66 protein-coding genes, 1 tRNA gene and 20 pseudogenes (2 of these 87 only partly in view) are annotated in these 115,343 nt (G+C 71.0%); 39 read left to right on the top strand and 48 right to left on the bottom strand.

What is annotated here, in order from left to right; translation table 11 throughout:
* Positions 1 to 177, top strand: partial view of a hypothetical protein gene (locus tag ACEXOX_RS18805; RefSeq protein ID WP_406522004.1) — the 3' end only. 243 nt of this gene lie to the left of the window's left edge; the window shows 177 of its 420 coding nt (coding positions 244-420); its start codon lies beyond the left edge, outside the window; the stop codon is at positions 175 to 177.
* Positions 178 to 251: 74 nt separating this feature from the next.
* A pseudogene (locus tag ACEXOX_RS18800) lies at positions 252 to 1,117 on the top strand (spermidine synthase).
* Between the two features lie 57 nt (positions 1,118 to 1,174).
* On the opposite strand, the gene ACEXOX_RS18795 reads toward ACEXOX_RS18800, so the two are convergent.
* The gene (locus ACEXOX_RS18795; protein WP_406522002.1) at positions 1,175 to 1,396 is read right to left on the bottom strand and encodes a hypothetical protein; all 222 of its coding nucleotides are present in this window, start codon (positions 1,394 to 1,396) and stop codon (positions 1,175 to 1,177) included.
* A gap of 585 nt (positions 1,397 to 1,981) precedes the next feature.
* Here ACEXOX_RS18795 and ACEXOX_RS18790 point away from each other — a divergent pair.
* The 3 genes and pseudogenes from ACEXOX_RS18790 to ACEXOX_RS18780 all read left to right on the top strand — a co-directional run.
* Positions 1,982 to 2,674 carry a response regulator transcription factor gene (locus ACEXOX_RS18790; RefSeq protein WP_030025232.1) on the top strand — a complete coding sequence of 231 codons (693 nt, stop codon included), beginning with the start codon at positions 1,982 to 1,984 and terminating at the stop codon, positions 2,672 to 2,674.
* Between the two features lie 91 nt (positions 2,675 to 2,765).
* The gene (locus ACEXOX_RS18785; protein ID WP_406522000.1) at positions 2,766 to 4,211 is read left to right on the top strand and encodes an ATP-binding protein; all 1,446 of its coding nucleotides are present in this window, start codon (positions 2,766 to 2,768) and stop codon (positions 4,209 to 4,211) included.
* Positions 4,212 to 4,549: 338 nt separating this feature from the next.
* Positions 4,550 to 5,472, top strand: a pseudogene (locus ACEXOX_RS18780) (chitinase); the annotation flags it as partial.
* Positions 5,473 to 5,587: 115 nt separating this feature from the next.
* Here ACEXOX_RS18780 and ACEXOX_RS18775 read toward each other — a convergent pair.
* From ACEXOX_RS18775 to ACEXOX_RS18760, 4 genes and pseudogenes are all read right to left on the bottom strand, one after another.
* Complete coding sequence (locus ACEXOX_RS18775) at positions 5,588 to 7,042, bottom strand: GH1 family beta-glucosidase (protein WP_406521998.1); 1,455 nt, start codon at positions 7,040 to 7,042, stop codon at positions 5,588 to 5,590.
* 163 nt (positions 7,043 to 7,205) lie between these two features.
* The gene (locus ACEXOX_RS18770; RefSeq protein ID WP_406521996.1) at positions 7,206 to 8,048 is read right to left on the bottom strand and encodes a carbohydrate ABC transporter permease; all 843 of its coding nucleotides are present in this window, start codon (positions 8,046 to 8,048) and stop codon (positions 7,206 to 7,208) included.
* 9 nt (positions 8,049 to 8,057) lie between these two features.
* Positions 8,058 to 9,004 (bottom strand): annotated as a pseudogene (locus ACEXOX_RS18765) (carbohydrate ABC transporter permease).
* A gap of 78 nt (positions 9,005 to 9,082) precedes the next feature.
* The gene (locus ACEXOX_RS18760; RefSeq protein ID WP_406521994.1) at positions 9,083 to 10,414 is read right to left on the bottom strand and encodes an extracellular solute-binding protein; all 1,332 of its coding nucleotides are present in this window, start codon (positions 10,412 to 10,414) and stop codon (positions 9,083 to 9,085) included.
* Positions 10,415 to 10,609: 195 nt separating this feature from the next.
* On the opposite strand from ACEXOX_RS18760, the gene ACEXOX_RS18755 reads away from it, so the two are divergent.
* Entirely contained in the window at positions 10,610 to 11,671 is a 1,062-nt protein-coding gene (locus ACEXOX_RS18755) for a LacI family DNA-binding transcriptional regulator (RefSeq protein ID WP_406526390.1), read from the top strand.
* 137 nt (positions 11,672 to 11,808) lie between these two features.
* Here the strand turns inward: ACEXOX_RS18755 and ACEXOX_RS18750 are convergent, their stop codons facing one another.
* The 3 genes from ACEXOX_RS18750 to ACEXOX_RS18740 all read right to left on the bottom strand — a co-directional run bounded on the left by ACEXOX_RS18750 (position 11,809) and on the right by ACEXOX_RS18740 (position 15,799).
* Positions 11,809 to 13,233 carry a glycoside hydrolase family 6 protein gene (locus tag ACEXOX_RS18750; RefSeq protein ID WP_406521992.1) on the bottom strand — a complete coding sequence of 475 codons (1,425 nt, stop codon included), beginning with the start codon at positions 13,231 to 13,233 and terminating at the stop codon, positions 11,809 to 11,811.
* A gap of 119 nt (positions 13,234 to 13,352) precedes the next feature.
* Positions 13,353 to 14,513: a glycoside hydrolase family 5 protein gene (locus ACEXOX_RS18745; protein ID WP_406521990.1), complete on the bottom strand. Its 1,161-nt coding sequence runs from the start codon at positions 14,511 to 14,513 to the stop codon at positions 13,353 to 13,355.
* Positions 14,514 to 14,812: 299 nt separating this feature from the next.
* Positions 14,813 to 15,799 carry an AraC family transcriptional regulator gene (locus tag ACEXOX_RS18740; protein ID WP_406521988.1) on the bottom strand — a complete coding sequence of 329 codons (987 nt, stop codon included), beginning with the start codon at positions 15,797 to 15,799 and terminating at the stop codon, positions 14,813 to 14,815.
* 135 nt (positions 15,800 to 15,934) lie between these two features.
* On the opposite strand from ACEXOX_RS18740, the gene ACEXOX_RS18735 reads away from it, so the two are divergent.
* Positions 15,935 to 16,585 carry an NAD(P)-dependent oxidoreductase gene (locus ACEXOX_RS18735; protein WP_406521986.1) on the top strand — a complete coding sequence of 217 codons (651 nt, stop codon included), beginning with the start codon at positions 15,935 to 15,937 and terminating at the stop codon, positions 16,583 to 16,585.
* 169 nt (positions 16,586 to 16,754) lie between these two features.
* On the opposite strand, the gene ACEXOX_RS18730 is transcribed toward ACEXOX_RS18735, so the two are convergent.
* From ACEXOX_RS18730 to ACEXOX_RS18715, 4 genes and pseudogenes are all read right to left on the bottom strand, one after another.
* Positions 16,755 to 16,830: transfer RNA gene (locus ACEXOX_RS18730), tRNA-His, on the bottom strand.
* Positions 16,831 to 16,937: 107 nt separating this feature from the next.
* Positions 16,938 to 17,545: pseudogene (gene orn / locus ACEXOX_RS18725) on the bottom strand (oligoribonuclease).
* A gap of 374 nt (positions 17,546 to 17,919) precedes the next feature.
* Positions 17,920 to 19,034: pseudogene (locus ACEXOX_RS18720) on the bottom strand (helix-turn-helix domain-containing protein); the annotation flags it as partial.
* Between the two features lie 347 nt (positions 19,035 to 19,381).
* Positions 19,382 to 19,654, bottom strand: a complete 273-nt coding sequence (locus ACEXOX_RS18715) for a hypothetical protein (RefSeq protein ID WP_238782686.1) — start codon at positions 19,652 to 19,654, stop codon at positions 19,382 to 19,384.
* A 420-nt stretch (positions 19,655 to 20,074) separates the two neighbouring features.
* Here ACEXOX_RS18715 and ACEXOX_RS18710 point away from each other — a divergent pair, with 420 nt between their 5' ends.
* A complete protein-coding gene (locus ACEXOX_RS18710) occupies positions 20,075 to 20,596 on the top strand; it encodes a universal stress protein (protein ID WP_030018890.1) in 522 nt (173 codons plus the stop codon).
* A 685-nt stretch (positions 20,597 to 21,281) separates the two neighbouring features.
* On the opposite strand, the gene glmS is transcribed toward ACEXOX_RS18710, so the two are convergent.
* Both glmS and ACEXOX_RS18700 read right to left on the bottom strand, forming a co-directional pair.
* On the bottom strand, positions 21,282 to 23,111 hold the full coding sequence (gene glmS, locus ACEXOX_RS18705) for a glutamine--fructose-6-phosphate transaminase (isomerizing) (protein WP_406521983.1): 1,830 nt from the start codon (positions 23,109 to 23,111) through the stop codon (positions 21,282 to 21,284).
* Positions 23,112 to 23,181: 70 nt separating this feature from the next.
* Positions 23,182 to 23,457, bottom strand: coding sequence for a hypothetical protein (locus ACEXOX_RS18700; RefSeq protein ID WP_030018892.1), 276 nt, complete (start codon positions 23,455 to 23,457; stop codon positions 23,182 to 23,184).
* 202 nt (positions 23,458 to 23,659) lie between these two features.
* Here ACEXOX_RS18700 and ACEXOX_RS18695 point away from each other — a divergent pair, with 202 nt between their 5' ends.
* Positions 23,660 to 25,273 (top strand): beta-N-acetylhexosaminidase, encoded by a 1,614-nt coding sequence (locus ACEXOX_RS18695; protein ID WP_406521981.1) that lies wholly within the window; start codon positions 23,660 to 23,662, stop codon positions 25,271 to 25,273.
* Between the two features lie 98 nt (positions 25,274 to 25,371).
* On the opposite strand, the gene ACEXOX_RS18690 is transcribed toward ACEXOX_RS18695, so the two are convergent.
* From ACEXOX_RS18690 to ACEXOX_RS18675, 4 genes are read right to left on the bottom strand one after another with little or no spacing between them, the layout of a single operon-like run.
* Positions 25,372 to 26,526 carry an acyl-CoA dehydrogenase family protein gene (locus tag ACEXOX_RS18690; RefSeq protein ID WP_406521980.1) on the bottom strand — a complete coding sequence of 385 codons (1,155 nt, stop codon included), beginning with the start codon at positions 26,524 to 26,526 and terminating at the stop codon, positions 25,372 to 25,374.
* Between the two features lie 3 nt (positions 26,527 to 26,529).
* Positions 26,530 to 27,468 (bottom strand): hydroxymethylglutaryl-CoA lyase, encoded by a 939-nt coding sequence (locus ACEXOX_RS18685; RefSeq protein WP_406521979.1) that lies wholly within the window; start codon positions 27,466 to 27,468, stop codon positions 26,530 to 26,532.
* Positions 27,465 to 29,480 carry an acetyl/propionyl/methylcrotonyl-CoA carboxylase subunit alpha gene (locus tag ACEXOX_RS18680; protein WP_406526389.1) on the bottom strand — a complete coding sequence of 672 codons (2,016 nt, stop codon included), beginning with the start codon at positions 29,478 to 29,480 and terminating at the stop codon, positions 27,465 to 27,467. The genes ACEXOX_RS18685 and ACEXOX_RS18680 overlap by 4 nt, the downstream gene beginning before the upstream one ends.
* A gap of 32 nt (positions 29,481 to 29,512) precedes the next feature.
* Positions 29,513 to 31,138: a carboxyl transferase domain-containing protein gene (locus ACEXOX_RS18675; protein WP_406526388.1), complete on the bottom strand. Its 1,626-nt coding sequence runs from the start codon at positions 31,136 to 31,138 to the stop codon at positions 29,513 to 29,515.
* A 151-nt stretch (positions 31,139 to 31,289) separates the two neighbouring features.
* Between ACEXOX_RS18675 and ACEXOX_RS18670 the strand changes: the two genes are divergently transcribed.
* The 3 genes from ACEXOX_RS18670 (at position 31,290) to ACEXOX_RS18660 (ending at position 34,169) form a co-directional block, all read left to right on the top strand.
* Positions 31,290 to 31,997 carry a TetR/AcrR family transcriptional regulator gene (locus tag ACEXOX_RS18670; RefSeq protein ID WP_406521977.1) on the top strand — a complete coding sequence of 236 codons (708 nt, stop codon included), beginning with the start codon at positions 31,290 to 31,292 and terminating at the stop codon, positions 31,995 to 31,997.
* Positions 31,998 to 32,077: 80 nt separating this feature from the next.
* Positions 32,078 to 33,235 carry an acyl-CoA dehydrogenase family protein gene (locus ACEXOX_RS18665; protein ID WP_406521975.1) on the top strand — a complete coding sequence of 386 codons (1,158 nt, stop codon included), beginning with the start codon at positions 32,078 to 32,080 and terminating at the stop codon, positions 33,233 to 33,235.
* A 49-nt stretch (positions 33,236 to 33,284) separates the two neighbouring features.
* Positions 33,285 to 34,169 carry an acyl-CoA thioesterase gene (locus ACEXOX_RS18660; RefSeq protein ID WP_406521973.1) on the top strand — a complete coding sequence of 295 codons (885 nt, stop codon included), beginning with the start codon at positions 33,285 to 33,287 and terminating at the stop codon, positions 34,167 to 34,169.
* Positions 34,170 to 34,242: 73 nt separating this feature from the next.
* Here ACEXOX_RS18660 and ACEXOX_RS18655 read toward each other — a convergent pair.
* Positions 34,243 to 35,036 (bottom strand): annotated as a pseudogene (locus tag ACEXOX_RS18655) (phosphatase).
* A 112-nt stretch (positions 35,037 to 35,148) separates the two neighbouring features.
* Between ACEXOX_RS18655 and speB the strand changes: the two are divergent.
* Complete coding sequence (gene speB, locus ACEXOX_RS18650) at positions 35,149 to 36,144, top strand: agmatinase (protein ID WP_406521971.1); 996 nt, start codon at positions 35,149 to 35,151, stop codon at positions 36,142 to 36,144.
* Between the two features lie 81 nt (positions 36,145 to 36,225).
* On the opposite strand, the gene ACEXOX_RS18645 is transcribed toward speB, so the two are convergent.
* The 14 genes and pseudogenes from ACEXOX_RS18645 to ACEXOX_RS18580 form a co-directional block, all read right to left on the bottom strand.
* The gene (locus tag ACEXOX_RS18645) at positions 36,226 to 36,561 is read right to left on the bottom strand and encodes a hypothetical protein (RefSeq protein WP_030018903.1); all 336 of its coding nucleotides are present in this window, start codon (positions 36,559 to 36,561) and stop codon (positions 36,226 to 36,228) included.
* Positions 36,562 to 36,747: 186 nt separating this feature from the next.
* Positions 36,748 to 39,012, bottom strand: a complete 2,265-nt coding sequence (locus ACEXOX_RS18640; protein ID WP_406521969.1) for an SUKH-4 family immunity protein — start codon at positions 39,010 to 39,012, stop codon at positions 36,748 to 36,750.
* 73 nt (positions 39,013 to 39,085) lie between these two features.
* Positions 39,086 to 41,620, bottom strand: a complete 2,535-nt coding sequence (locus ACEXOX_RS18635) for a toxin glutamine deamidase domain-containing protein (protein WP_406526387.1) — start codon at positions 41,618 to 41,620, stop codon at positions 39,086 to 39,088.
* Between the two features lie 581 nt (positions 41,621 to 42,201).
* A pseudogene (locus tag ACEXOX_RS18630) lies at positions 42,202 to 42,660 on the bottom strand (toxin glutamine deamidase domain-containing protein); the annotation flags it as partial.
* Positions 42,638 to 44,908: a hypothetical protein gene (locus ACEXOX_RS18625; RefSeq protein WP_406521967.1), complete on the bottom strand. Its 2,271-nt coding sequence runs from the start codon at positions 44,906 to 44,908 to the stop codon at positions 42,638 to 42,640. The pseudogene ACEXOX_RS18630 and the gene ACEXOX_RS18625, both read right to left, overlap by 23 nt.
* Before the next feature lie 386 nt (positions 44,909 to 45,294).
* A complete protein-coding gene (locus tag ACEXOX_RS18620; protein WP_406521965.1) occupies positions 45,295 to 45,798 on the bottom strand; it encodes a hypothetical protein in 504 nt (167 codons plus the stop codon).
* A 171-nt stretch (positions 45,799 to 45,969) separates the two neighbouring features.
* Positions 45,970 to 46,368, bottom strand: coding sequence for a hypothetical protein (locus ACEXOX_RS18615; protein ID WP_406521964.1), 399 nt, complete (start codon positions 46,366 to 46,368; stop codon positions 45,970 to 45,972).
* A gap of 118 nt (positions 46,369 to 46,486) precedes the next feature.
* Positions 46,487 to 46,702: a hypothetical protein gene (locus ACEXOX_RS18610; RefSeq protein ID WP_406521962.1), complete on the bottom strand. Its 216-nt coding sequence runs from the start codon at positions 46,700 to 46,702 to the stop codon at positions 46,487 to 46,489.
* Positions 46,703 to 46,874: 172 nt separating this feature from the next.
* A pseudogene (locus tag ACEXOX_RS18605) lies at positions 46,875 to 47,797 on the bottom strand (nitroreductase/quinone reductase family protein).
* A 546-nt stretch (positions 47,798 to 48,343) separates the two neighbouring features.
* The gene (locus ACEXOX_RS18600; protein ID WP_406521960.1) at positions 48,344 to 48,904 is read right to left on the bottom strand and encodes a malic enzyme-like NAD(P)-binding protein; all 561 of its coding nucleotides are present in this window, start codon (positions 48,902 to 48,904) and stop codon (positions 48,344 to 48,346) included.
* Positions 48,905 to 48,918: 14 nt separating this feature from the next.
* The gene (maeA, locus tag ACEXOX_RS18595) at positions 48,919 to 50,085 is read right to left on the bottom strand and encodes an oxaloacetate-decarboxylating malate dehydrogenase (RefSeq protein ID WP_406521958.1); all 1,167 of its coding nucleotides are present in this window, start codon (positions 50,083 to 50,085) and stop codon (positions 48,919 to 48,921) included.
* 120 nt (positions 50,086 to 50,205) lie between these two features.
* Positions 50,206 to 50,910, bottom strand: a complete 705-nt coding sequence (locus ACEXOX_RS18590) for a TetR/AcrR family transcriptional regulator (RefSeq protein WP_406521956.1) — start codon at positions 50,908 to 50,910, stop codon at positions 50,206 to 50,208.
* Positions 50,907 to 53,240, bottom strand: coding sequence for a YhgE/Pip family protein (locus tag ACEXOX_RS18585; protein ID WP_406521954.1), 2,334 nt, complete (start codon positions 53,238 to 53,240; stop codon positions 50,907 to 50,909). The genes ACEXOX_RS18590 and ACEXOX_RS18585 overlap by 4 nt, the downstream gene beginning before the upstream one ends.
* Positions 53,241 to 53,291: 51 nt before the next feature.
* Positions 53,292 to 54,100: pseudogene (locus ACEXOX_RS18580) on the bottom strand (ATP-binding cassette domain-containing protein).
* 205 nt (positions 54,101 to 54,305) lie between these two features.
* On the opposite strand from ACEXOX_RS18580, the pseudogene ACEXOX_RS18575 reads away from it, so the two are divergent.
* The 5 genes and pseudogenes from ACEXOX_RS18575 to ACEXOX_RS18555 all read left to right on the top strand — a co-directional run bounded on the left by ACEXOX_RS18575 (position 54,306) and on the right by ACEXOX_RS18555 (position 66,355).
* Positions 54,306 to 57,208, top strand: a pseudogene (locus ACEXOX_RS18575) (discoidin domain-containing protein).
* 371 nt (positions 57,209 to 57,579) lie between these two features.
* Positions 57,580 to 59,258, top strand: a pseudogene (locus tag ACEXOX_RS18570) (penicillin-binding transpeptidase domain-containing protein).
* A gap of 96 nt (positions 59,259 to 59,354) precedes the next feature.
* Positions 59,355 to 60,644: an esterase-like activity of phytase family protein gene (locus tag ACEXOX_RS18565; RefSeq protein ID WP_406521952.1), complete on the top strand. Its 1,290-nt coding sequence runs from the start codon at positions 59,355 to 59,357 to the stop codon at positions 60,642 to 60,644.
* A 110-nt stretch (positions 60,645 to 60,754) separates the two neighbouring features.
* Positions 60,755 to 64,690 (top strand): ABC transporter ATP-binding protein, encoded by a 3,936-nt coding sequence (locus ACEXOX_RS18560; RefSeq protein ID WP_406521950.1) that lies wholly within the window; start codon positions 60,755 to 60,757, stop codon positions 64,688 to 64,690.
* A gap of 243 nt (positions 64,691 to 64,933) precedes the next feature.
* Entirely contained in the window at positions 64,934 to 66,355 is a 1,422-nt protein-coding gene (locus ACEXOX_RS18555) for a S28 family serine protease (RefSeq protein ID WP_406521948.1), read from the top strand.
* Between the two features lie 128 nt (positions 66,356 to 66,483).
* Here ACEXOX_RS18555 and ACEXOX_RS18550 read toward each other — a convergent pair whose 3' ends face one another.
* The 5 genes and pseudogenes from ACEXOX_RS18550 to ACEXOX_RS18530 all read right to left on the bottom strand — a co-directional run bounded on the left by ACEXOX_RS18550 (position 66,484) and on the right by ACEXOX_RS18530 (position 73,105).
* Positions 66,484 to 67,149 (bottom strand): hypothetical protein, encoded by a 666-nt coding sequence (locus ACEXOX_RS18550; protein ID WP_406521946.1) that lies wholly within the window; start codon positions 67,147 to 67,149, stop codon positions 66,484 to 66,486.
* 252 nt (positions 67,150 to 67,401) lie between these two features.
* Positions 67,402 to 69,225 (bottom strand): glycoside hydrolase family 3 protein, encoded by a 1,824-nt coding sequence (locus ACEXOX_RS18545; RefSeq protein ID WP_406521944.1) that lies wholly within the window; start codon positions 69,223 to 69,225, stop codon positions 67,402 to 67,404.
* Between the two features lie 797 nt (positions 69,226 to 70,022).
* Positions 70,023 to 70,832, bottom strand: a complete 810-nt coding sequence (locus tag ACEXOX_RS18540; RefSeq protein WP_406526386.1) for a sugar phosphate isomerase/epimerase family protein — start codon at positions 70,830 to 70,832, stop codon at positions 70,023 to 70,025.
* A 29-nt stretch (positions 70,833 to 70,861) separates the two neighbouring features.
* A pseudogene (locus ACEXOX_RS18535) lies at positions 70,862 to 71,820 on the bottom strand (GNAT family N-acetyltransferase).
* 43 nt (positions 71,821 to 71,863) lie between these two features.
* Positions 71,864 to 73,105 (bottom strand): LacI family DNA-binding transcriptional regulator, encoded by a 1,242-nt coding sequence (locus tag ACEXOX_RS18530; protein WP_406521942.1) that lies wholly within the window; start codon positions 73,103 to 73,105, stop codon positions 71,864 to 71,866.
* 223 nt (positions 73,106 to 73,328) lie between these two features.
* Between ACEXOX_RS18530 and ACEXOX_RS18525 the strand changes: the two are divergent.
* From ACEXOX_RS18525 to ACEXOX_RS18505, 5 genes and pseudogenes are all read left to right on the top strand, one after another.
* Positions 73,329 to 74,478: pseudogene (locus ACEXOX_RS18525) on the top strand (Gfo/Idh/MocA family protein).
* Positions 74,475 to 75,698: a dihydrodipicolinate synthase family protein gene (locus tag ACEXOX_RS18520; protein ID WP_406521940.1), complete on the top strand. Its 1,224-nt coding sequence runs from the start codon at positions 74,475 to 74,477 to the stop codon at positions 75,696 to 75,698. The pseudogene ACEXOX_RS18525 and the gene ACEXOX_RS18520 overlap by 4 nt, the downstream one beginning before the upstream one ends.
* A pseudogene (locus ACEXOX_RS18515) lies at positions 75,695 to 76,569 on the top strand (sugar phosphate isomerase/epimerase family protein). The gene ACEXOX_RS18520 and the pseudogene ACEXOX_RS18515 overlap by 4 nt, the downstream one beginning before the upstream one ends.
* 320 nt (positions 76,570 to 76,889) lie before the next feature.
* Positions 76,890 to 79,154: pseudogene (locus ACEXOX_RS18510) on the top strand (ATP-dependent RecD-like DNA helicase).
* A gap of 115 nt (positions 79,155 to 79,269) precedes the next feature.
* The gene (locus tag ACEXOX_RS18505) at positions 79,270 to 80,559 is read left to right on the top strand and encodes a citrate synthase (RefSeq protein WP_030018929.1); all 1,290 of its coding nucleotides are present in this window, start codon (positions 79,270 to 79,272) and stop codon (positions 80,557 to 80,559) included.
* Between the two features lie 507 nt (positions 80,560 to 81,066).
* Here ACEXOX_RS18505 and ACEXOX_RS18500 read toward each other — a convergent pair.
* Both ACEXOX_RS18500 and ACEXOX_RS18495 read right to left on the bottom strand, forming a co-directional pair.
* A pseudogene (locus ACEXOX_RS18500) lies at positions 81,067 to 83,380 on the bottom strand (heavy metal translocating P-type ATPase).
* Positions 83,381 to 83,385: 5 nt separating this feature from the next.
* Positions 83,386 to 83,682, bottom strand: a complete 297-nt coding sequence (locus ACEXOX_RS18495) for a heavy-metal-associated domain-containing protein (protein ID WP_406521938.1) — start codon at positions 83,680 to 83,682, stop codon at positions 83,386 to 83,388.
* 549 nt (positions 83,683 to 84,231) lie between these two features.
* On the opposite strand from ACEXOX_RS18495, the gene ACEXOX_RS18490 reads away from it, so the two are divergent.
* Entirely contained in the window at positions 84,232 to 85,452 is a 1,221-nt protein-coding gene (locus tag ACEXOX_RS18490; RefSeq protein WP_406521936.1) for a cation:proton antiporter, read from the top strand.
* Between the two features lie 69 nt (positions 85,453 to 85,521).
* Here the strand turns inward: ACEXOX_RS18490 and ACEXOX_RS18485 are convergent, their stop codons facing one another.
* The 6 genes and pseudogenes from ACEXOX_RS18485 to ACEXOX_RS18460 all read right to left on the bottom strand — a co-directional run bounded on the left by ACEXOX_RS18485 (position 85,522) and on the right by ACEXOX_RS18460 (position 92,241).
* Entirely contained in the window at positions 85,522 to 86,592 is a 1,071-nt protein-coding gene (locus ACEXOX_RS18485; RefSeq protein ID WP_406521934.1) for a Gfo/Idh/MocA family oxidoreductase, read from the bottom strand.
* A 228-nt stretch (positions 86,593 to 86,820) separates the two neighbouring features.
* Positions 86,821 to 87,768 carry a 2-dehydropantoate 2-reductase gene (locus tag ACEXOX_RS18480; protein WP_406521932.1) on the bottom strand — a complete coding sequence of 316 codons (948 nt, stop codon included), beginning with the start codon at positions 87,766 to 87,768 and terminating at the stop codon, positions 86,821 to 86,823.
* Positions 87,769 to 87,847: 79 nt separating this feature from the next.
* The gene (locus ACEXOX_RS18475; RefSeq protein ID WP_030018934.1) at positions 87,848 to 88,051 is read right to left on the bottom strand and encodes an AlpA family transcriptional regulator; all 204 of its coding nucleotides are present in this window, start codon (positions 88,049 to 88,051) and stop codon (positions 87,848 to 87,850) included.
* 318 nt (positions 88,052 to 88,369) lie between these two features.
* The gene (locus tag ACEXOX_RS18470) at positions 88,370 to 89,821 is read right to left on the bottom strand and encodes a sugar porter family MFS transporter (RefSeq protein WP_406521929.1); all 1,452 of its coding nucleotides are present in this window, start codon (positions 89,819 to 89,821) and stop codon (positions 88,370 to 88,372) included.
* Positions 89,822 to 90,265: 444 nt separating this feature from the next.
* Positions 90,266 to 91,287, bottom strand: a pseudogene (locus ACEXOX_RS18465) (Gfo/Idh/MocA family protein).
* Between the two features lie 33 nt (positions 91,288 to 91,320).
* Entirely contained in the window at positions 91,321 to 92,241 is a 921-nt protein-coding gene (locus ACEXOX_RS18460) for a sugar phosphate isomerase/epimerase family protein (RefSeq protein WP_406521927.1), read from the bottom strand.
* 259 nt (positions 92,242 to 92,500) lie between these two features.
* On the opposite strand from ACEXOX_RS18460, the gene iolC reads away from it, so the two are divergent.
* The 6 genes and pseudogenes from iolC (at position 92,501) to ACEXOX_RS18430 (ending at position 100,115) form a co-directional block, all read left to right on the top strand.
* Positions 92,501 to 93,517, top strand: a complete 1,017-nt coding sequence (gene iolC / locus ACEXOX_RS18455; protein WP_406521926.1) for a 5-dehydro-2-deoxygluconokinase — start codon at positions 92,501 to 92,503, stop codon at positions 93,515 to 93,517.
* Positions 93,518 to 93,843: 326 nt separating this feature from the next.
* Complete coding sequence (locus ACEXOX_RS18450) at positions 93,844 to 94,737, top strand: deoxyribose-phosphate aldolase (protein WP_406521924.1); 894 nt, start codon at positions 93,844 to 93,846, stop codon at positions 94,735 to 94,737.
* Between the two features lie 73 nt (positions 94,738 to 94,810).
* A pseudogene (gene iolB, locus ACEXOX_RS18445) lies at positions 94,811 to 95,822 on the top strand (5-deoxy-glucuronate isomerase).
* Complete coding sequence (gene iolD / locus ACEXOX_RS18440; RefSeq protein ID WP_406521922.1) at positions 95,819 to 97,729, top strand: 3D-(3,5/4)-trihydroxycyclohexane-1,2-dione acylhydrolase (decyclizing); 1,911 nt, start codon at positions 95,819 to 95,821, stop codon at positions 97,727 to 97,729. Before iolB ends, iolD begins: the two are co-directional and overlap by 4 nt.
* Positions 97,730 to 97,904: 175 nt before the next feature.
* Positions 97,905 to 99,398, top strand: a complete 1,494-nt coding sequence (locus ACEXOX_RS18435) for a CoA-acylating methylmalonate-semialdehyde dehydrogenase (RefSeq protein ID WP_406521920.1) — start codon at positions 97,905 to 97,907, stop codon at positions 99,396 to 99,398.
* 237 nt (positions 99,399 to 99,635) lie between these two features.
* Positions 99,636 to 100,115 carry a GNAT family N-acetyltransferase gene (locus ACEXOX_RS18430; protein ID WP_406521918.1) on the top strand — a complete coding sequence of 160 codons (480 nt, stop codon included), beginning with the start codon at positions 99,636 to 99,638 and terminating at the stop codon, positions 100,113 to 100,115.
* Positions 100,116 to 100,146: 31 nt separating this feature from the next.
* Here ACEXOX_RS18430 and ACEXOX_RS18425 read toward each other — a convergent pair whose 3' ends face one another.
* Positions 100,147 to 101,388, bottom strand: coding sequence for a styrene monooxygenase/indole monooxygenase family protein (locus tag ACEXOX_RS18425; RefSeq protein WP_406521916.1), 1,242 nt, complete (start codon positions 101,386 to 101,388; stop codon positions 100,147 to 100,149).
* Positions 101,389 to 101,600: 212 nt separating this feature from the next.
* On the opposite strand from ACEXOX_RS18425, the pseudogene ACEXOX_RS18420 reads away from it, so the two are divergent.
* The 3 genes and pseudogenes from ACEXOX_RS18420 to ACEXOX_RS18410 all read left to right on the top strand — a co-directional run bounded on the left by ACEXOX_RS18420 (position 101,601) and on the right by ACEXOX_RS18410 (position 106,396).
* Positions 101,601 to 104,567 (top strand): annotated as a pseudogene (locus ACEXOX_RS18420) (alpha/beta fold hydrolase).
* A 335-nt stretch (positions 104,568 to 104,902) separates the two neighbouring features.
* Positions 104,903 to 105,687, top strand: a pseudogene (locus ACEXOX_RS18415) (ABC transporter permease).
* Positions 105,688 to 105,829: 142 nt separating this feature from the next.
* Positions 105,830 to 106,396: a hypothetical protein gene (locus tag ACEXOX_RS18410; RefSeq protein ID WP_406521914.1), complete on the top strand. Its 567-nt coding sequence runs from the start codon at positions 105,830 to 105,832 to the stop codon at positions 106,394 to 106,396.
* A 192-nt stretch (positions 106,397 to 106,588) separates the two neighbouring features.
* On the opposite strand, the gene ACEXOX_RS18405 is transcribed toward ACEXOX_RS18410, so the two are convergent.
* Entirely contained in the window at positions 106,589 to 107,608 is a 1,020-nt protein-coding gene (locus ACEXOX_RS18405) for an alpha/beta hydrolase (RefSeq protein ID WP_406521912.1), read from the bottom strand.
* 450 nt (positions 107,609 to 108,058) lie between these two features.
* On the opposite strand from ACEXOX_RS18405, the gene ACEXOX_RS18400 reads away from it, so the two are divergent.
* From ACEXOX_RS18400 to ACEXOX_RS18375, 6 genes are all read left to right on the top strand, one after another.
* The gene (locus ACEXOX_RS18400; RefSeq protein ID WP_406521911.1) at positions 108,059 to 110,314 is read left to right on the top strand and encodes an FUSC family protein; all 2,256 of its coding nucleotides are present in this window, start codon (positions 108,059 to 108,061) and stop codon (positions 110,312 to 110,314) included.
* Between the two features lie 59 nt (positions 110,315 to 110,373).
* Positions 110,374 to 110,514, top strand: coding sequence for a hypothetical protein (locus tag ACEXOX_RS18395; protein WP_406521909.1), 141 nt, complete (start codon positions 110,374 to 110,376; stop codon positions 110,512 to 110,514).
* A 165-nt stretch (positions 110,515 to 110,679) separates the two neighbouring features.
* On the top strand, positions 110,680 to 111,759 hold the full coding sequence (locus ACEXOX_RS18390; protein ID WP_406521908.1) for a rod shape-determining protein: 1,080 nt from the start codon (positions 110,680 to 110,682) through the stop codon (positions 111,757 to 111,759).
* Positions 111,760 to 111,984: 225 nt separating this feature from the next.
* Entirely contained in the window at positions 111,985 to 112,509 is a 525-nt protein-coding gene (locus ACEXOX_RS18385; RefSeq protein ID WP_406521906.1) for a DUF4288 domain-containing protein, read from the top strand.
* A 425-nt stretch (positions 112,510 to 112,934) separates the two neighbouring features.
* A complete protein-coding gene (locus ACEXOX_RS18380; RefSeq protein ID WP_406521904.1) occupies positions 112,935 to 115,070 on the top strand; it encodes a sensor histidine kinase in 2,136 nt (711 codons plus the stop codon).
* A gap of 2 nt (positions 115,071 to 115,072) precedes the next feature.
* Positions 115,073 to 115,343, top strand: partial view of a roadblock/LC7 domain-containing protein gene (locus tag ACEXOX_RS18375; protein WP_030018953.1) — the 5' portion only. Its footprint extends 137 nt past the window's final position; 271 of the gene's 408 nt are visible here — the first part of the coding sequence; its start codon is at positions 115,073 to 115,075; the stop codon falls past the right edge of the window.

The following is a 115,343-nucleotide window of genomic DNA, read 5'->3' as shown; positions in this document are numbered from 1 at the left end:
GCGCCCGACGGGGGCGCGCGGAGCGTCCCCGGCGCCCCCGTCGAGCCGCCCGTCACGGGCACCGACTGGCTGGTGTCCCCGGACGGGGCGTGCGGCACGGCCACCGACCCCGTCGTCCTGCGCGAGGCCCTCGGCGAGGCGGCCCGCACGATCGAGGCCGTCGACCGCTGCCGCTGAGGCCGGCCGGGCCCCTTCTCCGCCTCCGCCGTCGCCGCATGCTCTGACCTGCGGCTACGCGGCATACTGGAGGCATGGCGAAGAGCAGGCGCGGCCGGTCCCGTACGGGGCCCGAGGCCGTGGTGGAAACCGTGGACGGCGGCATCGCCGAACTGCGTCCCGACCGGGACCGGCCACGCGGCTGGACCCTGCTCGTCGACGGCGCCCCGCAGTCCCACGTGGACCTGGACGACCCGGCGTACCTGGACTTCGCGTACCAGCGCCGCCTCGGTCACATCGCCGACCTCGCCGCCCCGCCCGGCAAGCCCCTCCAGGTGGTGCATCTGGGCGGTGGGGCGCTGACGATGGCGCGCTACGTGGCGGGCACCCGGCCGCGCTCGACCCAGCAGGTCGTGGAGATCGACGCGCCCTTGGTGCAACTGGTCCGCCGGGAACTGCCCTTGGAAAGTGGCTGGCGGATCAAGGTGCGCAACGCGGACGCGCGCGCGGGGCTCGCCAAGGTCCCGGACGGCTGGGCAGACCTGGTGATCGCGGACGTGTTCCGCGGCGCGCGGACTCCGGCGCACCTGACCAGCGCCGAGTTCGCGGGCGAGGTCGCGCGGGCACTGCGGCCCGGCGGCTGGTACGCGGCGAACCTCGCGGACGGCCCGCCGCTGGCCTTCGTGCGGGCGCAGGTCGCCACCGTCCGTACGGTCTTCCCCGAGCTGTGTCTGACCGCCGACCCGGCCGTCCTCCGGGGCAAGCGCTTCGGGAACGCCGTCCTGCTCGCCGCCGCCGGACCGCTTCCGGTCGCCGAACTGACCCGGCGGGCCGCGACCGACCCGCAGCAGGGCCGGGTCGAACACGGGCGCGCGCTCCTGGACTTCACCGGGGAGCGCAGCCGGTGACGGACGCGACCGCGGTGGACTCGCCGTCCCCGCCGCCCGCCGTCTTCACCTGAGCGCGCGCCGGGGAGAGCCGCGCGGGCGGCCCCGGGGACACCCGGTCAACGTCGGCTCTATGTCGCGTGGTTGTCCGTCTCGACCGTCGGCGGGTGGCCGTTCCAGGCGCAGATGACCGAGGTGTGCCCCGTGCCGCCCCGGAAGTCGACCCGGAGCCACTGGTCCTGCCGCCACACCTGCATGTCCCAGCCCGTTTCCGGGGTGGCCGACACCAACTGGGCGGAGTGGGTACCGAGGTCGACGACCACCCGGCCGCCCGCGGTGGAGAAACTTTTCACCGTGCTGCCCGTACCGACCGGGGCGTCGGTAACGGGCGGCGGGTGTGGGCCGCTGCCCGTACCTTTTCCGCCACCGCCGGACGCGCTTCCGTCACCGCCGGACGTGCCACTGTCGTCCTTTCCGGGCCGGTCGCCCGGTCCGGCGGGCTGCCCGGGGCGGGGGAGGCCGGAGCGGTCGGCCTGGGCCGGTGCGTGGAGGAGGCGCGGGGGAGATTCCGCCGTCGGTACCGGTGGACGCGGACGGCGTGCTGTCGGAGAGCGGGAGCGCGCGCGGCGGGTCGTACGCCGTCCCCGCCAGCACCGTGTGCACCCCGAACCACGACAGCGTGACGGCGGCGCCTGTCGCCAGCGTCCAGGCCGCCGTGTGAACCAGTCCTCTGTGCATCTGGCTCATATTGCACCACGCACCCCGCCGGGCCGACGGGCCGGAGGGCCCGCGGCGGGCGGAACGAAGGCGGTACCGCGGGAGGTTACGGGGCAGGGCGGATGCGACGGGCAACACCCGCTGAAATGCGGGCCGACGGTACGGTCCACGGCGTCAACCTCAGGTAAAGAAGTGCCCTCGAATGGCGTACGGTGCCGCCCATGGCAAGTGTGCTCGTGGTCGAGGACGACCAGTTCGTGCGCTCCGCCCTCATCCGGCACCTGACCGAGGCGTCCCACACGGTACGCAGCGTCGGAACGGCCCTGGAGGCGCTGCGCGAGGTGGCCCACGTCGGCTTCGACGTCGTCATCCTGGATCTCGGCCTGCCCGACCTGGACGGGGCGGAGGCCCTGAAGATGCTGCGCGGGATCACCGACGTACCCGTGATCATCGCCACCGCGCGGGACGACGAGGCCGAGATCGTCCGCCTGCTGAACGACGGGGCCGACGACTACCTGACCAAGCCGTTCTCGGTGGAGCACCTCTCCGCCCGGATGGCCGCCGTACTGCGCCGCTCCCGGAGCGCCGCGGCGGGCGGCGAGCCGCCGTCCCGGGTGCTCCAGGTGGGCGGCCTGAGCATCGACCCGCTGCGCCGCCAGGCCGAACTGGACGGTACGGCGCTCGACCTGACCCGCCGCGAGTTCGACTTGCTCGCCTTCCTCGCCGGCCGGCCGGGCGTCGTCGTACCCCGCAGGGAACTCCTCGCCGAGGTCTGGCAGCAGTCCTACGGCGACGACCAGACCATCGACGTCCACCTCTCCTGGCTGCGCCGCAAACTGGGCGAGACGGCCGCGCGGCCGCGGTACCTGCACACCCTGCGCGGGGTCGGCGTGAAGCTGGAGCCGCCGCTGTGACGCCCCCGCGCACGGGGCGCCGCGGGGCGTACGCGCCGGAGCCGCCCGCGCGGACCGGGCCCCGCCCGGCGGCCCCTCCGGAGCCGGCGTCGTGAGATGGGCGCTGGTCAAGGTGTGCCTGGCCGTCACCGCGATAGTCGTGGTGGCCTTCGCCGTACCGCTCGGGCTCGTCGTCAAGGAGATGGCCAAGGACCGCGCGTTCTCCAACGCCGAGCGGCAGGCGGCCACCATCGGGCCCGTCCTGGCCATCACCACCGACCACGCGCAGCTGGAACGGGCCGTCGCCAGCACCGAGAGCGGGGCCCAAGGGCGTATCGGCGTCCATGTGCCGGCGGCCGGCAAGGGCGGTGAGCCGGCCGGGATCGGGTCCCGGCGGGCCCGGCCCGCGGACGTCGACGCCGCGGTCGACCTCGGCCGCGCCTCCATCACTCCGGTGCCCGGCGGCTCGGTCCTGCTCCAGCCCACCGCCGTGGCCGCCGGCATCGCGGTGGTCGAGGTGTACGTGCCGGACGCCGCGCTCACCAACGGCGTCACCACCTCGTGGGCGCTGCTGGCGGCCGTCGGTCTCGCGCTGGTCGTCGGCTCGGTCGCCGTCGCCGACCGCCTCGGCACCCGTATGGTGCGGCCCGCCGAGCGGCTGGCCGGCGCCGCCCACGACCTGGGCCGGGGCAAGCTGGGCGTACGGGTACGGGAGGACGGCCCCAGGGAACTGCGCGCGGCGGCCGCCGCCTTCAACGCGATGGCGGACCAGGTCGTCCAGCTGCTGGCCAACGAACGCGAGCTGGCGGCGGACCTCTCGCACCGCCTGCGCACCCCGCTGACCGTGCTGCGCCTGAACGCCGCCTCGCTCGGCGAGGGCCCGGCGGCCGACCAGACCCGCGAGGCGGTCGCCCAGCTGGAGCGCGAGGTCGACCAGATCATCCGTACCGCGCGGCAGCAGAGGGCGCACGCCCAGCAGGTGTCCGCGGCGGCCGGCTGCGACGCGGCCGAGGTGATCCGGGAGCGGATGGACTTCTGGTCGGCGCTCGCGGAGGACGAGGGGCGCACGGTGCGCGTCGCGGGCGCGGACCGGCCGGTACGCCTCCCCGTCGCACGCCCCGACCTCGCCGCGGCCCTGGACGCGATGCTCGGCAACGTCTTCCGGCACACCCCCGAGGGCACCGCCTTCGCGGTGGACGTGCACAACGCCGAGGACGCGGTGATCGTGCTGGTCTCGGACGCGGGCCCGGGCATCGACGACCCGGACGCGGCCCTGCGGCGCGGCCACGGGGACGGCGGCGACGGATCCACCGGGCTCGGCCTGGACATCGTGCGGCGGCTCGCCGAGACGACCGGCGGGGACGTCCGGATCGGCCGGTCCGTACTGGGCGGCACCGAGGTACGGGTGTGGCTGGCGCTGGACGGCGCACGGCGGGCGCGGGCGGGACGCCGCCGGCACACCGGGCACCGGCTGCGCCGACGGCTGGGACGGCGCCTCGGACGGTCACGGGGGCGGCGGGCGGCGGGGCGTGCACAGGGCGGCAGTGGCGGGGAGTGAACGATGCGGCCGGAGCCGCGGCCGTGCCGTCGCCGGACCGGCAGCCGGGCTCCGTCGGGGCCGGTGCGCCCCCTGCTCTTAACCGGTCCCTTTCGCTCCCTTAACGCCGCCATAAGGCTTCCATCTGCCGTACCGAAACCGGCTTTTGTCCGTTTGCCGATCGCTAGCGTGCGGGACGCGCCACCGCACCACCGCCCCCACGACGAACAGGCAGGCACGACATGAGTTCCTCGGCACACCGCCGTCGTAAGACCCGCAAGGCCAAGCTGATCGGTACGGCAGCGGCGGCCGCGCTGGCGGCGGGCGGTGCCTTCGCCGTCGCCGGTTCGGCACTGGCCACCAAGGCACCCGAAGGCGGTACGGCGGCCACGGCCGGCGGCGCCTTCTCCCCTACGTCGACACGTCCCTGTACCCCGTGTACGACCTGGCCGACACCGCCAAGAAGACCGGGGTGAAGACCTTCAACCTTGCCTTCGTCACCTCCGGAGGCGGCTGCGAGCCGAAGTGGGGCGGCTCGGGCGGGCTGGGCGACGACGCCGTGGCCCGGCAGATCCCGGCCCTGCGCGAGGCCGGCGGCGACGTACGGATCTCCTTCGGCGGCGCCAACGGCTCCGAGCTGGGGCTGGCCTGCAAGTCGGCGGGCGAGCTGGCCACCGCCTACGGCAAGGTCATCGACAAGTTCGCGCTCAAGAAGGTGGACTTCGACATCGAGGGCGGCGCGCTGCCGGACGCCGCCGCCAACACCCGACGGGCCAGGGCGATCGCGCAGCTCCAGAAGAAGCACCCGGGCCTGGACGTCTCCTTCACGCTGCCGGTCATGCCCGAGGGCCTGACGCAGGACGGTGTGAACCTGATCGCCGACGCCAAGAAGAACGGCGTGCGGATCGGTGCCGTCAACATCATGGCGATGGACTACGGCGCCTCCTACGACGGCGACATGGGCCGGTACGCCGTCCAGGCGGCGACCGCCACCCAGGCGCAGCTCAAGAAGACGCTCGGCCTCGGTGACGCGGCCGCCTGGAAGGCCGTCGCCGTGACCCCGATGATCGGCGTCAACGACGTGCAGAAGGAAATCTTCACGGTCGAGGACGCCAAGGAACTGGTCACGTTCGCTCAGTCCAAGCACCTCGCCTGGCTGTCGATGTGGTCCTCGACGCGGGACAAGGCCTGTCCGGGCGGACCGCAGAAGTCCGCACAGCCGACGTGCAGTTCCATAGCCCAGAAGCCACTCGACTTCACCAAGGCGTTCGGCGCGTACTGAAGTCCGGCACCTGCGAGAGCTGACCGGCACCACGCACCGGACGGGCCGGACACAGCACCGAGCCACACCCCGGGCGGGACACAGCGGCCACCCCCGCCGCTGTGTCCCGCCGCCCTCATGAGGCGGTCACATCGGTCCGCGGCGCGGGAAGTTCGCCGGTCCGCGCCACGCCCGCGTACCAATGGGCGCTCGACTTCGGCGTACGGGCCTGCGTCGTGAAGTCCACGTACACCGAGCCGAAGCGCTTGCTGTAGCCGTACGCCCATTCGAAGTTGTCCATCAGCGACCACAGGAAGTAGCCGCGCAGGTCGGCGCCGTCGGTGACCGCGCGGTGTGCGGCGGCGAGGTGACCGTGGAGGTAGGCGATGCGCTCCGGGTCGTGCACCGCGCCCTCGGCGTCGGGCAGGTCGTCGTAGGCCGCGCCGTTCTCGGTGACGAACAGGGGCAGCCCCGGAACCTCCCGGTGGAAGCGCATGAGCAGGTCGTAGAGGCCGGTCGGATCCACCGACCAGCCCATCGCCGTACGGTCGCCCGGCGGCTGGTGGAAGGCCACCCGGTCGGCGCCCGGCCAGGGCGAACCGGCCCCGGCGCCGTGCCCGTCGTGCCGCGGCAGAGGGGCGTTGTCAGTGCCGCCTGATACCACTGTGGGTGTGTAGTAGTTGATGCCCAGCGCGTCGAGGGGGTGCTTGATGACGGCGAGGTCGCCATCACGGACGAAGGTCCAGTCGGTGATACGCGCGGTGTCCGCGAGGAGGTCCGCGGGGTACGCGCCGCGCAGCAGGGGCCCGGTGAAGATACGCGTCGCCAGCGCGTCGATCCGCCGCTGAGCCTCCAGGTCCTCGGGCGCTCCGGTGCGGGCCCGTACGGCCGCCGGATTGAGACTGATCATGATCCGGCCGCGGGCGGGCAGCGCGGCGCGCAGTGCCTGGGCGGCGAGCCCGTGCGCGAGGTTGAGGTGGTGCGCGGCGCGCAGCGCGGCCTCCGGATCGGTGCGGCCGGGTGCGTGCACCCCCGACCCGTAGCCGAGGAACGCGCTGCACCACGGCTCGTTGAGGGTGGTCCACCACTCGACACGGTCGCCGAGGGCTTCCGCGACGATCGCCGCGTAGTCGGCGAAGCGCTGCGCGGTGTCCCGGTGCGGCCAGCCGCCGCCCGAGGCGGAGCCGCCGTGGATGTCGGCCTCCAACTCCTGCGGCAGGTCCCAGTGGTAGAGCGTGAGCACCGGCCGGATGCCGTGGGCGAGCAGGTCGTCGACGAGCCGGCGGTAGAAGTCCAGGCCGCGCTGCACGGCGGGGCCGCGGCCGGTCGGCTGCACCCGCGACCAGGAGACGGAGAAGCGGTAGGCACCGAGCCCGAGGGCGGACATCAGCTCCACGTCCTCGTGGCGCCGGTGGAAGTGGTCGACGGCGACGTCACCGGTGTCGCCCCCGGCGACCTTGCCGGGGGTGTGGCTGAAGGTGTCCCAGATCGACGGGGTGCGGCCGCCCTCCCGGGCGGCGCCCTCGACCTGATAGGCGGCGGTGGCCGCACCCCAGACGAAGCCGGGCGGAAAACGAAGGGGGCAGGACATGGCGGTACTCCCGTTCACGAGGACGCGGCGCACGGCACGGGCCGTACGGAGCGCGTGGCGCGATTGGTGCAGGTGGCGCGTGCGGTGCGAGTGGTTCACGGGGGCGGCCCGGTCCGTACGGCGGGGTGTACGGACCCGGCGGAGCGGCGCGGCCGCTCACCGGTCAGCCCTTGACCGCGCCCTGCATGATCCCCCCGACGATCTGCTTGCCGAACAGGACGAACGCGACGAGCAGCGGCAGCGTGCCGAGCAGCGCGCCCGCCATGATCACGGACTGGTCGGGGATGTAGCCGCGGCCGAGACCGGTCAGCGCGACCTGCACGGTCGGGTTGCCGTTCTGCGTCAGCGCGATGATCGGCCAGAAGAAGTCGTTCCACGCCTGGACGAAGGTGAGCAGGCCGAGCACCGCCATCGCGGGCCGGGCGGCCGGGAAGACGACGTGCCACACCACGCGCCAGCTGTTCGCGCCGTCCGTGCGGGCCGCCTCGATCAGCTCGGTGGGCAGCGCCTGGAGCAGGTACTGCCGCATGAAGAAGACCCCGAAGGCGCTGACGAGGGTGGGCAGGATGACGGCCTGCAGCTGATCGGTCCACTCCAGCTCGGCGACGGTCATGAACAGCGGTACGACACTGAGCTGCGGCGGCACCATCATCGTGCCGATCACCAGCAACAGCAGCAGCTTCTTCGCCCGGAAGCGCAGCTTGGCGAAGGCGAACCCGGCGACGGTCGAGAAGACCACCGTGCCCGCCGCGATCGTCGTGGCCACCACCGTGGTGTTCAGCAGCGCCGCGCCCATGTTGGCGTCGGACCAGGCCGTACCGAGGTTCTTGAGCAGATTCCCGCCGAACCAGAACGGCGGCGGCGTCTGGGCGAGCCGGGTGTTGTCGCGGGAGGCGGCGACGGCGGTCCACAGCAGCGGGAAGAGCGAGCCCGCGGTGAAGAGGATCAGCACCGCGTAGGTCACCTTCCCGCCGTGCAGCTGCCGGCCGGCGCGTCGGGCTGTCATGGCTCCTCCTCACTGGCTCGTGCGCAGCCGGCGGGCGATCAGCGCGTTGACCGCGGCGATCACCAGCAGGATCAGGAACATCGTCCAGGCGATGGCCGAGGCCCGGCCGAGATGCAGGTTCACCCACCCCTGCTCGTACAGGTACAGGCCCAGCGTCTGGTACTGGTGGCCGGCGCCTCCCGAGGCGCCGGCGCTGCCGCTGAACAGCAGCGGCTCGCCGAACAGCTGCGTGGCCCCGATCGTCGACACGACGCAGGTGAAGAGGATCGTCGGCCGCAGCGACGGGATCGTGACGTACCGGAACTGCTGCCACCGGGAGGCGCCGTCGAGCGCCGCCGACTCGTAGAGGTCGTGCGGTATCGCCTGCATGGCGGCCAGGTAGATCAGCGCGTTGTACCCCGTCCACCGCCAGACGACGATCGTGGAGACCGCCAGCTTGGCGGTCCAGGAACCGTTCTCCCAGTCGACACCGTCCGCGCCGACCGTGCTCAGCAGCCAGTTGACCAGCCCGTAGTCGCGTCCGAAGAGCAGGACGAACACCAGCGTCGCGGCGGCCACCGAGGTGGCGTACGGCGTGAGCACCGCCACCCGGAAGAACATCGAGCCGCGCAGCCGGTAGTTGAGCAGATGCGCGAGGCCCAGCGCCATCAGCAGCTGCGGGACGGTCGACAGGACACCGATGACGAACGTGTTCCCGAGGGCGTTCCAGAAGAAGTCGTCGCCGAGCAGCCGGGTGAAGTTGCGCAGCCCGGCCCACTCCATGTCGGTGGGCGCGGTCAGCTCCACACGGTGCAGTGCGGCCCATCCCGTGTAGAGGAGGGGAAGAGCCCGAAGGCGGCGAAGAAGAGGAAGAACGGGGCGATGTAGAGGTACGGGCTCCAGCGCAGGTCCCGTCGGTAGCGGCGGCTGCGGCGCTCCCGCGCGCGGACGGCGGCGGGGCTGTCGGGAGCAGGCATGCCGGAAGCGGGCCTTCCGGAAGCGGGGTTGTCGGCAGCGGGGCTGTCGGGGGAGCGGGTCGTCCGGCCGTCCACGGCTCACTGGTCCAGCGCGTTGTCGATCGACTCGACCGCTGCCCGCCAGCCCTGCTCGGGGGTCTTGCCCTGCTGGTCGACCTGGAGCACCCCCACATCGGTGATGTTCTGGTTGACGGTGAGGTCCTTCGGGCCGAGCACCTGGTCGGGGATGCCTTCGGCCGCCGCGGCGAAGATCTTGCCGATCGGCGCGTCACCGAAGTACGGGTGCTTGGCGCCGGACACCGCGGGCAGCCCGTACGCCGCCCGGGCGCTGGGGAAGCTGGCCTGCTTCGTGAAGAGTTTCGCCTGCTGCTCGGGCGCGGTCAGCCAGGCCGCCAGCTTGGCCGCCTCGCTCTTGTGCCGGCCCGCTTCCGGTACGGCGAGGAACGAACCGCCCCAGTTCCCCGGCTTGGGCGCGGCGGCCACGTCCCACTTGTCGCGGCCGTTGTCCCCGGACTTCTCCTTGATGTAGCCGAGCATCCACGGCGGGCAGGAGACCGTCGCGAAGCGCCCGTTGGCGTACGCCTGGTCCCAGGACTTCTGGAACTGCTGGAGCCGGGCGGTCAGTCTGCCCGTCGCCGCCCGCATCGCCGCGTCCCACGCCTGCCGCACCGACGGGCTGTCCTTGTAGACCAGCTTGCCGTTGCGGTCGTAGTAGCGTTCGGCGCTGCTGGAGATCACCGCGTTGTAGACACCGGAGGCGGAGTCCACGAAGGACGTGCCCGCCGGAGCCTTGTCCTGGAAGCGCTTGCCGACGTCGAGGTACTTCCCCCAGTCGCCGGCCCAGAGCTTGGCCACCGTGTCGCGGTCGGTCGGCAGTCCGGCCTTGGCGAAGAGGTCCTTGCGGTAGCAGATCGCCATCGGCCCGATGTCCGTGCCCAGCCCCACCGTCTTGCCGCTCGCGTTGGTCGCCTGCGCCCATTTCCAGGGGATGAAGCCCGCCTTCCGTACACCCGGCGCCTTCGAGAGGTCGACGAGCTTGCCCGCCTGGGTGGCGGTGACCTCGGCGATGTTGTTGACCTCGACCGCCTGGATGTCGGCGAGTCCGCTGCCCGTGCTCAGGTGGGTGAGCAGCTGCGGGTAGTAGTTCTCGTTCCGTTCGATGGAGGTCTCTTTGATCGTGATGTCCGGGTGGAGTTTCATGTACGCGTCGTAGAGCCCGGCCTGCTTGTAGCCGAAGACGCCGAAGACGCCGACCGTCAGGGTGGTCTTCCCGGCGGCGGCCCCCGACGAGCCCTTCGCGCCCGGGGCGTCGCTGTCCTCGGCGCAGCCGCCGAGCAGTGCGGCTCCGAGCGCGGCGGCGGCCGTCAGGGCCACCGCCCGCCGACGGGTGCCGCGGATCGTCGTTCGCATGGCGTCTCCTCCTGGTGCCCTGCAGACCGTGCGTGCGGAAGGTGGGGTGTCCAGTACGGTGGGAGCGCTCCCAGTCGTGATGAGGTGAAGGGTCGCCGTTCCCGGGTACGCATGTCAAGGGCTCGCGCGCCAACACCCGCCCGGCGGTTCGTTGTTGAATGTACGGCCAGGACGGCAAGCGGAGGCGGCGATGGCATCAGGCGGACGTCGGGGGGCGGCAGGCCCACCCTCGAAGAGGTCGCCGCGCGCGCGGGCGTCGGCCGCGGCACGGTCTCCCGCGTGATCAACGGCTCGCCCCGGGTCAGCGAACGGACCCGCTCCCTGGTGCAGCAGGCCGTCGCAGACCTCGGCTACGTACCCAACCGCGCCGCCCGCGCCCTGGCCGGCAACCGCGCCGACACGGTCGCCCTGGTCGTACCGGAGACCGAGACCCGGCTCTTCGCCGAGCCCTACTTCTCCGGCATCCTGCGCGGCGTCAGCGCCGGACTCGCCGACCACGACATGCAGTTGCTGCTCACCCTGATCCGCACGTCCAAGGAACGGCGCCGCTTCGCCGACTACCTCGCCTCGCACCGCGTCGACGGCGTCCTGCTGGTCTCCGTGCACGGCGACGACCCGCTGCCCGACCTGCTGGGACGGATGGCGATCCCGACCGTCCTGAACGGCCGCCGCACCGCCGGGGAACTCGTTCCGTACGTGGACTCCGACAACACCGGCGGCGCGCAGAGCGCCCTGGAACACCTCATCGGCCGCGGCCGCCGCCAGGTCGCCACCATCGCCGGGCCCCCCGACATGTACGTGGCCCACTGCCGCCTCGACGGCTACCGCCAGGCCGTACGCGCCGCCGGCCACCCCGAGGACGACGCCCTGATCGCCCACGGGGACTTCACCGAGGAGGGCGGCCGGCGCGCCCTGCGCGAACTCCTCGCCCGCCGCCCCGCCCTGGACGCCGTCTTCTGCGCCTCCGACGTGATGGCCGCGGGCGCCCGGCAGGAACTGCGGACGGCGGGCCGCCGCGTCCCGGACGACGTGGCCCTGGTCGGCTTCGACGACTCCGCCATCGCCCGGCACATGGACCCGCCGCTCACCAGCGTCCGCCAGCCGATCGAGGAGATGGGCCGGGCGATGGCGGGGCTGCTCATGGCGCAGATCACCGGGGGAGCGGAGGGCGGCGGGCCGGATGCGCGCTCCGCGACGGGCCAGGCCGGGCCGCACCTGGTGCTCCCGACGGAGTTGGTGCGACGGCAGTCGTCCTGAGAGGCGCGAGGTGCGAGGCGCCGGCCCGGGGCCGGTGTCTCGGCCCCGGACCGGCGCCTGGGACAAGCTGGTGCGCGATCCCGGGACCCAGAGCCGTGCGCTCCGGCCCGGGCCCCGGCGCCCCGTAGCGCGTAGCCCTACACCGCCGGATACGCGTTCTTCAGCAGCTCCCGGAACTGCGCCGGGAACCAGTGCCCGGACAGCGGCGCGTTCGGCAGGGCACCTGACCGGTGGTAGTTGTTGCGCGGATTGCCCTCGTACGTCGGGTCGCACATCCGGTCGAAGCCCTTGCCCTCGTCGTTCGGGACGGCCGAGCTCGAACCGTCCGACTCACCCGGCGGCTTCATCCACACGTACGCGTCGATGCCCGCCGCCGGAGCCGTCCGCGGGCGCTCGCCCAGCCCCGCCCCCGCCTGGTTGCACCAGTTGCCGACGTGCAGCCTGCGGTCGTACCGGCCCGCGTCCACGTAAGCGTCCACATCCGTCCGGGGCCCCGGACCGGCGGGCCGGGCGCTGCCGCCCCAGCCGTTGCGCGAGGTGTCGATCAGCATGCCCACGTCCGGGCGGAACCCGGCCCGCACCGCCTCCTGGCGGAACGCCTGGGCGAACGACAGCTCGTCGGCGTAACGGTTCCAGTCCACCCACTTCGACTCGCGCACCGACCGGCCCGCCACGCTGTCGCCCAGGGCGAAGTTCTCCTCCTTGAGCGCGCTGTAGTTGGCGGTGTTGGTGATGAAGCCGTGCACCTTGTCGACTGTGCTGCCCTCGGCCGTGGCGGCCTGGTGCAGCAGCCGCGCTGACGCGCCGAAGTTGTCGTCCCAGCCGATCCAGCCGTGGTGTCCGGCGTCCACGTAGTTGTAGACGTTCGGGACCGCGCCGAGTTTGTTGAGCGCGTACCCGACGCCCCTGACGTAGTTGCCGTTGGCGAGCATGGCGTCGCACTGTGGTGTGGCGGTGGCGCGCCCGCCGGTGTTGGTGACGAGGTTGGGCAGCGAGTCGATCTCCACGGTGGTCACGATCCGCAGCGACGTGTACTTCGGGTCGGCGAGGACGGCCGCGATCGGGTCGATGTAGCGGGACTTGTACGCGTCGATCTCCGTCGGGCCCAGTTCGCCGTTGGAGGCGAGCGCCGCGCAGTCCCGCCCCGGCAGGTTGTAGATGACCAGCTGGACGACGAGCGGCCGGCCCGCCGCCTGCCGTAAGGCGGTGTCCAGGTGGCCGCGCAGGCCCATCGAGCCGCCGGTGCCGTCGATCGCCGCGATGCGGTCGAGCCAGACGCCGGTCGGCTGCCCGGCGACCTTGCCACCGCCCGGCTCGGCCGCCGCCTTCGCCGACCACTCCGGGTTCACGTAGACGCCCGCGCCCGCGTACGGGTTGTCGACACGGGCGGCGGCGGCCGGCGCGGCGTGCGCGGTGCCCCGCAGGACATCGGCGGTACCGGCGGCGGCCAGGAGGGCGCAGGCCGCGACCGCGACGGCGCGGGTGCGGTGCCGGGCTCCGCGCTGCCGGGCGGCGCGGCGCCGGTCAGGTGCGGTGGAAAGGTGTTCAGCGGAACGTCTCATGAGCGGGTCGTCCTTTCTCGGTACGGAATCCAGTACGTGTCTCGGCCCCGGACTCACACGGGGTTCTCAGCGGACTCACGATGGGTTCACGGCAGACCCATGCGGGGTTCACTGCGGACTCACGCCGGGTTCACGGCGCGCAGGTGATCACGCAGCCCCACGCCGTACGCGGTGGGCGTCCCGGCGTAGTCGCTGATGAGGGCCGGTCCGGAGGCGCAGTCCCAGGTGTTCCAGGTCCAGCCCAGGTACGAGGCCCGGCGCCCGTCCAGCCACCGCATGACGCGGTCGGTGAAGGCATGGGCGCAGGTGTTCTCGCCGATCTCGCCCGCGACGAGCGGTACGCGCTCGGCGACCGGTCCCAGCGCCCGGGACCAGCAGCTCTCGTCGGCGCAGGCGTTGAAGTTGTACACGTGCCAGGCGGCCGCGAGATTGCCCGCCGGGTCCTTCGGCGCGTACGCGGCCCACCGGCTGAGGTCGTTGGCGTACGCCAGGCCGCCCACCAGGACCGGATTGCGGGCGCCGGTGGCCCGTACGGCGTCCAGCAGGGTCTGCGTCCCGGCGACCTCGTAGCCGATGCCGGGACAGTTCCCGCCGTCCCGCCAGCAGGTCCAGGCCCGTTCGGTGTCCGGGGTCGCGCGGTCCGGGTACGGCTCGTTGAACAGGTCGAACACGACCTCGGGCGTGTTCTTGAAGGTGCCGGCGACCGAGGACCAGAAGGCGGGGGAGTGGCGCCGGTCCGGCATGGGTTTCTGGCAGCTCGCGTGTTCGTCGGCGCACCCGGCCGAGGGGCCGGTGTAGCGGCCATGGCTCCAGTGCAGTTCGAGGACCGGCGTCAGGCCGTGGGCCGTCAGCCGCCGCACGTAGTCGCGTATGGCCGAGGTGTAGGCGGCGCCCGCGTACCGGGGGTCGATGTTGGCCGTGCCCAGCCAGCACTCCTCGTTGAGCGGGACGCGGACGGTGTTGGCGCCCCAGCCCGCGATGGCCGCGACGGACGCGTCGTCCACCGTGCCGTCGAAGATCCCGCGGCCCTGCACGCACGAGAACTCGGCGCCGGAACGGTTCACCCCGAGCAGGCGGTACGGGGTGCCGGTGCGGTCGACGAAACGGTTGCCCTCGACGTGCAGCTGGGGCGGCGCGGCCGAGGGAGCGGGGGACACGGGGAACACGGCGGACGCGGGGGACACGGCTGTGGCCGGGTCGGGCGCGGCCGGCGGGGACGCGCCCGGCAGAGCGAGCACCACGGCCACCGCCACGGCATACAGGCGTAAGGGTCTGCGCATGAGCGACTCCTCGGGTCGTACGCGGGCATGAACGGCCCGCGACGGATGGAATCGCTCCCACTGGTTGCACGGAGGGTAGTGCCAACTCGCCGGGTTTCCCAGAGGAGTTACGTAAATCCCGCCACGGGTGTCCGTGTCAGGCGCGTGGCTCTTCCCTCTTGACGGACCGCTCGCCCGCCCCAATCCTTGGGAGCGCTCCCACTGGTCCCCGTTACATGAACCGGCGCGCGGTCCCATCCGGCGCGCCCGCCCCCGGCCCGCGCCCCCTCCCGCGCGCCGGCCGCTCCCCGGCACGCCCCTCACGCCGGGCCGCGTACCTCCGTACGGAAGGAGATCGGCGTACTGCCCGTACGGTGCTGGAAGAACTTGGCGAAGTTCGCGGCGTCGGCGAAGCCGAGGCGTACGGCGATCCGGGCGGCGGTCTGGTCACCGTGGGCCAGCAGCCGCTTGGCCTCCAGCACCACGCGGCGGTCGATGAACTCCTTCGCGCCCACTCCGGTGGCGGCGGCCGTCGCGCGGGAGAGGGTGCGGGGCGAGTAGCCGAGCGCCCGCGCGTAGTCCTCGACACGGCGGCTGCGGGTGAAGCCGCGCTCCACCGCGTCGCGGAAGCGGAGAAAGGTCTCGCTCGCCTCGCAGACACCGCCGCCGTCGCCCGCCGCACGCCCGTCCCGCGCCCCCGGCCCCCTTGCGCCCCCGCTCCGTACGCCCCCGTTCCCGGCACCCCGTACTCCCGCATCCCGTGCGGACAGCCGGGCGGCCCGCAGGACCAGTACGGCCAGCAGGTGCCGCAGCACCTCGATGTGCGTCTCCAGGGGCAGGCCGCGCAGGGCTCCGAATTCCTGGTGGAGGTGGCGCAGGGCACTCTCCACTGCCTGCGCCTCCGCTCCCTCCGGCCGGTGCACGGCGGGACCGAACCAGTCCTCCAGCCGGGCCGCGGCCGCCGTCGCCGGGTCGAGGAAGCCGGATTCGAACAGCACCAGCCGCCCCTCCGCACCGGACAAGTCACCAAAGTGGTGAACCTGGCCCGGACGTACCCACATCCAGTCATTCGCGGACAGCTCATACTTTCGGAAGTCCACGGTGTGCCGGAGATGTCCGGTGTCCACCACGAGGAGATGGTGGAAGTCCGGGCGGTGCGGTACGGCGAGGGCGCAGGCGTCGGCGCGCTCGCGCAGCTCGGCGAGGGTCAGCACCTCCGCCCCCGCGGGCCGCCCGGCCGGCGCGGTGAAGGGGACTTCCGGGATGCTCTCCCCGGCTTCCTGTGCGGCGTGTCGGTTTTTCACCATCGATGGTCCCGTGCCTACCCCGGTATGTCGTGTTCGCGCCCCTAGCGTAGAAGACGTCAGCGCGGCTGATGACGGAAAACGGAAAGCAAGACCCACGCCAGACCAGGCCCCGGCAGGGGCACAGGGAGTACCGCCATGTCCAAGATCGCCATTTTCGGAGCCAACGGCACCATCGGCAGCCGCGTCCTCGACGAGGCGCTGCGCCGCGGCCACCAGGTCACCGCGGTCGTCCGCGACCCCGCGAAGATCACCAAGACCGACCCGAACCTGACCGTGACCACCGGCGACATCCTCGACCCGGCCTCCGTGGCGGCCGCGGCCCAGGGCCAGGACGTCCTGGTCAGCGCGGTGGGCGGCGGCGACGGCCCGGGCCACCTCGCGACGATCAAGCCCTCGGCCGAGTCCCTGGTCGCGGGCGTCCGCACGCTGGGCGAGGCCGCGCCCCGGCTGATCTCCGTGGGCGGCGCCGGCTCGCTCCGCACACCGGACGGCAAGCAGGTCTGGGACGCGGAGGGCCTGCCGGAGTTCCTGCTCCAGATCATGCACGCGCACGGCGACGCGCTGGACTTCTACCGCACCGTCACGGACGTGCGCTGGACCAACGTGAGCCCGGCCGCCCTGATCGAGCCCGGGGAGCGGACCGGCATCTACCGCACCGCCCTGGACGACCTGGTCGCCGACGCGGACGGCACCAGCCGGATCACCGCCGAGGACTACGCCGTCGCCCTCCTGGACGAGATCGAGAAGCCGCGGCACATCGGGGAGCGCTTCACCGTCGGCTACTGAGCCTGCGGGGCGGCGGCCCACCGGGACAGCGCCCCGAGGGGGCGCTGTCCCGCAGATGTGCCAGCCGTCACACCCGGCATTTCCTGGGGGCGGGCCCTCGGCCCCGGCTTTCCACCCCCGCCAACGAGTAGGGCCCCCGGACGCTTTCACGTCCGGGGGCCCTACTCGTTGGGGTGAGTAACGGGACTTGAACCCGCGACATCCTGGACCACAACCAGGTGCTCTACCAGCTGAGCTATACCCACCATGACCGGTGCTGTGTGGTGTCTTGTTCCCCACCGGCTGAGAAAAGTGTACAGGGTCTGGAGGGGTGCTCGCTCCCGGCTCTGGGTCAGGCCGGGAGCGAGCTGCGTCACTCCGGGTCCGCGGGCAGGACGTGCCTGGCCGCGATCTCCTTCGCGGTGTCCGAGTCCGGGCCGGGCTGCGGCACGAAGACCGCCTCCCGGTAGTAGCGGAGTTCCGCGATGGATTCACGGATGTCCGCCAGCGCCCGGTGGTTCCCGTTCTTCTCCGGACTGTTGAAGTACGCCCTCGGATACCAGCGCCGGGCCAGTTCCTTCACGGACGACACGTCCACGATCCGGTAGTGCAGGTGGCTCTCCAGCTCCGGCATGTCGCGGAGCAGGAAGCCCCGGTCGGTGCCGACGGAATTGCCGCACAGCGGTGCCCGGCCGGGTTCCGGTACGTGCTGCTTGAGGTACTGGAGCACCTGTTCCTGTGCGTCCTCCAATGTGGTGCCACTGTCCAGCTCGGCCAGCAGCCCGGAGGAGGTGTGCATCTGGCGCACGACCTCGGGCATGGTGGTCAGGGCCTCGGCCGGGGGCGGATCACGATGTCCACCCCGTCGCCCAGGACATTCAGCTCCGAGTCGGTGACCAGGGCGGCCACCTCGATGAGCGCGTCGTTCGCCAGCGAGAGCCCGGTCATCTCGCAGTCGATCCACACCATGCGATCGTTCATACGCCTCACCCTACGGGGCGCTCCCGCTGACTGGGCAGCACCGGGCGGCCGGCCGGCCGGCCGGCGGGCTGTTCCGGAAGCCTCGGCGCATAGGCGTCGGATTCCGGTTTGCCCGGTTCTGTCGGCGCGAGCGCGGTGGCCTGGCTGTGCACCGGCTGGTTGTGGCCCGCCGTACTGTGCCCCGGCTGACCGCCCGACCCGTGCCCGCCCGGACCGCCGTGCGACCCCTGGGGGTGCCCGCCCGGACCGTGACCGCTCTGTGGGTGGCCCTGTGTGTGCCCGCCCGGACCGAGTGCCCCTTGGGTGTGCGCCGCCTGGCTGTGCGACGCCTGCCCGTGGTGCAGCGGTCCGTGGCCTCCCGGCAGGTGGCCCGCCGCGGCAGCGGCGAACCGGTCCGCACCGGCACCGGCGCGCTCACCGCGCTCCGGCCGGTCCGGCCGGGTGGCCTGCTCGGGCACCCCGTTCTGCGGCCTGCGCGCGCGGTACGCCGCGCGGTAGGCCGCGGGCGAGGCACCCAACTGCCGCCGGAAGTGGCCGCGCAGGGCGACCGGCGACCGGAAGCCGCAGCGTCCGGCGACCTCGTCCACGGAGTAGTCCGAGGTCTCCAGCAGCCGCTGCGCCTGGAGGACGCGCTGGGTGATCAGCCACTGCAGCGGAGCGCTCCCGGTCAGGGACCGGAAACGGCGGTCGAAGGTACGGCGGCTCATGTAGGCGCGGGCCGCCAGCGTCTCCACGTCGAACTGCTCGTGGAGGTGCTCCAGCGCCCAGGCCACGACCTCGGCGAGCGGGTCCGCACCGATCTCCTCCGGTAATGACCTGTCCAGGTACCTCTGGTGCCCCAGGTCCGACGCGGTGCGCCGGGGCGGGACCACCAGCCGCCGGGCGAGCGCGTTGGCCGCGTCCGCCCCGTGGTCGGTACGGACGATGTGCAGGCACAGGTCGATGCCGGCGGCGGTCCCCGCGGAGGTCAGCACGTCGCCGTCGTCGACGAAGAGCTCGCGGGGGTCGACATGGACGGACGGATAACGCTTGGCGAGCGTCGGCGCGTACATCCAGTGGGTGGTCGCGGGCCTGCCGTCGAGGAGCCCTGCGGCGGCGAGCACGAAGGCCCCCGTGCAGAGCCCGACGATGCGGGCCCCTTCTTCGTGCGCCCGGCGCAGCGCGTCCAGCGCGGCCGGTGGTGGTGCCTGTGTGATGGACCGCCAGGCCGGAACAACGACGGTGCCCGCGCGGGCGATCGCCTCCAGCCCGTAGGGGGCCGACAGTTCGAGCCCCCGGTGGTGCGCAAAGGCGCATCTTCGCCCGCGCACACAAGTAGTCGGTACCGCGGAACACCCGCGTCCTGGCGGTCGATGCCGAAGACCGAGAGCGGAATGGAGCTCTCGAAAATCGGGCCGCCACTGAAGAGGAGCACCGCGACTATTTCGCGGCGTCGTCGGGCGGCGAGCTTGCGTGCGGCATCTGGTACGGCAGCGGAGTCCTGGCTCATGGCACTTAAGCCCCCTCGGTCGTCTCGCCCTCTCGGTCCTGCACTGTTCCCCCGCCGTGATTGCCAAGATCGAATCTACTGCGTCCCGTGAGGATGGAGTGCCAAGTTCACCACCCGCTCGTATGTCGATATGGCAACTTGGCGCGAAGCATTCGATCACGAAGCGTTCCACTCGTCGGGCCTGCTGGGAAGTACGCCTCTCGCCTCTGCCCGTAAGCCGTAGGGCGCAACCACGCCCCGCGGTCCTTTCCTCCCAGCTCAGGCCAGGGTTACGGGTCGCTTTCGCCAAGGGATGCACTCGGGCACGAAGTTGGCCGAAAACGAACCTGGGCAGGCTTGCGAGCGCGTCATTCCTCCGGCGTACGCCCCTCGGAACGGCGCCCTCCCCGGTGGGCTCCGGTCCCGGTACGGCTGTGCCGGCCGCGGTGCGGGGCGATCTCGTCGGGCGACGGGCGGGCGGCGGTGCGCTCGGACTGGCGCAGCAGGGCCCGGCAGGCACAGGTCACCGTCGCCAGGCCCGCGGCGGTGCCGAGCGCCCCGGCGGCGGACGCGCCGCACAGGACGAGGACGAGGGGCACCACGGCACAGCTGAACGCCGCCCAGCGGACGAGATCGCTCACCGGATCGGCTGATGTGTTCGAAGGACCGGGCACGGCGTACTCCCTCCAGGCAGGCTGGTACTACAACGGCTGCGGGGGTCCATGGGTCACCGCGATGGGTACGTACGGGGGCAGGCCGGGGCATTGCCATCCGGCCCACGCTCCGGCATGCTCCGGGGAATGTTCGAGCGGTACTCCGCCCGTGTGGCCGCGGGGGCCGCTCCCGCATCAGGGGTCCGCCGTCCGCGCGGGGCTCTGGGCAGCGGAGGGCTGGCGCCGTACTCTTGGGGTAAGGCATTGGGAAGATGATTCCCGGTCGTGTTGTTCCCCTTTGAACTACAGGGCCGACCTCTCGATCAAGCCAGCTCAGTCAACTGCCGGATCAAGTCAATCGCCGCTCCCCGTCCGCCCCTCCGCAAGGACCTCCTTCGCCGAGACACCATGGCCGGTCACGAAATCCCCGAACCCGCGGACCGCAAGCAGGTCGCCGATCCGACGGCGGACCTCGAAGCGGCGGATCAGACACGTCACTCCTGCGACCCCGCCTTCCGGCACGGTGTCGTCGTCGGCTTCGACGGATCGACGTCGAGCGAGCGAGCGTTGGCGTATGCAATCGGTATGGCACGGCGCTCCGGCTCCGGCCTGATCATCGTTCACGTGGCCAACCGGCTGCCCACGACGGTCTGGGCGGGCTGTGAGCCCCCGGTCTTCGTGGACGTGCCGGACCACCGTACGGAAGTGCTCGGGCTGGAGCTCGCGTGCGCCGACCACCTCGCGGAGATCCCGTGGGTCCTCGTGGAGCGCGGCGGCGACATCTGCCACGAGCTCGAAGAGGTCGGCCACGAGTACGAGGCCGACGCGATCGTGGTCGGCTCGACGCACGGCATCGTGGGCCGGATCTTCGGCTCGGTCGCGGGGCGGCTGGCCCGGCGGGCGCAGCGGCCCGTGATCGTCATTCCCTGACCGTCCTGCTGGTTGCCCGCCCTGCTGGTTGCCCGGCCGACGCTTCTCGGGCCGCTCCCGCGCCAAATCTGCGACCGCCACCGGCCGCCGTGCCCTTGACGCACCATGCTTCCGGCCCACCATGCTCCTGACGCTCCGTGACCCCGTGGGGCGTGAGGTGAGGGAGCGTCACCAGCGCCCCGTAAAGGCGCAGTCGGCATATTTACTGGCCCGTAGAGGTGGAATGAGCGGTGCTGAGGGGTAGAAAACCGATCAAGAGAGCGCGAACGGAGCGTGAACGGCCGGGGCGGCCGGGCGCGGCCGGCGTAGCTCCCGGGGCGCGCGGGCGCCCGGCGGACGGGGCGGTCCGCCGCCCGGCTCTCCGGCCGTCAACAGCGTGCTGCCGCCCGGGAGGTGACGGTTCCCGGGAAGGCGGCCACCGCCGGCGTAAGGGCGACGCCGGCAACAGGGGAGGCGGGTCCCCGCGCGTCTGGTGGCACGCGCGGGGCCCCGCCTCCCGCCCCCTCGAAAGCGCATCGTCCGGGTGACGGGCGGCTCCCCGCCGGCCGCCCGTCACCCGGACGGACACCCGCGGCCGCGAGGTGGACAGGACCCCACGGCCGCGGGCGGTCATGGACCGGCGGGCGGTTCACTCGCCCCCGGGCGGTCGGTCTCCGCCCTCCAGGCAGCCCCCGCCCCCGGCCGGCTACTCGACCGTGACCGACTTCGCCAGGTTCCGCGGCTTGTCGATGTCCCGGCCCATGGCCAGGGCCACGTGGTAGGCCAGCAGCTGGAGCGGGATGCCCATCAGGATCGGGTCCAGCTCGTTCTCGTTCTTCGGCACGATGATGGTGTGGTCGGCCTTGTCCTGCTTCTGGTGCGCGACGGCCAGGATGCGGCCGCTGCGGGCCTTGATCTCCTCCAGCGCGGCGCGGTTCTTCTCCAGCAGGTCGTCGTCCGGGACGATCGCCACGGTCGGCATGGCCGGCTCGATGAGCGCCAGCGGACCGTGCTTCAGCTCGGACGCCGGGTACGCCTCGGCGTGGATGTAGGAGATCTCCTTGAGCTTGAGGGAGGCCTCGCGGGCGACCGGGTAGCCGCGCACCCGGCCGATGAACATCATCGACCTGGCGTCCGCGTACTCCGCCGCCAGCTTCTTGATCTCGTCCTCCGTCTCCAGGATCTCCTGGATCTGGCCGGGCAGCTTGCGCAGGCCCTCGATGATCCGCTTGCCGTCGGCGACGGACAGGTCGCGGATACGGCCCAGGTGCAGCGCCAGCAGGCCGAAGGCGACCACGGTGTTGGTGAAGCACTTGGTGGAGACCACGCAGACCTCGGGGCCCGCGTGCACGTACACGCCGCCGTGGGTCTCCCGGGCGATCGCCGAGCCGACCACGTTCACCACGCCCAGGACGCGCGCGCCCTTGCGCTTGAGCTCCTGCACGGCCGCCAGTACGTCGTAGGTCTCACCGGACTGCGAGACCGCGATGTAGAGGGTGTCGGGGTCCACGACCGGGTTGCGGTAGCGGAACTCGGAGGCCGGCTCGGCGTCCGAGGGGATACGGGCCAGCTCCTCGATCATCTGGGCGCCGATCTGGCCCGCGTGGTACGAGGTGCCGCAGCCCAGGATCTTGACCCGGCGGATGGCACGCGCCTCGCGCGGGTCCAGGTTCAGACCGCCCAGGTGCACGGTGGAGAAGCGGTCGTCGATGCGCCCGCGCAGCACGCGGTCCACCGCGTCGGCCTGCTCGCTGATCTCCTTGTGCATGTACGTGTCGTGGCCGCCCATGTCGTACGACTCGGCCTCCCACTCCACGGTGGTCGGCTGGGCCGAGGTGTGCGAGCCCTCGGTGGTGTACGTGCGGTAGTCGTCGGCCTTGATGGTGGCCATCTCGCCGTCGTCGAGGGTGACGACCTGGCGGGTGTGCGAGACCAGCGCGGCGACGTCGGAGGAGACGAACATCTCCTTCTCGCCGATGCCCAGCACGACCGGCGAGCCGTTGCGGGCCACGACGATGCGCTCGGGGAAGTCGGCGTGCAGCACGGCGATGCCGTACGTGCCCTCGATGACCCGCAGGGCCTCGCGGACCTGCTCCTCCAGGGTCGGCGCCTGGGAGCGGCCGATCAGGTGGGCCAGCACCTCGGTGTCCGTCTCGGAGACGAACTCGACACCGTCGGCGGTGAGCTTGGCGCGCAGCTCGTCGGCGTTGTCGATGATGCCGTTGTGGACGACGGCGACCTTGCCCTCGGTGTCGACGTGCGGGTGCGCGTTCTCGTCGGTCGGGGCGCCGTGGGTGGCCCAGCGGGTGTGCGCGATGCCGGCGGTGCCCGCGAAGCGCTTGGGCAGGCGGGACTCCAGCTCGCGGACGCGGCCCTTGGCCTTGGCGGTCTTCAGGCCGCCGGCGGCCTTGCCGGTGCCCTTGGCGTGGATGGCGATACCGGCGGAGTCGTACCCGCGGTACTCCAGTCGCTGCAGTCCTTCGAGGAGCAGCGGAGCCACGTCCCGCTTACCGATGTAGCCGACGATCCCGCACATGTGGTGACCCTCCCGGTCAGGCAGTTGGACAAGTGGCGCACGATGCGGCGCGCCGGCGTGCTCGGCCGGTTCAGCCGTAGACGAGGCGGCGCAGCTGGCGCGCCGAGAGCTCGGGTGGGCGGACCGCGCGGTGCGGCAGCTCCTGGCCGATGCGTTCGAAGATCGCCTCGTTGCGCAGTCCCTGCGACTGCAGCTCCCGGTGGCGTCTGCGGACGTAGTCCTCGGTCGTCTCGTCGAAGTACGCGAGAACGTCGAGCACCACCCGGGCGGCCTCACCGCGCTGTAGCGGCGTGCTGCGCACCAGGTGGTCGACGAGGTCCTCATGGGGCGAACGGCGATCGAGCACCCGATGAATACTGATGGGTCGCAACGGGTTACGCAAGAAATCTGCCCGATATCGGGCAAGCGACACGCCGAATGGCCTCAGACGTGGTGTCCACCTTGACCACTAGGGGGCGCGCGGTACTCAATGTTGACGTTCGGTTGCTCCATGCCACGTACGACGTCCACGCACGGCCCTGCACGATGAGCCCACCGAAGGGAATCTCGTGAGACGAAGCAGACTGTTCTGCTCGCTGCTGCTGGTGGCGGCGACCGGCCTGTCGACGGCCGGGGCGCAGTCCGCCGCGGCCGACCGCGGCAGCCCGTCCGCCCGCCACGCCAAGCCGATAGCCCTCGACCAGGTCATCCCCGCACCCGCCTCCGTCCAGCCCGGCAAGGACCCCTACACGATCGGCGACCGGACGCGGATCCGGGTGCCCGGCGCGTCCGGCGAGGTCCGGCGGGTGGCCGGCTACCTGGCGGACGTCCTGCGCCCGTCCACCGGCTATCCGCTGCCGGTCACCGGCAAGGACGGCCGGGACGGCATCGTGCTGCGCCTGGGCGGCAAGGACGCCAAGGCGCTCGGCGCCGAGGGCTACCGCCTCACCTCCACCCGGGCCGCGGTGACGATCACCGCGGCCCGGCCCGCCGGTCTCTTCCACGGCGTGCAGACCCTGCGCCAGCTGCTGCCGCCGTCCGTCGAGAAGCGCAGCAAGCAGCACAGTCCCTGGAAGGTCGCCGGCGGCACCATCTCCGACACCCCGCGGTACGGATACCGCGGCGGGATGATCGACGTGTCCCGGCACTTCTTCACGGTCGATCAGCTGAAGCGTTACATCGATCAGCTTGCGCTGTACAAGTACAACAAGCTGCATCTGCACCTCACCGACGACCAGGGCTGGCGGCTCCAGATCAACTCCTGGCCGCGGCTCGCCACCTACGGCGGCAGCACCCAGGTAGGCGGCGGCCCCGGCGGCTACTACACCAAGGCCCAGTACCGCGAGATCCTGCGGTACGCCGCCAGCCGCTACATGGAGGTCATCCCCGAGGTCGACACCCCGGGACACACCCAGGCCGCGCTGGCCTCGTACGCCAAGCTGAACTGCAACAACATCGCGCCGCCGATCTACACCGGCGTCGAGGTCGGCTTCAGCTCGCTGTGCGTGCCCAAGAAGGTGACGTACGAGTTCCTGGACGACGTCTTCCGTGAGGTCGCGGCGCTGACCCCCGGCCCGTACCTGCACATCGGCGGCGACGAGGCGCACTCCACCAGCCACGCCGACTACGTGACCTTCATGAACAAGGTCCAGCCGCTGGTGACGAAGTACAAGAAGAAGGTCATAGGGTGGCACCAGCTGACCGCCGTCACGCCCGCCAAGGGCGCCGCGGTGCAGTACTGGGGCTACGACAAGACCCCCGCCAAGGAGCGGGAGCAGGTCGCGGCGGCCGCCCGGAAGGGCGCCGGCCTCATCCTCTCCCCGGCCGACCGGTCCTACCTCGACATGAAGTACACCAAGGACACCAAGCTCGGTAAGGCGTGGGCCGGGTACGTCGAGGTCCAGCGGTCCTACGACTGGGACCCCGCGACGTATCTGAAGGGCGCGCCGCAAAAATCGATTATGGGCGTCGAGGCGCCCATCTGGACGGAGACCCTCTCCACCAACCAGCACCTCGACTACATGACCTTCCCGCGGCTGCCCGGCATCGCCGAGCTGGGCTGGTCGCCGAGGTCCACGCACGACTGGAACACCTACAAGCACCGGCTGGCGTCCCAGGCTCCCCGCTGGGAGGCCATGGGCTTCGACTACTACAGGTCCCCGCAGGTGCCGTGGCGCAAGTGAGCTGACGGCGGCGACGACAGCAGGGCGGGACCGGATCACCGGTCCCGCCCTGTGCCGTACGCGGCGTACGCGGCATACGTGCCGTACGGAAAGCCGTCCTACACGCCCAGCTCGCGGGCGATCAGCAGCCGTTGCACCTCGCTCGTCCCCTCGCCGATCTCCAGGATCTTGGAGTCGCGCCACATCCGGGCGACCGGGTACTCGTTCATGAAGCCGTAGCCGCCGTGGATCTGGGTGGCCTCGCGGGCGTTGTCCACCGCGATCTCGGAGGAGTACAGCTTGGCCAGGGCGGCTTCCTTCTTGAAGGGCTCGCCGTGCACTAGGCGCGACGCGGCGTCCCGCCAGGCCAGCCGGGAGGTGTGGGCGCGCATCTCCATGTCGGCCAGCTTGAACTGGATCGCCTGGTTGTGGCCGATCGGCCGGCCGAAGGCGTGCCGGTCCTTGGCGTACCGCACGGACTCGTCCACACAGCCCTGCGCGAGGCCGGTGGCCAGCGCGGCGATGGCGATCCGGCCCTCGTCCAGGATGCGCAGGAACTGGGCGTAGCCGCGGCCCTCGGTGCCCAGGAGGTTGCCGGCCGGGACCCGTACGTCGGAGAAGGACAGCTCACGGGTGTCCGAGGCGTTCCAGCCGACCTTGGAGTACGGGGCACCGACGGTGAACCCCGGGGTGCCGGACGGCACGATGATCGAGGAGATCAGCGGGCTGCCGTCGTCCTTGCGGCCGGTGACGGCGGTGACCGTGACCAGGCCGGTGATGTCCGTACCGGAGTTGGTGATGAAGCACTTGCTGCCGTTGATCACCCAGCTGTCGCCGTCGCGGACCGCGGTGGTGCGGGTGGCGCCCGCGTCCGAGCCGCCGTCCGGCTCGGTCAGGCCGAAGGCGCCGAGCACCTCGCCCGCGCACATCCGGGGCAGCCACTCCTGTTTCTGCTCCTCGGTGCCGAAGCGGTAGACCGGCATGGCGCCGAGGGAGACGGCCGCCTCCAGCGTGATCGCCACCGAGGAGTCGACGCGGGCCAGCTCCTCCAGGGCGACGCCGAGGGCGAGGTAGTCGCCGCCCATGCCGCCGTACTCCTCGGGGAAGGGCAGGCCGAACAGGCCCATCCGGCCCATGTCCCGCACTATCTCGTACGGGAACTCGTGCTGCTCGTAGAACTCGCCGATCTTGGGGGCGACCACGTCGTGGGCGAACGCCTCGACCGTGCGCCGCAGCTCTTCGAGTTCGGGGGACAGGCGGTGGTCCAGGGACATCGTTCACTCCTTGTGGGCGAGGGCGCGGACGGTGCGGGACGGGCTCGGGCGGCCCAGCTGTCCGGCCATCCACACGCTGGTGGCGGTGAGCCGGCCCAGATCGACCCCGGTCTCGATACCGAGGCCGTGCAGCATCCACACCAGGTCTTCGGTGGCGAGGTTGCCGGTGGCGCTCTTGGCGTACGGGCAGCCGCCGAGGCCGCCCGCCGACGCGTCGACGGTGCTGACGCCGTGCTGGAGCGCGGCGAGGGTGTTGGCCAGCGCCTGGCCGTACGTGTCGTGGAAGTGCACGCCGAGGCGGTCGGTGGGCACGCCCGCCTCGTTCAGCGCGGCGAGCAGCGCCTGGACGTGGCCGGGGGTGGCCACGCCGATGGTGTCGCCCAGGCTCAGCTCGTCGCAGCCCATGTCGAACAGGGCGCGGCAGACGCGCACGACCTGTGCGACCGGCACCGGGCCCTCCCAGGGGTCGCCGAAGCACATGGAGAGGTAGCCGCGGACGTGCGCCTGCTCCTCCTTCGCGCGGGTGACCACCGGGGTGAACATGGCCAGCGATTCCTCGACCGTACGGTTGAGGTTGGCCTTGGCGAAGGACTCCGTGGCGCTGCCGAAGACCGCGATGCGGCGGGCGCCGAGGGCCAGCGCGCGGTCCAGGCCGCGGTCGTTGGGCACCAGGACGGGCAGCCGCGCGTCGAGGTCCGCCAGCATCGGGTAGAGCTGTTCGGCGTCGGCGAGCTGCGGCACCCACTTGGGGTGCACGAAGCTGGTCGCCTCCACCGTCGTCAGCCCGGCGTCCACGAGGCGGCGTACGAACTCGGCCTTGACCTCGGTGGGGACGACGGCGGACTCGTTCTGCAGGCCGTCCCGGGCGCCGACCTCGTGGATACGGACCCGGGCCGGCAGGCCGGGGGCCGGGACGGGCATCGGAAGTCCGGAAGCGGTCATGCCGTTGCCTCCTCGGCCGGGCCGGACGGCTGCGCAGCGCCCGGGTCCGGGGCACTCGGGTCCTGGGGCCCGCTCTCGTGCGGATCGACGACGGCGAGCACCTGGTCCATGGCGACCGTGCTGCCGGGGGAGACGCCCAGCTCGCTGACCGTGCCGGCGTGCGGCGCGGAGATGACGTGTTCCATTTTCATCGCCTCGACGACCAGCATCCCCTGCCCGGCGGCCACTTCGTCGCCTACGGCCACCTTCACGACGGTGACCGTGCCGGGCATCGGCGCGGTCAGCGCGTCCATCCCGTGCGCCCCGGCGGCGCCGCGCAGCGTCTCGGCGACCGGGTCGTGGTCCGTGACGTGCCAGGCGTCGCCGTCCCGGCCGAGCCAGTCGTCGGCCCGGTGGAAGGTGTGCACGACACCGCCGACGGTGACGCGGACCCGGCCGGCGGTGACGTGGCCGGTGCCGGTGGCGGCCACCGGCTCGTGGCCGGGGACCTTGACCTGGTGGGCGACGGGCGCCGGGCGGCCGCCGATCCGCCAGCCGTCCGGTACGGCGAAGGGGTCCACCCAGCCGCCGTCCGGCACCGGCTCCAGGGCCGCGTTCCGTACGGCAGCGGCGGCCGCGTACACCTCGGCGGGGACGTCGGCAGGCACCAGCGCGTCCATCTCGCGCTCGACCAGACCAGTGTCCAGCTCGCCCGCCACGACGGCCGGGTGGGCCAGCAGACGGCGCAGGAAGCCGGTGTTGGTGGGGACGCCGAGCACAACCGTTTCGGCGAGCGCGGCGCGCAGTTTGCGCAGGGCGGTCGCGCGGTCCGGGCCGTACGCGATGACCTTGGACAGCATCGGGTCGTACAGGCTGCCGACCTCGGTGCCCTCGGCCAGGCCGGAGTCCGTGCGCACCCCGTCGCCCTGCGGCTCGGCGAGCGCCAGGACCGTGCCGCCGGAGGGCAGGAAGCCGCGCGCGCCCTCCTTGACGGAGACCGTCTCGGCGCAGATCCGGGCCTCGACGGCGTGCCCGGTCAGGCGCACGCCCTCCTGCCCGAACGCCAGCGGCTCCCCGGCGGCGATCCGCAGCTGCCACTCGACCAGGTCGAGGCCGGTGACGAACTCGGTGACCGGGTGCTCGACCTGGAGGCGGGTGTTCATCTCCATGAAGTAGTACGAGGACGGGTCGTCGCCCGGCACGATGAACTCGACCGTGCCCGCGCCCCGGTAACCGCACGAGCGGGCGGCCTGCACGGCGGCCTCGCCCATCGCGGCCCGCGTCGCCTCGTCCAGCAGGACGGACGGCGCCTCCTCGATCACTTTCTGATGGCGGCGCTGGAGCGAGCACTCGCGCTCGCCCAGGTGGACGACGTTGCCGTGGCCGTCCGCCAGGACCTGGATCTCGATGTGCCGGGGGCGGTCCACCCAGCGCTCCACCAGCAGCGTGTCGTCGCCGAAGGAGCCGCGCGCCTCGCGCCGGGCCGCGGCGATCTCGTCGGCGAGCAGCGCCTCGTCCCGCACCAGCCGCATGCCCTTGCCGCCGCCGCCCGCGGACGGCTTGAGCAGCACCGGCATCCCGATCTCGCGGGCTGAGTCCGCCAGTTGCGTGTCGGTCAGCCCGCTCCCGGAGGAGCCGGGGACGACCGGCACCCCGGCCGCCCGTACCGTCTCCTTCGCGCGGATCTTGTCGCCCATCAGCTCGATGGCCCCGGCGGACGGCCCGATGAAGACCAGCCCGGCGTCGGCGCAGGCCGCGGCGAACGCGGTGTTCTCGGCGAGGAAGCCGTACCCGGGGTGCACGGCCTGCGCGCCGCTGCGGTGCGCGGCCTCGATCAGGCGGCCCGCGTGCAGGTAGCTCTCGGTGGACGGCGCCGGGCCGATCCGTACGGCCGTGTCGGCCTCGCGGACATGCCGGGCGTCGGCGTCCGCGTCGCTGAACACCGCGACCGAGCGGACGCCCAGCGCGCGCAGCGTCCGGATGACGCGGACCGCGATCTCGCCCCGGTTGGCGACCAGGACGGTGTCGAACATGCTCATCTGTTCCTTCACTCCCCGCACTCCCCTCACATCCGGAAGACGCCGTAGCCCGGCTCGCCCAGCGGCGCGTTGCCGCACGCCGTCAGGGCCAGCCCCAGCACCCGGCGGGTGTCCAGCGGATCGATGACCCCGTCGTCCCACAGGCGCGCGGTCGCGTAGTACGCGCTGCCCTGCGTCTCGTACTGCTCGCGGACCGGGGCCTTGGAGGCGGCCTCCTCCTCGGCGCTCCACTCCTCGCCGCGCGCCTCCAGCTGGTCGCGCTTGACCGTCGCGAGCACGGAGGCGGCCTGCTCGCCGCCCATCACCGAGATCTTCGCGTTCGGCCACATCCACAGGAAGCGGGGCGAATAGGCGCGGCCGCACATCGAGTAGTTGCCCGCGCCGTACGAGCCGCCGATGACGACGGTCAGCTTGGGGACGCGGGTGCAGGCCACCGCCGTGACCATCTTCGCGCCGTGCTTGGCGATGCCGCCCGCCTCGTAGTCGCGGCCGACCATGAAGCCGGAGATGTTCTGGAGGAAGACCAGCGGGATGCCGCGCTGGTCGCACAGCTCGATGAAGTGCGCGCCCTTCTGGGCGGACTCGGAGAACAGGATGCCGTTGTTGGCGACGATGCCGACCGGGTGCCCGTGGATGTGCGCGAAGCCCGTGACCAGCGTCGTGCCGTACTCGGCCTTGAACTCGGCGAAGCGGGAGCCGTCCACGACGCGCGCGATGACCTCCCGTACGTCATAAGGCGTGCGGGAGTCGGCGGGCACCGCGCCGTACAGCCCGGCGGGGTCGGCCTTGGGCTCCTCGGCGGGCCGCACCGTCCAGGGCAGCGGGCCGCGGCCACCGAGCGTGGAGACGATGGTGCGCACGATGCGCAGCGCGTGCGCGTCGTCCTCGGCGAGGTGGTCGGTCACACCGGACGTACGGGAGTGCACCTCACCGCCGCCCAGCTCCTCGGCGGTGACGACCTCGCCGGTCGCGGCCTTCACCAGCGGCGGGCCGCCCAGGAAGATCGTGCCCTGGTTGCGGACGATCACGGCCTCGTCGCTCATCGCCGGGACGTACGCGCCGCCCGCCGTGCAGGAGCCGAGGACCGCCGCGATCTGCGGGATGCCCGCGCCCGACATCCGGGCCTGGTTGTAGAAGATCCGCCCGAAGTGCTCACGGTCGGGGAAGACCTCGTCCTGCATCGGCAGGAAGGCGCCGCCGGAGTCGACCAGGTACAGGCACGGCAGGCGGTTCTCCAGCGCCACCTCCTGGGCGCGCAGGTGCTTCTTGACCGTCATCGGGTAGTACGTGCCGCCCTTGACCGTCGCGTCGTTGGCGACGATCACCGTCTCGCGGCCGGAGACCCGCCCGACGCCCGCGATCACGCCAGCGGCCGGCGCGGCACCGCCGTACATCCCCTCCGCCGCCAGCGGCGCCAGCTCCAGGAACGGCGAGCCGGGGTCCAGCAGCGCGTCCACCCGCTCCCGGGGCAGCAGCTTGCCGCGCGCGGTGTGCCGCGCCCTGGCCTTCTCGCCGCCGCCCAGGCGGGCCGCGGCGAGCCGGGCGCGCAGGTCCTCGGCCAGCTCCTGGTGGGCGGCCTCGTTGGCACGCCAGGCGTCCGACGCCGGGTCGGCCGCGCTGTCGAGCACCGGTGCCACTTCCGCCGGGTCCATCCGCATCCGTGCCCCCGCCTCCTTCGGCTCCCTCACCACGGCTGCTTCGTACGGCTGCCGCGGACGCCGGGGATCGCCCGGCCGTTAATGGGCGTTAACTTCATTTCTCCCAGGTTAACGACCACTAACCCGCCTGTCTACAATCAGTTGTATGAGCAGCACACACGTCCCGGCAGCCACCAGCCGACGCGAGCAGATCCTCAAGGAGGCGGCCCGGCTCTTCGCCGAGCGCGGGTTCCACGGCGTCGGCGTGGACGAGATCGGTGCCGCCGTCGGCATCTCCGGGCCCGGCCTCTACCGGCACTTCGCCGGCAAGGACGCGATGCTGGCCGAACTGCTCGTCGGGATCAGTGAACGGCTGCTGGAGGGCGGCCGCATCCGCGCCGCCTCCGGGGGCGACAGTCCCGCCGCGGTACTGGACGCCCTGATCGAGGGGCACATCGACTTCGCCCTCGACGACCGCCCGCTGATCACCGTCCACGACCGCGAACTGGACCGGCTGCGCGAGGCCGACCGCAAGCGGGTGCGCCGCCTCCAGCGCGAGTACGTGGAGCTGTGGGTGCAGGTGGTGCGCGAGGTGTACCCGGCGTCCACCGAGGCGGACGCGCGCGCCTCCGTGCACGCCGTCTTCGGTCTGCTCAACTCGACCCCGCACCTCAGCCGACCCGGCGCGCTCCCGGGCCGTACGGAGATGGCGGCCCTGCTGCACCGGCTGGCCAGGGGAGCGTTCGCGACGGTGGGCGCGGACGAGGGTGCGAGCGGGCGCGTGGACGAGGGTGCGAGCGGGCGCGCGGGCGGGGGCGTGGGCGGACCCGGGAGACCCTCCGCCCCCTCGGGCACCTCTGGACAGTCCCGCTGACCGGCGGGTAGCTTTCGGCTGAGCAAGCGCTTAGTCGAGGGGTCGGTGGTGGCCGGCCGGCGGACCTGAGGAGGCGGCGGATGCGTCGTACGGTGTTCAACGAGGATCACGAGGCGTTCCGGGAGACCATCCGCGACTTCATCGCCGCCGAGGTCGTCCCCGTCTACGACGAGTGGATGCAGGCCGGACAGGCCCCCCGCGACTTCTACAAGAAACTCGGCGAGCTGGGCGTCTTCGGCATCGAGGTCCCCGAGGAGTACGGCGGCGCCGGCGAGACCAGCTTCAAGTTCAACGCCGTCATCACCGAGGAGTGCGCCCGGGCCGGCGTCAGCTTCGGCGGCTCCGGCGTGCACACCGCGCTCTGCCTCCCGTACTTCCTCAAGTACGCCACCGAGGAGCAGAAGCGGCGCTGGCTGCCGCCCTTCGTCTCCGGCGACATGATGACCGCCATCGCCATGACCGAGCCCGGCACCGGCTCCGACCTGGCCGGCATGAAGACCACCGCGAAGCTCTCCGCGGACGGCACCCACTACGTCCTCAACGGCGCCAAGACCTTCATCACCGGCGGCGTCCTCGCCGACCGCGTGATCGTGTGCGCCCGTACCGCCCCTCCGACGCCCGAGGACCGCCGCGGCGGCATCACCCTCCTGGCCGTCGACACCACCTCCGAGGGCTACGCCGTCGGCCGCAAGCTGGAAAAGCTCGGCCTCAAGAGCTCCGACACCGCCGAACTGTCCTTCACCGACGTCAAGGTGCCCGTCGAGGACCGCCTCGGCGAGGAGGGCAAGGCGTTCTCCTACCTCGGCCAGAACCTCCCGCAGGAACGTCTCGGCATCGCCATCGGCGCCTACGCCCAGGCAGCCGCCGCCGTCCGGTTCGCCAAGGAGTACGTCCAGGAGCGCGAGGTCTTCGGCAAGTCCGTCGCCTCCTTCCAGAACACCAAGTTCGTCCTCGCGGACTGCAAGTCCGAGGTGGACGCCATGCAGGCCGTCGTCGACCGCGCCCTGGAGGCCCACGACACGGGCGACCTGACCGCCGCCGACGCCGCCTCCGCCAAGCTCTTCACCACCGAGCGCGCCGCCGTCGTCATCGACAAGTGCCTCCAGCTGCACGGCGGCTACGGCTACATGCAGGAGTACCCGATCTCCCGCCTGTACGCCGACACCCGCGTCACCCGCATCTACGGCGGCACCAGCGAGGTCATGCGCTCGATCGTCGCCAAGTCCATGGGGCTGTGAGGCCCGGCAGCCGGCCCCCGCGCCCCGCCCGAACGAAAGCCGCACGCGCGTGAACGACGCCCTTCTCGCCCTGCTCGAACAGCTCGACCTGGAGCCCATCGAGCAGGACATCTTCCGCGGCACCAGTCGCCCGTCCGTCGTCCCCCGGGTCTTCGGCGGCCAGGTCGCCGCCCAGGCCCTGGTCGCCGCCGGGCGCACCGTCCCCGACGACCGCCCCCCGCACTCCCTGCACGCCTACTTTCTGCGCCCCGGCGACCCCGGCGCGCCCATCGTCTACACCGTCGACCGCATCCGGGACGGCCGGTCCTTCACCACCCGCCGCGTCGTCGCCGTCCAGCACGGCCAGCCGATCTTCCACCTCTCCGCCTCCTTCCAGGTGTACGAGGAGGGCATGGAGCACCAGGAGCCGATGCCGTCCGCTCCGGACCCGCTGACCCTGCCGACCGCCGCCGAGATGCTGCCCCGCTACGCCGACCGCTTCCGCGAACCGGGCGTCGCACAGCGCCTCCTGGAGGCGCGGGCCGCCGTCGACCTGCGCTACGTGGACGCGCCGCCGTTCGGCACCGCGGGCGAGCCGCGCGAACCGCGCTCCCAGGTCTGGTTCCGCACGCACGGCAAGCTGGACGGCGACATCGACCAGCCGCTGCTACACATCTGCCTGGTCACCTACGTCTCCGACATGACCCTGCTGGACTCGGTGCTGCTCGCGCACGGGCGCGGCGGCTGGGCGGTCGGCGACGTGGTCGGCGCGAGCCTGGACCACGCCATGTGGTTCCACCGGCCGTTCCGCGCCGACGACTGGCTGCTGTACGACCAGGAGTCACCCACCGCGCAGGGCGGGCGGGGACTGGGCAAGGGCCGGATCTTCACGGCGGACGGGCGGCTGGCGGTGTCGGTGATCCAGGAAGGGGTCATCCGGGTGCCGCGGGGGTGAGGGGGCTGAGGGGGAGGAGTCCGTCCGCCGCGGCCGGCGAACGGACCGAAGAAGTCCCTCGTCTCCTCGTCCCTCAGCCCGTCAGGCCCGCCGCACCCAGCAGGTACGCCGTCAGCGGGTCGTAGTACCGCGGGCTCAGAACGTGATCGTCCAGCGGAATCGTCACCTGCAACGTGCCCTCCGCCTCACCGACGAACAGCGCCGGGTCGTTGCAGTCCGCGAACCCGATGGCGTCCAGACCACGCTGGCCCGCGCACCCGGCCCAGCCGTGATCGGCCATGACCAGATCGGGCAGCGCCTCGCCCGCCCGCTCCAGCCCGTCCAGTACGGCGGTCATCGGCGCGGGGAGTGGGTGTGCCACAGCGTCGCGCCGCGCTCCAGCATCGCCACGTCGGCGAACTGGAACACCACACCCTCGTCCGCCTGCAACCCGTCCGGCACGACGACGATGTCGCAGCCCTGGGCGCGCAGCGCCTCGGCGGTGGCCCGGTGCACGTCCAGCAGCCCGCCCGGGTGCCCGGTCGCGAACAGCACGCGTTCCCGCCCGGCGGCGGCCTTGCGCAGCCGGGCGGCGGCGCGCTCCAGGGCGTCCACCGTCAGCTCGGGATCGATGGTGTCCTGGCCCATCCGGTGACGGGTGTCGTCAATGACGCCGCACCGCTCGGCCATCACGGCGAGCACGTCCTGCTCGTCGGTCCAGCGGTCACCGAGTTCGAGTCCGAGCCAGTAGTGACGGTCTCCGTTGGCCAGCTTGCGGTAGTGGTCGAGGTTGTTCTCGCGGGGAGTGGCGACCTCACCGGCGATCCGGGTCCGTACGAGATGGTCGACGAGTTCGGTGCGGCTGGGAACAGGCGGCAGTATCGGCATGAGGTCATTGTCCCTTGAAGCACCGCCTCATGGACGGGATGTCCACCGGCCGACGCCACATCACCACAAATGTCCATGGGCACCCCGGCACCCGCTGCCTACGCTCACCCCCATGACCACCGCACCCGCCGCTTCCGGCGCCTCCCAGGACCCCACGGGCCCCGTCGGCCCCGTCGACTCCTCCCGCGTCCCCCGCTACGCGGGCCCGGCGACCTTCGCCCGGCTGCCCCGCCTCGACCAGGTGGGCACGGCCGACGTCGCGGTGGTCGGCGTCCCCTTCGACACCGGCGTCTCCTACCGTCCCGGCGCCCGCTTCGGCGGCAACGCCATCCGCGAGGCGTCGCGCCTGCTGCGCCCGTACAACCCGGCCCAGGACGCGTCCCCCTTCGCGCTCGCGCAGGTCGCCGACGCCGGCGACATAGCCGCCAACCCCTTCAACATCAACGAGGCCGTCGAGACCATCGAGGCCGCCGCCGACGACCTCCTGGACACCGGCGCCCGCCTGATGACGCTGGGCGGCGACCACACCATCGCGCTGCCCCTGCTGCGCTCCATGGCCAAGAAGCACGGCCCGGTCGCGCTGCTCCACTTCGACGCGCACCTGGACACCTGGGACACCTACTTCGGCGCCGAGTACACCCACGGCACCCCGTTCCGCCGCGCCGTCGAGGAAGGCATCCTCGACACCTCCGCCCTCTCCCACGTCGGCACCCGCGGCCCTCTCTACGGCAAGAAGGACCTCGACGACGACGAGAAGATGGGCTTCGGCATCGTCACGTCGGCGGACGTCATGCGCCGTGGCGTGGACGAGGTCGCCGACCAGCTCCGCCAGCGCATCGGCGACCGCCCGCTGTACATCTCCATCGACATCGACGTCCTGGACCCGGCCCACGCCCCCGGCACCGGCACCCCGGAGGCCGGCGGCCTGACCTCCCGGGAACTCCTGGAGATCCTGCGCGGCCTGGCCGGCTGCAACCTCGTCTCCGCCGACCTCGTGGAGGTGGCCCCCGCCTACGACCACGCCGAGATGACGTCGGTGGCGGCCTCCCACACGGCGTACGAACTGACGACGATCATGTCGCGGCAGATCGCGGCGTCGAAGGGCTGAGCCCAGGTGCGCGGCTCCGGCGCGTCGTGAGGCGCGTCGGGGCGGGGCCGGTCGGGGCGTGGAGGGGCTGGACGGGGCGGGTTACAGCGTGTCCGGCCGGTAGAACTTCCGGTACAGCGCGATGGCGTCCGACGGCGGACGGAGCGGCACGCTGCTGATCTCCCCGGTGTCCTTGGCCACGACCACGCACGTCCCGCCCGGGTTCCGCGGCGGGCGGCGCCGGCCGTCCGGCGTGGTCTTCGGCCGGGGCGGCAGCTTCGCGTACACGAGATACCCGATGTCGAACTCGTGCACCCGCAGCGGGGCGGGCGTGCCGTCGGGCCATACGGGGGCGTACTCCGTACGGGCGATCGCCAGCGCTTCGTCGGCGTTCGCCGGCACCGGTCGGTCGGCGCCGGGAGATCCGGTGTCGGGCATGGGCTTCCTCTGGTTCCTGATTCCTGGTTCCTGTTTTCCGGGCGTCCGGCGTGCGGCTTATGGCTTACGGTTTCCGGCTTACGGCTTACGGCGTCCGGCTTATGGCTTACGGCGTCCGGCTTCTGGATCTTCGGCTTCCGGTGGTGCCTACGGCTGGTGCCTACGGCTGGTGCCTACGGCTGGTGCCTACGGCTCCAGCCCCGGCTCGTTGAGCAGCGTGTCCCAGACCTCCCCGGCGGCGGCCGCCGGATCGATCCCGGCGAGCCACGCCTCCAGTTCCGCCCGGGCTTCGCGCTCGTCCTCGGTGAGCGAAGCGGACAGCAGGAAGCGGTGCCATCGCATCAGGCACACCAGGGCGACGAACTGCGGCAGGGAACTCGCCGCCAGCTGCTCCTCCACATTGGCGGACACGCACAGGACGCGCCCGGTCGCACAGTCCAAGAGCAGGTCCCCGCCGAGAAGTTCGCCCAACCGGTAGTACGGCCCCGACCGCTCGGAATCCGCTGGCTCCTGACCCGGTAGCTCCTGCTCCGAAAGTTCCAGATCCGAAACCTCCAGGCCCAAAACCTCCAGGCCCAAAACCTCCAGACCCGAAAGCTCCAGAATTCCTTCGGTACGCAGTCGCCGGGTGTCGAGCGTGAGCATCTCCGTCAACGGCATCCCGCGCCCGACGAGCCAACGGGCCGCCTCCGTACCCCGCAACCCCTCCGGCAGCTCCGACTCGGACGGGCGGAGCAGACAGTCCGCGCCGAACACCGCGGCGAGGAGTTCCGCGGACGGGTCCCTGAAGGCGTCGGCGAGCGGACGCGGCGCGACCGAACGGGCGTAGCCGTCCAAGAGGGGCGCCGCGTACCAGGGGGACGTTTCCTCCGTCGTGTCCTCGGCCGGGTCGTCCGACAAGAACTCCACGGCGAAGACACCACGGCGGCCGCCGAGCACCGCGAGGTTCCCGACCCGCACGCCCTCCGAGATGTCCCTCGGGCAGCGCGGCATGAAGGCCGCCGCGGACGCATGCGGGGCGGGGCGCCAGCCGCGGGAGGTGTTGACCATGGGCCGGACGGTCGAGTCCGATGCCTCGTCCCCGGCGCCGTCCGACTCGCTCTGCCGCTGCCCCGAGTGCAGGGACCACGTCCACGTACTCTCCAGGTCGTCGCTGGAAGCGCGGACCGTCCGCTCCGTAGCGGTGAGTTCGCTGATGCCGGACGGACGGAGCAGAGTGCCGTCTCCAAAGACGGCATCGGCATCCCCTTCGTGGAATACCCCCACCGGACGCAGATCGCTCCACAGCGTCCGCCACCGCATCTCGACCCCCGAAGCCAGCACGGCGTCCGCGCCCGCCCCGTCCCCTCGGGCGGTCGCGAAGTGATGCAGCCAGGAGGCCCATTCGCTCTGCCGCATCGGCTCCATGGCGAACCGTTCGACGAAGCACAGGTCCGCGGCGACGGTGTCCGGCGGTACGTCCTTGCCGAAGGCGGCGCGTACGGCCTCCATCACCGCGTCGGGGGACAGGCACGCGAGGAGCCGGCGGTCCTCCGCCATCTCCCGCAGGCGTCCGGAGGCCGCGGCATGGCCGGGTACGGCCTGGGCGGCGTACCGCGCCAGCGCGTCACCACCGGCCCAGCCTCCCGGATACGGCCGCGACGAAAGCCGTTCCCCGAGCACTTCCGCGACCCGTACATGTGCCGCGACAGCCTCCGGTCCGGAGGGACGCAGCGCGCGAGCCACGCCTTCGTGGACGAACGCCACGCCGCCGCCCGTGGTCGGGTCGTCCGGCACCCACCGCAAGGTGCCGGTGTGCTGCGGCAGGAGCGCTTCGAGCGCTTCCGGAGCGCTGCGCTCACCGACCACCTCCATGCTCTCGCAGAGCACGCTCCAGGCGTCGAGAGGGACCACCGGAATTTCTCCCAGGGCCAATGCGCGGATTTCGGCGGGACATTCCTCGGGCGAGGGAAGGGAAATGCCGGATTCCATACGGACGAGGCGGGGCGACGTACCGCTTCCCGCCCCGCCGCGCGGCTCTGCTGTTTCCATGACGACGTGTACATTCGCCCGTCGTGCTCTGCCCAACCGGGAAACGCCTCGCGAAATACGTCCGGGCTCGTCGGTGGTCCGGAGCGTCCCCGCCCTCTGCACGTTCGCGAGCAGCACGGTATGACTGCCGCGAACCCGCTTCACCAGGACGTCGAGACTCTCCGTGCCGGCCTTGTGCTCACGCTGCACCCCGCACGCGTCCAGCACACGGAGGACCACGTCATCGGCGCGCAGCCCGGCACAGTCGATCGTTACGGCCTCGGACACCTCCTGGCGGACCAGCTCCAGGACCCGGCTCTTTCCGGAACCGGGCGGACCGGCCACCCGGACCACTCCGCTCCCACGGCCGAACGCCGAAAGCGCTTCCAGAACCCGGCCGGCCGCGGCGACATGGGCTTCCTCGTCATGTCCGTCGGTCATGGTCACACCCTACTGGACTGTGGAATTGCGATGGTTGTCAAGCATTTCGACCGAGAAGACGCCCGTTCCTGCATCAGTTTTCCGATCCTGACTCCGACGCATTCGCCTGCTGGGCGTCGCGCAATTCGAGCCAGATCTCGCCGACGATGTTGAGATGGTCCTGGATTTCCTGGTCGACCATGCGTTTGATGTCCGCCTTGGTCATGTCCTGCGGTTCGTCGGAATCCGGGTCAGGAACCCAGGCGCCGCTGCGGTACGTGGTCGCGTAGTGCACCGTGGTCCCGTCGGAGTGCCGTACCAAGTAGGGGGAGCACTCCGCGTGTCCGGCGCCCTTGACGGTTCCGCAGGGCTCGCGTTCCGTGAACATGGCGTGGATCTGGATGTGCTGGTCGGGGTCGCCGCCCCGGGCCTCGTTCAGCCGCTTCACATATCCCACGAGGTGCGGCTCGGAATGCGCGGTGCTCACACCCTTCTCGCCCGGCGGAATCGAACTGTCGACGATGTAGTTCGTCTTCCCGGAAACCGGGTCGTACACCTCGATGACGGCGTAGTTGCGGCCGGTGAAGTCCGGCCGCGTGGTGGTGGCTCCGTCCCCGCCGGCCGCCTCCTTCAGCTCGGAACGGTCCCGTCCCTCGTCCATGAGCGTCTGGAAAAGGTGATCGCGTACGTTGCGGGAGAAGTCCTTCCCGTCCATGAACGTCGCCTTGCGGTGCTGCTTCACACCACGGGAGAGCGACTCCTCCGCGGCCTTCGCGTCGTTGCTCTGCCGCTTCTTGTCACGGGGCAGCGGCGTTTCACGGTCCGGATCGTCCTCCCACTTGTACGGGCGGTCCACCGGGAAAGGCGAGACCCCGACGGCGTGACTCTCGTGGAAGGAAAGGCTCAGGCGCGCGAGAATCGAGACGACCGCACCCCGTTGACCGGCATCCAGGTCCGCGAAGCCGTCGAGCCGGTTACCGAGCTCGTCCGAACTCAGGGTGAATCGGGGCGGTTCATTCGCCGAGCCGTTCCCGTTCCCGTCCCCGCCGTCCGGTGATCCGTCGGGATCGGTGGCCGGCTCGCCCTGCTCGGGCGTCAGATGCCGGATGAGATCTTCGACGCTGCCGTCGGCCACCCAGTCGCGTACCCGGTCGTAGACGGTGTCCATGTCCGTCTCGTAGACGTCCAGGTTCTCGCGCAGTTCTTGCTGACCCTTGTCCGGCAGGACCCGGACATTGTCCGGGAGATGGTCGGGCGACTGCCCGTCCGGCATACCGGATTCCCGGTACTTGCTCTTGGGCCCGTCGCCCTTCTCCCCGCCCTTCTCTTCACTCTTCCCTTCGTTCTTCTGGTCGCTCTGACCCTGGTGGCTCGTGCCGTCGGTCCCTGCGGGATTTCCGGGCGGGCGCCGCCCCGGAGTACCGGGAGAAACGTCGCGCCGGGTGCCCGGATCGCCATTTCCGGCGGGAGGCGTCACGGGTACGGGCTTGCGGTTCGCGTCGAGCGGGATGGCGAAGACGCCGTGGTCACCGCTGTGCAGGGGCGCGTCACCGCGGCGGCCCGTCTGGGCGTCGATGTAGGTGATCGCGCCGTTGTGGTTGACGACATTCCACGCGTGCGCGCGGCCGTCCGCGCCCTGCGTGACGATGACGGCCTGGGAGCCGTGACCGGAGCGCCGAAGGGTGTCAGCCAGGCCGTCGAACGCCTGGCGACCGTTGCCGTAGTCAGTGAAACGGGCACCGAGCGCGCTCTCCAGCCGGTCCCGGCCACCCGCTTCGCCGCGGTCGGACGGCACTCCGTCAGACGTGAGGTCGGGAGTGCGGGCACCGGCGACGGTGGCCGTACCGGCATACGTGTCGGCCGTGGACAGCGCCACGTCGACACAGTTGTTGCTACGGCCCGGCGCATCCGCCCCGGGTTGGTTGATGTAGTCGGTCCAGTTCCCCTCGTTCGGATCGGGGTGGCGCTGCGGGATGCCCTCCGGCGTACGGGGGACGGCCGATTCGAGGACGCGCTGATGCTCGGGGTCGGGATCGAGGATGCCGCCGGGGTCCGTACGGGGGCGGGACTCCGCCGCGGGGCGGGGGCCGGCCGGGTCTCCGTAGGAAGGTTCGTTGCCGTCGTTGCCGTCGTTGCCGTCGGTGTAGTCGCCTGAGGCGTCGCTGTCCGAGGCCGGAGCCTCGGCTTCCGCCGGGGGATACAGCGGCCGGGCATCGGCGTCCAGCGGAATGTGCCAGACCTCGCCCACGTCCGCGGTGTTGATGGGACGGCTCATCACCTCACGGGACTGGGTGTCCACCCAGACGACGGTCCCGTTGTGGTTGACGGCGTTGAAGAGATGGGAGGAGCCGGGCTCCCCGTCCTCGTCGAGGTAGCCGACCCAGACGACGGCCGCGGCACCGTGCCCGGCGTTGCGGAGATCCTCGGCGACCCGCTCGTACGACTGGGCGTCGTCACCCGCGTGCTGGAACTCCGCGCCCAGCCAGTGCTCGACGTTGCTCTCCCCGTCCCGCTCCCCGAATCCGCCGTCCTCCATCCGGGGCGCGGACACCTGCGGGTTGCCGTACCACGTCTCCAGGAAGGACCGGCTGCAGTCGGCACAGTTGTCGTCCCGGCCCGGCTCGGTGATACCGCCGTCGTTCTGGAGATCGGACCACTCGCCGTACGGATCGGGGAACCGCTGGAAGCTCCCGTCCTCCGCCAGCGGAACCGCGTCCTCCAGGGCCTGCTGGTCGCGCGGGTCCGGGGGAGGAGCCCGCCCTCGCCGTCCCGGAGCTCGTTGCGGAGATCGTCGAGAGACGGTGCGTAGTAGGTGTCGTCAGGGGTGTCGGAGGCGTACGGATCATCGGATACGTACGCGTTGTGGTCATGGGAAGGGTCGGGATCGGGATCGGGATCGGATTCGGGGCCGACGGGCTCGGAGCCGGACTCGGCTCCGGGTTCGCTGGGCGCCGGGGAGTTCCCTACTCGGTCGGTGGGTGTGGGTGCGGGTGTGGGTGCGGGTTTGGGTTCGGTTTCGGGCGTACCGGTCGGGTTCTGGGAGTTCGGCTGCTGATTCTGAGGGCTCGGCTGTTGGTTCTGGGCCTGGTTCTGGGGCTGGTTCTGGACCTGGGCGGGGTCGTACGGGGTGCGGTTGGCGTCGAGGGTGAGGTGCCAGACGCCGTCGGCCGCGGTGTTGACGGGCTGCGTGCTGATCTCGCCGGTCTGACTGTCGACCCATACGACGTGCCCGTTGTGGTTGACGGCGTTGAAGACGTGAGCGCCGCCGCCCGAACCGTCCGGGTTCTTGGGCCAGGTGACAAGGACGGCGGCCGCCGCGCCGTGCCCGGCCTGGCGCAGTTCGTCGGCGATGTTGGCGTACGCGTCCTGCGAGTTCGGGCCGGAATGACGGAACTGGGTGCCGGCCCACTGTTCGATGTTGCGGGTGCCGTCCCGTTCGCCGGAGGCCCGGTCGATCCCGCCTTGGCCGTCAGGGTCGTAGGTACGGACCGCGGACACCTGCGGGTTGCCGTACCAGGACTCCATGAAGGAACGGGTGCAGTCGGCACAGTTGTTGGAGCGTCCGAGGACGGTGGGGCCGCCGTCGTTCTGGTACTGGGCCCACGGCTGGAACGGGTCGTTGAACGCGCGCGGGCTGCCGTCCGGGTTACGCGGGAAGTTCGCTTCCAGGGCCTGCTGGTCTTGCGGGTACGGCGAGTACAGACCGCTCGGCGCGTGGTTCAGGCTGGCGCGGACGTGCTGGATGCTCGGGCGGCTGGGGTCTTGGGCGACGGGAGGCTGGTGTGGGGGCTGCTGAGGCGTTGGTTGAGGTTGGGGCTGAGGGGGTGAGTGGGCTGAGGCGGCTGATGCTGGTTCTGGTTCTGGGACTGTGGTGTCTGCTGCTGTGGCTGGTGCTGGGAGGAGGCTTGGTGGGGCGCCTCGGCCCGATGGGGACGAGTGGGTCCGTCGAGGCGCCGGTTGTAGGCGGGGCGTTCGGGGTCGCGCTGCTGGCTGATGTCACGGATGGCCTGCGAGCCGTCGGGGCGACGGTTGGTTCGGGAGGGGGAGTGGTGTTGGAGGTGGCGTTGGGAGGAGCGGTGGTGACGCCTTGCGTGGGGACGGTGGGTGCGCCCATGACCGGGCCGGGGGTCGGGGCGATGTTCTGCTGCGGTTGTTGTGCCTGCTGAGGTGTAGAGGGCGTACTGGTGCTGGTGGGGTCCGCGCTGTGCTGGGTGGGCGGCGGCGCGGTCATGGTGGCGGCCGACTGGGTGGAGACGGAGGTGTCGTTCCCGTCCACCGTCGGCATGGGGTCGCCAGGAGCCGGGTCGCGGTGCTGGATCGGCTGGCCGGAGGACGGTGAGTGCTGAACGGGAGCGCCCTGCGGGGGAGCGCTTACGTGGGGAGCAGACGTACGGCCGCTGCTGCCGTTGCCGGAGTTGTCCGGCGTACCGTTGCTGCTGCTGTCACCGGCGTTGTTGCTGGGCGGGTTGCCCGCCATCGGCTCGTGGGCGGGCGTGTGCTGCTGCTGGGGAGCGGCAGCGGATGCTTCCGGGGACGGGCCGGGTGCTGGCTGGGTGGTGACGCTGTTGGGGTTGTTGTCCGGATGGGGGCGGGCCGCGTCCGGGGTGGTGTCCGGGGCGGGCTGGGCGGTGATGTTGTGGTTAGGGCTGTTCGGGTTGTCGTGCGGATCTGGGCGCGCCGCGTCCGGGGTGCGGTCCGGTGCCGGCTGGGTGCTGACGGCCTCGTGAGGGGTGTTGTGGTCGGCGGCCGGCGTGTTCTGTCCGTCCGGGCTGCCGGTGTGGGCACTGCCGTACGGATTGTGATCGTTTCCGCCCTGGAATCCGGCGTCGAAGGGCGACCGCTGGTCCGGGGGCGGCAGGGGCTGTGCCCGGGGAGCGTCGCGATTGCCGTCCGGGCCTGGAGCGGAACTGTCGGACGCGAAGGAGGGCGTACGGCCGGACCCCGTATCCGTACCGGCGGTCGAGTCACCCGGACGAGGCGTGTGGGACGAGCCCCCGCCCCCGTCAACGGAGCGGCCACTTCCACCACCGGCCCCGGCCTCACCTCCGGCCCCGGACCCGGCTGCGCCTCCGGCCCCCGCCCCGGACCTTCCGCCACCTCTGCCACCTCCGCCGGCGCTCTCCGATCCGCCGTCTCCCGAAGATGAGCCGCCGTCTCCCGCGCCGTCACCGTGGCCGGCGGCGGAGTCCAGGCCGTGGCGGGCGCGGTGTCCGGCGCGGTGACCGGCGCCGTCGCGCAGGCTCTCGCCGAGGGTTTCGCCGGTGTTCTTCAGGGCGTCCTTGCCGGCGGAGATGCCTTCCTTGGCGGTGCGCTTGAGGTCGTATCCGTTCTGGGCGCCGAAGTTCTGGTTGACGGTCTGGGCGATCAGGTCGGAGGCCATGGCCTCCAGGGCGGAGATGACCGGTTCCTTGGCGGCCTCCGCGATCGCGTCCAGCAGTTGCTTGGCCACCTCTTTGAGGATGCGGCGGACGATCTCGCGGGTGGCCAGGGTGCCGGCCGCGGCGCCGATCTCGGACAGGCCCAGCGTGAAGGGTGCCGCCACCTGGGCCGCGATGATCTCAGCCGCCAAGATCACCAACTGGGCGATGACCGCCACCTTCATACCGATGACCAGCGCTGCGGCGGCCTCCAGGGTGAAGGCGATGGCTTCGGCGGCCTGGCGGGCGTCGTCGAAATAGCCCGAGCCGGCCCCGAACTTCTCCCAGGCCTTGCTGAACCCCTCGACAGCGTCTCCGGCGTTCGCCGCGAGTACGTTGCTCGCGGCGGTGTGGCCGATCGTCTGGTGGGTGGTGACCTCGGACGCGAACTGCCGCCACACATGGGCGCATTCGATCAGCTTGTCCTCGTCGGCGGTCGGCCAGTTGAAGCCGAGCATGTCCAGGACCCATTCCAGTGAGTCCGGCAGCATGAGAGACAAGGCGTAGCTCCCCCGTGAAAGTGCGTGTACGGCGCGCCGGGGATCGGCGGCGGCCGCTGTGCGGCGGTGTCGGTGGTGGTGGATGGCGGTGGACGGTGGGCCGGTGGAAGTGACGGCGGTCGCGCGGTGGCCCGTACACGCTCGGGAGTGGCGGGCAATGAGGAGCCCTCAGGGATTTCGCACCGGCGCCGCGTATGCAAGGCCGGCCGGTCGCTGCGTACGGCCTGGGGCGACGAACGCCGAGAATCGACTGTCGGCGGGATAATCGATCATTCGCCTGAAGCGGCGAGCGGCTTGAAGTTCAGTGCCGGCTCCCATCGGCCACCGGCCCCGAACTCACCATCTCGCGAACGCACCGCCCCGGCTCGGCGGTGCGTCACCCCGGCTCAGTGATGCGCGGGCCCGTCCAGCCGTGCGCTGACCTTCGGGGCGGCGAGCGGGTCCGACCAGCCCTGCTCGTTCGGTACGTGCTGCTTGATCAGCGCGTCACTGAAGTCCTCGCCCTCCGCGTAGTGCTTGGACATGGAACTCAGCGCCTTGCCGATTTCTTCGAGCTTCGACGACAGATGGCCCATCGACTCGTACATACCGTCGCGTACGCCCTCGTAGACCACACCGAACTTCTCGCCGATCTCGTCGTCGCCCCACGGTGGCGCCCCGGCCTTGCTGTCGAACGTGGTCAGCCCGCTGACGAACTGCTCACCGAACGATTTTTCCGGCTCTTTCTGGCCGCCGCCCGCCGGTGGTGTCCCGGGCGGTCCGGCGCCCAGCGCGCTCAATCCGTCCATCAGCCGCTTGACCGAGCTCTGGAAGTCCTCGCCCAGCTTGACGAAGTTGGCGCCCTCCGTCTTCAGCGACTCCACCTCGGTCTGGAATCCGCCAGCTCCCACAACGCCCCCGTGTTGTCCGTGCCGTCACCTGATGCACAAAGAGATGTTCATGCCAAAGTCTAGATGTTGCCAACCCTCGGGACGAGAGTGGACGTCGGTGCGACGCTGAAGTGCCACCGGCACAACTCGCACGACCGGGTCGATCACCCGTACGCCTCAAGTGGTCCCGTATCAGGACGTACTGGGCCGGTACCAGCGGTGGTAGATCTTCACCGCTTCCTCCGGCGGATGGTTCGGCAGATGGGTCACATCGCCGTTGACCTTGGAGATCACCACATTGCTGCCGCCGGGGTCGGCCGGTGGCGCCTGCGGGTCCGCCGGAGCGGGCCAGCTCGCGCGTACCAGGTAGCCGACGTCGAATTCGTGGACGAAGAGGCCGGACGGGCCGCCGGGCGAGCCGATTTCAGGGAAGTAGCGGCGGCTGATTTCCATCGCTTCCTCGGGCGTCGTCGGCACCGGCCGTGGTCCGTCGTCCGCCGTACCCGGGTGCGGCGGGGGCGGAGGCGGCGGAGGAAGGGGAGGTGTGGGCTGCTGGCCGGAAACATGGCCCGGGATGTCGGACTCTGCCATGAATTGCCCCTCCTTCGGCAGGGGTTCTGCCGGTGATCATGCCAAGGTTTGCGTCAGCGGTGGTCAACTTAACCCACGACGCGCCCGGCCGCGCGGTTCTCCTCGGGGGCGACTTTCATCAGGGTGGCCGAATCCTCTGCGCCTCCTCCGTGAGGATCGTCCGGACGGCGCCGCCTTCCGGAATGTGCCGCGGGCGGTTCGACCAGTTCTCGATGAGCAGCAGGTCCAGCTCGCCGTGCAGCAGGGCGGGGAGCAGGTCGGCCACCTCGCCGTCGCGCACCGACGGGGTGAGGCGCGGATAACGAGCGGCGGGGGCGGTCGGCGCGGCGGGCATCGGGCAGCAGAATGCGGAGCGCGCTGCCCACGGCGCCGACCCGTAGTGGGCTCAGATCTCCTTGTCCAACGCGGCCAGGTCCCGCTCTGCGGCGACCAGTTCGGACATGACCGCGGCCGCGCGCCGTCGCGCTGACCACACCCGCCTCTTCGGTCCTGTACGCCCTGCCCGCTTACGGTGCTGGTGCGGGCGGAGGCCACGGTACGTCGACCAGCGCGGGGATCAGCTGCTCCTCTTCATACGCGAGGTGGGTTCGCAATTCCGCGGACATGCGCTCCAGATCGGTGAGGAAACGTTTCGGATCGGCGGTGCCGATGTCCGCCAGAAGAGTCAGCAGATCGTTCTGGATACGGGCGATGGTGCGGTGTCCTCCTGGAGCCGGTCCAGAGCGGGGCGCAGTTCGGGGTGGTGGTGGGCGACGGCCGGGAATATGTGCGCGTCCTCGCCGGTGTGATGGAATTCCAGGCTCTGGCAGAACGCCAGGCAGTGCTGCCGGATCTGTAGCCCGAGCCCCGGGGCCGGCGGCGCCCCGGGCCCCCGGTGAGCAGCCCGCGCCGCGAGATGGGCTTCGGCCTCGTCGCGTACGTGCCGCAACTGCGCGCGCAGCCACGTATGCACCTGTACGAGCTTGTCGGCGAGAGAGGTGACGGCGGCCGGATTCTCTCCGTCCGCTTCCGTGTACTCGGGCTCGGCGGACTCCAGCGCCACGACCGGCAGCGTGCGGGACGTTGCCGCCTGATAGTCGGCGTACCCGGGAGCCACGCTCACCACCTGCGCGAACAGCCGGTCGCGGCGCTCACCTTCGGCAGGGACCGCGATCGCCTCGAACTCTTCAGTACCGAACTCCACCCGCACCTGCGGATGCGCGAGCAGATTGCGGTACCAGTCGGGATGCTCCGGCGCCCCGAGATTCGACCCGACGACGAGCAGCAGGCCGTCGTCGCGGACGCACCCGAGGGGCACGGTGTGCGGCTTCCCGGACACGGCGCCGGTGGTGGTCAACAGAAGAAGGTCACTTCCCTCGAACGGGCCACCGACTTTTCCGCCGTTGGCCCGGAACTCGGTGATGACCGATTGGTTGAAGGACTGAGACATGCTGGTGTCGCTCTCCGAAAAGTAAAAGGAGTGAAGAAAGGGAGGAGGAGGTGAAGGGAAGGGAGGAGGGGAGGAATGGGGATGCGGGGAGCGCGTACGCACGCTTACGGCGCGCGGCAGTCGCCGCGCGCGGCCTCGTTCGGGGAGGTCACCGCTTACGTGTCACGAATGACACGCGCTCCACGTCGTAGCCGTACGCAGAGCGCCGAGCCGGAACACCGGGACCGCAACGCAGAGACCAAGAAAGACCAAGAAAGACCAAGAAAGACCAAGAACCGGAAACTGGAACCGGACACCCGAAGCAGAAAAACCCGAACCCGGGAAATCAAAAGCCGGGAAACCAGAAACCAACCCGGGCACGCGATCACGCGATACGCCGCCCCGCGCGCACTCGGCGCGCCGATGTCAGGCTCAGCCCGTGGAGTATGAACTCATGGCGTCGTCCCTGGAGAAAAGGTGTGTCGCCCGACTGCCGGCCGGCCCACTGCTTTTTGGCCGACGTCACGCGCACACGCGTTCCTATTAGATCCAGCGGCCGACGGCTCGTCAACCGGGTGGCGCCGGCGGGTCCCCGTACTCCGGCTGCCACATCGCGTCCTGCACCGCCTGGACGACATCGTCGGGAGCCACGCGCGCGACTCCTTCGCCGACGGCCGCCCGTACCACCGCGACCGCGACGGCGGCCGAAGAAGCCCGCAGATTTTCCACCTGCGGCAGCAGCGGCGCTCCCGGACCGCCGCGGGTACGCCCGTCGACCTGCCCGGCGACCGCGTCCGCGGCGGCCAGCAGCATCCCGGGCGTCAGCCGCTCGGCGCGCGAGACCACGACGCCCAGCCCGAGCCCCGGGTAGACGAGAGCGTTGTTGGCCTGGCCGATGACGTGCCGGACGCCGTCGATCTCCACCGGGTCCACCGGGATGCCGGCCGTCGTCAGAGCCTTGCCGTCGGTCCAGCGCAGCAGGTCCGCGGGCATCGCCTCGATCTTCTCGGTCGGGTTGGAGAGCGGGAAGATGACGGGCCGCTCGACGTGTTCCGCCATTTCCCGCACGATCTGCCGGGTGAAGGCACCGCGTACGGTCGAGGTGCCGATCAGAACGGTCGGGCGCACGTTGCGTACGGCCGTCAGCAGATCGATGCCGTCCCGCCCGGCGCCGCGATTCCGCGCATCACCACTATCGTCCTCCCCGTTCTCACCCTCCCCCTGTTTCCCAGCCTCCCCCATTTCTCGACCTCCCCTCTGGGCCGGGCGTAGCCGCGCTGATAGTCGCGCAGCCCGTCCATGTCGTCGATCAGCAGTCCCGGCCGGTCGACGAGCCAGATGCGGCGGGTCGCCTCGTCGCCGTCCAGGCCGTCGCGGACCATCGCCTCGCGGAGTTGGTCGGCGATGCCGACGCCCGCTGTCCCGGCTCCGAAGACCACGACGCGCTGCTCGCGGAACGGCACGCCGGTGACATCGAGCGCGGACCGGACGGCGGCGAGCGTGATGGCGCCGGTGCCCTGCATGTCGTCGTTGAACATGCGGTAGCGCTCGCCGTACCGCTCCAGGAAGCGCCGCGCGTTGCCCGCGCCGAAGTCCTCGAAGTGCAAAAGCGCGTCCGGGTACAGCGTCGAGACCGTGTCCAGGTACGCGGCGACGAAGGCGTCGTAGCGTTCGCCGCGCGTCCGGCTGTGCCGTACGCCGAGGTACAGCGGGTCGTTGAGCAGCGTCTCGTTGTCCGTGCCGACGTCCAGGATTACCGGCAGGCAGCGCCCGGGGTCGATACCCGCGGCGGCCGTGTACACCGCCAGCTTGCCCACCGCGATCTGGATGCCGTGCACGCCCCAGTCACCGATGCCGAGAATCTGCTCGGCATCGGTGACGACCACCAGGTCCACCTCGTCCGGCGCGAGTTCCAGCACTTCGAAGGAGCGGCGCAGATCCTGAGGCCGGTCGACGGAGAGGAAGACGCCGCGCGGGCGCCGGTACTCGTGGCTGTACGTCTTGATCGCTTCGCCGACGGTCGGGTCGTAGACGATGGGCAGCAGTTCGGCGAGGTGTTCGGTGATCAGCCGGTAGTAGAGAACCTCGTTGCGGTCGTGCAACTGCTCCAGATGGATGTACGCGGCCAGGTCGTCGGGCTGACGGCGCAGCTGCTCGTACGCGCGCCGCGCCTGCTGGTCCAGTGTGAGCACCGCGTCGGGCAGCCGGCCGACGAGACCGAGGCGGTCGCGTTCGGCGGCGGTGAAGGCGGTCCCGCGATGGGCCAGGGGATCGTTCATCACCCACGGGAGCCGCGGCTGTCTGCTCATACGTACGCACTCTCCGGCGCTCGTCTGCCGCCTGCCCGGCCAGTCTCACGCGAGAGCCCCGTCCGCGCATCCGGTGGATACGGGAACGGGGCTGTGACCTGCGTGGGTGCGGTTCCGTCGTCAGTCCGGGCGGACGGGGCTGACGCGGCCCTGCAGCAGTCGCGACAGGGAGGAGTGCACGTCCTCCACCGAGCGGTGCGGCTGGAACGACAGCCAGTCCAGCGCCGCGACGAGCACCATGCCGAGGAGGGCGGAGGCCGTCAGCGGAATGTCGAGTTCCGAACTCAGCTCGCCGACGTCGACGGCGTCCCGCAGCACGTCCTCGACGACGGCGACCGCCCGGCCCCGTACGGACTGCAAGGTCGGCTGCCAGACCCGGTTCGTACGCCAGAGTTCCGCCACGTACAGCTGGGTGAGGGAGGGCGAGCCGGCGATGAAGTCCAGGCCCGCCCGGATCATCGCGTCCAGCGCGTCGACCCGGGTGCCGCCGTCCACCCGTACCGCCCGGTCGGCGGCGTCCCGGAGGGAGGCGGCGAGCAGGTCGACGCCGTCGCGCAGGAGTTCCTCGTAGAGGACGTTCTTGCTGGCGAAGTTGTAGTAGACCGTTCCCTTGGCGACGCCGGCGCGTTCGGCGATCTCGTCCACCGTGGTGGCGGAGAAGCCCTGTTCGGCGATGAGGGTGACCGCGGCGTCGAACAGCTTGCGCCGGGTGGCGCCGCGGCGGGGCCCGTGGGCCGGGGTGACGGCTTCGGGCCCGGCGCCGGGGGCGGCGCCGCGAACGGCGCCGTCCCCGTGCCTGCCCCGGTGCTCGGTGCGCACGCTCACAGGCTCAGTTCCGGGTGCAGGTCCTTCATCCGTACGACCTGCCGGCTGCGCGCCGTCAGCGACGTGAGCGCGAGCGCGGCGACCGTGAACACGGCCAGGACGATCGAGCCCTGCCACACGATCCCGAGGTCACCGCCGGTGATGAGCCGGCGCAGGCCGTCCACCACGTAACTCATCGGCAGGAAGGGGTGGATCCAGCCGAAGAATCCGGGGCTGGTCTGCACCGGGTACGTACCGCCCGCCGACGTCAGCTGGAGCATCAGCACGACGAGGGTCAGTACGCGGCCCGCCGGACCGAACTGTGCGCCGAAGAACTGGATGATGGCGGTGAACGCGGCCGTCGCCAGCAGCAGGAAGCCGATGGTGGCCCCAGCGCGTTCCATCTCCAGGCCGAGGCCCCAGTGCAGTACGGCCATCAGGGCCAGCACCTGGACGACGCCGATGGCGAAGGCCGGCAGCCAGGACCCCAGCGCGATCCGCCAGCCCGGCGCCCCCGCGGCGAGCGCGCGCTTGCCGAGCGGTGCGAGCAGCATGTAAGCGACCATCGCGCCGACCCACAGGGACAGCGGGATGAAGTACGGGGCGAGTCCGGTGCCGTAGTTGGGCGCCTTGTGCATCGACTTCGAGGCCAGCTCGACCGGGTTCGACATGACGTCGGTACGGGCGTCGCGGTCCTTCTTGTCGTAGTCCGGGATCTTGTCCACGCCGCTGTTCAGGCCACCGGCGAGCTGGTTGGAGCCGTCCTTGAGCTTGTAGACGCCGCCCTTGAGGTCGATCGCGCCGTCCTCAAGCTGCCCGAGGCCGTCGCCGATCTTTCCGGAGCCGTTCTTGGCGTCGCCGAGCTTGTCGTGCAGCTGACCGGCACCGTTGGCGAGGTCACCGGCACCGTTGGCGAGCTTTCCGCTGCCGTCGGCGAGCTTTCCGCTGCCGTCCACAAGCTTTCCGCTGCCGTCCACGAGCTTTCCGCTGCCGTCGGCGAGCTTGCCACTTCCATCGGCGAGTGCGCCGATACCCTGGGCGAACTGCCCTGCGCCCGTGGAGACTTTCTGGGCACCGGCATTCAGTTCGTTGATCTGGCGGATTGCGGTGTCCGCATTGTCACCGATCGCCGGTACCTTCTCAGCGACCATCGCAGCCCCACGGTGCAGGTCGCGAAGCTGGGTACGGAGGTGCTGAAGGTCCGCCCGGGCGATGATGGCGTTGACCTTCTCCGCAGCGTCGGCGGCCACGGCGCTGCCGGCCGCGACGCCCTTGAGCTTGGCGCAGTCGACCTTGCCGGTGGCGGATCCGCCACAGCTCTCCTGGTAGAGAGCCTGGGCGTCTTCGGCATTCTTCCGCGCCTCGGCGGCGGCCTTGGCGGAGTTCCCCGGCAGCTTGCCGAGGTCGTCGTCGAGAGCCTTGCTGAGGTCGGCGACGACGCGTGCCTTCTCGGCGATCTCCTTGCTGTGCGCCTTCAGGAAGGGCAGGTCCTGCTTGGCGATGCCGTTGACCTTGTCGGCGAGCTGCTTCGTGCCGGCGGCTACCTGGCCGGCGCCGTCGCTGAGCTGCTTGGCCTTCGCGCCGGCGGTGGCTACTCCCGAGTTGAGCTGCTTGGCGCCCTTGTTCAGATCACCGACACCGTTGTTGAGGTCCTTGGCGCCCTTGTTCACGGCGCCCGCGCCCTGGCTCAGCTCACCGGTCTTGTCGCGCAGCGTCCCCGCGCCCTTGCTCAGGTCACCGGACCCCTTGCCCAGCTTCCCCAGCCCATCCGTCAGCTCACCGTTCTTGTCCTTGGCGGTGCCCAGGCCGTCGGCGAGCTTGTCCGTGCCGTCCTTGGCCTTGCCCAGGCCGTCGTCGAGCTTGGTGGCGCCGTCGGCGGCCTTCGCGGTCTGGTTGTGCAGATCCGAGAACGACACAAAGATCTTGTCGAAGAACTCCCGCGACGACTTCGCCGAGGTCTTCGCGCGGATCTCCGAGAAGATCGTCTTGGAGATCGAGCCGACGATGTAGTTGTTCGCGTCGTTCGTACGGACCTGGAGCGCGCCCGTCTCCGGGTGGTCGCCGGAGCTGGAGGCGATCCGCTCGCTGAAGTCCTTCGGAACGGTCAGGGAGAGGTAGTACGTACCGTTCTCGACACCCTTGGCGGCGTCGGCGGAGCTGACCTCCTCCCAGTTGAACGTCTTGCTGTCCTTGACGTTCTTGACGAGCTCGTCGCCGGCCTGGACCTTCTTGCCGGCGGCGGTGGCGCCCTGGTCGTCGTTGACGAGCGCGACCGGGATCTTGTCCAGGTTCGCGTACGGATCCCAGAACGAGCACAGGTAGAGCGCGCCGTACAGCAGCGGGATCAGCATCAGGGCGACGAGGCCCAGCCGGGGAGCTTGCCCCTGCCGAAGCGCTTGAGCTCAAGCGCGGCGAGCTTCGGCGAGCGCATGGGCTGCTTCCTCCTCGTGGATGTCGGTCGTACCGGCCGTGCCGGTGGTCGAAGTGGGGGCGGGGGAGGTGGATGCGGCGGTCGCGGGCGCGGTCCGTACGACGAGCGCGTCGCGCGGGGCGGTGCTGGCCGCCGCCACCACCGTCGTGCCGTGCAGGGCCAGGTCCCGCAGCATCTGCCAGGCCTGCGAGCGCTCGGCCTCGGAGAGTTTGAGGTCGACGTCGTCGACGGCCACCAGCCGCGGGCCGTGCATGACGGCCAGCGCGAGCGAGAGCCGCAGCGCTTCGATGCGTTCCAGGTCCCGTACGGCGGTGCGCAGTCCCTTGGGCAGGGTGGCGGGGTCGAGGCCGACGGCGGCGAGCGCGGCCTCGATGCGGGCCCGCGTCGCCTCCTTGTAGCGGCGGCCCCAGGGCAGCCGGGCGCCGAGCGAACCGGCCATCCGGTGGCCCAACAGGGCCTGCTCCTCCAGGTGTTCCCCGGCGGTCAGGGCCGGTTCCAGGTCGGCGATCCCGGGGACGTGCGCGATGGCGGTGAGTCTGCGCACCGTACCCATGCGCTTGGGGAGGGGAAGCCGGCGACCGTCGCGTGGCCCTCGGCGATCTTCATGCGGCCGGTGAGCGCCAGCAGGAGACAGGTGCGGCCGGAGCCCGAAGGGCCCTCGACAGCGATCAGCGCACCCGGGTCCGCGGTGAGGTGGACGTCTCTGAACGCCCACCCCCGCGGGCCTTTCACTCCGATTCCCCTGGCGTTGACCGCCGCCCCCTGGCGGGTGGTGTCCACGGCCCCTCCTTTGTTCTGACTGGTCAGTCTAAAAGTGTGCCGTATGGAGTGGGCTATTGACCAATCAGCGCGCGATCCTGTGAACTCCGTCATGTGGCGGGTGGGGCGCTCCGATGCTTTTGGGGCGTTTGTTGGTGATGTTCTCGGTGTGGTCCGTGGTGCTGAGCGCACGGCCGCACCGGTTGGACACTTGCGACGGAGACCGATGACTCACTCGGCCAAACTGATCGCCCCGCTCCTCGCGGGGGCCCTCGTCACGACGCTGCCACCGGCGTCGGCGTCGGCAACCACTCCGGCATCCAATGCGGCATCCACTTCGGCTTCGGGCGCTTCGGCGGCAGCGGCGGCGCAGGCCGCCGGGCCCGCCCAGTCGTCCAGCGCCTCCTGCGCGCCGCAGGATCTGGAACGTTCCAGCGCGCGGCCCTCCGTGGGGAATCGTTCCGCCACGGACGACGGCGACGGCTGGACACCCACCGCCACCCGTATCGACCCCAAGGACGGCCACCACGCCTTCGTCGGCAACGGCTACCTCGGCCAGCGGATAGCCCCCAACGGCGCCGGCTACACGGCCCCTGGCGAAACGACCGGCTGGCCGCTGAAGACACCGCGCTACGACGGTTCCTTCGTCTCCGGCCTCTACGCACGCGGCCCGCAGAACCTGAAGGGCCGCCAGGCCATCGCCGCGCTCCCGACGTGGACCGGCCTCGACGTCACCGCCGCCGGCGACCGCCCGCAGACCTTCGACTCCGCGACCCCGGCGGGCCGCATCTCGAACTACCGCCAGACGCAGTTCATCCGCTGCGGCCTGGTCCGTACGTCTCTGACGTGGACGGCCGCCGACGGCCGCGTCACCGACCTCGTGTACGACGTACTCGCGGACCGCACCAGCGCCCACACCGGCGCCGTACGGCTGCGCATGACGCCGCACTGGGGCGGCCGGGCCACCATCACCGACCGTCTCGACGGACGCGGCGCGCGCCGTATGACGCAGACCGGCGGCGGTGCGCGGCCGGGCGGCCGCACGATGGACGTCACCTTCCGTACGGACGGCACGAAGACGGACGGCGCCATCGCCTCGGCCCTGCGCCCCGGCTCCCAGGTCCGCCCGCAGGACGTGAACGCGAAGCAGACGACGACACGGCGCGAGGGCGCGCGGAAGGGCGCGGGCGGCGACGCGGGCGCGGCCAAGGACTTGAGCAATCAGCAGAGCGTGACGTTCCCCGTACGGGCCGGGCGCTCCTACGAGCTGACCAAGTACGTCGGTGTCGACACCGCCCTCACCTCCCGCACTCCGCGCGCCGCCGCGACCGCCGCCGCACAGCGGGCCGCGGACCGGGGCTGGGACGCCCTGTACCGCAAGCACGCCGCCGCCTGGCGGAAACTGTGGCGCAGCGATGTCGAGGTGAAGGGACGCGGACAACGCGACCTACAGGCGTGGGTGCGCGCGGCACAGTACGGCCTGCTGTCCAGCACCCGACCCGGCAGCAGCGACAGCATCAGCCCGGCCGGGCTGACCAGCGACAACTACGCGGGCGAAATCTTCTGGGACGCCGAGACCTGGATGTACCCGGGACTCCTGGCCGCCCACCCCGACCTGGCCAAGTCCGTAGTGGACTACCGCTACAAGACCCGCGCCGGAGCTGCCGCCAACGCGAAGAAGCTGGGCTACCAGGGCCTGTTCTACCCGTGGACCAGCGGCAGCAAGGGCGACCTCTGGAACGAGTGCCACAGCTGGGACCCGCCGCACTGCAAGACGCAGAACCATCTGATGGGCGACGTGTCCCTGGCCGCCTGGCAGTACTACCTCGCCACCAAGGACACCACCTGGCTCCGCGAACGCGGCTGGCCGGTGCTGAAGGGCATCGCGGAATTCTGGGCCTCCCGCGTCACCCGTAACGCCGACGGCAGCTACTCGATCAAAAACGTCGCCGGTCCGGACGAGTACAGCAACGGCGTGAACGACGGCGTCTTCACCAACGCCGGCGCGGTCACCGCGCTGCGCAACGCCGGACGCGCCGCCGCGCTCCTCGGCGAGTCCGCCCCCGCCGCCTGGAAGGACGCCGCCGACCGCATCCGCATCCCGTACGACGCGAAGAACGACGTCTTCCAGCAGTACGACGGCTACAAGAACACGATGATCAAGCAGGCCGACACCGTCCTGCTCATGTACCCGCTGGAATGGCCGATGTCGCAGCGCGCCAGGACCGGCACGCTCGACCACTACGCCGGCCTCACCGACCCGGACGGCCCGGCCATGACCGACTCGGTGCACGCCGTCGCCGCCGCCGGAGCCGGAGAGCCGGGCTGCTCGACGTACACGTACATGATGCGTTCCATCAAGCCGTTCGTACGCGGCGCCTTCCACCAGTTCTCCGAAGCGCGCGGCGACAAGGCCGGCGCGGGCGACCCGCACGCCGGATCACCCGCGCAGGACTTCCTCACCGGCAAGGGCGGTTTCCTGCAGACCTTCACCAACGGGCTGACCGGAATGCGGATGCGCGAGGACCGGGTGCACCTGGACCCGACGCTGCCGCCGCAGCTGTCCGACGGCGTCACGCTGCGCGGGCTGCGCTGGCAGGGACGCACGTACGACGTGGAGATCGGCGCGCACAGCACGACGGTACGGCTGACGGCGGGCGCGCCGATGCGCGTCGAGTCGCCGGAGGGGAGCGGGTGGTGAGCCGTGGCGTACCGCTGACGCTCAAGACCCGCCGCCCCGACCTCGCGGCGACGGACAACGCGGCCCGGTGCGCCACGGCGCGGGCCACCTCGGAGGAGCCCGGTATGTACGCGGGCGCAGCGGTGGACGGCAACGCTGCCACCTCCTGGACGCCGGACGGACCCGACGGCACCCTGACCGTCGACCTCGGTAAGTCGTCACGGATCGGGCAGATCTCCCCGCACTGGAAGGGCGGTGAGCCCGCCTCGTACGTGGCGCAGGTCTCGACCGACGGCAAGCACTGGTACGGCACCGGGTACGACGGGCGTACGACGGCCCGCTACGTACGGCTCACGGTGCACGGCGCCGAGGCGGCGAAGGACGGCCGGCGCCCAGGGCTCGCGGAGCTGACGGTGCAGAAGGCCGCGGGGCCGGTGGCCGGGGAGTAGCCCGGAGCGGTTCAGGACTTCCCTCGGAACGGCCCGGATCGGCGGCGTGTCGATGACGTATCGGTGACGCAGCGATCCGGGCCGTTTTTCTTTGACGCAGTCAATGGTTCGGTTGCTGGGCGGATCGCTAAAAGGACCGCTGGTCGGATCGCTGGACGGACCGCTGGTCGAATGGGCTCTGGTCACTGCGCTGGTCACTGATCTGGGGCACTGGCCCGGGTCACTGGCCCGGATCACTGGCTCGGGGCATCGATCTGGGCCATTGGTCTGGACCGAAAGTGACCAATCCGTCCCCTGAACGAGACATCTGTGACCGCTTCCGTCACATAGTGTCCGGACACGCACGGTGTGTCTGACCTGGGAGGGGAACTGTGCGTACGGGTGTGAAGTATGTGGTCGGCGGGGTCTTCGCGGCGATGGTGGGTGCGGCCGGCGTGGGCGCGTACAACATCTACGAGGCGTTCTCCGACGACTCCGGCACGTCCGGGACAGCGGCCGGTACGACCGCCTCCAGACAGACCGGTCCACCGAGCGAGGAAGAAGTGCGCGACACCGCGCGCGACTTTCTCGCGGCCTGGAGCAAGGGCGACACCGAGACCGCCGCCCTCCTCACGGACAACGCCGAGGGCGCACGCCAGGCGCTGACCGGCTTCCACGACGAGGCCCGGGTGTCGAAGGTGACCTTCGAGGCCGGCCGGAGCGACGGCGCGAAGGTCCCCTTCCACGTCACCGCCGAACTCTCGGTAGGCAAGGACGAGGACACGGCCGAGGACAAGGCTGAAGTCGAGGGCAAGGGCGGACCGGAGCACGCCACCTGGTCGTACGACTCCGCGCTGCGCGTCGTACGCGGCAAGACCACCGGCAAGGCGCTCGTCGACTGGCAGCCCACCGTGGTCCACCCCGCCCTGCACCGCGGCGAGAGCCTGCAGACCGGCTCCGACGGCGCGCCGCCCGTCAAGGCGGTCGACCGTAACGGCACCGAACTGGACGCCGAGGCCCTCCCCTCGCTCGGCGCCATCCTGCCCGCCCTCCGGGAGAGCTACGGGGAGAAGGCGGGCGGCGTCCAGGGCATCGAAGTGCGCGTCATGGGCGAGAGCGGCGAGCCGGGCAAGACGCTGCACACCATCGTCAAGGGACGCGAAGGCACGCTTCGCACGACGCTGGACGCGAACGTTCAGCGCGCGGCCGAGGCGGCGGTCAAGGACTACCGCCAGGCGTCGGTCGTCGTGGTCAAGCCGGGCAGCGGAGACATCCTCGCGGTGGCCAATCACCGTACGGACCAGTTCAACGCGGCCTTCCAGGGCCGGCTGGCGCCCGGCTCCACGATGAAGGTCGTCACGGCCGCGATGCTGATGGAGAAGGGCCTGGTCTCCGCGGGCAAGAGCGTGGAGTGCCCGAAGTACGCGTCAGCGGGCGGGCGCTCGTTCCACAACCAGGGCATGTTCGCGATCAGCGGCGGCACGTTCGCCGACAGTTTCGCGCGCTCCTGCAACACCGCCTTCATCGGCCAGGCCGACCGCCTCTCGGGCACGGACCTGAGCAATGAGGCGCAGGAAGTCTTCGGACTCGGCAAGGACTGGAAGGCCGGGATACCGACGTTCGACGGCAGCGTTCCGCAGAGCGACGGCGCGGACACCCCGGCGGCGCTCATCGGCCAGGGCCGCGTCCAGGCCAACCCGCTGAACATGGCGTCCGTCGCCGCCACCGCCAAGGCCGGGTACTTCTCCCAGCCCGTCCTGGTCTCGCCGGAACTGGACGGCCGGCCGGTCGCCCACGCGAGCCGCGCGCTTCCCCCTCGGTCGCCGCGCAACTGCGGGCCATGATGCGGCGTACGGCCGTGAGCGGCACCGGCGCGCGGGCGATGGCCGGACTCAGCGGCGACATCGGTGCGAAGACCGGTTCGGCGGAAGCCGACGGACAGGGCGACGCCAACAGTTGGTTCCTCGGTTACCGCAACGACGCCGCGGCGGCCGCGGTCGTCCAGCAGGGTGGTCACGGCGGCGACGCGGCGGGCCCGATTGTCCGAAAGGTGCTCGCGGTGCGCCGCTGAGGGGAAGGGTCGACACTGGGGCGTGCCCGCGTCGGGGCCTGCCCGCATCCCGGGGGCACGCCTGCCCCCGGGCGTCGACGAACGGGAGGACCCCTCGTGCGCGTACGTTCCGCGGTTGTCCGTGTCACCGCAGCAGTGCTGGCCGCCGGCTGTCTCACGGCGTGCGCCGAGGGGGCACCGGCGGCGGACCAGGACCGGGCGGCACCGACCGCCGCGGACTCGGCCGCCTCGGCCACCGCCGGCCGGGCCGACTCGTCCGCCGCGGGACCGGGCGCGTCCGCCGCTTCGGCACGTACGGACAAGAGCGGCGGTCACCCTTCAACCACGGGCGGCCGGACCTCGGGCTCCTCGGGCTCCTCGGGCCTCTCGGGCTCCTCTGCCCCCTCGGACCAGAACGACCGCCCCTCGGCCGCAGGCGGGCACCCCTGCTCTCCGTCCGTCTCCCTCGACCGCTACTCCGACGCCCTGGACAAAACCACCTTCCAGGGCGCCTTCGTGGGCAACCTCTCCGCCCTCACCCGCGACACCGACGGCTCCCTCGCAGCCCTCTCCGACCGTTCCGTACTGATCGGTCTGGACGGACGGAGTCACCGGCCGGTACGGGCAGCCAAGATCACCGACGAGAAGGGCGCCGCCCTCGACGCCGAGGGCCTGGCCGTCGAACCGGGCGGGCGCTACCTCGTCTCGTCCGAGACGGAACCTTCCGTACGGCGGTACGACCGTTCCGGCGCGCTCCTCGGACGGCTGCCCCTCCCCAAGCCGCTCCAGGTCGAGCCGGCCGGGCGCGCCCGGTCCAACCAGACCTTCGAGGGCCTCACGCTCGAAACCGGCGGCCGCACGCTGACCGCCGCCATGGAAGGACAGCTCACCGGCGACGGCAAGGACAGCGCCAACCGCCCCCTGCTGCGCTTCCAGACCTGGCAGCGGCAGGGCTCCGGATCCCGGCCCGCCCCGTACCGACTGGGCCGGCAGTACGCGTACCCGGTGGACGCCGGACTGGGCGTCTCCGAGATCGCCGCGCTCCCCGACGGCCGACTGCTCGTCCTGGAACGCGGCTTCACCGCCGGCGTCGGCAACACGGTCCGCCTCTACCTCGCCGACCCGCGCCGGGCGAGCGACGTCAGCGGCGTCGGCGGACTGCCGGGCGGCAAGGCCGTACGCCCCGCCCGCAAGAAGCTCCTCGCCGACCTCGGCGCCTGCCCCTCCCTGGGCGCCCCCGCGCACCAGCCGCAGGCCAATCCGCTGCTGGACAACATCGAGGGCATGGCGATCACCGGCCGCGCGCCCGGCGGACGGCTGCGCGTCCTCCTGGTCAGCGACGACAACGAGAGCGCGAAGCAGATCACCCGCCTGTACAGCCTGACGGTGCGGCCCGGCGGCCGCTGACCGTTGACGGCGTCAAAGGTTTTCCCGTTCCCGATTGTTGCGGCGGGATGAAATCCGCTGCCCACGGCGTTGATGCCTCCTGGTGAACGACGAGATGCGGGAGGCAGCGCGTGACGGGGACGCGGAGCGGTCCATCGGAAAAGGGCGGCGGCTGGGCACGGCGGCTGACGCGCCTGTGCTGGCAGTACAAGAAGGACGTACTGCTCGCACTCGGCTCGTCACTCGCCGGAATGGGCGTGATGGCTCTCGTCCCGCTCATTCCGAAGCTGATAATCGATGATGTCATCGTCAGCCACGACCGCCCGCTCGCCCCGTGGGCGACGCTGCTGATCGTCGCCGCGCTCGCCGTCTACGCGCTGACGTACGTACGCCGCTACTACGGCGGACGGCTGGCCCTCGACGTCCAGCACGACCTGCGCACCCGGATGTTCCGGTCGATCGCACGGCTGGACGGGCACCGCCAGGACGAACTGAGCACCGGCCAGGTCGTCGGCCGGGCCACCAGCGATCTGCAGCTCATCCAGAGCCTGCTGTTCATGCTGCCGATGATGATCGGGAACGTACTGCTCTTCGCGATCTCGCTGGTCGTGATGGTGGTGCTCTCCCCGCTGCTCACCCTCGTCGCCCTGGCCGTCGCCCCCGCGCTGTGGTTCATCGCCCAGCGCAGCCGCGACCGCCTCTACCCCGCCACCTGGTACGCGCAGAGCCAGGCCGCCGCCGTCGCGGGCGTCGTCGACGGCGCGGTCTCCGGCGTCCGCGTCGTCAAGGGCTTCGGCCAGGAGGAACAGGAGACCGGCAAGCTGCGTACGGTCAGCCGCCGCCTCTTCGCCGGCCGGCTCCGTACCGTACGGATGAACGCCCGCTACACCCCCGCCCTCCAGGCCGTGCCCTCGCTCGGGCAGGTCGCCATGCTGGCCCTCGGCGGCTGGCTGGCCACCAACGGGCAGATCACCCTCGGCACCTTCGTCGCCTTCTCCACCTACCTCGCGCAGCTCGTCGCGCCCGTGCGGATGCTCGCGATGATGCTGACCGTCGGGCAGCAGGCACGGGCCGGTGTGGAGCGGGTCTTCGAGCTCGTCGACACCGAGCCGATGATCGAAGAGCGCCAGGACGCGCTCGAACTCCCCGCCGACGCGCCGGCCACCGTCGAGTTCGAGCAGGTCTCCTTCGGCTACGGCAACGGGCGGCCCGTGCTGGAGGATTTCTCGCTGCGTATCGAGCCCGGCGAGACCGTCGCCGTCGTCGGCACGTCCGGCAGCGGCAAGTCCACCGTCTCGCTGCTGCTGCCCCGCTTCTACGACGCGACCGCGGGCCGGGTCCTGGTGGGCGGGCACGACGTACGCGACCTGAGCCTCGCGTCGCTGCGCGCGGCCATCGGCCTCGTACCGGAGAACAGCTTCCTGTTCTCCGACTCCCTGCGCGACAACATCGCCTACGGAACTCCGGACGCGACCGACGAGCAGATACGTATCGCCGCGCGTGCCGCACAGGCCGACGGCTTCATATCCGCCCTGCCGGACGGATACGACACCGAGGTCGGCGAACAGGGCCTGACCCTCTCCGGCGGCCAGCGCCAGCGCGTCGCGCTGGCCCGCGCGATCCTCACCGACCCGCGGCTGCTGGTCCTGGACGACGCGACCTCCGCCGTCGACGCCCGCGTCGAACACGAAATACACGAGGCCCTGCGCGGGGTGATGGCGGGCCGTACGACGCTGCTGATCGCCCACCGCGCCTCCACCCTCGCCCTCGCCGACCGCGTCGCCGTCCTGGACGGCGGCCGGCTGGTCGACATCGGCACGCGCGAGGAACTGGAGAGCCGCTGCGAGCTGTATCGCCGGCTGCTGACCGATCCGGACGAGCTGGGCGGTACCGGTGAGTCGGGTGGTGCCGGTGAGCCGGGTGGGACCGATCAGCTGGAAGGTTCCGGCAAACTGGGCGGTACCAGCCTGGAGCGCCCCGGCTTCGGCGGTGAATCCGCGGCGAGCGGCTTGCTGGAACGCCCGGTCACGGCGGATTCCGGCGCCGTCGCTCCGCCCGCAGCGGTCCCCGACCACCGCGTCAACGGCATCACTCCGTACTTGTGGAAGCGCGCCGAGACGGAAGCTGACACTGAGCCCGGCCTGTCCGCCGACCCGGATCTCCTCGCCCGGGTCGCCGCCCTCCCGCCCGCGACCGACACCCCCGACATCGACGAGGAGCGGGCCGCCCGCCCCGAGAAGTCCTACGGTCTGCGCCGCCTCCTGCGCGGTTTCGGCGGCCCGCTGGCCGTCGCCCTCGCTCTGGTCGCCGTCGACGCCGTCGCCGGACTGCTGCTTCCGGTCCTCATCCGGCACGGCATCGACGACGGCGTACGGCGCGCGCAATTGGCGGGTGTCTGGACGGCTGCCGGTCTCGCCCTGTTCGTGGTACTCGTCCAGTGGGCGGCCCAGATCGGCTCGAACCGCATGACCGGCCGCACCGGCGAACGCGTCCTCTACTCGCTGCGCGTCAAAATCTTCGCCCAGCTCCAGCGCCTCGGCCTCGATTATTACGAGCGCGAACTGACCGGCAAGATCATGACCCGGATGACGACGGACGTGGACGCCCTGTCCACGTTCCTGCAGACCGGCCTGGTCACCGCCGTCGTCTCCGTCCTGACCTTCTTCGGAATCCTCGTCGCGCTTCTGGTCATCGACGTCCAGCTGGCCCTGGTCGTCTTCGCCACCCTCCCGCCGCTCGTCATCGGTACGTACTTCTTCCGCAAGCAGAGCGTGAAGGCGTACGAACTCGCCCGCGAACGCATCAGCGTCGTCAACGGCGACCTCCAGGAGAGCGTCGCCGGACTGCGGATCGTGCAGGCCTTCCGCCGCGAGCGCAGCGGCGCCGACCGGTTCGCCGAACGCAGCCACGCCTACCGCGCGGCCCGCGTCCGCGGCCAGTTCCTGATCTCGGTCTACTTCCCGTTCGTCCAGCTGCTGTCCTCCGCCGCCGCGGCGCTCGTTCTGATCGTCGGCGCCGGCCGGGTCGGCGACGGCACCCTCACGGCGGGCGCACTGGTCGCGTACCTGCTCTACATCGACCTGTTCTTCGCCCCCGTACAGCAGCTCTCGCAGGTCTTCGACGGCTACCAGCAGGCCGCCGTCTCGCTCGGCCGCATCCAGGAACTGCTGCGCGAACCGACCACCACACCCCAGGCCGAGAATCCGCGCGCGGTGCGCGAGCTGGCGGGCGAGATCACCTTCGAGGACGTGCACTTCCGGTACGGGGGTGCCGGCTCCGAAATCACAACCGGAACCGTCACCGAAGCCTCGGGAGCCTCACGCAGCTCCGACAGCTCCAAAGTCTCCACCGCCTCCGACGGCTCCACCGTCACAGCCCTCTCCGGCATCGACCTGACCATCCCCGCCGGGCAGACCGTCGCCTTCGTCGGTGAGACCGGCGCGGGCAAGTCCACCCTGGTCAAGCTGGTGGCGCGGTTCTACGACCCGACCGCCGGCACCGTCCGCGTCGACGGCACCGACCTGCGCGAACTCGACCTCACCGGCTACCGGCACCGCCTCGGCGTCGTACCGCAGGAGTCCTACCTGTTCCCCGGTACGGTGCGCGACGCCATCGCGTACGGACGGCCGGACGCCACCGACGCCGAGGTGGAGGCCGCGGCCCGGGCGGTCGGCGCGCACGACATGATCGCCGGACTGGACGGCGGCTACCTCCACGAGGTCGCCGAACGCGGCCGTAACCTTTCCGCAGGCCAGCGCCAACTGCTCGCGCTCGCCCGCGCCGAACTCGTCGACCCCGACATCCTGTTGCTCGACGAGGCCACCGCCGCGCTCGACCTCGCCACCGAGTCCGCCGTCAACGAGGCCACGGACCGGCTGTCGGGACGGCGTACGACGCTCGTCGTGGCGCACCGCCTGACCACCGCGGCCCGCGCCGACCGGGTCGTGGTCCTCGCCCACGGCCGGGTCGCCGAGGACGGCACCCACGCCGAACTCCTGGCCAGAGGCGGCCGCTACGCCGAACTGTGGCGCACGTTCACGGGCGAGGAGGAGCCGGTGGCGGCCTGAACGCCCGCCGCGACGCCCTGCCCACCGAGGTGCCGTGCGCACCGGCCTCCGGCCGGCCGCTGAGCTGACCGGACGCCGGAGGGCAGGCGGTCGGCGGTCGGCGGTCGGCGGTCGGCGGTCGGCGGTCGGCGGTCGTCCGCGCGACCCCCTACCACCGCTCCTCTCGGAAAAGAAGGGGCTGGTGGGACCGTTGCCGCGCCGATAGGTTCACCCCGACCTTTGCTATCCCAAGGGGAGGGTGCAATGCGTAAGGCCATCAGATGCCTGCTGTCACTCGCGGTGCTCATGGGCACGGCGAGTGCGGGCACGGCGTCGGCGACCGCGGCCACCGCCGCGAAGCCGAAGGCGACCGACATCAAGGACCGGATCCTGGCGATCCCGGGGATGAGTCTCGTCCAGGAGAAGCCGGTCGACGGCTACCGCTTCTTCGTCCTCAACTACACCCAGCCGATCGACCACCAGCACCCCTCCAAGGGGTCCTTCCAGCAGCGGCTGACCCTGCTGCACAAGTCCGTCGACCGGCCCACGGTCTTCTTCACCTCCGGTTACAACCTCAACACGGACGTACGGCGCAGCGAGCCGACGCAGATCATCGACGGCAATCAGGTGTCGATGGAGTACCGCTACTTCACGCCGTCGCGGCCGCAGCCCGCCGACTGGAAGAAGCTCACCATCCGGCAGGCGGCCAACGACCAGCACCGCATCTTCAAGGCGCTGCACCGGATCTACGACCAGAACTGGATATCCACCGGCGGCAGCAAGGGCGGCATGACCGCCACTTACTACCGTCGCTTCTTCCCGGACGACATGGACGGCACCGTCGCCTACGTCGCGCCGAACGACGTGAACGACAAGGAGGACTCGGCGTACGACCGGTTCCTCCGCACCGTCGGCACCGCCCAGTGCCGCAAGGACCTCGCGGACCTGGAGCGCGAGGCGCTGCTGCGCCGCGGCGAGATCGTCAACCGCTACGCGAAGTGGGCGCAGGACAACAAGAAGACCTTCAAGCTCGTCGGCAACATCGACAAGGCGTACGAAGTCCTCGTCACCGACCTGGTGTTCGGCTTCTGGCAGTACCAGCCGGCCGCCACCGCCTGCCCCGAGGTCCCGAAGAAGACCGCCTCCACGGACGAACTGTGGAAGTGGATCGACAAGGTCGGCGGCTTCGACAGCTACACCGACCAGGGTCTTGAGCGGAACCTGCCGTACTACTACCAGGCGGGCACCCAGCTCGGTGAGCCGAGCTACAAGTACGACCAGCTCAAGGGCCTGCTGCGCTACCCGGGCATCAACAACTCCCGGACCTTCGTGCCGCGCGACATCCCCCTGCACTTCGACAAGCTCGCGATGCGCGACGTGGACCGGTGGGTGCGCCACCACGGCGAGCGCATGATGTTCGTCAACGGTGAGTGGGACCCGTGGAGCTCCGAGCCGTTCCGGCTGGGCTCCGGCTCCGAGGACTCGTACGTCTACAAGGTCCCCGGCGGCAACCACGGCTCGAACATCGCGAAGCTGCGGGAGGCCGACCGCAAGAAGGCGACCGAGGCGCTGCTCGAATGGGCGGACGTCGACGCTCCGCAGGGCGCCGCGGCCGCGCCGCTGGCTCCGTACGACAAGAAGCTGGACAAGCGGGACGACTCGAAGATGCAGATGCTGCGTCCGTGATGTCGTCGCGCGATGTGTGAGGCGAGGCGTGTGACGCGGTGCGTGTGACGCGAGACGCGTGACGCGTGCGCCGGGGGCGTGCACGGGGCGCATGACGCGAAGTGCGTGATGCGCCACGGCCCTGCGCTTCACAGGCGGCGGGCGCACCCGACCGGTGCTCCGCCGCCCAGCTGTACGTACAAAACCGTGTCCGCCGGGCAGGCAGCACGGGTGCGGACCGCCGCTGTCACTTTGAACTGCGGCGCGTGGATCCCCGACCCGTCACAGGCGGTTTCTTTCACCTCGCCCTGCCGCGACGGGCGGACGCAGTCCCCGACGATGGTGCGCGGGCCGCCGCCCCCGCCGGGATCACCGGGATGCGGCGCTTCCAGATTGCGCATACAGGCGTAACCCTGCGGCACCGCGCCGTCGCCGTTCCCGTCGGAAGCGGGCCGGCGTTCGCTGATGTGGAGGACGAAGTCCGTCCGTTCCGGACACGGCGGGCCCTGCGCCTGCGGGCCGTCGTGCCGGGAGAGCACCAGGGCCGCGGCCTTCTCACTGCGGCAGGACACTTGGTGGAAGACCGTACGCCCGCGACTGCTGCACGTACCCGGCGCGAGAAACGTGGCTACCGGAGACGGAGAAACGGTCGCCGCACTGCCGTTTTCACCCCCATTTCTCTTCCCCTCCGCATTCCCGTCACCGTTCGCGGCCGAGCCGCTGCCGTCGCGCTGGCAGGCGGTCAACATCACGAGCAGCACAGCCGCCGCCACGCGGCCCACCGTGCCGCCCCCGTGCCCTTTGACCCGGCGCATCGCGGCCCCCTGCGTCCCCCCCGGTGCGTGCACCTCAGCGTGACCCGCCCATTCGGGCGCACGCCAGGCTTAACGGACGCATTGCGCACGAGGTACGGGCCGCGCAGTATCCAGCGCTGCGGGGCCGGCGGTACCCGATCCGTACGAGCCTGCGGAACACGTTCCGTAAGGGCACTGCCGGTGTAGGAGCTGGAGCCGTACGGGGTCCGGCAGCGCCGAAGCCCCGTACAAGCGCCCGCCGTCGGCTCAGTATCAGTACGAGAGCCCGTACCCGACCGGGTGAAGAACGCTCCCCGGCGCATCAGCACGCATCACCGGCACCGGCAACTTCCCCTCCGGATCACGCCGTCCGGCGATCACCCGGGCCGCGGCCCGCAGTTCCACGTCCGTCCAGGAATAGGTGGCCAGTGCCGCCCGTACGCCCGGCAACTGCGCGACGTCGTACGGATTACGCACGGCCACCTGAACGACCGGCTTGCCGGTGCCCAGTAGCGCCTCGACCAGGGCGCGCTGCGGCGACGACGCCGTGACGTTGTACGTCGCCACGATCGCCGCGTCCTGTGTACGGAGCGCCGAAACCGCCCGGTCGATCAGTTCCCGGGTGGGCGCGGTGCCGGTGGGGAGGGCGGTTGCCGTGAAGCCCAGCTGACTGAAGGTTTCTGCGAGCACCTTGGTGGGCGGGCCGCCGGTCCCGGACGGCGATGCCGCGTCGGCACCGGTCACCAGCAGACGCCGCTGCGCGCGCCGGGACAACGGCAACAATCCGCCGTCGTTGACCAGCAGCGTGGTGGTGCGGTCCGCGATCCGGTCCGCCGTGGCGAGATGCCGCCGCGTACCGACGGAACGTTCCACCGCGCGGTGCGTCGTGTACGGATCGTCGAACAGCCCGCGCCGCTCCTTGAGCAGGAAAATGCGGATCAGCTTTTCGTCGATGTCGCGCTCGGCCAGCTCGCCCGTCCGCACCGCCTTGAGCACGCTCGCGAAAGCGACGGCGATGTCCGGCGGGTTGAGCAACTGGTCGACACCCGCCTGGAGCGCGAGCACCGGCACCCGGGCGTCACCGTACTTCGTCCGTACGCCCTGCATCCCGAGCGAGTCGGTCACCACCACACCGTCGAAACCGAGACGCTCGCGCAGGACTCCGGTGAGGATCGGCCGGGACAGCGTGGCCGGGTCCTCGTTCGCGTCAAAAGCGGGCACGACGATGTGCGCCGTCATGATCGAATCGATGCCGGCCTCGATGGCGGCCCGGAAGGGCGGCGCGTCCAGCCGCTCCCACTCCTCGGCGGTGTGCCGGATGTACGGCAGCCCGACGTGGCTGTCGGTGCCGGTGTCGCCGTGCCCCGGGAAATGCTTCGCCGTCGCGGCCACCCCGGCGCGCTGGTACCCCTGCACCTGCGCGGCGACCAACCGCGCCACCGCCTTCGGCTCGGAACCGAAGGAGCGCACGCCGATCACGGGATTCGCGGGATTGACGTTCACGTCGGCGACCGGCGCGTAGTCCTGGCGGATGCCCATCGCGTACAGCTCCTCGCCCGCGATCCGGCCGGCCGTGCGGGCGTCCTCGCGGGACCGGCCGGCGCCCAACGCCATGGCACCGGGGAAGAGCGTGGCGGGCGATCCGATCCGTGCCACTATCCCGTGCTCCTGGTCGGTGGAGATCAACAACGGCACGGGGACCCGCTGGGCGGCCCCGGCCCGCTGGATGCCGTTGGAGAGGTCGGCGATCTGGTGGGGCTCGCGGGTGTTGTGCGCCCAGCCGAAGTAGATGATGCCACCGAGGTGGTACTTGGTGACCAGTTCGGCAGCGTTGGAGACCCCCATCTCCTTGCGGTTGGCCTCGGCGTCGGCGGGGTCCGGATCGGTCGCGGAGTGTCCATAGACCCGCATGACGAACAACTGGCCGACCTTTTCCTCCAGATTCATCCGGGAAACGAGTCGGGCCGCACGGGCGCGGACGCCGGCGGCCCCGGCGGCACGCGGGCCGGAAGAAACGGCGTGAACGGCGGCGCCGCCCGTACCCATGGCACAGGCGGCGGCCGCGGCGGTGGTCAGGACGGTACGTCTGGAGTGCATCTGCGCTCCTTCCGGAAAGCTTCCTCGCCGAGTGCTGCCCCGGCGGTCTGAAGGAAACTTCCAAGAAGTCACGAGTAACCGGAAAAGCATTGCCGGTCAATGCTCGACGGCTCCGCCAGTCGGGGGAAGCGGCGGCGACGAAGCGTCGGCGCGGATGTGGTGGTGCGCGGGGCGACTGTTGCGCTCGGAGGGAAAAGTCCGGCGGAAGCAATGGATGCGGGCGATGCCGGGCGTGCGGTGGGGGCGGCGGCAGGTGGGCGGCCCGGGTGCGTACGGTCGCCCGGGTGCGAACGGCCGGGGGCGGCCCGGGGATGGCTGGGGGGGCGATGATCCGCCACCGGCGCGTTTGGAGGGGGTGCACCGGTGGCGGGTGCCGCCGGCCGCAGGCGGCGGAGAGGGTGGTCAGCAACGCAGCCAGCAGCGAGGCCGACACCGCACTGCGGGGACACACAGCACACCGTTTTGACGGTCGGCGGGCCAGGTGGGTTCCCCGGTTCGGCGTGAATACGGGAAAAGGTACGGATGTGGGGCGATGTGTTCTTGAGGCGGTCACGGGGGGCAGAAACGTTTCCGATGCCGGGCGCGGTGGCCGGGATCTCCGTACCTCCGTACTTCCGTGCACCCGTAGCCTCGTACGGTCGTAGCTCCGTACGCCCGTACCTCCGGACCGGCCCAACGCACGCCGACATCACAATCCGCGCGAGCGATGCAAGCGTGACGACTCCTACCAACCGGCCCCCTCGGGCCCGGGCGCGACGAACAGCCGCGGTCGGCAAAGCCTCCCGACTCCACTCGCCTCAGGACGCAGCCGACGCCACCAGCCGCACCAGATGCTCGCGCCCCGCGTCCAACAGCCCGGGAAGGTCGGCGGCGCGCGGATACCACCGCTTCTCGTACTCCCAGCACAGCCACCCGTCCCACTGGGCGCGGACGAGTGCGCCGACGCAGTCGGCCAGCGGGACCGAGCCCGCGCCGAGCGGCAGAGGAGTGGCGTCCTCGGCCGAGGCGACGTCCTTCACCTGCACGAATCCGAGATACGGGGCGAGCGCCGCGAACGTGTCGGCCGGCGCCTCGTCACCGAGCCACGGGTGAAGTACGTCCCAGAGCACGCCGATGTGCCGGTGCCCGACGGGCCCCACGATTCGCGCCGCGTCGGCACCCCGGGGATGCGAGTCGTGCGTCTCCAGAAGTACGCGCACGTCCCGCTCCGCCGCGAACGGCGCGACCGCGGCCAGGTGCCGGGCCGCCTCCGCATCGGCTTCCTCAGCGGGGCGGTCGCCCCCGCCAGGGAACACCCGCACGAACTTCGCTCCCAGGTCCGAAGCGAGTACGACCAGCTCGGTCAGTTCCGCCGCGAGTTCCTCCTCGCCACGTTCGTCATGGGCCGCGGCCACTCGCGCGTACCCGGACACCGCCAGGATCTCCATTCCGGCGTCGGCGAACTGCTGACGTACCGCGGTCCGGTCGCGCAGCCCGATGCGCGGATGCACCTGTTCCTCGGGGTGGGCCCGCAGCTCCACCCCGTCGAATCCGGCGCCGGCCGCCAGCCGCACGACCTCGCCCACCGGCATCCCGGGGACTCCGAGTGTCGAGAACGCATATCGCATATCGCTCATGAGAACCATGTGAACACAGATCAGAGCGGCAAACGCCAGTCCTGTCCGACGAGGTCCCGCCCGAAACTGTGGTGCGGCTTCTCGCCGGTCAGCTCGAAGCCCGCGCGCTCGTAGAGGACGCGAGCCGCACGCAGTACGGAGTTCGTCCACAGGACCAGTTCGCGGAAACCGGCCTCGCGGGCGAAGTCGACGCACGCGGACACGAGTGCTCCGCCGACGCCGCGCCCGCGCGCTTCCGGCTCGACCAGGAGCAGTCGCAGCCGGGCCGTTCGAGGCGGTGTCCCGCCCGCCGGCCCGACGGCCGTGTCGATCCGGGCCCGTACGCACATGACGGCGCCCACCGGTTCGCCGTCCAGTTCGGCGATCCAGACGCGGTCCCAGCGCGCGTCGCGACGCTCGCCGTATTCGGCGACGATACGGGCCACCAACGCCTCGTAACCAAGATCGAACCCGTACTCGCGCGCATACAGGACGGCATTGCGCTGCACCATCCAGCCGAGATCGCCGGGCGCGGGGCGCGCAGCCGCAGCGCGGGTTTCGGGTGTCCCGCCGTGCTGCCGAGCAGTTCCCGTATGGTCGCCATCGACTCCGCGAGGCGTGCCCGGTCCCAAGGGTCGAGACGGTTGAGGAGCGTCCCCGCGGAGTCGCACGAACGTTCCTCCAAGAGATTCGCTGTCGCGCGGCCGTCCTCGGTGAGCGTGATGCGCTGCCGCCGCCCGTCCCGCTCGGAAGGGCCGCGGGTGATCAGTCCGCTCTCCTCGAACCTGCTCAGCAGCCTGCTGAGGTAGCCCGCGTCCAGGGAGAGCGCGGTGCGCAGGTCGGCGGCGTCCACCCGCTGGGAGTGCGCGATCTCGTACAGGACCCGGGCTTCGGTGAGCGTGAACGGGGTGTAGAGGTGGCGGCCGTAGTCGAGCGCGCCGATGAGATTCGTGTAGAAGCGGTTGAACCTGCGGAGTTCCTGCACCTCGTGGGCTGACATGGCGCTTCCCGCCTTACCGTTGACCCAGTCAAGGTTGACTACGTCAAGAGTACGGTACGGACGTGGAAGCGCGCACCATCAACTCTCCGCGATACGTGGCGACTTCTCCCGGCGGCGGCACCTCACGCCCCATCGCCAGCCGTCCGGCCCGCGCACCGGCTTCCTGAAGCGGCAGCCGTACGGTGGTGAGCGCCGGAGCCGCGTCCGCGCTGAACGGAAGATCGTCGAAGCCCGCCACGGAAACGTCGCCGGGTATCCGAAGGCCGCGGTCGCGCAGCGCGGCGCACACGCCGAGAGCGGCGGTGTCATTGGCCGCGACGACGGCCGTCAAGGAAGCGTCTCTACGGAGCAGCTCCTGGGCGGCGTCGTAGCCGGCGGCGCGGTCGTAAGCGCCGTGGACGGTGCGGTGCGCCGGGTCAGGGATGCCGTGTGCGGCGAGGGCGGCCCGATGACCCTCCAGGCGGTGGCGGGTGGTGGTGCGGCCGGGCGGACCGGCGACGTATCCGATGTTCCGGTGACCGAGCGAGACCAGGTGCTCGGTCAGCCGTCGGGCGCCACCCCGGTTGTCGAAGGCGAGAGTGACGGGGCGCGGGGGGACGGACCGCTGGGCGAAAAGGCCGCTATGAGAGGGTGCACGGCCATGGGGATGCCCCACGGTGGTGCGTATTTGGGGGCCTGGGCCAGCTCCAGGGCGCTGCGCGCCGGCCCCGGCCATCACAGGCGGACGCCCGCACAGCACCACCCGCGTCCCTGCTCCAACGAGGCGCATCAGGGCCGCAGCCACGGCCTCAGCGTGAACGGCGTCCTCCACCGCGCCGCCGGTCAAAACAACTGCGGACGCCCGCTGCCGATGGAGCAGTGTCAGATAGGTGAGTTCACGTTCCGGGCAGCCGCCGGTGTTGCACACGACAGCCAGTTTTTCGTCGGCCCGCGCCAACGGGTACGAGGCGCCACCAGGGCGACGCGTATCGCCATCACCCGTTCGGGTGGCCGCTCCGCCGGCCCGCGGAGTGCCTGAGCCTCCGCTCACCTCGGACTGCACAGCTGAGGCGAGGATCCCGAAGAACGGGTCGGCGATGTCGTTGACGAGAATGCCCACCAGGTCCGAAGTGGCGGCAGCCAGCGCACTGGCCGGGCCGTTGACCACGTATTCCAGGTCCGACACGGCGCGCAACACGCGGGCTCGGGTGTTCTCGGCGACCGGGTAGTTGCCGTTCAGTACGCGCGAAACGGTCGCCGTCGAAACCCGCGCCCGCGCCGCGACGTCCGCCAGTGTCACTGCCATCGATCGCCCCGCCCCCTGTCGTGCCTCTTGTCCTGGCCTCGTGCCGCAGGCTAGCTTCTCCCGCGATGGAAAGCGCTTACTACGCGTTTCGGCTCCGCGCTCACCGTCGGCTTGGCCACCGTCGTCATGAAACGTCAACCGCCGTCCTCCGCTTGCCGTGCGCGCCGGAGTCCGTACCGCGCCCGCTCCGTGAGCCGAGTTCTCCAGAAGGAAGGGCCGGACCGTGACACGCACGACCGTACGCATCGCCATGAACGGCGTGACCGGACGCATGGGCTACCGCCAGCACCTGGTCCGCTCCATCCTCGCGCTGCGAGAAAACGGCGGACTGGACCTCGGTGACGGCACGGTGATCTGGCCCGAACCGATTCTTGTGGGCCGCGCCGAACACAAGCTGCGGGCGCTCGCCGAACGCCACGGCCTGGAGCACTGGAGCACCGACCTCGACGCGGTGCTCGCGGACGACAGCGTCGACATCTACTTCGACGCCCAGGTCACCGCCGCTCGTGAGGAATCCGTCAAGAAAGCGATTGCTGCCGGGAAACACCTGTACTGCGAAAAGCCCACCGCCACCAGTCTCGACGGCGCGCTGGAGCTGGCCCGCCTGGCCGACGAAGCCGACGTCAAGCACGGCGTGGTGCAGGACAAGCTCTTCCTGCCCGGCCTGCTCAAGTTGCGCCGCCTGGTCGAAGGGGGTTCTTCGGGCGCATCCTGTCCGTGCGGGGGAATTCGGCTACTGGGTCTTCGAAGGGGACTGGCAGCCGGCGCAGCGCCCGTCCTGGAACTACCGCGCCGAGGACGGAGGTGGCATCGCGGCCGACATGTTCCCTCATTGGGAGTACGTTTTGCACGAACTCTTCGGCCCAGTGCGGACCGTGCAGGCCCAAGTCGCCACCCACCTGCCGCGTCGCTGGGACGAGAACGGCAAGCCGTACGACGCCACCGCAGACGACGCCGCGTACGGGATCTTCCAACTGGACGGCGGTGTCGTCGCCCAGATCAACTCCTCCTGGGCGGTGCGGGTTCACCGCGACGAGCTGGTCGAGTTCCAGGTCGACGGTACGGAAGGGACCGCCGTCGCGGGGCTGCGCACGTGCCGCACTCAGCACCGCGCCGCCACTCCCAAGCCGGTCTGGAACCCCGACCTCCCGGCAACCGAACCGTTCCGCGAACAGTGGCAGGAAGTGCCGGACAACGCGGAATTCGACAACGGCTTCAAGGCGCAATGGGAACTGTTCCTGCGCCATGTCGTACGGGACGAAGCCTGGCGCTGGGACCTGACCGCGGGCGCGCGCGGGGTTCAGCTGGCCGAACTGGGACTGAAGTCGTCGGCGGAAGGCCGCCGCCTGGACGTACCGGAGCTCGGGCGATGAGCGGCCGGGGGAGCGGTGCACCCGGCGAGCCATCCACAGTCGGCACACCTCTTACCAACAACCCCCTCCCTACATCTGGCACACCTCCGTACGGAGCCGGGCGCGCGGCCGGACTGACGCACGGGCCGGACCGAACAACCGGGGTTGTCTCCACCTCCCGTACCGTATTTGCCGCTGCCCACGTGGTCGCCGACCCCTTCGCCGACACCACCCCCGAAAGCCCTGCCGCCATCGACTGGGATGCCACCCTGGCCTTCCGCCGCCACCTGTGGTCGCACGGCCTGGGCGTGGCCGAGGCCATGGACACCGCGCAGCGCGGCATGGGCCTCGACTGGCCTTCGGCTGCCGAGCTGATCCGCCGCTCCGCCGCCGAAGCGGCGGCAGCGGGCGGGCGCATCGCCTGCGGAGTCGGCACGGACCAACTGGTCGCGTCTGAAGTGAACCTGGCTGACATCCGGGTTGCCTACGAGCAGCAGCTCTCACTCGTGGAAGACGCAGGCGCCCAAGCCGTCGTCATGGCGTCCCGGCACCTCGCCGCGACAGCTGCCGGGCCGGAACCGTACGTGGAAATCTACGGGCACCTGCTGCGCCAAGCGGTCGGTCCGGTGATCCTTCATTGGCTCGGCCCGATGTTCGACCCGGCTCTGCAGGGCTACTGGGGCAGCGCGGACCTGGACCTGGCAACCGAGACGTTTCTTCAAATCATCGCCGAGCACCCCGCCAAGGTGGACGGCGTGAAGGTGTCGTTGCTGGACGCCGATCGCGAGGTGCAACTGCGTCGGCGTCTCCCGGAAGGTGTGCGTTGCTACACGGGCGACGATTTTCACTACCCCGAGCTGATCGCCGGCGACGCGCACGGCTTCAGTGACGCGCTGCTCGGCATCTTCGACCCTCTCGCCCCGCTGGCGGCCGACGCCCTACGTCTGCTGGACGGCGGCGACACCACCGGATTCCGCAATCTGCTGGACCCCACCGTCGCGCTGTCCCGGCACCTGTTCCAGACACCGACGAGGTACTACAAGACCGGTGTCGTCCTGCTCGCCTGGCTCGCGGGGCACCAGCCTCACTTCACGATGGTCGGCGGCCTCCAGTCGGCGCGCTCGCTGCCCCACCTGAAGCGGGCGTACGAACTGGCCGACGGCCTGAACCTGTTCCCGGACCCGGAGCTGGCGGCGGCCCGTATGCGCCGACTCGCCTCGGTGTACGGAGGCGCGGAATGAGCAGCGCCCTCCACACTCGTTCGGAAGAACCGGACATTCTATTCTCCCGCTTCAGCCTCAACCAGCAGACCGTCAAGCAATGGTCGCTGCCCGAACTCGTCGGCGGTTGCGCAAAAGCGGGAGTACGCGGCGTCGGCCTCTGGCGCGCTCCCGTGCAGGACTACGGAGTGGCCGCCGCCGCCCGGCTCGTGCGGGCCGCGGGGCTGACCGTCACCAGCCTCTGCCGGGGTGGTTTCTTCACCGCCCTCGACCCGAAGGAACGCGCGGACGCGCTGGCCGACAATCGGGCCGCCATCGAGGAAGCCGCCACCCTCGGCACCGAAACCCTCGTCCTGGTGTCAGGCGGGCTGCCGCCGGGCAGCCGCGACCTCCGGGGAGCCCGTGAGCGCGTCGCCGACGCGCTGGGCGAACTCGTCCCGTACGCAGCCGATGCGGGGTGCGCCTCGCGCTGGAACCCCTCCATCCCATGTACGCGGCGGACCGCTGCGTCGTGTCCACTCTCGCCCAAGCCCTGGCGCTGGCCGAGCGGTTCCCGGCCGAGCAGGTGGGCGTGGTCGTGGACACCTACCACTTGTGGTGGGACGACACGATCGGTTCGCAGATCGGCCGCGCGGGCGCCGGCGGCCGTATCGCGGCTTTCCAGCTCGCCGACTGGGTGACGCCGCTGCCCGCCGGAGCCCTGCTGGGGCGGGGCCAGCTCGGGGACGGCGCGGTGGACCTGCGCTGGTTCCGGGAACAGGTGGACGCCGCCGGTTACCGCGGGCCTGTCGAAGTGGAGATCTTCAATCCGGCGCTGTGGGAGCGGCCGGGGGCAGAGGTGCTGGCCGAAGTCGTCGAGCGGTTCACCCGTCACGCCATGCACGCCAGGTAACGATGGAATAACTCACCGGATCCGTGCAACCGTTCCCGGGCCGGGCGGGTCGTACTTGTCGTCAGGCTCCCGAGGAGAGGGAACCGGGGGGGATCCGAGGGGGATCTGGGGGCCGCACGGAGGGGGAATCGAGGGGCTCGGTCTGCGGACCGGGTCCCTCGAAGCGTCTGCGGCGCGGGTGGCGATCCGCCGTGACGAAGTGGTCCGTGGCAGCTGTGGGAGTCGCCTTGCAGCATTCGTCGGGCCCCGCCGCAGAGCCTTCCGACCGAGTTATCCACAGGCCCGAACGCGATGTCGGACCTCGGCGGTACCGTCGGTTCATGTTCATTCCAGCCGTGGTCGAAGGGGTCCTGGAGCGGATCACCTACGCCAATGAGGAGACCGGTTACACGGTCGCGCGTGTCGACACGGGCGGCTCCGGCGATCTCCTCACTGTCGTCGGTTCGCTGCTGGGCGCGCAGCCGGGGAGTCGCTGCGGCTGGAAGGCCGTTGGACCTCCCACCCGCAGTACGGACGGCAGTTCACCGTCGAGAACTACACGACGGTTCTGCCTGCCACGATCCAGGGCATACGCCGTTACCTCGGCTCCGGCCTCATCAAGGGCATCGGACCGGTCATGGCCGACCGCATCACCGGACACTTCGGCCTGGAGACCCTCGACATCATCGAGAAGGACCCGAAGCGCCTCGTCGAGGTGCCCGGGCTGGGCCCCAAACGCACGAAGATGATCGGCGAAGCCTGGGAAGAACAGAAGGCCATCAAGGAGGTCATGATCTTCCTGCAGGGTGTGGGCGTCTCGACCTCCATCGCGGTGCGCATCTACAAGAAGTACGGCGACTCCTCGATCTCCGTCGTCAAGAACCAGCCCTACCGTCTCGCCGCCGACGTCTGGGGCATCGGTTTCCTGACCGCCGACCGCATCGCACAGGCCGTCGGCATCCCGCACGACAGCCCGGACCGGGTCAAGTCGGGCCTGCAGTACGCGCTCTCGCAGTCCACCGACCAAGGGCACTGCTACCTCCCGGAAGAAGAGCTGATCGCCGCGTCGGTCAAGCTGCTCCAGGTCGACACGGGGCTGGTCACCGACTGTCTGGGCGAGCTGGCGGGCGACCCGGAGGGGTGATCCGCGAGACCGTGCCGTCCCCGGAGGGGGCAACCCCATAGAGGCCATCTACCTCGTCCCGTTCCACCGGGCCGAAACCTCCCTCGCGGCGCAGCTGCTGCGGCTGTTGCGCACGCAGGAGGACCGGATGCCGTTGTTCCGGACCGTGGCGTGGAACAAGGCGCTGGCCTGGCTGGCCAACCGGACGGGAGCCACGCTGGCGCCCGAGCAGGAGGCTGCCGTACGGCTGGCGCTCACCGAGAAGGTCTCCGTGCTCACCGGCGGCCCCGGCTGCGGCAAGTCCTTCACGGTCCGCTCGATCGTGGAGCTGGCCCGCGCGAAACAGGCCAAAGTGGTGCTCGCGGCCCCCACGGGCCGGGCCGCCAAGCGGCTGGCGGAGCTCACCGGTGCCGAGGCGTCCACGGTGCACCGGCTGCTGGAGCTCAAACCGGGCGGGGACGCCGCGTACGACCGGGACCGGCCGCTCGACGCCGACCTGGTGGTGGTCGACGAGGCGTCCATGCTCGACCTGCTGCTGGCCAACAAGCTGATCAAGGCGGTGCCGCCGGGTGCACACCTCCTCCTGGTGGGCGACGTGGACCAGCTTCCTTCGGTGGGAGCTGGGGAGGTGCTGCGGGATCTGCTCGCCGAGAACTGCCCGGTCCCGGCCGTACGGCTGACCCGGATCTTCCGCCAGGCCCAGCACTCCGGCGTGGTCACCAACGCCCACCGCATCAACGAGGGCTTCCTGCCGATCGTCGAGGGTATGGCCGACTTCTACCTCTTCGTCGCGGAGGACTCCGAGGAAGCCGGCCGGGTCACGGTCGACGTGGTCGCGCGCCGGATCCCCGCGAAGTTCGGGCTGGACCCGCGGCGGGACGTCCAGGTGCTCGCTCCCATGCACCGCGGCCCGGCCGGAGCCGGCACGCTGAACGGCCTCCTCCAGCAGGCCCTCACCCCGGCGCGGCCCGAATCGCCGGAGCGCCGCGCCGGAGGCCGGGTGTTCCGGGTGGGCGACAAGGTGACGCAGATCCGCAACAACTACGAGAAGGGGCACAGCGGCGTCTTCAACGGCACGGTCGGCGTCGTCATCAAGATCAACCGGGATGAACAGTGGCTGACGGTGCTCACGGACGAGGACGAGGAGATCTCGTACGATTTCGACGAGCTGGACGAGCTGGCGCACGCCTACGCGGTGACCATCCACCGTTCCCAGGGCAGCGAGTATCCGGCAGTGGTGATTCCGGTCACCACCGCCGCGTGGATGATGCTGCAGCGGAACCTGCTCTACACGGCCGTCACGCGGGCAAAAAAGTTGGTGGTGCTGGTCGGCTCGCGCAAGGCTTTGGGGCAGGCTGTACGCACCGTGTCCGCCGGTCGAAGGTGGACCGCGCTGCGCCATCGACTCGTCGGTGCGGTGCGTGGTCACCTCTTCCCCAATCGGGGCGAAGGGGAGCAGGATGGGCAGCTGGAGCGGCACTGAGTGCCGCCCACAGGCCCTATGGCCGACCCCGAGTGCACAGCCAAGGTCCAAATGGGGGAAGGTATAGGCAGTCAGGGCACCTCGAAGAAGAGGCACAACGTCGGTGAGGGATGACGTGAGCGACAACTCTGTAGTACTGCGTTACGGGGACGGCGAATACAGCTACCCGGTCGTCGACAGCAGCGTCGGCGACAAGGGCTTCGACATTTCGAAGCTGCGCGCCCAGACCGGTCTGGTGACCCTGGATTCCGGTTATGGCAACACTGCCGCGTACAAATCCGCGATCACCTATCTGGATGGTGAGAACGGGGTTCTTCGGTACCGCGGCTACCCGATCGAGCAGCTCGCAGAGCGCAGCACGTTCGTCGAGACCGCCTACCTGCTGATCAACGGTGAGCTGCCCACCGTCGACCAGCTGGCGACCTTCAAGCAGGACATCACCTACCACACCCTGCTGCACGAGGACGTCAAGCGGTTCTTCGACGGCTTCCCGCGGGACGCCCACCCGATGGCGATGCTGTCCTCCGTGGTCAGCGCGCTGTCGACGTTCTACCAGGACAGCCACAACCCGTTCGACGAGCGGCAGCGCCACATCTCGACGATCCGGCTGCTGGCCAAGCTTCCGACGATCGCTGCGTATGCGTACAAGAAGTCGGTCGGCCACCCGGTGGTCTACCCGCGCAACGACCTCGGCTACGTCGAGAACTTCCTGCGCATGACCTTCTCGGTGCCGGCCGCCGAGTACGACCTGGACCCGGTCGTGGTCAGCGCTCTGGACAAGCTGCTCATCCTGCACGCGGACCACGAGCAGAACTGCTCGACCTCCACCGTGCGCCTGGTCGGCTCCTCGCAGGCGAACCTGTTCGCCTCGATCTCGGCCGGCATCAACGCGCTGTGGGGCCCGCTGCACGGCGGCGCCAACCAGTCGGTGCTGGAGATGCTGGAGGGCATCCAGCGCGACGGCGGTGACGTCGACGCCTTCATCCGCAAGGTGAAGAACAAGGAAGACGGCGTGAAGCTCATGGGCTTCGGGCACCGCGTCTACAAGAACTTCGACCCCCGGGCGAAGATCATCAAGGCGGCGGCGCACGACGTCCTCTCGGCGCTCGGCAAGTCCGACGAGCTGCTGGACATCGCGCTCAAGCTGGAGGAGCACGCGCTCTCCGACGACTACTTCGTCTCGCGCAAGCTCTACCCGAACGTGGACTTCTACACCGGTCTGATCTACCGGGCCATGGGCTTCCCGACCGAGATGTTCACCGTGCTGTTCGCGCTCGGCCGGCTGCCCGGCTGGATCGCCCAGTGGCACGAGATGATCAAGGAGCCGGGTTCCCGTATCGGCCGCCCGCGCCAGATCTACACCGGAGTCGTCGAGCGCGACTTCGTTCCGGTCGAGGAGCGCTGAGCGACTCCGTCCGCCGGAACAGCTGCTGACCGGCCGGCCGCCCGCGTGGCGGCCCGGGCCGGTCCGTTCAGCAGAAAGCGCCCCGCCTCCAGATCCCCCCACGGGTCCGGAGCGCGGGGCGCTTCCCTTGTTCCCCGGGTCGGATTCCCCCACGGGATCCGTCCGGGCGCTTCAGGGTGGTGCCCGCGATCTGCCGGGACGCGCACGTACGGGAGGGCCGCTCAAAGCTCCCCGGGCACGTCGCCCCGGCCACGCGTTGCCGGGCAAAGTCCCCCAAGACCAGCCTGGCCGTTGCGGTACAGGCCCCGCCGAGGTGCCTGCACCGCACGGTTAGACTCGCGACCCCCCACAATGGTTACGTTCCAAGCGGTGTGATCTGGGTCTCTTGCCATAACTGGGCGAATACGGTCAAGGGCCTCGATCTGTAGATCGAGGCCCTTCCGTATGGGTGTTGTGTCAGTTGTAGGGAAGGTGTGAAGGCGAAAAAATCCGCGCCGCACGCATCCGTCACTGGAAGTGCCGCAACCGGAGGCTGTTGCTGACCACGAAGACCGACGAGAAGGCCATCGCCGCCCCCGCGATCATCGGATTCAGCAGGCCGGCCGCCGCCAGCGGAACGGCCGCGACGTTGTAGCCGAAGGCCCAGAAGAGATTTCCCTTGATCGTGGCGAGTGTCCTGCGGGCCAGCCGGATGGCGTCCGGCGCGACTCGAAGATCGCCGCGTACGAGGGTCAGGTCCCCCGCCTCGATGGCCGCGTCCGCGCCGGTCCCCATCGCCAGGCCTAGGTCGGCGGCGGCCAGGGCGGCCGCGTCGTTGACGCCGTCGCCGACCATCGCCACGCTGCGGCCCTCGCCGCGGAGCCGCTCGACCGCCGCGACCTTGTCCTCGGGCAGCACCTCGGCGATCACCTCGTCGATGCCCACCTCGGCTGCCACGGCGTCGGCCACCGCCTGGCTGTCCCCGGTCAGCAGTACCGGGGACAGCCCCAGCGCGCGCAGCCGGCGTACCGCCTCGGCGCTGCCCTCCTTGACGGTGTCGGCAACCGACAGCAGGCCGCGTGGCTGCCCGTCCCAGCCGACGAGTACGGGCGGTCCGCCCCGCGGCCTCGGCGGCGCCCCTGGCGGCGCTCAGCACCTCCGGAAGGGCGCCGTCCGCCGTCCCGCCTTCCGTGCTCTCGCGCAGCAGCCGTTCGCGCCCGACGAGGACACGTCGGTTTTCCACCACGCCACGTACGCCGAGGCCCGCCACGTTCTCGAAATGTTCCGGCTCCGGCAGCTCGCCCAGGCGCTCGCGCGCCCCCTCGGCGACAGCGCGCGCGATCGGATGTTCCGAGGCGTGCTCCAGCGCCCCGGCCAGCCGCAACAGCTCGTCCTCCGTGACACCCGGCGCCGGCACGGCCTCGTACAGACTCATCCGCCCCGTGGTCACCGTGCCGGTCTTGTCCAGCACGACGGTGTCGATGCGACGGGTGGACTCCAGGACCTCGGGCCCCTTGATCAGGATGCCGAGCTGGGCGCCCCGGCCCGTTCCGACCATCAGGGCGGTGGGCGTCGCCAGGCCGAGAGCGCAGGGACAGGCGATGATCAGTACGGCGACGGCCGCCGTGAACGAAGCGGTCGCATCGCCGGTCGCCAGCAGCCACCCGGCCAACGTGCCGAGCGCCACCAGCAGCACGACAGGGACGAAGACGGCGGAAACCCGGTCGGCGAGCCGCTGCACCTCGGCCTTGCCGCTCTGCGCGTCCTCGACCAGGGCCGCCATGCGCGCCAGCCGCGTGTCACCGCCGACCCGGGTGGCTTCGACCACCAGCCGGCCGCTGGTGTTCACCGTCGCACCCGTCACACCGTCACCGGGAGCCACATCGACCGGTACCGATTCGCCGGTCAGCATGGAAGCGTCGACGGCGGAGGAGCCGTCCACGACAGTGCCGTCCGTGGCGATCTTTTCCCCGGGGCGTACGACGAACCGGTCGCCGACGGCCAGCTGCTCCACCGGGACGCGCACCTCACGCCCGTCCCGCAGCAGCACCACGTCCTTCGCGCCCAGCTCCATCAGCGCGCGCAGCGCAGCGCCCGCCTTCCGCTTGGAACGCGCCTCCAGATAGCGGCCCAGCAGCAGAAACGCCGTCACCCCGGCCGCTGCCTCCAGGTAGATGGCCGAGGAGCCCTCCGTACGGGCCACCGCGAAGGCGAAATCGTGGCGCATACCGGGCATCCCCGCGTCGCCGAAGAACAGCGCCCACAGGGACCAGCCGAAGCCGGCGAGCGTCCCGAGGGACACCAGGGTGTCCATCGTGGCGGCGCCGTGCCGCAGATTCGTCCAGGCGGCCCGGTGGAAGGGGTACGCGCCCCAGGCCACGACGGGCGCGGCCAGCGTCAGGCACAGCCACTGCCAGTTCTCGAACTGGAGCGAGGGGACCATCGACAGCAGGACGACGGGAACGGCCAGCGCGGCGGAGACGAGGAGTCGCTGGCGCAGTCCGGCCAGTTCCCGGTCGTGAGCGCCGGGGCCGTCCTCCGTGGTGGACGCGGCGTCGGCGCCCTGACCGGAAGCGCCGGCCGGGGACGGCCCCGACGATTCCGCGGATGCGGCGGGCGCGGGCCGTTGCGCGGTGTAGCCCGTCTTCTCGACGGTCGCGATCAGGTCGTCGACCGAGACCTCGTCGCCGTACTCGATCCGGGCCTTCTCGGTGGCGAAGTTGATGGTGGCGCTGACGCCCGGGATCCGGTTGAGCTTCTTCTCCACGCGCGCCGCGCACGAGGCGCAGGTCATGCCGCCGATGGCGAGCTCGACCCGCGCCTGCGCGGTCGTACCGGTCATCGGGTTCAGGCCGCCAGACCTTCGAGTTCGTAGCCGGCCTCGTCGATCGCCGCGCGCACGGCGGCCTCGTCGAGCGGGGCCTTGGAGGCGACGGTCACCAGGCCGGTGGCGGCGGACGCCTGCACCGAGTGCACGCCCGGGATCTCGGAAATCTCGGCGGAGACGGCGCCCTCGCAGTGACCGCAGGTCATGCCGCTCACCTTGTAGGTGGTGGTCACATCGCCCACCTGGACGTCGGTGGCCCCGGAGTTGCAGGAACCCTCGGGGGAGCAGCAGGAACCGTTGGTCTGTTCGGCAGTCATGAGTCTCTCCTTGGTGCGTGTGGTCGCCGTGCTCGAAGTTTTCACTGCCATGCACGGGTGGCGTGGGAAATCCGGAGTCCCGAGAGTCCCCGGTGTTTCCCGACGATCTCAACTCTATACCCCTAGGGGGTATGGTGCCAGGTGTGGGTGCCGGGTGTTCGCTTGCGCTGGAGGGGCGTAGGGATAGAGGCAGCGTGACCTTTGGTTGTCCGCTGGGCGCTTGGTTGCGTGGCGCTCCGGCGGTCCCGTACGGTCCGGGATGCTTCGCGGGGTGCGACGGCGGGCGCTCTCCGAGTGAACCTCCGAGGGGCCCCTCAGAGGGGTGGCGCACCCGATGGGGGAGTTTCGGGAGCGTCGCGCCGGGGAGGCGCCGCAGGTGGTTATCGGTAGCGGCGCGGGTTTCCGGGTGTGATGGCTGCTGTGGCTGTGGCTGTGGCTGTGGCCGTGATGCGTACGGACGGGTATGTCGGCTGACGGGACGGGATAGGCGCCCGGTGCGTCGGCCTGCGGCACAGGGGTGATCTTCCCTTTGTGGTAGAAAAGCGGCTTATGTCGCAGTCCGCAACGCTCGTATTGATCATGGCGATCGCCGTGGCCGCCCCGCTCCTCGCATACGGCCTCGGTCGCTGGCTGCCCGTGCCCCTGGTCATCTTCGAGATCGTGCTGGGCATCCTGATCGGCCCGGACGTCCTGGGCTGGGCGCACTCCGGAGAGGTCATCAACGCCCTCTCCGACCTAGGACTGGCCACCTTGATGTTCATCGCCGGGTACGAGATCGAGTTCGCCAAGGTCCGCGGCGACACCCTCAAGCGCGCCGGGTACGCATGGATCGTCGCGCTCGTCCTCGGCCTGGCCGTCGCCCTCGGCTTCGCCGCCGGCGACTTCGCCAAGGCGATCGTGGTCGGCACCGCGCTCACCAGTACGGCGCTCGGCACCGTTCTGCCCGTACTGCGCGACTCCGGCGACCTGGGGACCCGCTTCGGATCGGTGATGATGGCCACCGGTGCGGTCGGCGAATTCGGGCCGATCATCGCGATGGCGCTGCTGCTCAGCGGACGCGACCCCGGCGAATCGACCATCCTGCTCTTCGCTTTCGCGCTGCTGACCGCCGGTGCCGTCTACTGGGCCCTGAAGCCCAGCCCCATGTGGTTCTACCGGATCATCGCCCGCACGCTGCACAGCAGTGGCCAGTTCGCCATCCGGCTGTTCGTCCTGCTGCTGGCCGTGATGCTCGGCATTTCGCAGGTGTTCGGGCTGGACATCCTGCTGGGCGCGTTCGCGGCCGGGATCATCATGCGGCTCGTACTGCACGAGGCCGCGCCGGACAGCAGTCAGGAAATCCTCGGACGGCTGGAGGCGATGGGCTTCGGCTTCCTGGTGCCGCTGTTCTTCATCGTCACCGGCGTCGAGTTCGACTTGTCGTCCCTCTTCGAGAACGGACGCTCACTCCTGCTGCTCCCGCTCTTTCTCGTACTGCTGCTCGTCGTACGCGGACTGCCGCTCGTCCTGCTCGCGCCGCGCGACCTGGGCCGCAAGGACCGCGCCGCACTGATGCTGTACGGGTCGACAGCGCTGCCCCTGGTCGTCGCCATCACCACGATCGGTCAGGACAGCGGCGTGCTCGACGCCGGCGAGGCGGCGGCCATGGTGGGGGCGGCGATGATCTCCGTGCTGGTCTTCCCGCTGGTGGCCATGCGGCTGCGGGCGGGCGCGGAAGGGCTGGCGCCGATTCCGGAAGGGCCGCGGAAGGGCGCGTCGGAGTCCTGGTGAGTGGGGGCGTTTCCTTTCGCTCGCCCTCTCCGCCCTCTCCGCTCACTCCGAGCGTTTGCGGGCTTTCGTTCACTCCGCGCTTTCCGTGGGGCGCGCGTCGTCCCGGCCGTACGCATCCGCTTCTCCTGCGGCTTCCGCGGCGGCGCGCACGTCCGCGACTCTCACCGCCTCGCCGGTGCGGCGGGAGCGGTCGCACGCCTCGGCGACGTACAGCGCCTCCAGGGCCTCGGCGGGCGAACACGGGCTCTCCGTGCGGCCGGCGGCCACGTCCACGAAGGCGCTCAGCTCGGTGACGTACGCATCGCGGAAACGTTCCATGAACGTCGCGTACGGGGCTGACTGCCGGCAGGAGACATGCGGTTCGGCGCTAGGCAGCGGGGCCCGGTCGTCGAGACCGACGATGCGCGCGCCCTTGGAGCCGCACACTTCCAGGCGGACGTCGTAGCCCGCGCCGTTGTAGCGGGTCGCGGTGACCGTGGCCAACGTGTCGTCGTCGAAGCGCAGAAGGGCGGCGCAGGTGTCCACGTCGTCGCCGTCGGCGAAGAAGAGGGCGCCGCGGTTGGCGCCTTGCGCGTACACGGACACGACTTCGCGGCCGGTGAGCCAGCGCAGGATGTCGAAGTCGTGAATGCCGCAGTCGCGGAAGAGGCCGCCGGAGGAGGGGATGAAGGCCGCGGGTGGCGGCGACTGGTCGCTGGTGCAGGCACGGAGCGTGTGGAGCCAGCCGAGATCGCCGGACCGCAGCGCCTCGCGGGCGGCCCGGTAGCCGCGGTCGAAACGCCGCTGGAAGCCGATCTGTACGGGGACGGTGCCGGCGCCGGAACGTTTCACCACGCCGAGTGTCCCCGCGACGTCCAGTGCTACCGGCTTCTCGCAGAAGACGGGCACCTCGGCGTCCAGGGCCTGGTGGATCAGTTCGGCGTGCGCGCTCGTCGCGGCGGTGATCACCACGCCGTCCAGGCCGTCCGCGTACATCCGGGGGAGGGTTTCGGCTGCCTCGGTACCGAGGGTGTCCGCGAGCACGCGTGCGCGGGCCGCGTCGGCATCGGCGACGACGACGCTGTCCACGCCGGGGACGGACTGCAAGGTCTCGGCGTGGAACGCTCCGATGCGTCCGGCGCCGATCAGGCCGATCTTCATGTGCCAGCTCCTGTCGTCCGGGGTGGGCGGCGACCGGTTGAGGAAGCGTTTCTTCGCGGGACTTCAGAGACTTCAGAGATTTCAGGGGCTTGGGTGGCTTGTGGCTCGGCTCTTCAGCCTTGGGGCACACCGAAGCTCCGCCGGGCAGCGTGCATGTAAAGACATAGTGATGTCAACCCCTGGCCGTATACGTGCGGGTGCTCAGATGCCCGGGTGACGAGCCGGTTCTTACGGCTTCGCGTGCCGTTCGCCGGTGTTCTGCCCGGCGGCGATTCCGCGGTCGACCGCGCGCAGAAGAGTGAGCAGCATCCCGTTGAGCGGAGTGCGGATGCCGTGGCGTTCTCCGGCACGTACCACCGCGCCCGTGATGTGTTCGTGCTCCATGGGGCGGTCGGCCAGGCGGTCGTAGAGCATCGACGAGCCGCCGTCCGGCCGGACCATCGCGTACATCTCCAGTACGCGGTCGATGTCGGCGTCGTGAACGTGCGCGCCCTCCGCCCGCGCGACCACGGCCGCCTCGTTCAAAATGTCCCGGGCGAGGGCGGCCATACCGGGGTCGGTGAAGATGCCCATGCGCTGCTGGAGGAGGGCGGTGAGCGGGTTGGCCGCGAGGTTGGTGAGGAGCTTCTGCCAGGAGACCGTCGTGAAGTCCGGAGCGGGTACGACCTTGAGTCGGCCGGCGGCGAGGAGAACGGCGAGGCGGGTGGCCATCGGGCCTTCGGGTACGTGGATCTCGTTGCCCGCGTAGTGCCTGACCCGGCCGGGGGCGGTGCATTCGGCCGACGCGTAGATCACCGCGGGCAGGATGTCCGTACCGTCGGGGGCGTGCGGGGCCACGCGTGCGGTGTGGTCGATGCCGTTCTGGAGTACGACGACGACCGTGCCCGAGTGGCAGAGCCGGCGCAGCCAGCCGGCGGCGCCGGCGGTGTCCTGGGCCTTGGTGGCAAGGAAGACCCAGTCCGCGGGTTCGGCCGTCTCCGGATCGACGGCGAAACGTATCGGGGCGTCGATGACCTCGCCGTCCGTTTCCAGGACGAGCCGGTCCACCGGTGTGCGCCGGCACAGTGTGACGTCGTGTCCGGTCAGGAAGGTCAGTGTCGCCACGAATCCGCCGATCGCGCCGCCACCGATCACAGCGATGCGAACAGGCTCGGCCGGTACGGGTAGGCGCGGCATGCGCCGAGCGTAGCGCCGCCGCAGTCGGGTTGCGGAGGCCCCGCGCGGCGATTGCGCGGGGCCCTGGGAGGGAGAGGCTTCAGTCCTTGTCGCGGCGCCCGCCGTGTCCGGGGCGCTGGGCGACCCAGGTGCGGATGGTGTCGGCGAACCAGTACGGTCTGCCGCCCTCCACCAGGTCCGGTGGCGGCAGTAGCCCGTGTTTCCGGTAGGACCGCACGGTGTCGGGTTGGACTCGGATGTGTGCGGCGATCTCCTTGTACGACCAGAGTCTGCGGTCGGTCATCTGTCTCGCACCTCCCTCGGCCGCGCGCGGTGACGGCCCGGGGAGCCGACGGAAGAACCGCACGTGGTTCGGTGATCACTCAGCCTGTGCCCAGTGAACGACAGCGGGTGAGCAGGGGCGAGGGCCTGTTGATCGGCTGTGACGGAAGACCCGCGTAATGGTGACAGCTGTGACGAACGGGGCATCGCTGTCACGGGATGGAGAAGGGGAGATGGAGAAGGGCAGGTAGAGGGGAGGGGTGTGAGTGGGGGAGACGGTGGGGCGCTGCCGGTCCTCGTCCCTTCGTACCGCAGCCCACCTCCTCACCTCCTCACGGCTTCACGTCCGGGCCTCCTCACCTCCGTCTCCGCGGCCCGCCCTGCGCAGTTCGTGCTCCAGGTCCTCCAGGGCCATTCCCTTGGTCTCCGGGGCGTACCGCTTGCAGAAGAGCAGGGACAGTACGCACATCAGGCCGAAGAGCCAGAAGGTGACGCTCGCGCCCGCCGCGTCGAGGAGTACCGGGAACGCGAGCGCCACCGTGAAGTTGGCCAGCCACATCACGAACACGGTCGCGCCCATGGCCAGCCCGCGCACCGTCAGCGGGAACATCTCGGCGAGCAGCAGCCAGACTCCGGTGTTCAAGGTCGCCTGCATGAAGCCCATGTAGAGGACCATGAGGACGAGGACGAGGCAGCTGACCCCGGTGGACTTCGGAAGGTGGAAGGAGGCCCCCAGCAGGGCCAGTGAGACGGTCATTCCGGAAAGGCCCGTGAGCAGCATCGGTCGTCGTCCGACCTTGTCGATCAGCGACATGCCGATTGCGGTGGCGATGACGGAGATGGCGCCGACCGCGATGGTGGCCGTGATCGCGACGTTGGTGCCCAGGCCGGTGGACTCCAGGATCTTCGGCGCGAAGTAGATGACCGCGTTGACGCCGGTGATCTGCTGGACGATCGCCAGCCCGACGCCGATGAGCAGGATGCGCCGTACCCAGGGCGTACGCAGTTCCTGCCAGACGCCGCGCCGCGCGTCGGCCTCCATCGCGCGGGCCTGGCCGATGAGGCCCAGCTCCCCCTCGGCCTCCTCGGCGGGCAGGGTGCGCCGCAGAACTTTCGCGGCCTGCTCCGTACGTCCCTTGCTGATGTACCAGCGTGGCGTGTCCGGCAGGAAGAAGAGCCCGACGAACAGGGCGACGGCCGGTAGCGCCGCCAGGCCCAGCATCCAGCGCCACGCTTCCCACCGGGCGAGAACCGCGTTGATCAGGTAGGCCAGCAGCTGCCCACTGACGATCATGAGGGAGTTGAAGGAGACCAGCCGGCCCCGGATGTGCGGCGGTGCGATCTCCGAGAGATACGGCGGCGTGATCACCGAGGCGCTGCCCACCGCGAGACCGAGTACGAAGCGCGCCGCGACCATGAAGACGATGGTGGGGGCGAGCGCCACGGCCACGGCGCCGCCGATGAACACCGCGCCCGCCCACAGCAGTGCGGCGCGCCGCCCCAGCTTGTCCGACATGCGCCCGCCGGCCAGCGACCCGAATGCCGCACCGATCAGCAGGGCGCTGGTGATGATGCCTTCACCGAGTGAGGTGAGGCCGAAGTGCGCCTCCATGAAGGGGAGCGCGCCGGAGATGACGCCGGTGTCGTAACCGAACAGGGCGCCGCCGAGAGCGGCGATGGCAGCGATACCGATGATGAAGCGCTTGGCGTTGTGAGGGGTGGGGGAGACGGGAGGAGCGGACGAGGTGGGGGAGGTGTGAGGTTCAGATGATGTGTTGAGTTCGGAAGTCATGGACGGTGTCGATGGTGTGGATGCTGTAGGAGTGCTGGATGGTGTGGGCGGTGTTGGAGTTGTGGAGGGGGAGGCAGGCCTGCCGGGTGCGGCCATGGACAGCGGCTCCAGTTCTTCTTGGCGCAGGCCTTTCGGCCGGTGACGCGGTTCGCGTCACCATTCCGGGCAGGCCGGAACGCGCGCTGTGGCGTGAGGTGGCGCACGCGCCGTGCGGCAGGCGGCGAGGCGGCCGCGGGCGTCAGAGGGCGCGCCGGCTGCGGAGTGCGTCGCCGCACGGACCGCAACGCGGAGCGCCGCGCCGACCGCGATGAAAAGCAGCGCGCCAACCACGACGAGAGGGGCGCGCGACCGCGATGAAGAGCAGCGCGCCAACCGCAACATGAAGCAGCGGCGCGCCGCTATGGCCAGGATGGCGACACGGACGGGCCGTAAACCGACCGCGACTCAGCGGTACAGCGCAGGCCGCTCGCCCAGCTCGACCTCGACGCGTTCGCCGGTGGCCTGGGCGCGTACGCCCGCCGCGCACACCGCGGCCGCCGCGTAACCGTCCCAGCAGCTCGGGCCCTCGACCTCGCCGCGCCGCGTGGCGTTCACCCAGCGCTGCACCTGCCGGTCGTACGCCTCCTCGAAACGTTCCACGAAGCCCGGAGTGATCGAGCCGCCCCATTTGCCGGCCGCGTTGACGAACACACCGTGGTCGTCGCCGATCCGCGCGGTGCCGCCTTCGCAGACCGCCTCGCAGCTGACCTGGTAACCGAAGCCGCAGTTGACGAACAGCTCGGTGTCGACGAGCTGCCCGGCGGCGGTCTCGAAGAGGATGAGCTGCGGGTCGCTGAGGCCGTCGGGCGCGGTGCCGGGGGCGTCGGGCGCAGGACGCGTACGGCGGTGATCTCCTCGTCCAGCAGCCAGCGCGCCACGTCGATCTCGTGGACGGCCGAGTCGTGGATCATCATGGCGTTGGTGAAGCCGGGCGGCGTGCCGGCGTTGCGGTGCTTGTTGTGGAGCATCAGGGGCCGGCCGTACGCGCCCTGGTCGAGCAGCGACTTCAGTGTGAGGTAGTCGGCGTCGTACCGGCGCATGAAGCCGACCTGCACCCGCCGGTGGCCCAGTCGCTGTTCGGCCTCCAGGACGCGCAGCGCGGAGGCCGGGTCCGGGGTGAGCGGCTTCTCGCACAGTACCGGCAGGTCGCGCGCGAACGCGTCGAGCAGGGCGTCCTCGTGGGACGCGCCCGGCGAGGCGATCAGTACGGCGTCGACGTCCGGGTCCGCCATGGCGGCCGCCGGTTCGGTGTAGGGCGTGCATCCCTCGACGGCGTCGGCGACGCGCTTCACCCGGTCCGCGTCGATGTCGACGACCGCCGCCACCCGCGCTCCGCTGATGATGTCGCTGATACGGCGTACGTGGTCGGCGCCCATGCGGCCGGTGCCGATGACGGCCACGCCGAGCGTTCCGTGCTGCTGGCTCATCTCGTGGTACTCCTCGCTCCGTACGGACGGGACTCAGGCGCCGCAGGAGCGCAGGAAGTGGCGGGTGCGCCGCGCGATGGGCAGGGGCTGGTCGGCGGGGCAGGGGTACATGTCCTGTTCGACGATGGCGAAGAGGTCGACGTCCAGGGCCTGGGCGGCCTCCAGGACGGGCGGCAGCGCCGGGACGCCCAGTGGCGGTTCGCACATCACGCCCTGCCGGACCGCGGGCCCGAAGGGCGTGCCCTTCGCGACGACGTCCGCGAGGATCTCCGGGTCGACCTGCTTGAGGTGGAGGTAGCCGATCCGCTCGCCGTAGGTCTTGATGAGTTTGACGCTGTCGCCGCCGCAGTACGCGTAGTGCCCGGTGTCCAGGCACAGGCCGACCAGGGAGGAGTCGGTCCCGTCGAGGAAGCGTTCGACGTGCTCCTCGGTGTCGATGTGGGTGTCGGCGTGCGGGTGCACGACGATGTCCAGGCCGAACTCCTCCCGTACCCGCCTGCCCAGCCGTTCCATGCCGCTGTTCAGGTGGTGCCACTGCTCGGTGGTCAGTTCGCGCGGCTCCAGTTCCTCCGCGGTCTTGTCGTCGCGCCAGAAGGACGGGATGACCACCAGGTGCCCGGCGTCCATCGCCTGGGTGAGGGTGGCGACTTCGCTGACGTGCGCCCAGGTCTTGTCCCACACGTCCGGGCCGTGGTGCAGCGAAGTGAAGATCGTGCCCGCGGAGACCTTCAGGTCGCGCCGGGCGAGCTCCGCGTGGAGGACGGCGGGGTCGGTGGGCAGGTAGCCGTACGGGCCGAGTTCGATCCATTCGTACCGGGCCTCGGCGACCTCGTCCAGAAAGCGCCGCCACGGGACCTGCTGCTCGTCGTCGGCGAACCAGACGCCCCACGAGTCGGGGGCCGATCCGATGCGCAGTCGGTCCAGAACGCGCGGGACGGCATGGGGAACGGACATGCTGCGGCTCTCCTCTCGCCGGTCGGCGGTGACCGGGAGGCGCGGGGGCTGGGTTGTGGGGCACAGCCTCCATCCCGGCCCGGGGAGTGTCAAGACTTCGTCATGACATAAGGACTTAAGGACTTTGTACGGGTCAGTACCCCGTGATGGCGTCGGCCGCCGCGCTCCGGTCTCGACGTCAGTATGTAAGGACAAAGTGTTGACAGGGTCTCGGGTGCCCGGTTAGACCTGTGCTCAGCGACGAACCGGAGGGGCGCACATGACCGAGCCGCGGCAGACCGCAGAGAACGGCCCGTACGATCTGATCGCCATGGGCCGCACCGGAGTGGACATCTACCCGTTGCAGACGGGCGTTCCGCTTGCCCAGGTCGAGACGTTCGGGAAGTTCCTCGGCGGTTCGGCCACCAACGTGGCGGTCGCCGCCGCCCGGCTGGGGCGGCGTACGGCGGTCATCAGCCGCACCGGCCGGGACCCCTTCGGCGCGTACGTCCACCAGGCGCTCCGCGACTTCGGCGTGGACGACCGCTGGGTGACGTCCGTAGCGGAGTACCCGACGCCCGTCACCTTCTGCGAGATCTTCCCGCCGGACGACTTCCCGCTCTACTTCTACCGCCGCCCCAAGGCGCCCGACCTGGTCATCCACCCCGAAGAGCTGGACCGCGACGCCGTACGGGCCGCCCGCATCTTCTGGATGACCGGCACCGGCCTGTGCGAGGAGCCGAGCCGTACGGCCACCCTCGCCGCACTGGAAGCGCGCGCCAAGGCGGGAATCACCGTCTTCGACCTGGACTGGCGGCCGATGTTCTGGGGCGGTGAAGGCGGCGCGTCCGGCGCCGGCGGCGTCACCGGCACGGCGGCGATGGACCGGGCCCGCCCGTACTACGAAGCCGCGCTCGCCCACGCGACGGTCGCGGTCGGCAACGTCGACGAGGCGGAGGTCGCCACCGGTGTCCGCGAACCGAAGCGCTGCGCGCAGGCGTTGTTGGACATGGGCGTCGAACTGGCCGTCGTCAAACAGGGGCCGAAGGGCGTGCTGGCCGTGCACCGCGACGGCCGTACCGCCGAGGTGCCGCCGACTCCCGTCGAAGTCGTCAACGGCCTGGGCGCCGGTGACTCCTTCGGGGGAGCGCTGTGTCACGGGCTGCTGTCCGGGTGGGAGCTGGAGCCGATGATGCGGTACGCCAACGCCGCCGGCGCGATCGTCGCGTCCCGGCTGGCCTGTTCGTCCGCCATGCCGACGTGCGCCGAGGTCGAGGAGTTCCTCGCGGCTCGCTGAGCGTCCCGGCCGATCGCCGTACGTCCGGCCGGCGAGCGCGCGGGCGGCCGGCTCGCCCCGCCTCCGGTGATGCCGGACCCCGCCCCGGCGGCACCGGACCCCGCCCCGGCGGCACCGGACCCCGACCCGGCGGCACCGAACCCCGACCCGGCGGCACCGAGCCCCGCCCGATAGCGCCGGACTCCGCCCCGGTGGCGCCGCACTCCGCCTCAGTGGCACCCGCCCCACCCCGGTGGCACCGCCCTCCGCTCGGCCGAGCCCCCGACAGGGCACCCCCGCCCGGTGGCCCCCGTACGAACCCGTCCCACCAGAAGGTGAGAACCGCCTTGACCACTCGGATCTCCGACATCGTGACGCTGCGGGCCCGGAACCCGCGGGCCGTCGCCCAGGCCGCCGCGCGCCGCACCCGCCGCCCGCTGATCGGCGACAGCGGCCGGTTGATGATCATCGCGGCCGACCACCCGGCCCGGGGCGCGCTCGCCGTCGGTGACCGCAAGCTGGCCATGGCCAACCGCCTCGACCTCCTGGAGCGCCTGTGCCTGGCGCTCTCCCGCCCCGGCGTGGACGGCGTGCTCGCCACCGCCGACATCCTGGAGGATCTGCTCCTGCTCGGCGCCCTCGAAGACAAGGTCGTGATGGGCTCCATGAATCGCGGCGGCATCACCGGTGCTTCTTTCGAGCTGGACGACCGGTTCACCGGCCACCGTCCGCAGGACATCGCCCGGCTCCGTTTCGACGCCGGAAAACTGCTGCTGCGTATCGACTACGACGACCCCGGCTCGCTGACCACTCTGGAGTCCTCGGCCCGCGCCATAGACGCCATGGCCGAACGGGAGTTGCCCGTCTTCGTCGAACCGTTTCTCTCCCGGCGGGTGAACGGCATTGTCCGCAACGACCTGAGCGCCGAGGCCGTGACGAAGTCCGTCGCCATCGCCTCCGGCCTCGGCGGCACCTCCGCGTACACGTGGCTGAAGCTGCCGGTCACCGACGACCCGGACGACATGGCGCAGGTCTGCGAGGCCTCGACGCTGCCGACGGTGCTGCTCGGCGGCGACATCAAGGACAGCGCCGCGGACCAGGAAGCGGCGTACGAGAAGTGGCGCAAGGCGCTGCGCCTGCCGACCGTGCAGGGGCTGGTGGTGGGCCGTTCGCTGCTCTACCCGGCGGACGGGGACGTGACGGCGGCCGTGGACACCGCCGTCTCCCTGTTCCAACGGTGACCACGCTCCAGCGATGACCGCGCTCCAGCGGCGACCGCGGTAACTGTCAGTGGCGAGGAGGAGACTTGCAGTCATGACGACCGAGCTGCGCAACACCGAGTTCCACATCAGGGCCCGCGACAGGGCCGACGAGCACGGACCGTACGAGCTGGACATCGCCCCGGGCCGGACGGCCGACGAGGACGCGGCCCTGCGGTACGCGTCCCTGCGCGTCCTTTGGCTGCCGCCCGGCGGGAGCCATACGTTCACCGCCGGCGACAGCGAGTGGATCGTGCTGCCGCTGAACGGCGGCTGTACGGTCATGGTCGGCGGCGAAGAGCCCTTCGAACTGGCCGGGCGCAAGGACGTGTTCAGCGGAGTCACCGACTTCGCGTACGTACCGCGTGACGCCGAGGCGCGGATCAGCAGCGCCGCCGGCGGCCGGTTCGCGCTGACCGGTGCCCGCTGCTCGCGCCGCCTGCCCGCGCGGTACGGCCCCGCGAGCGGCGTGCCGGTGGAACTGCGCGGTACGGGCAACTGCTCGCGCCAGGTCAACAACTTCGGCGCGGCCGGTGTCTTCGCGTGCGACAAGCTCATCGCCGTCGAGGTACTCACGCCCGGCGGCAACTGGTCGTCGTACCCGCCCCACAAGCACGACGAGTGCCGGCCGGGGAGGAGAGCGAGCTGGAGGAGATCTACTACTTCGAGATCGCCCCTGCCCACAACTCCGAGGGGCTCGGCTATCAGCGCGTCACCCCTTCCGGCAACGGACGCGGTACGGACGTACTCACCGAGGTCCGCAGCGGCGACGCCGTACTGATCCCCGACGGCTGGCACGGCCCGTCCATCGCCACACCCGGCCACACCATGTACTACCTCAACGTCATGGCCGGCCCGGGGAGGAGCGCGCCTGGCTGATCTGCGACCACCCGGACCACGGCTGGATCCGCGACACCTGGCCCGACCAGCCCGTCGACCCCAGACTGCCGCTGTACGACACACCGGAAGCCGATCCCCGCCCGAACCTGTACGACGCACCGGAAGCCGACGCCCGCCCGAACCTGGACGACACCCCGGAAGCCGACCCCGAGGGAGACCCACGATGACCACTCGACGCCTGACGGTGGCGCAGGCCCTGGTCACCTTTCTGGCCCACCAGTACACGGAGCGGGACGCCCCCGCGGCCCCCGGCGGCCGGACCGGAGCGCCCACCAGACACCGCCTGATCAACGCCTGCTGGGGCATCTTCGGGCACGGCAACGTGGCCGGCGTCGGCCAGGCCCTCCTGGAGGCCGGCCCGGACACCATGCCCTACCTCCAGGGCCGCAACGAGCAGGCCATGGTGCACGCCGCGGTCGGCTACGCCCGCCAGCGCGACCGTCTGTCCGCACACGCCGTCACGACCTCCATCGGCCCCGGCGCCACCAACCTCGTCACCGGCGCGGCCCTCGCCACGGTCAACCGCCTCCCGGTGCTGCTGCTGCCCGGCGACACCTTCGCCACCCGCCCCGCCGACCCCGTGCTCCAGCAGCTCGAAGTCCCTTACGCGGGTGATGTGTCCGTCAACGACGCCCTGCGCCCGGTCTCCCGCTACTTCGACCGCGTGACCCGTCCCGAGGCGCTGATTCCGGCCGCCCTCCAGGCGATGCGGGTGCTCGCCGATCCCGTGGAGACCGGCGCCGTCACGCTCGCGCTGCCGCAGGACGTGCAGGCCGAGGCGTACGACTGGCCCGAGGAGTTCTTCGCCGACCGGGTGTGGCGGGTGCCCCGGCCCGCGCCCGACGCCGCCGCGCTGGCCGAAGCCGTACGGGCGGTACGCGCCGCCGAGCGGCCGCTGATCATCGCGGGCGGCGGCGTCCACCACAGCGAGGCCGAGGACGCCCTGCGCGCCCTCGCCGACACCACCGGCATCCCCGTCGCCTCCACCCAGGCCGGCAAGGGTTCCCTGCGCCACGACCACCCGGCCGACATGGGCGGCATCGGCCACACCGGCACCGCCACGGCCGACGCGCTGGCCGCCCGCGCCGACCTCGTCCTCGGTGTCGGCACCCGCTACACGGACTTCACCACCGCCTCCGCCACCCTCTTCGCCGCCCCCGGCGTCCGCTTCGTCAACCTGAACATCGCCTCCTCGGACGCCCACAAGCTCGCCGCGACCTCGCTGGTCGCCGACGCCCGTGCCGGCCTCGAAGCGCTGACCGAGGCCCTGTCCGGGCACCGCGTCACACCGGAGTACGAGGCGGAGTACGGCGCCGCCAAAGCCCGCTGGGAATCCCTCGTCGACGCCGCTTACGCCGCACCCGACGACTCCGTACGCCCCTCGCAGACTCAGGTGCTCGGCGCGCTGGACGCCACCGTCGGCGACCAGGACGTGGTCATCAACGCGGCCGGTTCGCTCCCCGGTGACCTGCACAAACTGTGGCGGGCCCGCTCCCGCCGCCAGTACCACCTCGAATACGGCTACTCCTGCATGGGCTACGAGATCCCCGCCGCCATCGGGGTGCGGCTGGCGGCGCCCGACCGGCCCGTGTGGGCGCTGGTCGGCGACGGTACGTATCTGATGATGCCCACCGAGATCGTCACCGCGGTCCAGGAAGGCATCAACATCAACATCGTGCTCGTCCAGAACCACGGGTACGCCTCCATCGGCGGCCTGTCCGAGCAGACCGGCGGCGAGCGCTTCGGCACCGCCTACCGCCACCGCGCCGCCGACGGCTCCTACACGGGCGACCCGCTGCCCGTGGACCTCGCCGCCAACGCCGCGTCCCTGGGGATGCACGTCATCCGTGCCGCGACCGTCGGCGACCTGCGCGCCGCGCTCGCCGCGGCCCGCGCCGACGAGCGCCCCACATGTGTCTATGTCGAGACCGCAACGGCCGACACTGTGCCGGGCGCGCCCGCGGCCCAAGCCTGGTGGGATGTCCCTGTGGCCGAGATCGCGACACGTCCGGCGGCGGTCGAGGCCCGTAAGGACTACGACCGGCACGCCACCGCGCGCCGCCGCCATCTCTGAACCACGCCCCCGCGAACCCGAAGCCGCACATGCCGACCCGAGCCGAATATGTACGGAACGAACTGAACCGAACCGACGCGAGCTAAAACGAATCGAATCGGACCGTCACACCCCCACCCGCCGCCCGTCCCCGTCACGGCATCCGCTCACCGCCGTACCCCAGAAAGGCTCCCGCATGAAGACCGTCAACCACTGGATCGGCGGCAAGCCCGCCGAGGGCGTGTCCGGCTCGTTCGGCCCGGTCTACAATCCCGCGACCGGCGCCCAGGAGAAGCAGGTCGCCTTCGCCTCCGTGGACGAGGTGGACACGGCCGTCGCCGCCGCCAAGGAAGCGTTCCGCACCTGGGGCGTCAGCTCGCTGGCCAAGCGCACGTCGGTACTGTTCGCCTACCGAGAGCTGATCGACGCGCACCGCGAGGAGCTGGCCGCGCTGATCACCGCCGAGCACGGCAAGGTGCACAGCGACGCGCTGGGCGAGGTCGCCCGCGGCCTGGAGATCGTCGAGCTGGCCTGCGGCATTCCGCAGCAGCTGAAGGGCGAGCTGTCCACCCAGGTCTCCACCCGCGTGGACGTGGCCGCGATCCGCCAGTCCCTCGGTGTCGTCGCCGGCATCACGCCGTTCAACTTCCCGGCGATGGTACCGATGTGGATGTTCCCGCTCGCCATCGCCTGCGGTAACACCTTCGTCCTCAAGCCCAGCGAGAAGGTGCCCTCCGCGGCCCTCAAGCTGGCCGAGCTGGCGGCCGAGGCGGGCCTGCCGGACGGTGTGCTGAACGTCGTCAACGGCGACAAGGTCGCGGTCGACCGCATCCTGGAGCACCCGGACGTCGCCGCCGTCTCCTTCGTCGGCTCCACCCCCATCGCCCGGTACATCCATGCCACGGGCACGGCCAACGGCAAGCGCGTCCAGGCCCTCGGCGGCGCCAAGAACCACATGCTGGTCCTGCCGGACGCGGACCTGGACCTCGCCGCGGACTCCGCGATCAACGCCGCGTACGGCTCGGCGGGCGAGCGCTGCATGGCGATCTCCGTCGTGGTGGCCGTCGGCGACACCGCCGACCCGCTGATCGAGAAGATCAAGGAGCGGGCCGCCGCGCTGACCATCGGCCCCGGCGACGACCCGGCCTCCGAGATGGGCCCGCTCATCACCAAGGCGCACCGCGACAAGGTCGCCTCCTACGTGGCCGGTGCCGCGGCCCAGGGCGCGGACGTCGTCGTCGACGGTACGGACTTCACCGTCGCCGGCCACGAGAACGGCCACTGGATCGGCGTCTCGCTGCTCGACAACGTCACGCCCGAGATGGACGCGTACCGCGACGAGATCTTCGGCCCCGTGCTCTCCGTCGTCCGGGTGGACACCTACGACGCGGCGATCTCGCTCATGAACTCCTCGCCGTGGGGCAACGGCACCGCCATCTTCACCCGGGACGGCGGCGCGGCCCGCCGCTTCCAGCTGGAGGTCGAGGCCGGCATGGTCGGCGTGAACGTGCCGATCCCGGTGCCGGTCGGCTACCACTCCTTCGGCGGCTGGAAGGACTCCCTCTTCGGCGACCACCACATCTACGGCAACGACGGCGTGCACTTCTACACCCGCGGCAAGGTCGTCACCACCCGCTGGCCCGACCCGTCCGACGGCGGCATCAACCTGGGCTTCCCCAGCAACCACTGACATCGGCGGAGATCCGCGGGCCCGTGTGGGACGGGCCCGCGGGCGCGGCCGGCGTGGGCGGGCCGGGGCGCCGGGGGCCTGAAGGGCCCGTGACGTCCCGTCCTGCACCGCCGTCGCGGAAATCCCTACGTAATACCGGGGAATCGTTCCGGCCGGATGGCGCATGATGCTGCGTATGAATGACGAACAACAGCCCACAGGAGCCGTGGACATGCGGCGTGCCGCGGCAGGTGCTCCATGACGAGGGCCCCGGTGATCCGCCACGCGGTCCGGACGGATTTGGCGGACGTGGTCGCGCTGGCCGCGGAACACGCCGCGTACGAACGGTCCGTGCCGCCCGCCGCCGACCTGGAGGAACGGCTCGCGGACGCGCTCTTCGGGCCGCGGCCGCAGTGGCTGCGCTGCCTGGTCGCCGAACTCTCCGGCGGTGAACTCGCCGGGTACGCCACCTGCTCGACGGCCTTCGACACCTGGCAGGGCCGCGAATATCTGAGCCTGGACTGCCTCTACCTGTGCGCCGAGCACCGCGGACTCGGACTGGGCGCCCTGCTGGTCGAGGCGGTCATCGGCGAGGGCAAGGCGCTGGGCGTCGCGGAGATGCAGTGGAACACGCCCGACTGGAACGCGGGAGCGATCCGCTTCTACGACCGGTTCGGCGCGACCCGCAAGGACAAGAAACGTTTCACGCTGGCGCTGGAGACGGGCGGCAGAAGCTGAGAGCGGGGCGGGGCCGGCCGATTGCCGGCTCTCACCTCTTGGTGCCGGCGGTGGCGGTGGCCAGGTAGGAATCGGCGAGAGCCGCCGTCATCAGCCAGTCGTGGTAGTCCGCCGGGTCGGCGTATCCGTTGACGAAACGGTGCGCCACGGCGGGGTGTTCGGCGGCGGCCACCAGCAGGCGCTGCACATGCTGCGGCAGCGGTTCCAGCATCAGATTCGTGAACTCCGTGACCTGCTGGGCGTGCCGCCAGAACGCGGCGAAGGCCGACCGCATCCACTCCGGGTCGAAGGGCGCCGCACCGCGCTCCAGGATCGTGTCCAGATAGACGGCCGCGCCGCGGGCCGCGGTGTTCGAGCCCTGGCCGGTGATCGGGTCGTTGGTCACGACCGCGTCCGCCATGCCCAGGACGTACGTGTCCGGCGCGACCTCGGCGACCGGATGCCGGACGACGGGGGTCACCGCGCCGTACAGCGTCGCGCCCGCGTCCGTGGGCCTGGCGTCCTTGCACAATTCGTACTCCCCGGGCGTATACGTACGCAGCAGTCCCAGCGCGCGCGACACACAACTGTCCGGTGACGGCTGGTCGTGCCAGCAGTCGAACGGCCCGCCCGGCAGCGCCTCGAACAGCACGATGCCGCACGGCCCGCCCGTGGTGAGCGCGGGCAGCACGAAGACCTCACCGGCTCCGGCCACCGCGTTGATCCGCGTCTGCGGCTCAGGCTCACCGGGCGGCGACGCGACGCCGTGCACGTACACGCAGGCCAGCGTGCGCTGCGGCCGGTCGAAGGGGCAGTACAGCGGGTTGCGGGCGAAGATCCGGGTGAGGTCGCCGCGCCCGGATGCGACGATCGTCAGGTCGTGTTCGGCGGCGAGCGCGGGCAGCATGGCGGGGGTCACGGAGCCGTACCGGACCCGGCCGCCCCTGGCCTCGTACAGCCCGAGCCAGCCGGCGGTCTTGACCCGTTGGTCGACGGAGTGCGGCGGCTCGTCGAACTGCCCGCTGAAGGTCAGCGCGGATTTTCCGGGCGGATCCCACACCGTCACGCGCAGCGAACTCGCGCCGGGTGCGGTCGCGTCCCAGAGATTGAGCCCGACAGCGCGCTCCAACCGCCGCGCCGGGCCGAACATGAGCTGCGTGGACATCACCCGCCCGGCGCGCACCTCCTGCGCCGTACGGTCGGTGACCAGTGTGACGTCGTAGTCCGCGGCCAGGAGAGCCAGGGCGAGATGCAGCCCCGCCTGCCCAGCGCCGACGATGGCGATCCTGCGCATTGCCGCCTCCCCTGGGCCGACTCGGCCCGCCCCACATCGTCTTTTGTAGCGGCGGGGTGGTGCGGTGTACAGAGGGCCACGGGACGCGCACGGGCGCGTTGCGCGTACTACGGACGCGGTACGCGCGGCGGCGGCCGTACTGCCGGAGGAGGTGTACGGGTTCGCCCCGGCGGCTCGGTGGCCCGCGGCAGAACATCCTTAGGATTCACCGTATGACTTTCCGACTCCGCGGACGACGGCTGTACGCGACGGCGGCCGTGCTGGCCGTACTCGCCGGGTCAGGCACGTGGGCGGCCGTGGCCGCGGACGACCCGCCCGCCGTGCACCGGGAGGACCGGACGTTCGCCATGCCCGAGAGCGCCGGAGGTGCTGACGAGGGTGCTGGCGGGGGTGCCGACAAGGGCGCTGACGGTCCGGGGAAGGTCCGTATCGACGCCTCCTTCTTCACCGCGGGCGGTACCGGCCGCCGCCCCGCCGTCCTCCTGGGGCACGGTTTCGGCGGCAGCAAGGAGTCGGTACGCGGGCAGGCCGAGCAGCTCGCGCGGGACGGCTACGCCGTGCTGACCTGGTCGGCGCGCGGTTTCGGCAAGTCGACGGGGAGATCGGGCTCAACGACCCGGGCCGGGAGGTGGCCGACGTCCGGCGGCTGATCGACTGGCTGGCGAAGCGCCCCGAGGTACGGCTCGACGGCGCCGGCGACCCGCGGGTCGGCGTGGCCGGAGGCTCGTACGGGGGAGCGATCGCGCTGCTGGCGGCCGGCTACGACAAGCGTGTCGACGCGATCGCCCCGCAGATCACGTACTGGAACCTGGCCGACGCGCTCTTTCCCAACGGCGTGTTCAAGAAGCTGTGGGCCGGAATGTTCTTCTCGACGGGGTCGGTCGGTGCGGCGGAGGGGATCGAGGCGGCTGAGAGGGCTGGGACGACGGGCGGTTCGGGGGCCGGAAGCGGTGGTGGAGCCGGTGGCGACGCCGGTAGCGGTACGGGCACTGGCTCTGGTACCGGTACGGGCTCTGGTGCCGATAGCGGTACTGGAACCGGCGGCGGTACCGGTGACAAATCGGGCGCCGGTGGTGGAGGAAGTCCGCCACACAGACCGCGCCCCAGGACATCACCGACGGATGCGGCCGGTTCGAGCGCCAGTTGTGCGACATGTACGAGCGGATCGCCGTCGCCGGCAAGCCGGACGCCGCCGCACGCGAACTCCTCGAAGCACGCAGCCCTTCCGCCGTCGCGGACCAGATCAAGGTCCCGACGCTCCTCATGCAGGGCAGAACCGATTCGCTCTTCCCGCTCGGCCAGGCCGACGCGGCGTACAAGGCGCTCCGCAAGAACGGCGCCCCCGTCTCCGTCGACTGGCTCGCCGGCGGACACGACGGCGGCGACCGCGAGACCGGCCGTCTCGCCGGCCGTACGAAGGCGTGGTTCGACCGCTACCTGAAGAACGAGCAGAACGGAAAAGACACCGACACCGGGCCCGCCTTCCGCGTCAGCCGTGGCGGGGCCGTGGACTCCACCAACGGCGCCGCCCGGCTGCGCGGCGCGAGCAGCGACCGCTACCCCGGCCTGGACAACGATCCGCAGCCGGTCCGCCTGACCGGCCGCGAACAGCGCTTCGCCAACCCGGCCGGGGCGAGCCCGCCGTCCATTTCCACCGTGCCCGGCGTCGGCGCCCTCAACAGCCTCTCCAGTGTCGGCGCCGGCCTCTCCTCGACTCCCCGGGCCAGTACGCCCGTTTCGAGTCGCAGCCGCTGCGCGACCCGCTGCGCGTCACCGGCGCGCCGACCGCCCGCGTACGCATCGGCTCCACCAGCGACGACGCGGTGCTCTTCGCCAAGGTGTACGACATCGGGCCGAACGGCAGCAGCCGGCCGGTGCTGCCCGCCGGGCTCGCCGAGCCGTACCGCGTCACCGGCGCCAAGGCCGGCAAGAGCGTCGAACTGCGGATGCCCGCCATCGACCACGAGTTCGCGGCCGGGCACCGGCTGCGCCTGGTGCTCTCCTCGACGGACCTCGCGTACGCCTCGCCCGCCGAGCCCGCCACGTACACCGCCTCCCTCGAAGGCGATGGCGAAGGGGGCGGTGACGGTGGCGGCGTGCTGAACGTGCCGACCGCGCCCGCCGTCACGAGCGCGGCGGCCCCGCTGCCCGCGTGGACCTGGGCGCTGCCCGCCGCGGGCGCGGCCGTCGCCGTACTGCTCCTGCTCGTCGGACGGCGACGGGCCGCGGCCGGCGCGCCCGACCCGGACCTGGCGGACGTGCCGCTGCAGATCACCGGTCTGAGCAAGCGGTACGCCAAGTCCGCCGACCGCTACGCCGTACGGGACCTCTCCTTCCGCGTCGAGAAGGGCCAGGTGCTCGGGCTGCTCGGGCCGAACGGCGCGGGCAAGACCACCACCCTGCGGATGCTCATGGGCCTGATCGGGCCGGACGCGGGTGAGATCCGCGTCTTCGGGCACGCGATCCGGCCCGGCGCGCCGGTGCTGTCGCGGGTCGGCGCGTTCGTGGAGGGCGCCGGTTTCCTGCCGCACCTGTCCGGGCGCGCCAACCTGGACCTGTACTGGCAGGCCACCGGCCGCCCGGCCGAGGACGCGCACATCGACGAGGCGCTGGAGATCGCCGGGCTGGGTGACGCGTTGCAGCGCGCGGTCCGTACGTACTCCCAGGGCATGCGGCAGCGCCTGGCGATCGCGCAGGCCATGCTGGGGCTTCCGGACCTGCTCATCCTGGACGAACCGACCAACGGGCTCGACCCGCCGCAGATCCGCGAGATGCGGGACGTGATGATCCGCTATGCGGCCGGCGGCCGGACCGTGATCGTCTCCAGCCACTTGCTGGCCGAGGTCGAGCAGACCTGCACGCATCTGGTCGTCATGGACCGTGGCCAACTGGTCCAGACAGGACCCGTCGCCGACATCGTCGGCACCGGCGACACCCTGCTCGTCGGCGTGGAGGGCGGCGAACCGCCGTCCGACGTCCTGCTGGAGAAGGTGGCCGCGCTGCCCGGGATCGCGGCGGCCGTCCGGGCCGACGAGGGCCTGCTCGTCACGCTCGACGGCACGACGAGCACCTCGCGCCTGCTGCCCGAACTGCTCCGGCTGGAGATCCCGGTGGCCCGCATCGGCCCCCACCGGCGCCTGGAAGACGCCTTCCTCACCATGATCGGAGGTGACCGGTGACCCCCGTCACCGAGCCCGGCAACGACGGGCAGCCCGCGCATTCCGGTAGAGCCGCGCATTCCGGTGCAGCCGCGCGCCCCGGCGCGTCAGCGCTCGCCGGTGAGCCCGGGAGCACCGGTGAGCCCGCGCGCTCCGGTGGCGCGCCCGCGCTCGCCGGTGGTTCCACGCTCTCCGGCGGGCCCGGGAGCACCGGTGAGCCCGCGCGCTCCGGTGGCGCGCCCGCGCTCGCCGGTGGTTCCACGCTCTCCGGCGGGCCCGCGGGCTCGTCCGTGCCCGGCGTGCCGCACGCCCCCGGTTACCGCCCGCGCCGGACCCTGCCGCTGCGCGTCGAGGCGATGCGGCAGCTCAGACGGCGCCGCACGCTGGTCATCGGCGCGATCCTGGCGGTGCTGCCGTTCGTCCTGGTAGCGGCTTTCGCGATCGGCGGTGATCCGGGCGGCCGCAACAGCCGGATCACCCTGATGGACACCGCGACCGCCTCCGGCGCCAACTTCACCGCGACCGTCCTGTTCGTCTCGGCGGGCTTCCTGCTGGTCGTCCCCGTGGCGCTGTTCTGCGGCGACACGGTCGCCTCCGAGGCGAGCTGGTCGTCGCTGCGCTACCTGCTCGCGGCGCCCGTCCCGCGCACCCGGCTGCTGCTGAGCAAACTCACCGTGGCCCTGCTGTTCAGCGCGGCGGCGATGGTGCTGCTGCCGCTGGTCGCCCTCGGCGTCGGAACCGCCGCGTACGGCTGGGGGCCGCTGCAACTGCCCACCGGAGGCGCGCTGGCCGCCGGCGACGCGCTGCCACGTCTCGCGCTCGCCGTCGCGTACATCTTCATCAGCCAGCTGGTCACGGCGGCCCTCGCCTTCTGGCTCTCCACGGTGACGGACGCGCCGCTGGGCGCGGTCGGCGGCGCGGTCGGCCTGACCATCGTCGGCAATGTGCTGGACCAGGTCACCGCCCTGGAGCAGTGGCGCGACTTCCTGCCGGCGCACTGGCAGTTCGCCTGGGCCGACGCGTTGCAGCCACAGCTCGACGGTACGGGCATGCTTCAGGGGCGTCGGTCTCCGTGGCGTACGCGCTGGTGCTGTTCGCGCTGGCGTTCCGGGGGTTCGGGAAGAAGGACATCGTGTCGTAGCGGAGCGGGGGCTCGGCGGGCCCGTTGCTCCAGCCGGGTGGTGTGTGCGAAGGCCCGCAACCATCCCGGGCGTCCGCGTGTCTCAGTTGGTGAAGACCGGCAATGCGCACATAGGACAGAAGTCGGAAGTCGAGGACATCTCATGCTCCGTCACGCTTCGCGCACCACCGCCACTGGCACTGCCACCAGGTCCGCCGCCAGTCCCGCCATCGCCACCAGATCCGCCGCCGGGGCTGTCATCGCCATGGCGACCGCTGTCGCCCTCACCCTGACCGCCGCGCCCGCCGCCTCCGCCGCTCCGGCTGCCGCTGCCCCGGCCACCGCCGTCCCGGAAGGTTCCGCACAGCAGCAGTCCCGGGCGGACCTGCGCGCCGACCCGAACGGCCGCTACACCGCCGAGGAGATCCGCCGCTTCCTGGTCTCCTTCTACGGGAAGCACGGCCCCAGCGCCTGGAAGCGCGAGCACCAGGTCTCCGCCGAGCTCAAGAAGAAGGCTGCCGAGACGCCCGACTACGACCTGCTGCTGTGCGCTCAGAACACGCCGCGCGACATCTCCGTAGGCAAGGTCACCACCGCCCAGTCCGCCCGCGTCGGCTGGGCGACCATCACCACGTACTGGAGCGGGAACCGCACGGAACACTTCACCGCGTACGTGGATCTCGACGCGACGCGGCCCATCGAATTGCTGGACGTGGCCTGCTCGACGTAAGGCCGCGAGCCGCGAGCCGCGAGCCGCGAGCCGCGTGCCGCGTGCCGCGAGACGCGAAGCGCGGGCTCGGGGGCCGGGGCGCGGGTGAGGTGGCGTGGGGACGAGGAGGAGGGGACACGATGCGGTGGGTCGGACGGGGCCCGTGTGCGGGAAGGGGCGGAAGCTACTCCGCCGGTCCCCGCACAGCGGAAGTCACTCCGCCGGCCCCTGCATGTGGGCGCTGATCCACTGCATCGTGCCTTCGCCCATGCCCTTCACATAGGTGTCGGCGCCGTGCATACCGCCGGCCACCGTCTGCAAGCGCGTCTTGACCGGGCCACGTCCGTAGCGCGCGATGAACTTCTTGACCTTCGGCACGACCGTGGATTCCTTGGAGCCGTCCTGGAAGGCCAGGTAGACGTCGGGTCCGCCCTTGGCGATCAGCCGCTGGGCCAGGACCTCGGGGTCGTTCTCCCGCTGCTCCTTCGCGTGCCCGCGCCACAGCGGTGAGTCCGGCACGATGTCCGGACCGCTCGGTATCGCGGCCTTGAAGGTCTCCGGGTGCTGCAGGACGTTCTTCAGCGCGGCGAATCCGCCGGACGAGGACCCCATGATCGCCCAGCCGTCCCGGCCCTTGAGCGTACGGAAGTTCTGCCGGACGAAGTCGGGCACGTCCTCGTTCAGCCAGGTGCCCATCTTCGGCCGGCCGGGTATGTCGCTGGCGTCGTAATACTGATCGGCATCGGGGTTGAGCACCGGCATGACGACGATGAAGGGCAGGCTCTTGCCCTCCTTGGACCACTGCGCCAGGTTCTCCTCCAGCTTCAGGTCGCCGCCGATCCAGTAATTGACCGGATAGCCCTCGGCGCCGGGCAGCGCCATCAGGACCGGGAATCCCTTGTCGGCGTTCTTCTTCTCGTAGTACTCCGGCGGCGCCCACACCCACACCTTCCCGGTGAACCCGGACTTGGGGCCGTGGTACGTGGCCATGCCGATCGGGGTACCGTCCCCGGCGCCGCCGACCTTGCGCTGCTCCTTGAAACTGATCGGGTCGGTGGGCATCCGGGCGAGCGACGCCCGACCCGGCCGCGTGGCGCCGTGCGAGCCGGACTGCTCGGCGCCACCGAAGCGGACCTGGGTGTCGTCGGTTCCGCTTGAGCCGCAGCCGGCGGTGGCGGCGAGGCCGGCCAGGGTGGTCAGTACGACCACCGGGGCGAGCAGGGGCTTGCGCACGGGAATCCCTCCTTGCTGAGCGGGCCTGAGAAACGTCCGGCTGACGAGCAAGAGGGGGCGGCCGGTGCCGCGGTTTCCCTTTCCGGCGGTCACGTTGCCCGCGCGGATCGGCGTCACGGCCGGGACACGCCCGCGACCTGCGCGGTTTACCCGTCACAGGAGCCGGCTTTACGGTGATTTTCTCGGTGACTCGTCGGGGGATTCCCTCCGTGGACCTGCCCGTGCCTCTCCCCAGTCCTGCCCGTGCCCGCCCCGTGAGCCCGTCCGTGCCCGTTCCGTGAACCTGCCCGTGCCCGCTCTGTGAATCCGCCCGTGAACCCGCTCGCGAATCCATCCGCGAATCCGTCCGCGCGCCCCCACGTGAACCCGTCCGAGTTCCCGTCGCAACCCGCCCGCAAACCGGCGCAGATCATTCCGTTTCGGCGCTTCCGAGTACGTATTCTCGGGGGCATGACCTGGTCGCGAGCGCTGAAGAAGACCGCCCGCTCCGGGCTGACCATCGAGAAGGCCAAGCTCACCCCGCTGATCGCGATCCGCGGCTCGGTCGGTGTCGCCATCGTCATCGGCCTGTGCCTCTATCTCGGCAACCCGGCCCTCGCGGTCTCGTCGGCCTTCGGCGCGTTCGCCGCCGGCATCGCCACCTTCCAGCGCAGCTGGCGGCCACGGCCCGTGCTGGCCCTCGCGGTCGCGGGCGGCCTCTCCGTCTCCACCTTCCTCGGCTACCTGGCCGCCGCGCACATCGTCGGCTTCCTGGTCCTGCTCTCCCTGTGGACCTTCCTGGCCGGCCTGGCCTGGTCGGTCGGACCGGTGTCCGGGCTGGTCGGCACCCAGACCGTCTCGGTCATGCTCGTCACCGTCACGCTGCCGACCTCGATCCTCGGCGCCCTGGAGCACGCGGCCATCATCGCGTTCGGCGGGTTCGTCCAGGCCGCGCTCATCGTGCTCTTTCCCGTACGGCCGTGGGGTGTGCAGCGCGACGCGCTCGCCGACGCGCTGGCCGCCGAAGCGGACTACGCGCGCCGGCTGCGGCACGACCCGGTGGCCCCCTTCGACCCACAGCCCCTGATGAACGCCCGCCTCGCCTCCGCCGTGACCCCGCGTCAGGCCAAACGCCGGCCCGTCCAGCTGCACGGCCCCCGGGCCCTGGCCGAGCAGGTCAGACCGGTCCTGGCGTCGCTCGCCGACCCGGTCGTCGGCGCGCCCGTGGAAGGGCCCGAACGCGACCGGGCGCGCGAACTGCTCGGCGCGGCCGCCACCGTACTGGACGCCGTCGCGACCGCCATCCGGCGCGGCAAGCCCGTACGGCTGCCGCCCGAGGCGATGGCCACCCTCGAAATGCCGCAGGACGGCGACGGGCCGCGGCTGACCGGCGCCGCCCGCCGCTCCGCGCTGCGGCTGATCTCGCTGCTCGCCGACGCCGTGGAGTTCACCGACGAGCCCGTCCAGGCCACCCGGCCCACCACCGAGGCGGAGCGCGGGCACCTGCTGCGCCCGAGCGTGCCGAAGCTGGTACCGCTGGCGCTGCGTGCCGTACGCCGCGAGATCCGCTGGTCCTCGCACATCTTCCGGCACGCGCTGCGCGTCAGCGCGGTGGCCGCCACGGGGTACCTCATCGGCCAGGCGCTGCCCTTCGGACACGGGTACTGGGCGCCGCTGGCCTCGGTGATGGTGATGCGGCCCGACTTCGGGCAGACGTACTCGCGCGGCGTCGCACGGTTCATCGGCACCCTGGTCGGGGTCGCGGTGGGCGGCGCGATCATGGGCCTCACCCATCCGGACCTGTACGTCAGCGCGGCGCTGGCGATCGTGTGCGTCCTGGCGATGTACCTGCTGATGCGTACGGGCGTGTCGGTGACCTCGGCGTGCGTCGCCGCGTACGTCGTCTTCCTGCTCGGCATCGCGGGCGCCGGCTGGGAACAGACCGTCCAGGAACGTGTCGTCCTCACCCTCGTCGGCGGACTGCTGGCCATGCTGTCCTACGCGCTCTTCCCCGCCTGGGAGACCCCGCGGCTGCGCGAACGGCTGGCCCAGTGGCTGGAGGCCAACGGCCGGTACGCCATCGCCGTCTTCGACCGCTACGCGCGGCCCGCCGAACGCCGCCCCCGCCAGGTCCGCGAAGCCCTCCTGGACGCCCGCGCGGCCCGCGCCGACTGGGAGGAGAGCGAGGCGCGCGCCGAGAAGGAGCCGGTGCGCCATCGCGGGCTGTCGCTGAGCGCGGCAGCGGCGGCACAGTCCGCCCTGTCCACGATGGGCCGGGTGACGATGATTTTGGAGGCGCACCTTCCGGACAAGGACGCGGAACCTTCACCGGGTGCCCAGACGTTCACGGAACAGCTGCGCGAGTCCCTGCCGCGCGCGGTCGATGCCGTACGGGAGCGGCGCGACCTGGACTGGAGCGCGCTGCGCGCCGTATGGGAGGAGTGGGCCGCGCAGTCCGAGACCCGCGGCGTCGCGCTGCGCGGCGCCGAACTGCTGCTGGACGCGCTGGACGACCTGGCCGAGGCCCTGTCGCGGGGCCCCGGCGGCAAGAACCGGGCGACGCGGGGAGCCGGGGAGACGGGAGGGATGCGCAGAGTGGGGGACACGGGAAGCACGCGGAGAGTGGGAGACACGGGAGGTGCCAGGAGATCGGGGGATACGGAAGGCACGAGGACGGCGCGGGAGAACGGCGGTCCGGGAACGTCACGGACGTCCGCGTCGAGCTGAATACGTCGGAGCGGAACCTCTCAGCGCTGCTGAGCCACTCGGCGCCGTCGAACGGCTCGGTGCTCGTGAACGACGCGGCGCCCCTGGACGGCTCGTCGCTGCCGAACGGCTCGGCGTACCTGAACGGCTCGGCGCTGTCGAAAGGCTCGGTGCCGCTGAACGGCTCGGTGTCGCCCGGAACCATTTGGCGCCGCCTGTAGTCTTGATAATTGCCCGCAAATGGCGCCATTGGCGAGCTTGACGAGCTCGGTGGACTTCATGCCCGAGCGGTTCAGCGAGCCATCCAGGCCGCCCGGGGCGCGATGTTCGAGGGCCCTGCGCGCGGGGCCCTGTCGTCCAGTCGAGAGAGAGCAAGCGAACCTCCCATGGCGTCCAGCACTTCGTCCGGTACGTACGACATAGGCATCGACCTGGGCACCGCCAACACCCTGGTCTACTCACGCGGCAAGGGCGTCGTCCTGAACGAACCGTCCGTCGTCGCCGTGAACGCGTCCGGCGAGGTGATCGCCGTCGGGTCGGAGGCCAAGCGCACCATCGGCCGCACCCCGTCCGGCATCACCGCGATGCGACCGCTCCAGGAAGGTGTGATCGCGGACTTCGACGCGGCCGAACAGATGCTGCGCGCCCTGATGAAGAAGGCGCTGCCCACCCGCCGCTTCTCCAAGCCGCGGGTCGTCATCTGCGTGCCCTCCGGCATCACCGGCGTCGAGCGGCGGGCCGTCATCGACTCGGCGCGCAGCGCCGGCGCCCGCGAGGTGCACCTGATCGAGGAGCCGATGGCCGCGGCGATCGGCGCCGGTCTGCCGGTGGCCGAGCCGGTCGGCTGCATGGTGGTGGACATCGGCGGCGGCACGACCGAGGTGGCCGTCGTCTCCATGGGCGGCATCGTCACCGCCCAGTCGGTACGGGTCGCGGGCGACGCGCTGGACGCGGCGATCATCACGTACGTGAAGAAGAAGCACTCGCTGGCGATCGGCGAGCGCACCGCCGAAGACATCAAGATCGCGATCGGCTCGGCGGCCTGGACGCCGGTCGACGTGGACGAGGAGGGCGAGCCCGAGCGCCGTACCTCCTACACCGTGCGGGGCCGGGACCACGTCAGCGGGCTGCCGCGGATCCAGGAGATCACCGAGGAGGAGATCCGTTCGGCGCTCGCCGAACCGGTCGAGGCGATCGTTCGGGCCGTGCACCGCACCCTCGACGAGTGCCCGCCCGAGCTCTCCGGGGACATCATCGAGCGCGGTATAGCGCTGACCGGCGGCGGCGCGCTGCTGCGCGGCCTCAGCCAGCGGCTGCGCCAGGAGATGGGCGTACCGGTGGTGGTCGCCGACAACCCGCTGGACTGTGTGGTCAACGGTACGGGCCGGTGCGTCGACGAATTCGCCACGTTGCAGGGGCTGCTGGCCGGAGCCCTGGAGCAGCCGCGCAAGGCCGTACGGCTCTGAGACGGGCGGGGCCGTGCGGAGCCGTATGCGGAGACGGCGGGTCCGCTTCCCGTCCGTCCCCCGCCGGAAGCCGTCGACGTGCGGTAACCCCCGAAACGGGTGAAGATGATTGCGCCGGCTGCGAGGCCGGTCGCGGTGAGTCACTGTTCACCCTGGAGGAACGATCATGCCGAACCGGTTGGCGCTCATGATCGATAAAGTGCCGGTTCCGGAAAGCCGGCTCCCATGCTGAACGCGAAGGCCTTCCAGCCGGCCGAACGGGTGCGGACGGGTTCGGTCCCGCAACGCCGCTGGGCCGTGGCGCACGCCCGGTCGATCGCCGAGGAAGGTGCGTACGCCGTGGCAACCGGCGGAGAGCGAGAGGTTCCGGTCGGCGGTCCCAGGCCGTACATCGCGATCGTCCTCATGGAATCGCCGGGCAAGGGCGGCGGCGGAGCGCCGGGCGAGAGCGGTGGGGGAGCGCCGGACGGGGGTGGCGGCGATCCGCTGTACGAGGAGAGCGTGCTGCTCGTGCACGCGGCGGACGAGGCGGACGCGCGGCGCCGGGCCGAACGGCGAGCCCGCTCCCGGGAGACGAACTACCTCAATGACCGGGGTGAGACCGTGTCCTGGTGCTTCAAGTGTGTGGTGGACGTGAGCGCGGCGCTGGACGAGGACCTGACACAGGACGCCGACCTGTACGCACGGCACTTCCGCGACTACGCGGCCTACGAACGCTTCGAACCGCTGCTGTCGGGCGAGGAACTCTGACCGGACCGGACCGGACGCGGACGCGGGTACGGACGCTCGACGAGCCAGACCGGACGTGGACGCCCGACGACCGGACGCGGACGTTTGACGGACGGCGCCGACGTCTCACGGGTAACGGATCATCGCTGACGGCCGGAGCCCATTCACCTTGGATCCACGGGCGATCCGGCTCAAGTCAACCGTTTCTTCATCCACGTGCTCCGGCCCGCGCTCCGTCCCTGACCACCCCGGCGGAGTGCGCGGATCCGCCTGTGAGGGCGCAGGAGTGACCTGGCGTCAGGGCTTGATCAAAGGCGGTTATGCTACTACCGGCCCAGTGTATGAAGGTAGTTACCGCAGGTACCTCTGTGGCGGCGCCGAACGGGGAGCTGGGGCCCGCTAGACGTCCTGTGATCTGTCGATGTTTTGAGGGTTTTAGGGTGCAGATGGTTCGAGAAGGATCGTCGCCCGAGGGGCCGCGTCCTGCCTCGGTTCTCGCGTGGATACTGCCCGCCGCGGCGACCGCCGTGGCCGCGGCCGTCGCCGCGGTGACGGTCCCCCCGCAGGCGACCACGCCCGTGGTGTGGATCGGCGCGGTCGCCACCGTGGCGGTCGCGCTGGTCACCGCCGAGGTCACCCGCCGCGGCCAGGCGCTCGCCGCGCTCCGCGCGCAGGCCGCGGCGCAGCAGGCCGCGCTGGACCGGCAGGAGGCCGAGACCGTACGGCTGGCCGAGGAGCTGCTGCCCGAGGTCGTGGCCCGGCTCGGCCGGGGCGAGTTCCCCGAGGACGTGCACGCGGCGATCACCGAGGAGGTGACGCGGCAGGGACGGGAGTCGGGACTGACGCCCGAGTTCACCGCGGCGCACCAAGCGGTGCTGCGCTCCGTCCTCGACGCGGTCGTCGCCGAGGAGGATCTGCGCGAGTCCGCGCAGCGCGCCTTCGTGAACATCGCCCGCCGCGTGCAGGCGATCGTCCACCAACAGGCGCAGGAACTCCGGGACATGGAGGACCGGCACGGTCAGTCCCCGGAGGTCTTCGGCGACCTCCTGCGCCTGGACCACGGTACGGCGCTGATCGGCCGTCTCGCCGACTCCATCGCCGTTCTCGGTGGCGCACGTCCGGGCCGCCAGTGGAGCCGTGCCGTCCCGCTGTTCAGCGTGTTGCGCGGCGCGATGTCGCGAATAATCGATTATCAGCGCGTCGAATTGCACTCCGTGTCGGAGGTCGCGGTCGTCGGCACCGCCGTCGAGCCGCTGATCCACGCGCTCGCCGAACTGCTCGACAACGCCACCCGCTACTCCCCGCCGCAGACCCGGGTGCACCTGACCGCCGTGGAGGTGCAGTCCGGTATCGCCGTGGAGATCGAGGACGGCGGCGTCAGCATGAGCGAGGAGGCCCGCGCGCGTGCCGAGCGGATGCTCCAGCAGGCGCAGCAGGGCATCGACGTCAACGACCTGGGGGAGACCCCGCGACTGGGTCTCGCCGTGGTCGGCCGGCTCGCGCAGGCGTACAACTTCCATGTGTCGCTGCGGCCTTCCGCGTACGGCGGTGTCCGCGCGGTGCTGATCGTTCCGCAGGACCTGATCACCACCGCCGCGGCGACCGGCCGGGCGCACGGCATCGGCGCGTCCTCGGGCCCGCGTACGGCCCGTACGGAGCGCCGCGAGGTGAACGCGGCACCGCAGGCCGCCGGTCCCCGGCACGCCGCGGCGACCCCCGCCCCGCAGCCTGCCCCCGCTCCGGCCCCCGCCCGGCACCCGGCTCCGGCCGCGCCGGTCGCACCGTCCGTGCCCGCGCCTGCCGCCGCGGCAGCACCTCCGCAATTCCGGGACGATGTCCGGGAGGAGACCCAGGATGACCTCCCTCTCGTGACCGAGCGGACCGCCAACGGACTCCCGCAGCGACGCCGCAAGTCCCGCGCCACCGCGCCCGTACCCCCAGCGGCGCCCGGCGCCCACGCGGCGCCCGCGCCCGCCTCTCCCGCCGCCGGTACGGAGGAGGCCGCGCCGGTGCAGCCTGGTATGTGGCTCGCCGCGTTCCAGAGCGGACTGTCCGGCGAGAGCGGGTCGGGAGCGTCGGGGCAGTCGCAGTCGCAGTCGCAGTCGCAGTCGGCCCGAGGCCAGCAGGCCCCGGCGCCGGCACCGGCTTCGGCAACCGCCCAGGACCAAACCCAGGCCCAGCCTCACACCCAGCACCAGCCGAACGGCGACCAGTACGGCCGGCAGAGCCACGAGCAGTACGGCCGGCAGGACCACGGCCAGTACGGCCAGCCGGGCGGCGGCCGGCAAGACCACAGCCGGAACGACCACAGCCGGAACGACCACGGCCAGTACGACCACGGCCAGTACGACCACGGCCAGTACGACCACGGCCCGTACGGCCAGGACCAGCACGGCCAGTACAACCGGCCGGGCCAAGACCAGCACGGTCAGCCGGGCCCGTGGGACGGAGCCACCGAGCGTCCCGGGCCGAATGCCGGCTGGACCGGTCACCCGGACCCGGCCGCCGGAACGGGGACTTCAGTCAGTGCCGCAAGTGCAGCCAGTGAGAAGAGTGACGAGTCGTCGGAAAAGAGTGAGTAGCCATGATTCAGCACCGGCCCAACATGGACTGGATGCTCAAGGATCTCGCGGAGAGCGTTCCGCAGACCCGTCACGTGGTCGTGCTGTCCTCGGACGGCCTGCGCATGGCCCAGTACGGTACGGAGACCGATACCGCCGACCGACTGGCGGCGGCCTGTGCCGGACTGCAGAGTCTGGCGGGCGCGGTGTCCGCGGAGTTCCCGCACAGCGACGGCCGGATGCGCATGGTCGTGATCGAACTGGACGGTGGCTTCTTCTACTTGATGGCGGCGG

It is taken from the genome of Streptomyces sp. Ac-502, assembly GCF_045222935.1.
In the GTDB taxonomy this organism is placed as follows: domain Bacteria; phylum Actinomycetota; class Actinomycetes; order Streptomycetales; family Streptomycetaceae; genus Streptomyces; species Streptomyces monomycini.
This window is presented reverse-complemented; position numbering and strand designations above follow the sequence as displayed.

Coding starts and splice junctions, on each gene's coding strand:
- ACEXOX_RS18790 (WP_030025232.1), top strand. CDS start 1,982: ATGGCAAGTGTGCTCGTGGTCGAGGACGACCAGTTCGTGCGCTCCGCC.
- ACEXOX_RS18775 (WP_406521998.1), bottom strand. CDS start 7,042: ATGTCCTGCCCCCTTCGTTTTCCGCCCGGCTTCGTCTGGGGTGCGGCC.
- ACEXOX_RS18770 (WP_406521996.1), bottom strand. CDS start 8,048: ATGACAGCCCGACGCGCCGGCCGGCAGCTGCACGGCGGGAAGGTGACC.
- ACEXOX_RS18760 (WP_406521994.1), bottom strand. CDS start 10,414: ATGCGAACGACGATCCGCGGCACCCGTCGGCGGGCGGTGGCCCTGACG.
- ACEXOX_RS18750 (WP_406521992.1), bottom strand. CDS start 13,233: ATGAGACGTTCCGCTGAACACCTTTCCACCGCACCTGACCGGCGCCGC.
- ACEXOX_RS18745 (WP_406521990.1), bottom strand. CDS start 14,513: ATGCGCAGACCCTTACGCCTGTATGCCGTGGCGGTGGCCGTGGTGCTC.
- ACEXOX_RS18740 (WP_406521988.1), bottom strand. CDS start 15,799: ATGGTGAAAAACCGACACGCCGCACAGGAAGCCGGGGAGAGCATCCCG.
- ACEXOX_RS18735 (WP_406521986.1), top strand. CDS start 15,935: ATGTCCAAGATCGCCATTTTCGGAGCCAACGGCACCATCGGCAGCCGC.
- ACEXOX_RS18710 (WP_030018890.1), top strand. CDS start 20,075: ATGGCCGGTCACGAAATCCCCGAACCCGCGGACCGCAAGCAGGTCGCC.
- glmS (WP_406521983.1), bottom strand. CDS start 23,111: ATGTGCGGGATCGTCGGCTACATCGGTAAGCGGGACGTGGCTCCGCTG.
- ACEXOX_RS18690 (WP_406521980.1), bottom strand. CDS start 26,526: ATGTCCCTGGACCACCGCCTGTCCCCCGAACTCGAAGAGCTGCGGCGC.
- ACEXOX_RS18685 (WP_406521979.1), bottom strand. CDS start 27,468: ATGACCGCTTCCGGACTTCCGATGCCCGTCCCGGCCCCCGGCCTGCCG.
- ACEXOX_RS18680 (WP_406526389.1), bottom strand. CDS start 29,480: ATGTTCGACACCGTCCTGGTCGCCAACCGGGGCGAGATCGCGGTCCGC.
- ACEXOX_RS18675 (WP_406526388.1), bottom strand. CDS start 31,138: ATGGACCCGGCGGAAGTGGCACCGGTGCTCGACAGCGCGGCCGACCCG.
- ACEXOX_RS18670 (WP_406521977.1), top strand. CDS start 31,290: ATGAGCAGCACACACGTCCCGGCAGCCACCAGCCGACGCGAGCAGATC.
- ACEXOX_RS18665 (WP_406521975.1), top strand. CDS start 32,078: ATGCGTCGTACGGTGTTCAACGAGGATCACGAGGCGTTCCGGGAGACC.
- speB (WP_406521971.1), top strand. CDS start 35,149: ATGACCACCGCACCCGCCGCTTCCGGCGCCTCCCAGGACCCCACGGGC.
- ACEXOX_RS18645 (WP_030018903.1), bottom strand. CDS start 36,561: ATGCCCGACACCGGATCTCCCGGCGCCGACCGACCGGTGCCGGCGAAC.
- ACEXOX_RS18640 (WP_406521969.1), bottom strand. CDS start 39,012: ATGACCGACGGACATGACGAGGAAGCCCATGTCGCCGCGGCCGGCCGG.
- ACEXOX_RS18615 (WP_406521964.1), bottom strand. CDS start 46,368: ATGGCAGAGTCCGACATCCCGGGCCATGTTTCCGGCCAGCAGCCCACA.
- ACEXOX_RS18610 (WP_406521962.1), bottom strand. CDS start 46,702: ATGCCCGCCGCGCCGACCGCCCCCGCCGCTCGTTATCCGCGCCTCACC.
- maeA (WP_406521958.1), bottom strand. CDS start 50,085: ATGAGCAGACAGCCGCGGCTCCCGTGGGTGATGAACGATCCCCTGGCC.
- ACEXOX_RS18585 (WP_406521954.1), bottom strand. CDS start 53,240: ATGCTGATCCCGCTGCTGTACGGCGCGCTCTACCTGTGCTCGTTCTGG.
- ACEXOX_RS18555 (WP_406521948.1), top strand. CDS start 64,934: ATGCGTAAGGCCATCAGATGCCTGCTGTCACTCGCGGTGCTCATGGGC.
- ACEXOX_RS18550 (WP_406521946.1), bottom strand. CDS start 67,149: ATGCGCCGGGTCAAAGGGCACGGGGGCGGCACGGTGGGCCGCGTGGCG.
- ACEXOX_RS18545 (WP_406521944.1), bottom strand. CDS start 69,225: ATGCACTCCAGACGTACCGTCCTGACCACCGCCGCGGCCGCCGCCTGT.
- ACEXOX_RS18540 (WP_406526386.1), bottom strand. CDS start 70,832: ATGCGATATGCGTTCTCGACACTCGGAGTCCCCGGGATGCCGGTGGGC.
- ACEXOX_RS18530 (WP_406521942.1), bottom strand. CDS start 73,105: ATGGCAGTGACACTGGCGGACGTCGCGGCGCGGGCGCGGGTTTCGACG.
- ACEXOX_RS18520 (WP_406521940.1), top strand. CDS start 74,475: ATGAGCGGCCGGGGGAGCGGTGCACCCGGCGAGCCATCCACAGTCGGC.
- ACEXOX_RS18495 (WP_406521938.1), bottom strand. CDS start 83,682: ATGACTGCCGAACAGACCAACGGTTCCTGCTGCTCCCCCGAGGGTTCC.
- ACEXOX_RS18490 (WP_406521936.1), top strand. CDS start 84,232: ATGTCGCAGTCCGCAACGCTCGTATTGATCATGGCGATCGCCGTGGCC.
- ACEXOX_RS18485 (WP_406521934.1), bottom strand. CDS start 86,592: ATGAAGATCGGCCTGATCGGCGCCGGACGCATCGGAGCGTTCCACGCC.
- ACEXOX_RS18480 (WP_406521932.1), bottom strand. CDS start 87,768: ATGCCGCGCCTACCCGTACCGGCCGAGCCTGTTCGCATCGCTGTGATC.
- ACEXOX_RS18475 (WP_030018934.1), bottom strand. CDS start 88,051: ATGACCGACCGCAGACTCTGGTCGTACAAGGAGATCGCCGCACACATC.
- ACEXOX_RS18470 (WP_406521929.1), bottom strand. CDS start 89,821: ATGACTTCCGAACTCAACACATCATCTGAACCTCACACCTCCCCCACC.
- ACEXOX_RS18460 (WP_406521927.1), bottom strand. CDS start 92,241: ATGTCCGTTCCCCATGCCGTCCCGCGCGTTCTGGACCGACTGCGCATC.
- iolC (WP_406521926.1), top strand. CDS start 92,501: ATGACCGAGCCGCGGCAGACCGCAGAGAACGGCCCGTACGATCTGATC.
- iolD (WP_406521922.1), top strand. CDS start 95,819: ATGACCACTCGACGCCTGACGGTGGCGCAGGCCCTGGTCACCTTTCTG.
- ACEXOX_RS18435 (WP_406521920.1), top strand. CDS start 97,905: ATGAAGACCGTCAACCACTGGATCGGCGGCAAGCCCGCCGAGGGCGTG.
- ACEXOX_RS18430 (WP_406521918.1), top strand. CDS start 99,636: ATGACGAGGGCCCCGGTGATCCGCCACGCGGTCCGGACGGATTTGGCG.
- ACEXOX_RS18425 (WP_406521916.1), bottom strand. CDS start 101,388: ATGCGCAGGATCGCCATCGTCGGCGCTGGGCAGGCGGGGCTGCATCTC.
- ACEXOX_RS18410 (WP_406521914.1), top strand. CDS start 105,830: ATGCTCCGTCACGCTTCGCGCACCACCGCCACTGGCACTGCCACCAGG.
- ACEXOX_RS18400 (WP_406521911.1), top strand. CDS start 108,059: ATGACCTGGTCGCGAGCGCTGAAGAAGACCGCCCGCTCCGGGCTGACC.
- ACEXOX_RS18390 (WP_406521908.1), top strand. CDS start 110,680: ATGGCGTCCAGCACTTCGTCCGGTACGTACGACATAGGCATCGACCTG.
- ACEXOX_RS18385 (WP_406521906.1), top strand. CDS start 111,985: ATGCTGAACGCGAAGGCCTTCCAGCCGGCCGAACGGGTGCGGACGGGT.
- ACEXOX_RS18380 (WP_406521904.1), top strand. CDS start 112,935: ATGGTTCGAGAAGGATCGTCGCCCGAGGGGCCGCGTCCTGCCTCGGTT.